Origin of the sequence: Pseudarcicella hirudinis (genome assembly GCF_900115665.1) — a bacterium.
GTDB classification, from domain to species: domain Bacteria; phylum Bacteroidota; class Bacteroidia; order Cytophagales; family Spirosomataceae; genus Pseudarcicella; species Pseudarcicella hirudinis.
Window position 1 is genome coordinate 57,672 of the sequence record NZ_FOXH01000007.1, and the last position, 115,343, is coordinate 173,014.

The window sequence follows — 115,343 nt, forward strand, 5'->3', positions numbered from 1 at the left end:
GAAATCAGTTTTTCCGGTGGTAAAACGGCAATGGAAAATATTGACAAAACGCTCTTTACTCCTGTTCCTGTTTTTGTTGATAGTGTCGGCAATTTTATTATTCTCAATGACGATTTGGTATATGCCGGTTCGATCCGGGATTTCTATCCGCCAAAATCTTATCAAAAAGGAGGCTTTAATGTTTATGCTGAATCTCTTGGAGAACTTTCCGATAGCGAAACTGATACGTTAATTGCTCAGGTTGGGAAAAGAATAAAACCTGAAGATTTCAAAAATCATTTTGATTTTGCCTTCATTGCCATGCACGGACCTACCTGCGAAGATGGTAGTATCCAGGGGCTTCTGGAATGGTATAATATTCCATATTCCGGCCCGGGCCTGATGGGTTCTTCAATTGGTATCGATAAAATAGCCCAGAATGAACTATTAAAGCTATCTGTAGGATTAGATAAGAAAACCGAGGTAATTACCTGGGAAGAATGGAACAGCTTTGGACAGGAAACACTTTTTGATCAGGTTAAAAACGAGATCGGGCTTCCTTTTGTGGTTAAAGCGCCTCATCAGGGCTCATCTATTGGTGTGGCATTTGTAAAAACAGATGATTTCAACCAGTTTAAAGATGCCGTTAAACAATGTTTTTTCATCAAAGAAATCTCTTTCAATGAATGGTCAGAGGCTTCTCCGGAAGAAAAACATCAGATTCTTCAACATATCGCCAATCTGGATGAAGGTATTGGTTTTCCATTGGTTTTCCAGGAGGAAATTGTTTATCATCCTGAAGATTTATTACAAAAATTTGAAGAGCATTTCTCTGACGATCAGGTAAGAAGAGCCGTTCTAACTTCTCTTAATTCTGAAGATGCAGTATTATTTGAAAGTTTTGTAAATGGTCAGGAATTCAGCTGCGGTGTGATCCAGAAACCAAATCTGGAATCTGTAGCTCTGCCTCCCACTGAAATTGTAAAAGTTGTTGAAGTATTTGATTTCAACTCAAAATACAAACCGGGTGCTACCCGCAAACGCCTGCCCATTGAGACCTCACTTGAAAACCTCCATAAAGTTCAGGCTGATGTAAAAAAGGCTTTCGACTCTCTTCGTTTCGGTGTATGCACAAGAATTGACGGATTCCTTACAGAATCGGGAAATGTCATTCTTCATGACCCGAATACAATTCCTGGAATGTCACCTACTTCGCTGATATTTAAGCAAATGGCAGAAATCGGACTCAATGTTTCTGATGCCATTACTTATTTTATCCGTCAGTCAATAAGAGAAAGAATTTGTTCCGGGAAAAACACATTTCGTTTTCAACAGCTTCTTGAAAAACTGGATGAGGGCATTGCAGAAAGAATTAAAAACTTTGAAAAAAGAGAGAAAGTTGCCATAATCTTCGGAGGGTTTAATGTTGATGCCAAAGAAGACTCATTTGTAAAAGCACGAAAAGTATTTGGTCATATTGCTGCTTCCAAAGAATATGCTCCGGTTCCTGTTTTTGTTTCAGGAAATGATATTGAAAATTACAGCCTGCATGTGCTGCCAGCCAATCTGATGTTCAAAGAGCATGCAGAAGATATTGAAAAGGCATTGGATGGGTATGTTCATCCACTGATTCTCGAAACCCGGGAAAATGCATTGGATATCACTTTACATTTCACCGGAAAACCTGTAGATATTCTCAAAACTGTCACTTTGGAAGAAGTACAGTCAGCAAATAATGCAGCATGGAATAGTGTATCAGAACTATCTGTTTCGTTACCTGCATTTACCATATAAAAAAACTGGGAGTGATAAGTATAACATATCTTATCACTCCCAGTTCTTTTGTTAAGTCGGTTTAGCTTTATTTCCTGCCAGAGATAATCTTCTGGTCCAGGGCCGTCCACAATTGATTCCTGTATGTTTCTCCCAAAGGAATATTTATCTCATTTTCCAGTGCTATCTGATTTCCTTCCACATAATCCACTTTGATTAAAGATATTATATAAGAACGATGAACTCTCAGAAATTTATCATTCGGTAAATGTTCTTCCAGATCTTTGATCCCTAACAAGGTTACAAATTTGCCTTTAATGGTGTGTAAAGTAATATAATTCCCTAAACCCTCTGCATAAAGGATATCCGTAAAATTCACTTTCTGCATCCTGTTTTCAGATTTGATGAAGATATAATCATCAACTTTTCCGTCAAGAATATAAGTCTGCTCCGGCAATGACAGCTTTAAAGGAAATTGCTCCATATCCTGCACCTTTCTTACCGCCTGTATAAACCGTTCGAAAGCAATCGGTTTCAACAAATAATCCACAACATTATATTCATACCCTTCCAAAGCGTATTGAGAATAAGCTGTGGTAAAGATTATTTTACTCCGGCCTTTTACCAGTTTGACAAAGTCAATCCCCGATAATTCCGGCATTCTTATGTCAACAAAAATCAGGTCTATTTTCTGAGTATATACGATATCAAGTGCTTCTACGGGTAGTAAACTCGCAGCAACCAGGTGTAATGACGGGAGTCGGTTGATGTAATTAGCTAACACATCAATGGCTGACTGTTCATCGTCTATGACAAGACATTTAAGCATAACTATTTATAGTTTTTAGGTGGTGTGGAAAACAAAGAGATCATTTGTTACAAAAATAATTGCCTCTTAACTGTTTCTGACTAAAGTTCGAGAGCCAACTCTACTTCATAAAAATCCCCTAACTCCTTTATTGTAAGTGTATGACTGTTTGGGTACCCTAAAGTCAGTCTTCTTCTTGTATTTATTAACCCTATTCCCTCTGATTTTTCGTAAGAAGACTTGCACTTTAAATTATGTGTTTTAAAATTCAATTGATTTTCAAATAAAGTCAGCCTGATTGTCAATGGATTGTCAGGATCGTTTAGCTCTCCGTATTTGAAGGCATTTTCTACAAATGTTATCAACACCAATGGCATAATCCGGCGATACCTTATGTTTCCGTTGATCTCAAAATAAACCTGTAGTTTATTATTAAATCGTAACTGGTTAATTTCGATAAAATTATAAATATGCTGTACTTCTTTCTCTAAAGCTACTTTTCCTTCTGAATCATCGTCTTTCAGAGCATATCGCATCATTTCAGACAATAACATAATTCCTTTCGAAAGGTTTTTGGAATAATGTATTGATTGAGCATAAAAAAAGTTAAGCGTATTGTATAAAAAATGAGGATTAATCTGGCTTTTCAGACCTGTCAACTCTGTTTTTAAAAATGCCTTGTCCAATTGTTCTTTATGAAACTCAATAATATTTCTTTGCTTTGAAGCTGAGACATAATTTTCCAGCGTCCAGTAAGCAACACTATAAAGAATGAAAGATGTTCCTGTAAAGACAGAGGACAGCATATACAATCCCCGATTGCCGAAATACAAGGTGGTTATTCTTAATTCCAAAATTTCAAAAAACAAATAATCAAGCATATACCAGATCAGACAAAAAACGGCAATCATTCCAAATGTCCCGGTAATGCAGATCAGGTATTTTTTAAAAGGTAATGTCTTCTCTAAAATGAAAAATGCGTGAGAATACAACAAACAAATACAAGGAATAAAATGGGAAATTTTATAGACTAATGTATCAGGGAACACAAAATCCTGTTCCAGACTACTCAGTGATAGATTAAAAATCAGGTAAACAAACCACCATATACAGTGGATGAGTATCGGGTTAGTAATTGTCTGCTGCCTAAGTTTTTTCAGAAATAAACTTACTCTCATACCCAAATTTAACGATTACATCTTCCACTCTTAGAAACAGGGGTCCTGTTTTACACCAATACCTTATTTTTTTATTCGAATACCTTATTTTTAAATGCAAACCATTTTAAAAACATCAATATATCCTGGTAGATTACCAACACCTTTAGCTTGCTAATCCGAACGCTCAGATTGTAAATAGCCAATTTCGCATAATATTTTAGGATAGTAGTCACTCAAATAGGACATTTGTGTTTATGACAACTTTAGTTACCACCGCAAAATTTATCAGAAAAATTATGCAATGGTTCTACACTTCAAGACAATTTTATTTAATGGTCAATAATAAAATTACCTCTATTCCTATGTAATATTTTGTTGGGAGCCCTGAAGCAATTCATGGCTCTTTTTTCTTTACTTATTTTGTTTAAAAGCCAGAATCAACTCTTCATTCCGGTATAAATAAAGCCTGTCGCCTTTTAGCTGATAACTGGTTACCAAAGCCAGTAAATTGAAAAATATCTGCTCTTTATCCAGATTCGGGCACATCATTTTTGTGCTTCCAATGCCATCAAGCGTAATTTTATTCTTCTTCTGATCAATCAGTTTTCCAAAATACCTGTTACAAACCCCTTTCCCTGAAATTCTCTTCTGAGCAAAATCGAATGTGATATTTGGCTCAGGCTCCTTATTTTCAACAGGTTCTCCTTTGGAAATAAAATCTGTCAGAACCCATGTAATATTTTTAGAAGATACGGAGAAGCTTTCAGATAAAACAGGCTTTTTTGAAACTTTCTTTCCTGGAATCTTACTGATAATATCTCTCAGCGTATATTTTAAAGAGGAAGCATCCGCAGGAGGATTTACAACTTTCGATACTGTAACCAACAACTCATACTGAAATCCGGGCTGATATTCAAAACCATCAATACTATTATAAAAATTCTCCCATTTCTTTTCAGGAGAACTTTTCACCAGAAGGCATTTCATTTTTCCGGCACCGGCAGAACAATCTGCCTGATGATCAGCAACAATCAGTTTTTTATACGGAGAAATGAGACTGTTATCTGTTTTTCCTTTAAGCTGTGCCTGAAGGGAAAATGCGGTAAATAAAAACAAAAGCAGTTTAATTTTCATAATATCTGATTTTGATACAAAAAGCATCTATTCTGACCCAAACAACTATACAACTATAATTTTACGATTTTTACTATAAAAACTCGCAATTTGAAGTTAAAACTTTTGTTTAAATAAACCAAAAAACCTCCAAAATGATTGGAGGTTTTGTTTCATCGTTAAATAGAAATTGATTTTAGAGTATATATTATCTTATTGCTACATAGCCATTGGCTGTCGCTTTGTAATTGTCAAAAATACTTCTGGTAGCACTTCTCAGAACACGGTCTTCCAAGCGATGTCTTTTCCCGAACAGCTCGGTTGCGTATCCCATCCAGAATGGTTTCTGCGTCCGTCTGTCTATCATTTGTATAACCAATGTGCCATTCTTCAAGGCAAGTCTGTGCATTTCGCTGCGCTCCTGCGGGGAAGATGAACCGACAGAAATCTTCCTGATATCTGCCATTTTACAATTCCTGTCAAAAACAGAATATGAAATAACAATATCAGCGTTCTGGCTTACCTGTTTAAAACCCCGGTATGACATCTGATTCCCGATTTCATCCAGAATAACATTCTCGTCAAAATTAGAGTTTTCAGGAAAATTTATATCCTTTACTAAAGCAAATGTGTGATTATCAGTATTTTTTAACAGGAAATCATCGTTAGATCTAACCGTAATTTTCTCACTTGCACACGAAGAAATTCCGAATGCAACTGCTAGCAGAGCAAAGTATATTCTATTCATCGCTGATTTTGTGATATAAAATTTTGAGATTGTTTTCCACAAAATCAATACTTTACTTATAAAAATCAACTGATATACGGCTGATTCTCTTCAGGTATTAAGCAATGGCTTTATGGTTTTCCTGTTTTTATAACACAAAATTAGACGATAAGTTTCATTAAAATATAACTTTACTCATATTTTTTTGTATTTATTTAAAAAATACAAATTTATCCTGAAAAGAAGAATCGTCATCAAAAACCTGTTTTTCTCTATTTTTATAAAAAATCAGCATTTTTAATAAAATTCAAAACCTCATATTCAGAAATACCAGATTTTATGTAAAAATATATCAGATTTAAAACCTCATATAAAAAGTAAATCCTTCCCCAAAGGAGAAGGACTTAACGTCAAAATCCAAAAACAATCTCAAAAGCAAAAGCATGAAAACCGGCTGTTCTTCTGGTTAGAAGGGTACCGATAACATTCTATTTCTCTAACACAACCACCGAATTGATCAGGTAGTTGTCTTTATCTGTATGAAGGTTATACACCTTCCCGACTTTTCTTGCGTTGATTTTAGTCGTAAAGACTTTATAGGTATTAAAGGTCTGGTTTTCAGGGTTGAAAACAATTACTTCATCTCCCACAGACAAATTCCCCATTTTTGATTGTCCTTTTGCAGTCATAACCGGATGGTTTGCTGTGGCTTCCAGACTAATACTGCTGAAAGTTGAGTTTACCGAAGCTGTAAGTGCATTTGCAGGATCAGTTAAAGTTATCTGAACAAGTTCAAACTGTTTACCGGAGTGAATCTGAACCTGCTCAACTTTTGTCATTTCAGCCTTTTCAGAAAGAGAATTAAAACTCAGCACTTCGTCTCCGGTTTTTACCAGAGCGATGTCTTTCTCTGTACCATCCGCCATTTTTACTTTGGCATCAGCCGGAAAGCAATACTCATACTTATCCTCTTTCTTATCACCCGCAGCAAGTGCCACGCCTGAAAATTCTTTTGCCAAAACAAATGCAATACAAGAAGAGAAACCCATTACAGCCTTTTCTCCGTCTTTCAGATCATCAATGTATTTTCCCCATACTTCCTTTTCAGCCAATGGATTAGGAATACAAAGTGCTATTCTCTTTCCGTCCTTCGGAGTTGTGAAAATTGCCAGACTCCCGACATCCTTCATTTTAGTAGCTTCAAGGATTTTATACAAATAAATGCGTCTTTCAATCCCGTCACTAAACTTAAAAACATAAGGAGGGTTTTCGTTATCAAGAATAAAATTGCCTTGTTTAACGTAGGTATCTTTATCCGGATTTTTAATGGTCAGCTTCTTAACCGCATCAAAATCTGCAGAAGTAATACCTCCTTTTTCGGTTTCTTCCTGTGAAAATGAGGCAAAACTTACTAAAAAAGTAAAAAAGAGTATAAGTAATTTTTTCATAAATTATCTCTGATGTTTTAATTGAGAATCTGAAAAAGCATTTTCAAAACTGAACGTTTCAACCGATTCTGCACAATGTTTTATTAATCAAAAGTTTATTCAATTTCTCTGTTTCCTGTTCTAACTCTGGCTGACTCTCTTATGAAGGGCCTCAGTTACCGCTCTGGCTGAAGTAAGAGCTCCCGCCATCCAGGCAGTCAGGTAAGTAGTATGTTCTCCGGCAAAATAGATTTCATCATCCGGTTTGATAAGCGCAGGATAAAATTTCTTTCTGGCACTTTCACTATATTCAGCCCAGCCTCCCTGGCTGTATTGTATTTTTTGCCAGGCCAAAGAGAACGAATGCTCAAATTCCTGGTCGTACTGAGGATGTATTTTTCTACCCTGTTCCAAAGCAACTTTTTGCCGGTCTGCAATTGATAACTCTCCCAGTTTGGCAGCTCTGTCATGAAAATTGTAATATCCTTTCAAGACCCCTTTTTCTCCCAGAAAGTTATACGATGGATAGAAAATCTGGGTTATATCCATATTGGTTTTAGAAATTCCTCCGAAAATCCGGTCATCTTCTTCCCAGAATCTTCTTTTAAACTGCAAACCTATCTTACCCGTGTTCATATACGGAACGAAATCCGCAGCCCTGCGAACTTCAGAAGAGAGGTCAGATTGAATATTTTTCAAAACAGGTAAAGGAATCGTACAAACACAGAAGTCGGCTTTCAACTCTCTGGAAACTCCGGCTTTATCCTTGTAAACAATTTTCACTCCCGGTTGTGTTTTTCTGATTTCAAGCACTTCAGACTGATACTGAATCTTTCCTTCCAGTCTTTTGGCAAACGCCATCGGAATTGCATCCATACCACCAACAGGCTGCAACATAACAGGTTGCTGATTGAAGGTATATTCCCCGATATTTGAGAAAGCCGGATGAAAGAATCCTGAACGGATAATTTCCTGTAACTGATGCGCCGGAGCCGGTTCCGGAGGATTTACGCCATGCCCTCCCTGCTTTTTATAACCTCTTCTTTCAGAGCCTTTATATTTCTTCAAAACATCCAGATCTCCTTCATCTTTCAGATAAGCCACCAGCTTTTCCACATCATCTTTCGTCATCTGTTCATCTAAAGCCGACTGGTCCAGTGCTTTTACCAGTAATTCCGAGGTATATCCTCTCATATCGGTATGGATTTCCCGTATTTTTGTCCTTTGATTGGATAAAGAACCGGTTCCTTCACTATAAAAGTATGCGCCTTCATTAACATTCATGAAAATCTCCATCGGAATCTTAAATTCACGGCAATAATGAAGTGTTATTTCATGATTATGAGGTACACGTGCTGCCCCTGCATTTAAATATAATCCACTTTCAAATTTCGCTGTCTGAGGCGCTCCACCTATTTCAGTTTCAAGCGTTCCTCCTCTGACTGTCCAGACTCTGCCTCCTGCACGGACTCTTGCTTCGAGTATGGTACAATCATATCCTAACTTTCCTAATTCATAAGCTGTAGCCATTCCCGACAATCCTGCGCCTAAAATAATTACTTTTTTACCGGATATTTTCCCGGGCAATTCCATGGCATGTAAGGGAGCGGCATTCAATAAACCCAAACCCAGCATGGCCATATAACCGGAACCTGTATGGTTAATAAAATCTCTTCGTGTCATAGGCAAAATCAAAGTGGAAAATTGAGGTCAGGACTCCGTAAATTCAGACATCTGTAAAACTTAACTCAAATTCCCGACCTCAACTTCAGACAGTATTGCAATCAAACTCTTAACCCTGTTAAAGTACTTTAATCCCCATAAGCCCTAACTTACAACTTTGGTAAAAGCCTCTGTAAAAATCTTCATTTCATCCAATGTTCCGATCGAAACACGACACCAGTGCTGATGATCAAACTCCCATTTGCGTACCATTACACCTTCTGCAGACAATTTCGCCAACAGGTCAGCGCCTTTCATTTTGATTGGAAACAACACAAAATTGGTAGCGGAAGGAATATAACTGTAATCCATTTTCTTCAGAAAATCATACAGATATTGTTTGGACTCAGCGGTCTTCTCTAAAGTAAGTTTCTGAAAATCAACATCCTTAATGGCAGTAGCTGCTGCCACAAAAGAAGGAACGGATACAGAAAAACCTCCGGAAGTATATGGCTGGATCACTTTGAGGATTTCAGGTTTTGCAATGGCATAACCAACTCTCAAGCCTGCAAAAGCATACAATTTCGACATTGTACGGAGAATCAGTACATTTTTACCGGCCTTTACCGCTTCGATGGCACATTCAGCTTTAGGCGATTTTGTATAATCGATATAAGCTTCATCTACCAGAACCGGGGTTTTATCTGAAACTTTATCGATAAAAGCATTTAATTCTGCGATTGGCAGAATTGCTCCCGTCGGATTATTGGGGTTAGTGATATAAACAAGGCTTTGCGAACCGTTTAAACGACCTGCAATCGCACTTAAATCGTATTGAAAATCTTTTGTCAAAGGAACTTTTTCCATTGGAATCCTCTCCTCATTGCCGGAAATATAGCAGGGATCGGCACAAATAATCTTTCCTTTCGCGCCATAAGCGATCATTGAAGCGGTTAATAACTCAGAAGAACCGGCTGCCAGCAAAATATGACTTTCAGGAACACCTTCTTTTTCAGCAATTACTTTCATCAGATCTCCCCGCACTTTAAAAGCATAACGGTTTGATTCTGAAAGTGAATCAGTAAGGGCTTTCTTCGTTTTCTCCGAAGGTCCCCATGGATTCTCGTTTGCTCCTAAACGGGCTCTGATCTGAACTGCAGGGGCAAAATGCGCATAATCTCTCTCCAACTGAAATTCCGGAGATAAACTCATATATAATTCTTGTCTCGCAATCGGACTTGCTTCTGCACGCTGAATGAAAGCAGATGCAGCGCTAATCCCTGCAGTTGCTAAAACACTCTTTTTTAGCCAATCACGGCGGTTGATGCTTGATGACATTTCTCTAAATGGTTTGAGTTGAAAATTCGAAATAAGATAAGCGCAAGGTTATACCAAATTTAACTTGTATAGAGACAAAAATGCGAGTAGATAATTTGTTAAAACAACTTTGGAACCAACGATTGAATTTAACCTGAAAGAGACTTTAAAAACTGAATAAATATATCATTTTTTTTCAAAACACCCACGAGATCTTTTGAATCTCGTGGTGTATTGTTTTTAAGGTAATTTAGTCGTTGAAGTGATTTGTTATTAAATTAATCGAATAAGTAAAATGGTACTTTTTCTGGCTAAAAGTTGTTGATGAAGATTATTTAGTTGTTTGCAAATTTAATAAATATAAGTTTAATTTTTATCAATTTATTGAATATTTTTTACAAAAATCAAAAATACTAGTTTGTAAATAATCTTAAATCAAGAATTATTGTACAATATTAATACTTTAAAGTTTTATTATAAATAGAGAAAAACACTCAATTTTAACCTGAAAACAAATCAACTTATTGTACAAAATCAATAAAACATCTTCACAAATGTTAATTTCACAAAACTGATTTTAAGACTTATTTTGCCCACCAGAGCTTCAGTTTTTTATCATTTACCCCTCCCTGCTTGCTTAAAGCATCTTTCATATTCGGGCCGTTAAGGGTTTCTTCTGTGGAAGGATAAGGCAAACGGGTCGGAAGGACATTATCATTGGTATTAACAAGAGGAGCCTTCAAATCAGGGATGCCTGTACGACGCTGTTCTGTCCAGGCTTCAATACCTTCTCCAAACAATGAAATCCATTTTTGTTCCATAATTTGTTTGTAACCATCCGCTCCTCCTTTATAAGCAACCGCTTTCAGAAAATCGTCTGATGGTGCAATTTTATATTGCGCATAAGAAGCATTAATGCCGTCGAGATACAATTTACCTGCATCTCCTGCCACAGAAACACCTTTATAAGCTGCTTCCGCTTTGATGAACAGCAACTCTGCATAACTCATTAACACCGCAGGAGCAGTCGCCTGGGTAAAGAATTTCCCTAATCTTGATGTTTTAGCAAGGCCTAAAGCATTCGCTTCCGTTACGTTTAAACCATTTGGGATACCCAAGTAATCTCCTCCGGCTTCCGGTTTTTCAGCATAAATGGTGATTCTTGAGTCATTTGTTGCCTGTAAACGTGAAGTCAATGACAAACTTACCCGGTGATCATCCCGTGTTTTTCTATTCTGATTAATCGGGTTATTATTCGGAGCATCTCCCAGATATGTCAGAAATGCACAGTCATTGTAAGAAGTAAACACCGGATATTTAGCAGGATCTTTTAAAATTCTTTCCATTTCTGCTTTCACATCTATTCCGGTATCCGTTTTACTTAAAATCCTGTTCAGTAATTTCAAACTCAACGAATTAGCGAATTTCTTCCAGCGGCTCATATCTCCTGCAAACATGATATCTCCTGTTGAAGAAACCGTCTTAGCGTTTATCATATCACTTGCTGTTTTCAAATCGGTAATCAGTCCCAGATAAATATCCTTCTGAGAGTCATATTTCGGCAATAGTTTACCATCTATTCCCTGAATAGCATCTTTATAAGGAATATCTCCATAAACATCTGTCAGCAAAGAGAAAGTCCAGGCTCTCATAATCAGACCAATTGCCTGGTAATTTTCGTTGCCGGCAATTTTTCCCAAAGCAATAATTCTTTGAAAATCTGCCTGTGACTCAATAAAGAAATCCCTCCAGGCATTATCAATTACATCTGTCGGGATAATGTATTGATCTATCGTTGTGTATTGAATCCTGGCCATATGCTGGGCATACAAAGGGCCAATGTCCAGACCAAGCCCTGCTCCTCCCCAGTAAATATCAACTGCCGTCTTAATACCATGAGGTAACAGCAGGTCCGGAGTCAGCGAACTGGCTTCATTCGGGTTTTTATTTACCTCATCAAATCCTTTGTCACAACTTATCGTCGTAAAAAGGGTAATAAATAATAGCGTTAATGAAAATATCTTCTTCATATGATTGTGTTCAGTTTTTTGATTTTTTTAAAGAAAAACCGTTGTTTCAAACCTTTATTCCACATCTTTCCGGTTTTTCAAGCTAAAATTGTTGAATTATAAACCAAATGTCAGGTTGAAACCTATGCTTCTCGCAGAAGGAGTCTGACCACTTTCAAAACCCTGAACATTTCCGTCAGAATAATAACTTGTTTCCGGATCGATGTGCGGAACATTGCTGTGAATCAGCAATAAATTACGACCAACCACAGAGAAGCTTGCATTACGGAAAGGGGTTTTAGACAACCATTTATTAGGAATGGCAAAAGAGATTTTTGCTTCACGCAATTTCACATAACTGGCATCAAAAATATACGCTTCGTTATTACTGTATGAATAGAATGAATGGTGATAATCTTCTGAACTTACTCTTACATCATTAGGAACATACTGAGGATTTTCGGCTGTTCCCACATTCTTTACACCGGCACCGATAATTCCTTCCTCACGACCGACAACCGTTTCTGCCAATACTCCTGTGTATCTCGAAAGGCCAACCGACTGAGAGAATATATTTCCGCCGTTTTTAATATCGATCAAAGTACTTAATGAGATGGATTTATAAGTAAATGTATTGCTGATACCTCCTGTCCAGTTCGGCATTACATTGCCTAAAACCTTTCTGTCGCTGGAAATAACCGCTTTTCCACCTGAATAAACAATATTTCCCTGAGGATCACGAACATAGTATGTTCCGTAAAAATTGCCGTAAGGATCTCCTACTCTGGCTTCCAGAATTACGTTTCTGAGCAAGGAGAAATCGTTGATCTGATAGGTTGACAATACACCGTCCAGGGCAACAACCTTACTGGTGTTTTTAGCAAAATTCACCCCGACGTCCCAACGGAATCCGTTCGGCAATTTGATTGGTGTGGCAGATAACTGTACTTCAATTCCTTTGTTGGAAATTTCTCCGGCATTTACATATTTATTCAGATACCCTGAGCTTTGAGGAACCCCGATCCGAAGTATCTGGTTGCTTGAGTTTTTCTCATAATACGTTATTTCAGCATTTACTCTGTTCCAGAGTCTTGCTTCTACACCAAACTCCAAAGCTGTAGTGATTTCAGGTTTTAAAGCACTATTGAAAATGGTATTGTTTTCTGCGAAAGTTGTGGTTGAGCCCCAGGCAGAAGCACCACTGTAAACCTGTTGCAAACGATAAGGATCTGTATCATTCCCTACTTTTGCCCAGCTTGCTCTCACTTTGGCATAAGGCAATACTTCAGAATTCATTTTGAATAAATCCGTTACGATTGCACTTGCCGATACCGATGGATAAAAATAAGAGCGGTTTGCCGCAGGAAGCGTACTTGACCAGTCATTCCGGGCAGTAACATCCAGAAAAACCTCATCTTTCCATGAAAATTGTCCGGAAGCATAAAGGCTGTTTACTTCTTTTTTCTGCAAAGAATTGGCAACAACCGGGCGGGTTTTACTGTTTGCCAGGTTAAACAGATTAGGAATTGATAATTCAGAAGCTTCAATATAATCTCTCTGAATGAGGTTTGTTCGCTGGTTTCCACCCAAATTGGCAGAGATACTTATGTCTGAAGAGACCTTTTTATTAAATGCAAGCAGGAAATCAGTGTTTTGTTCTTTAACAAAATAGTTATCTTCCCAATACATCCCATTCACCAGGCCAACCATTTTAGGTCTTTTCGTGGTGCGTCTGTCTGTGTAAAAATCTGTTCCGGTACGGCCGGTCAGGCTTAACCAATCATTGAACTTATACGTGGCAGAAACGTTACCGATAATCCGGTCTTTACTATTGGCAAAAAGTGAATTATTCAGGACAAAATAAGGGTTATTCCAGTAGTTCGTATTCCAGTTCCGCTGAACAGCCCAGTTGGTAGGATCCTGAACAGGATCAAGGTAATTCTTAAGATCCTGCAAATCTGCCTGACGGCCAAACCATGTCCAGTATAACAATAAGTTCTGACGATTTGCTGACCCGTCATTGATATAATTGACTGCTGCCTTAACAGATAATTTATTAGTTAAATGCAGTCCGGCGTTTAAAGCGAGGGTATTTCTGGTATAATTAGTGTTTGGCAGCATTCCTTTCTGATCAAGATTGGTATAGGAAAGGCGGAATTCTCCTTTGTCATTTCCTCCACTCAATGCAATATTATTTGACCGGGAAACACCGGTTTCATAAAAATTCTTAACATTATCAGGATTAGCTACCCATGGTGTGGCGATTCTGTTTCCATTGGCATCAATCGGTGAATTATATTGCGGTAAAAGCCGCCCGTCAAGTTTTGGCCCCCAACTCTCATCAACCCCGTCATTTACACCTCCGCCTTTACCGTCTTTATATTCAAACTTACCCCCCGCACCTTGTCCGTAAGAATTCTGATAATCCGGCAGACGGAAAGGGCTTTCAAAGGTAATGTTGGAATTCACCGTTATGCCTATACCTTTTGTTCCTTTTCCGGACTTTGTTGTAATCAGTATAACACCGTTGGCAGCTCTTGAGCCATAAAGTGCTGCGGCATTCGCCCCTTTCAGTACACTGATATTTTCAACATCATCCGGATTTAAAGCTGAAGCTCCGTTTCCATAATCAACGGTTACGTTCGGAGCAGTAGCCGAAGGTGAAGCAGAATTGAAAGTAGTATTATCTATCGGAATACCATCTACCACAAACAATGGCTGGTTATTCCCACCGATTGAGTTGATTCCGCGAATCAGAATTCTGGCAGATGCTCCCGGTGTTCCGTTCGAGCTCGTCACCTGAATCCCGGCAATCTTTCCGGAAAGTGCATTGACAAGGTTTGTCTCACGGGCTTGAACAATATCCGAACCTTTTACAGCCTGCAAGGCATAACCCAATGCTTTTTTATCACGTTCAATACCCAAAGCCGTAACAACTACTTCACCAAGTACTTTAGTGTCTGTTTCAAGCTTAATGTTAATTTCAGACTGATTGGCAATTTTTATTTCCTGTGTTACAAAACCTACAAAAGAGAAGATCAGGGCGTCCCCTTTGGCAACGGAAATTTTATATTTTCCTTCTGAGTTTGTCGTTGTTCCGACTGACGTTCCTTTAATCTGAACCGATACCCCCGGAAGCGGAGAGCTATCCTCCGTTGAAATAATGGCTCCTGAAATTGACTGCTTTTGAGCGTAACCAATCAAACTGGAGAGAAGCAACCAAATTACACTAAGCAGACGTAGTTTTTGTCTCATAATTATTATTTTAAATTGATAAAGTGTTTGGTTATGAATTAGTTATACAATAATTCAGCAATAAAAAGGCAATAGCTTTCAGCCCTGACTTCCGGGTAGAAATCAGTTTTCTGAGCGCAACAAAATGTATGGAGTTAGCTGGAAGCTAGTTCTTTATGGGCTTGGTTTTTATTAAGGGCTTGTTTCAGGAAGGAAAGAGCGAACATCTGTATAAAATGCTCTGATTAAAATTACTCAAAATAATAAATTGTATTTATTCAATTCATTGGCATATTATTTTGTTGATTTAAATATTTACAGAAACATATTTTGAGTTTATAGCATTTGATAATCTAATGCAAATGATATCCCTCAAATATTATCCCTGAATACGAAGATTCTTTATTTTATCCTATTCTATCTCTATACGATTATGAAATATGGTATAAACCTTTTACAATATAATTGTCTAACACTTTTTGCACCATCCATACGGCATTTCAAACCTCATCCGAGGTGTTAAGCATTTCTACTTATCATGTCCTTCTTCTGCCAAAATCAGTGATATTTCCTTTTTTTTCTGAATAGTTGTTTCCCGGGAAATCTTAAGCAGGGGCCGGCATATTATTCAGGTTTGTTAATACCTGCGATCCGGACCTTCTCAGTATTACTCATAAAGCAGACTCTCTTATTCCTGAAAACTATGACTTTTATAATATTTTAATAAAAGATAAAGCATTACATACGCTTGCTTAAGGGTTTAAAATCATCCGTTTCCTGCTCTCATTCCGGTTTAAGACACGATTTAGGTACAATAAGGCTGAGAAGAAAAATTCTTTAAACATAGGATATTTTACAGTTTGAAAATTTATACTATATTGGATTACAAATCAAATCTAAAGCCATTATGCAAGAACCTACTTTAGAACAATTACGCTATCCGATTGGTACCTTTAAAGTTCCTGAAAACATTCCTGATTTTGTTTTAAGGGACTGGATTACAGATATTTCACATTTACCTGCTCAAATGAAGAAAGCGGTTGAAGGACTTTCTGAAACGCAACTGGAATTACCTTACAGGCCGGGCGGATGGACAATCAGGCAAACTGTCAATCATACGGCAGATTCTCACATGAATGCAATCATCAGGTTCAAGCTGGCTCTTACAGAATCTACCCCAACTATTAAACCTTATGAAGAGCATTTATGGGCCGAACTGGCTGATGGGAAAAATGCTCCTATCGAATGGTCTCTTATTTTATTGGAAATGCTTCATCAGAGATGGACCATGTTGCTTAATTCAATGAAAAACGCCGATTTTGAAAAGAAATACTATCATCCGGAAGTAAGAAAGGAATCTGCTTTGAGAGCTGTAACCGGTATGTACTCATGGCATGGAAAGCACCATGTTGCTCATATTACCGAATTCAGGAAAAGATCTAATATATAATCAAAAGGGCCCCGGAATGACTTCCGGGGTCCTTTCTTAAAGATTTCCTCTGATTTTAGTATCGCTTTGCTATTTTCAGTTTTGCTATCAGCAAGGTCAGAAATACCAGAGCGATGAAAATAATCGGAGGAAGGAATGTAAATACAATTGTTACAATCAGATAAATGCCATAAACCACCAGATAAATATTCAGGATACCCTCCATTATTTCAGCACTCACTTTTTTCTTCAGCAAATAAACCAGCACCAGTCCTCCCAATAAACACATCATCGTAAAACAGGCACTTAATCCGGTAACCAATTGACTGGTTGAGCGAACAAATCCTGCTCCGTAATCTTTTTTATAGTTTTGGAAAAGGTCTAGTAATTGCCTTTCTGTTTCGTTTTCAGCAGTGGGTTTCATAAAAAAAGTTATGGAATGTACCAAAGAAGTCAAAAGCTGCAGAAAGCCTGAAAGTTTCGCCCAAAAAGTGTATTTTGTGTTCATAATCAGCAGGTTTGATCAGGTGAAATATTACATTAAATATAGGAATTTATCGTGAACCAGACTCGTTTCCGCCCAATATTTATCTGAGTAACAACCTCTTATTTTTCCAGAACAAAAAATAACCCTGAATGCTGACATTCAGGGTTTCGTCATAAATAACAGGTGCTATATCCTTAAAATCAAAGTAGATTCTGCTTTTTCATGTCTTCATAAAACCTGTTCATTACCAGTTCATATGCCTGTGCATTCGGATGAGCATCGTCAAAAGTCAAGGTATAATCCTCCAATTTAAACAGGTCGGAATAGTCAAAAATTTTAAGATCAGTCTGACCCAGAATTTCTTTCATTTCAGAAGAAAGCGGACTTCCGGGGAAAATAATCAGATAAAACTGATCATTTCCAAATTGTTTCACATATTCTTTTCTGGCTTTTGCAATTGTATTGACCACCAATTGATAATGTTCTTTTCCGTGTTTCCAGGGATAAACAATTCTGAAATAATTAAAAAGGTTAGAGTTACCAAGCCAATATATACAATCGTAGAGTACATGATTTTTTCTGGCAAAAACGCCATCGGTTTCCATCGTTTTATGATTTAATGACGGAAAAAGCCCTTTTTGAAAAACCACCCAGAGTGTAGAAGGAATTGTTCTGTCGATATGATCATTTATGTAGGTGTAAACCGCAAACCCATTTTTCTCTTTAACCTGCTTCCTGATATTTTCATGCTGTAATCTTGCCAGCGTCTGCAAAGGTGAATATGCCATATATCCGTAATTTGCTGCGGCATAATTCTTCGCGAGTTTCTGAAAATAATACGGCATTGTTTCCTCATCAGAAACCCCATCGCCATAAGTGTAGGAACACCCCCAGAATAATGCATATTTATCTCTGACAAAAGTACCCGAATCAGGTGTCAGTCTTCTTGATAAACTGTCAATTGAAAAAGAAACCGTTCTGCCATCCTGAAATTCAGGAGATTTCCAGAGATATTTCCAATTTGGCCTGGCCCTGAAACCCAGGGTGTCATCAGGAATACTGACATTCTTATGGTCAGGTCTTTCAATAGATTTCAGCGGACTGGCAAGGTGCTTCTTTTCCTGATCTTTGACTTTTATCAGCAATCCAAAGATTAATTCTATGCTTTGAACTGTTATAAAAATGCTGAAAATGACCAGAAAAGCATTCTGAACCCATCGGGGACCGCTTTTCAAAAGATTAACAAGTATGAATAAAAAAGTAAGGATTAATATCGTATTAAATGCCAGGATCCGGATATTAATGCCGTTCCAGAATCCGTCTCCGTTTCCCAGAAAATATTCATATAGAATAAGTCCTGAAAAAATCACAATAATAGCAAGTAATACAGTCCCGTAGACAGACCAATACTTGATTTTCATAGTATTCAGCGTGTGTTCTATAAGATTTCACTACTGCCGATATAAGAAATTCCCATATCAGCTAATGACTTATCTACTTTCTGAGACGAAGTGAAAGAGGAAAGGGTTGCATGGGACAATATTATTTTAATGATTTCTGCAGAAAATCAATTGAAGGGTATCTCCTTGAAAAACAGGTTATTTCCACAAGCCCAGCGGATAAGTAATTACTCCGTTGGCCGTAACCATAGAGACTGTCTGAGAAACAACATCTCCGATAATTAAAACATCAGTATTTTTTACATAATCAGATGGAATCAGTTTTAATTCTACAGAAGCAATCAAATTGGCTGGAATTACCACATTCTGCACCTGACAAGTACAAGGTCGGTCTTTTCTGATCGCATTCAGCTGAGAAAGTAATTCCTTGGTATCTTCAATTTTATCTTCTTTCCCGGCTTCAATCATTTTACGGGTGGAGTTCAGATAATAAGGTCTGTACAACTCAAACTCAAAACTTAATTCCGGATATTTCTTTAATAATTCTGCCCCGTTTTTATAAAATTGAATATGCCCTGAATCAATAAATCCGACAAAATTTCCTCCCCAGGTTAATCCGTATTTCTGCGTCAATGCATCCAATGGCTTGTAAAGTGCCAGATTATTCGAAATTCTTCCGCGACGTACTATGGCAAAATCCGCAGCCAATCCGAAATTATGCATCGAAACCGGTGCTGAAGTTCTGTTTCTTCCCAGATATTTCTTCTGATTTGCCATCGACCTTAAGTCAGAAATTACTTTAATATTCAGTTTTTTTGCCTTCATTTCATCCAAAACCGAATCTCTTTTAGCTAAAAATGTCTCCCGGTCTCCCGAAAGTAAAAGCTCCCATTTATCATACAGGTATCTGGGCTCTTTCAGCAATGATTCTATCATCATCTCATCCTGCCAGGAAAGTATAAGTGACTGCGAATTATGCAGACTCAAAGCTGAGGGCTTTTCCTGCTCAGAAATCTTTAAACCTGCCACTTCCATACCTCCCTGCAGGTTTGTAACCGCAACAAATATCTTACCAGCCGTCAGATTCAAATTCTGCCTGAGCAAGGTATCTGTTCCGTAAAAAGGCTGAACAACATCGTAAACAGAGAGTTGTGTTACTTTTCTGGTGGTATCACAACCAAGATCCTGCCAACTCTCATCTTTGAAAAAGTTCGGCTTGTCTATCAGATTACAGGCAATCAGAGAGAATCCTACAAGTGAAAGTTTTATGGTATTTCTTAGTATCAAAAAAGTAGAAAGCATCAAAAACGAAAGGTTTGAAATGAGTAATTATGGGCCTATATCAACCCGAAAATACTTCAATTTTCTCATTTTACAACTCAGAATAAAATCTCAATGTATAAAATTAAATTATGCATGCATACCATTTATTCTATTTTTGTACTAATTTCACATAAAATATAAATTATCCGATCAATCACTCATCCTCTGATTGAACTTATTTTAAAGAAACCATCATCCTTTTGAAACATTCAATGGAAGCTCTTTTTGCCACAGAAAATACCAGGAAATTAATTCCGGAAATCAAGGATTTCCTTCAGAAGGAGATTTATCCGCTTGAAAATACGGAAAGCCTTACGGGAAAATTCTCAAACATTGCTCCGATTTTAGATCAGAAAAGAGAACTGGTCAAAAAATCAGGACTCTGGGGTTTACAATTCGGAGAAAAAGACGGCGGACTTGGACTAAGTCTCTGTGAGTTTGGTCAGGTTTCTGAAGTTTTAGCAACCACTCCTTTCGGGCATTATGTTTTCAATTGTCAGGCACCTGATATTGGAAATATGGAACTTATCCACAGATATGCCTCGGAGCAAATCAAAAGTAAGTTTCTTCATCCCTTAATGCAGGGGAATATTCGTTCCTGTTTTTCAATGACAGAGCCGGAATTTGCCGGGTCCAATCCTGTGAATCTGGGTACTACTGCCGTGAAGGAAGGAGATCATTATGTCATTAACGGTCATAAATGGTTTACTTCTTCTGCAGACGGAGCCTCCTTTGCGGTAGTTATGGCAGTAACCAATCCTGATGCAGCTCCTCATAAAAGAGCCAGCCAGATTATTGTTCCGACTAATACTGAAGGTTTTAAATTAATAAGAAACATCAGTATTATGGGAGAATCCTCAGATCATTGGGCTAGCCATGCAGAGGTTTCCTATGAAAATTGCCGTGTTCCTGCTACGAATCTGATCGGAGAAGAAGGAGCCGGATTTATGCTGGCTCAGGAACGTCTAGGCCCCGGAAGGATTCATCACTGCATGCGCTGGATCGGGATTTCAGAAAGATGCCTTGACCTTTTATGTAAAAGAGCGGTAAGCCGTGAAATGGGTGACGGGACGTTTTTGGGCGAAAAACAAATGGTTCAGTTCTGGATTGCCGAAAGCAGAGCAGAAATTGATGCCGCCAGACTGATGGTCTTGAGAACAGCAGATAATATAGACAAATTCGGTGCTTCAACCGTAAGAAATCAGATTTCGGCTATTAAGTTTTTCTGTGCAAAAGTCATGCTGGATGTGATCGATCGTGCCATTCAGGTACATGGTGCACTGGGAATTACAGATGATACACCACTTTCTTTTTGGTACAGACATGAAAGAGGAGCAAGAATTTATGACGGGGCTGATGAAGTGCATAAATCTTCTCTGGCAAAGTCAATACTGAAGGACTATGGCTTATCCGGTAAAAAATAAGCGGATTAAAGTTTATTCTTCCGCAAAGGCATTTTTCTAAGTCTTTCAGAAAAGGTTAAAAATCTTCTGTTTTTCACTTATTTTGTCATCAGGAAAACCAATCATGATGACAAAATAAGCTGATGTACGAATTTATTCCTGAGGAAATTCCCCCGCAAACCGTAATTTTCTCCAAACCCACTGACAATCTGATGCTTCTGTTGGGAGGTCTGGGAGCCTTTCTTTATGTGATTTACTTTTTTGTCCATGCAGAATACTGGCTTGGTATTTCCTTCCTTGCATTGAGCTTTATTTTGATCTATACTCATTTAAAAAAGGCTAAATCTACTCCAAAAATTATCCTGACAAACGAAACTTTTCAGGTAGTCGGACAAGATGCCGTTTCCTGGGCAATAGTACATGGCCTGACCATCAGGTCTGAATCAAAAGGAAACCGGTATTTTGAAACGCTGGTATTCGTAAATGCCGGAAGAGTTCAGGAAATTCCGATTGCCAGTCTGGACATTACTTCCTGGCACTTTGAAAAACTCATTGAAGTATATCAGGAACGTTTCCGAGCGCTGCTTCCTGAAGAAGATACTTCGGAGGATTTGCAGGAGTAGATGCAAGAAATATCCTGCAAATCCCGTTATAATTCTATTTATCCCTCCTTTTTTACTTAAAATTAACCATGAAAAAACTCTTTATCATCGCCATTGCGCTAACGCTTTACCAACATTCCCGGGCCCAGCAAATCAGGGTTGACTTTGAAGAATATGAGCCAAAATCAACACTTACCGTTCCTGAAAACCCTAAGAAAAGTGCAAAATTCCCCTTCATTGACGTGCACAATCATCAGTGGGAAATGAACGAGGGGAAAGACAAACTCGACAAGCTGATTACTGATATGGATAAGTTGAACATGGGAATAATGGTCAACCTGAGCGGAAGAGGCTGGAGTGAAGATCAGGCAAAAAGTACAGCTATGCTGGCTGATCAGATTCAAAATGTCAGAAAATTCTACCCGGATCGCTTCGTTGTATTTACCAACATAGATTTTTCAAAAATCGGAGAGAAAGGATGGACTGAAAAAGCAGTTCAGACCCTTAGTGATGATGTTAAACTTCGTGGAGCGCAAGGTCTGAAAATCTATAAAAACCTGGGATTTTCCGTAAAAGACCATGACAAAACGGTAAAAGTAGATGATCCTCGTTTGGATCCGATCTGGGCAAAAGCAGGAGAACTTGGCATCCCTGTTCTGATTCATACAGCTGATCCATCGTCTTTCTGGCAGCCGCTCGACCGATTCAATGAACGTTGGCTGGAACTTAAGCTGCATCCAAACCGAAAGCGTGACGCCAGTGAAAAAAAGGAATTTACCTGGGAGGAATTGCTTGAGCAGCAGCATAATGTTTTCAGGAAACATAAAAATACGACATTCATTAACGCACATATGGGCTGGTACCCGAACAATCTCGCCAAACTGGACAGTCTGATGGAAGCTTTACCCAATATGTATGTTGAGATCGGTGCCGTAATTGCTGAGCTGGGACGTCAGCCGATTACAGCAAAAAAATTCTTCGAAAAAAGACAGGATCGCATTCTTTTCGGGAAGGATTCCTGGGTTCCGGAGGAATATGCGACTTATTTCAGGGTTTTGGAAACCACAGATGAATACTTTCCATATCATAAAAAATATCATGCTTTCTGGAGAATGTATGGAATGGGTCTGTCAGACGAAGTCCTGAAGAAAGTTTACTATAAAAATGCCCTGAAAATTATTCCGGGATTAGACAAAAGTAAATTTCCTTCATAATTCTATTCTTAAAACAATGTTTTTTACCAACAAACCTGTCAGGAAGCCAATACCTGTCAGGTTTTTGTTTTAATTTTGTGACCATTCAGTAAAATCAATTTGTCAAAAGACGGTTTTGAAAGAAATCTTTCATGGTCTTTTCAACGAAGTTAAATCGAAGTTCGAAATTGAAAAAGCTATTACTCCACAAAGTCAGTAAGTCTTTCCAAACGGAAATCCCTTTGCCATCTTCAAAATCAGAGTCAAATCGCGCTTTGATAATCAATGCTTTAGCTGGCGGAAAAGATAATTTATCAAACCTGGCAGAAGCCCGTGATACCCAGACCATGATGCGTTTACTGGCCTCTGATGATGCCGTAGCAGATGTGATTGACGCCGGAACAACTATGCGTTTCCTGACAGCCTATTTCGCCATTACAGGACAGCAGAAAACCATGACAGGAACACCAAGAATGTGTGACCGTCCGATTGGGATTCTTGTTGATGCATTACGCACACTGGGAGCTGAAATTGAATATGTAAAAAATGAAGGGTATCCTCCGTTAAATCTTAAAGGCTTTAATTTCTCAGGAAACAACCACCTGAAAATCAGAGGAGATGTAAGCTCTCAATATATTTCGGCTATTTTAATGATTGCTCCTCTGCTTCCGGAAGGATTGGTGCTTGAAATTACGGGAGAACTTGGTTCTAAGCCATACATTGAAATGACGTTGCAGCAAATGGCTTGTTTTGGCATTGATTTTAAGGCAGACTGGGCTTCAAAAACGATAACAGTTCCTGCACAAAAATATCAGGCCATTCCTTACGCTATCGAGTCAGACTGGTCAGGAGCAAGTTACTGGTTTACAGTAGTGGCACTTTCAGAAAACCCCGATGCTTCGCTGGAATTGTTAGGATTAAAAGAAAACTCATTGCAGGGAGATTCAGTGGTTACTCAGATAATGAGCCATTTAGGTGTAAAGTCAGAATATACAGGAAGAGGTTTTAAACTGACGAAAATTAAGGAAGCTGAGAGTCTCGAATGGGATTTCACTAACTGTCCTGATTTAGCTCAGACTATCTGCGTGGTAGCTTCTGCAAAAAACATTCCGCTTACTTTAACAGGCATTGAGTCTCTGAAAGTAAAAGAGACTGATCGTATTTTTGCTTTGCAAACGGAACTGGCTAAAATCGGTGGAAAACTGGTGGAAATCGAAACCAATCATAAATATCTGTTAACAACTGATCAGATCAGCTTTGATAAACCTGCTTTCCATACTTATGACGACCATCGCATGGCTATGGCATTTGCCCCGCTGGCATTATCTTATGATGTAATCATTGAAGAACCGGATGTGGTTGTAAAATCCTATCCGAGCTTTTGGAAACATCTTTCAGCTATTGTTGAAATAGAAGAAATTTAACAGTGAATACTATCCCCGAAAGGCTTTTCGGGGATTTTTTGTTCCTCGTGTTCCCCGTGTTCTGTGGCCGTCCCCGTGTTCTGTGGCTCACGGAACACTTGTTTTGATATGTACTCATACACTGTATAACACAACACATGGGGCAAAAATTTTAATAACAATAATCCTATCCCTGAAAGTTTTCTCAGGGATTTTTTATTTTCAGGCTTTAAATCAACCTGAAATCTGATATTTTCCATGAAAATCGGGGAAATCCGCCATTTTTTACCTTCATTGGCAGACAGTTCAAAAATGGTTTTTAGCTATATTTGATAACAATATGCCGGAAAGCATGGTTTGCATTAAAATTTCCAGCCTGAATCCCATCTGATATCATCAGGTTTAAAGCATAATTATACCAAAATCAAGTTTATTCACCATTTTTTAACATCCTAAAATTTATCCTCAAAAATGAAAAAGTTCCTTTTTTCAGCTTCCATTCTGGCGATGCTTGCAGGAGTTTCTTTTAACTCTTCAGCCAATCCCATTAAAGAAGCACCAAAAGCCTCAAAAAAACTAAAAGCCGATCCTAATAACGGAGGAATAAAACTTCCAAAAGGTTTCGGAGCCATTGTCGTTTCGGAAGGAGTCGGAGAAGCAAGACATATTGCTGTAAGCTCAAAAGGTGATATCTATGTAAAACTTCAGAAACTTGTAAACGGAAAAGGAAATATCCTGCTTCAAGACCTGAATGGTGACGGAAAAGCTGATGTTACCAAATCTTTCGGAAATTATACCGGAACAGGTATGGCTATCTCTAACGGGTATTTATATGCTTCTTCTGATACCTCCGTTTATCGTTATGCTTTAAAAAATGGTCTGGTCGATGAAAATGCAAAACCGGAAACCATCATTACCGGATTAGAGTTTTACCGTGAACATTCTTCGAAGCCAATTGCTTTGGATGATAAAGGGAATCTGTACGTAACTTTCGGTGCTCCTTCAAATGCTTGTCAGGAGAAAAACAGAGTTAAAGATTCTCCGGGAATGGACCCTTGCCCGATTTTGGATTGGCATGGAGGAATCTGGAAATTTGATGCCAACAAATTGAATCAAAAGCATTCAGATGGCGTGCGTTACGCAACAGGCTTACGTAACTGCGTTGCCCTGGACTGGAACAAAGAAGTGGGAGAATTGTATGCTTTACAACATGGTCGCGACCAGTTAAGCTATTTATATCCTGAATTGTACAATGATGAGAAAAGCGCTGAACTACCTTCAGAAGAGTTTTTTCAGGTAAAAGAAGGTTCTGATTTCGGCTGGCCTTATTGTTATTACGATCACCTGCAGGGCAAAAAAATCCTTGCTCCTGAATATGGCGGGGATGGTAAAAAACAAGGCAGATGTGCTGATAAAGGACAGCCGATTATGGCATTCCCGGGTCATTATGCTCCAAATGATTTACTTTTTTATACAGGGAATCTATTTCCTGCAAGATATAAAAATGGTGCATTTGTATGCTTTCATGGTTCATGGAACCGTTTTCCATTAAATCAGCAAGGATATTTTGTAGCCTTTATTCCTTTCGGAAAAGACGGTAAACCTTCCGGTAAATATGAAGTATTTGCACAGGGATTTGCCGGAGTAAATCCGATCAAGAGTTCAGGAGATGCCAAGCATCGTCCAATGGGCCTGGCTCAGGGTGCTGATGGTTCTTTATACATTACAGACTCTGTAAAAGGCAAAATCTGGAGAGTTATCACTCAAAAGTAATTTGCAGGCAGCCATAACAAAAAAGCGTCAGAGAAGTCTCTCTGACGCTTTTTTGTTACTTAATATTTTCCAAATCTCCGCTTCTGTCGTTATAAACGATAAACGGGCGAAGATCATTTAACTAATTACCTCTGGCAGATTGCAAGGAGGAAATCTTAGTTTTAGCCAGTTCAAATGCTCCGAACATTACTCCTGAAAAAAGCAGATTACTGATTAAAGAGTTTTTCAAAAATGGCAATGCCATTGTATAACAGGTAACTAATCCCTCAAATGTTTTAGGATATAATTGCTTCTCTCCTGCCCATACTCCGAAGTTCGAAACAATAAAAAACACTAAAGTTCCTGCAAGATTCGCAAATAAAAGATTTGTAAGACTCACTTTTTTCAACATCAGAATACCTACACTTACCAAAGCTATGAAGCTGATAAATACCCATTTTTCAAATCCGAAAGAAAATGTCGGGTAATACGCTTTATATACTACATTATTCAATACCAGATTTGAAAGCCAGAGAGCAATGATTGGTACAAGATATGACCAGCGCTTATCTACAAAATAAGCCCCGCCAAACAATGCCATAGCACCGACAGGTGAGAAATTGGCCATTGATGGTGTTAAAAACAGAAAACGGCTAAGTGCTGCTAATCCAATCATTAAGACCAGCAGGCTAAAACGGGGAGTAATGGTATTTTTCATATTTTTATTCTGATTAAACAGATTACAATTTCCGTAGATTTCTTTCAAATATACAAATCTGTTTCCAAAAAAACACCTCAGAAACAAACGATTCCAAACGAGAAAATTCTATTCATAAACCATTAACAGACAACACTTTATCAAAAATAACAATACTAAATCAATCGTATGAAATTTGAAAAATCTGATAACCGGAAACTATCTATTATGTACAAATTTAGTGAAGGTTTCGGGAATTCGCAGTAATTTTACCCTAAAATTCCCTCCACACGACTTTTAAATCGTGCTTACAATTATGTCGATATTTTCTTCAGACTTCAAATTAGGTCTTTTAGGTGGCGGTCAGCTTGGTAGAATGCTACTTCAGGCAGCCATCGATTTAGATGTTCATGTCAAATGCCTTGACCCGGATCCGGAAGCACCCTGTCATAAAATTGCTTCTGAGTTTATTCAGGGATCTTTTCAGGATTTTGATACTGTTTATGCCTTCGGTCAGGACTGCCAGGTAATAACTATTGAAATTGAAAATGTTAATCTTGAAGCCCTTGAAAAGCTTCAGGCAGAAGGGAAAAAGGTTTTCCCGCAACCGGAAGTAATCAGAATTATTCAGGATAAACGTATCCAGAAACAATTTTATCTTGATAACAATCTGCCTACCGCAGATTTTGTACTGACAGATTCTATTGAAGATATTCGTAAAAATATCGGTTTTCTTCCTGCTTTTAACAAACTGGGAAAAGGTGGATATGATGGAAAAGGTGTTCAGAAATTAACTACCGAAGCAGATCTGTCTCTCGCTTTTACTCAGCCAAGTCTTTTGGAGAAAGCCATTGATTTTGAAAAGGAAATTGCCATTATTACCGCCAGAAACGAACAGGGGGAAGTGAAATTATTTCCGACAGTTGAAATGGTTTTTAATCCGGTTCATAACCTTGTGGAATATCTTTTTGCCCCGGCAGAAATTTCGGAAGATATTCTCAAACAAGCTCAGGAAATTGCCCGAAATGTTACTGAAAAACTGGGTATTGTCGGATTACTGGCTGTTGAAATGTTCGTTACACAGGATGGTAAAGTATTGATTAACGAGGTCGCTCCGCGTACACACAACAGCGGGCATCATACTATCCGTGCCAATCATACCTCTCAGTTTGAGCAGCATCTGAGAGCCGTTCTGAGTTTACCACTCGGAGATACCACTGCTCATTCCAAGGCAGCAATGGTAAATCTTCTGGGAGAAGACGGATACTCAGGGGAATCGAAATATGTCGGGATGAAAGAAACCCTGGCGATTGAAGGCGTTTACCCTTTCCTTTACGGTAAAAAAACAACCAAACCTTTCCGTAAAATGGGACATATTACACTTGTTGATAACAATCTGGAAACCCTGAAACAAAAAGTTTCTCAGGTTCAGCATTTGTTAAAAGTAATCAGTGAATAAAATCCGGAGGAAAAATGGCTTTTTCACATCTGAACAGGTAGTTGCCTTTCAGAAAAAGACATACCGTTAACTCTTTTATTAATTTTCAAAAAATACAGACGAAGGACATTCGTTTTTACAATTATGATCGGAATCATTATGGGCAGTATTTCAGACTTGAAAGTCATGCAAGAAGCTGCCGACATTTGTAAAGAATTTGGAATAGCCTATGAAATTGACATTGTTTCGGCCCATCGTACACCTTTAAAAATGGTTGAATATGCCAATTCTGCAAGAGACAGGGGAATCAAAGTAATTATTGCCGGAGCCGGAGGAGCTGCCCATTTACCGGGTATGGTTGCTTCTGTAACCACTTTACCTGTAATTGGTGTTCCGGTAAAATCTTCCAATTCAATTGATGGCTGGGATTCTGTACTTTCAATCCTCCAGATGCCTTCCGGTGTGCCTGTGGCAACTGTTGCACTAAACGGCGCTAAAAATGCCGGGATTCTGGCAGTACAAATGATAGGAATTGAAGACAAGGACGTTGCTGATAAATTACAGGTATATAAAAAGCAGTTACAGGAAAAAGTAGATGATATGGTTCAGGAGCTAAAGAATAAAAGCTAGAAATCTACAGCTATTTTTATTGAAAATTTTCATTTGTCATTCTAAATTCTTAATTTTTTGAAGGAAACTTCCCAAATCTGAATTACTCATGAACGAAGACAAACCCCGCAACCCAAAACCACAGGAAGAGGCATCAAAATTACCTTTGATCACTTTAGGCGTACTGGTTGCCATTATCGCTGCACTTTTATACCTGGGATGGCAGTATTTAAGTGATGATTCTGTCACTGCTAATGATCTCACCAATACAAAAGTAGATACAGTTGCTATCGGCACCAGAAGTACCGATGACTTACCTGTTGTTGCTACCAATGATCCGGAGGAACCTTCAAAGGACAAATCGGATAAGAAAAAAGATGCTGCTACTGAAAAAGACAAAAAAGCTGCTGAAAAAACCGAAAAGAAAAAAGACGAGGTTAAGAAACCTGAGCCAAAGAAAGAAGAACCTTCTTCTGAAAAAGCAACCGCCTCAGATAAGATTTTAGATGCTCCCGGAGAAATAATCACCCATACTGTGCAGTCAGGGGAAACGTTTTATGGTATTGCCAACAGATATAACTTAAAGTGGGAAGCCCTTCAAAAGCTGAACCCTACCGTGAAACCCGAAGGAATTAAAATCGGAGTCACTAAATTAAAGGTTAAGGTTAAAGCAATTCATACTGTCGGACCGGGTGATGTATTAAGAGTTGTCGCTCAAAAATATGGTATCAGTAAGCAATTGCTGATGCAGGCAAATAAAAAGACACGGGATATTTCAGAAAGAGGTGAAAAGCTGATTATCCCTTTGAAATAGTTTATCCGAAGATTTACTCATAAAAAAGCCCGTTGTCCGATAAAGTGACAACGGGCTTTTTTTATGCAGGATGAACTGATTACAAATTCTTCTCCAGGAAGTTTGTCATCATTGTATAAAGATGTAAACGCGTATTTCCTCCGTTGATTCCGTGGTTTTTATTCGGATAATAGAAACTCTGGAATTGTTTCCCGGATTTAATTAAAGCCTCCTCTAAAGCTACTGCGTTTTGAAAATGAACATTATCATCACCTGTTCCATGTACAAGCAGGAAATTACCTTTTAGTTTTTTCGCGTGTGTAACAGGTGAATTATCGTCATATCCTGCGGCATTCTCCTGTGGAGTACGCTGGAATCTCTCAGTATAAATAGAGTCGTAAAAACGCCAGTTTGTTACCGGAGCTACTGCCACAGCGGTCTTGAAATAATCGCATCCCTGAAATAAGCAATTTGACGACATAAATCCTCCGTAACTCCAGCCCTGAATACCGATTCTGGTTTTGTCAATATAAGGAAGAGCTCCAAAATACTTTGCTGCTTCAATCTGATCATGCACTTCCAGTTTACCAAGATTCAGGTAAGTACATTTCTTAAATTCAACTCCTTTTCCACCGGTTCCGCGGTTATCCACACAGGCAACAATATAACCTTTTTGCGCCAAATGCTGATACCAGAAGAAGTTAGAGGAATCAAACTGGTTAATTACCTGCTGACTGCCCGGACCGCCATAAACGAACATTAAAAGCGGGTATTTTTTGTTCGGATCAAAATCTGTCGGTTTAATAATCCATGAACTCAATTCAATATTATCAGCCGTTTTCAGGGTAAAAAACTCTTTTTTGGCAATATTATACTCCTCAAGTTTCTTACGCAAAGTAGCATTATCTTCTAATATTTTTACTAGTTGTCCGGTTGGTGCTTTGTGAAGACTTACTTTTAAAGGACTGTCTGCGGCCGAGTTACTAAGAATATAATATTTGAAATCCTTACTGAAATTAGCTCTGTTTAATCCCTTATCCGTTGAAAGCTGTTTTTTGTTTTTTCCGTCTAAAGAAATACTATACAAATGGCGTTCTGATGAAGAAACTTCGGTTGAAGTGAAATACAATATTTTGCTTTTTTCATCTATTCCCTGAAAATCATCCACTTCCCAGTTTCCCGTAGTAATCTGGCGGATTAACTTTCCGGATAAATCAAACTGATATAAGTGTTTGAAGCCATCTCTTTCTGAAGAACTGATAAAGCTTTTACCATCGGCCAGATAAACAAAATCATCTCCAAAATTCTCAACATCCACATATGTCTTGCTTTCTTCAGTAAGTACAACATCCGACTTTCCTGTACTAACATCAGCATGAAGCAAATCAACTTTATTCTGCAACCTGTTTAAGCGGCTCAAAGAAAGCATGTTAGGGTTCTGCGTCCAGCGGATTCTTGGAATGTAGATATCAGTTTCTTTTCCGATATCCACTTTAACAGTTTTATTATCAGCAAGATGAAATACAGAAATGGTAATAATTGAATTTGGTTCACCTGCTTTAGGGTATTTATAGCGGTAATCTGTAGGATAAAGTTTACCCCAAACCTGCATGTTATATTCCGGTACATTGGTTTCATCGAAAGTATAAAATGCTATTTTTTTGCTGTCCGGAGCCCATTGAAAAGCTCTGGCAAATGAAAATTCTTCTTCATAAACCCAGTCACAGGCTCCATTGATGATCTCATTCCATTTTCCATTTTTTGTGATAGCACTTTCAGTCATCGTTGCCAGATCAACCATGAATAAATCGTTCTTGCGAACAAATGCTATTTTGCTTCCGTCCGGAGAAAAAGTAGCAAACATTTGCTTTCCACCTTTCGAAAGCTGTTGTAGTTTTTTGGTTTTAAGATCATAAACATAGTTTTCTTCTCTTGAACTACGTCTGTAAATCTGCTCACCTCCGGTACTTAAGAGGATTTTTTGCTCGTCTGCAGAAAGGGAATAGTCTTCAATGGAGAGCGTTTTTCCAGCATTATCAGTAAACCTGGTTTCATCAAATAACGTTTCTACTACTGTTCCGTCTGTTACCTGATATTTGATAATTTTTCCATCATGAAGTGCTGTATAAAATGCACCATCCTTCATCCAATTTACACTTTGAACCGTTGCCTGACGGAAAGTGCCTTTTTCCCAAATATCTTCAAGTGTCACTGCTTTTTTTTGTTGAGCATTTGCCATGAAAGAGCAAATAGTCAGTAAGAAATAAACCAAATACGTTTGTTTTTTCACTGTTTTTCCGGTTTTATTGATGATTTTTTAAAGAAGTAAGAAGAAAATCATACCATTTTCAGCTAAATCCTGAAAGCAAAGATACTTAAAGCTTTGAACTTGCTAAACTGCCGTCAAAGGAATTTTCGTGCTGCTTCCTCCTTTCAGCAATGAAAGATTATCAACAAAAACCCGTTTTATCGCATCACTTCCTTGTTTTATAGATTACAACTCCGTTTTCGCCTCTTTTGCCATATTTCTGAATGGCTTCGCATCCCTGCAAAACAGCAATCATTTCCAGTTCCTTACTTTTAAAATGCTTCAGTTTTTCAACATCTATTTCTACTTCATCCACAATATAAATCGGAACGGACTCTGTATTATCCTGTCTGAGCCTTTGTAAATCAGACATAATCGAGGCAAAATTGCTTAATCTGTTATTGGCATGATATCTTCTTATATTCAGAAAAATTGTGTCATTCCCTATTTTGGAAAAAGTCTGAGAAATATTGTCGAAACGATTTTCTGCCCGTTTTATGTCAATTTTCTCAATAGAACCAATGTCAATAGTTTTGCGGTTTACATACTCAGTTTCATTCTCTCCGTCAATCATGTAAACCGGAGCCCCATTAGCCGTAAGTCTTTCATTTCTGTAGGCAATCACCTCTTCAAATGTCATTACTGTATCTTTCAGCAATTGCCATTTCCCGTTTTTTACCTGCATTTCTTCCAGAATCCTTATATTTCTCAGATGAAGATCATTTCGTGAATGTCCGTTGCGTGTAACTACTTCTACCAAACCATTTCTAAAGCTGTTTCCAAAAAACCGCTGCGCTTCCAGCGGACTATACACTTCTATTTTCTTTATTTCCGCTTTATTCAGTGATTCGAAAGTAACATTGAGTGGCTGCAATTTCCCATCAATTACATACCTTACCGGGCTTTTCTCCGTTTCCTGATGAAAATCCAGTAAATCATAAATCGGAGATTCTGCAAAACATCTGAACCTGATTCCTTGTAATTCATAAGGTGTAAAGAAGAAAAAATCTTTGGGCAGCCGGGAATGTTTCTGGATAAGTAATGCCTGAATCCTTGGTTTAGGGAGTTTCATTAATTCAATATCCGGGTTCTTTAATCCTGCATAGAACAGGGAATCATTTCTCAGACTTAATACCTTAACATCTGAAATCCACTTCAATACTTCCTTGTTTCTGAAACTGACATCATTTATTCTGATTAAAGCATTATCGGGAATTGAATCCGCAGAAAGTCCGTTTCTGACACTTCCGTTAGCAAAGGAAATTCTGGGGAAGAGCTTATTCTTTGTCGTATCTCTCAGTGCATATTGTATCTCAATGGTATCTCTGTACACATTTCCCCCATAGTAAAACAGATCAATTGCCGTACGGGAAACCAGCTTCTTTGCAGGCATTTCCTGGGCAAAACTGTCATGAATCAGAATGCCTAAAATCAGAAAATATAAAAGTTTATGCATTTTCAGATAAGTTATTAGTTCGTTCAAACAAAAATAGCATGTCAGAATTGACATGCTACAAGTTATATATCAATCGTTAACTACTTTGTTAACAAAAAGTTAATGATTCTAATCACTATTCAGGACAATCTGAGAACTTTGAACAGAGTTACTATAATTCAATGCCCTGTCTCTGATTCTCACTTCAAATTTTAAAGTATCTTTTTTAGGTGTAAAGGCATGAAGGAAAGCTATTGAATAATCTACGGTTCCCTCAATTGGTCCTGATTTACCATCCGGTTTAAAATAGAACGGGATAAAACCTGAAAGAGACGGTGAAAACTGCACTTCAGAAAAAGTACCGTTTTTGGCACGGAAAACCTTCACTTCATAATTGTTTATACCCTTCAGACTAGGACTGGTTACCTTAGTCCCACTAAATTCATCCTGAGTCATTCCCAGGTCTCCATTACCATCCTGAAAGTCAATTGTCAGAATCACAGAATCTTTTTTTGACTGTGAGAAAGCGTCAATAGTGGTAATTTTTCTGATGGAGTGAAAGGTAATCGCAGGAATATTGCTGAAATCCGGCTCTCCGATACAGGAAGACAATGCCAGCGCAATGAATGAAATAAAAGCTACGAAAAGGATATGTTTTTTCATGTGTTTTACTGTGTATAATCCCCCGTTATGAATGGGTTCGAACTTAATACATTTCCGGAAACCTGTCGCAAATATTAACGAAAAAATTCAGTTCCTTGTTGCAGGTTTGTCAGACTTTGTCAGTAAAGTTAATGATTTGCCTTAATTTTGTAATTATTATCTGTTTTAAGAAAAAGACTTTAAGGGTAAAAAGGAAACATTTCGGAGAAAAGGTCAAAATGAAACGTTTTTTAACGGTTTTCCGGTTTATTAGAATATCTTGAAAATCCACTTTCAATCTTTCTTTTTCTTATTACTTACGGCAGATTTATCAGAAAAATCGCTTTTATAAACAATGAATCAGGCTCAGCTATTAAAACAAAGGGTGCTAGGATTGAATGCTTCTGATTTCGACCAGCTTGCCCTGGATATATTTCATTTTCAGGTTCAGAATAATGAGGTTTACCGAAAATATCTCCACCATCTTTCCATTGATCCTTTGCAGGTGAAAGAGGTTTCGGAAATACCTTTCTTACCGATTGAATTTTTCAAAACCCAAACCATCCTTTCAGGTGAAGTAACTCCGAAAGTTATTTTTGAAAGCAGCGGAACAACCGGACAAAATACAAGCAGACATCTTGTAGCCGATCCGGATTTCTATCTGAAAGTTTCAGAACAGATTTTTGAGAAATTTTATGGAAAGTTATCTGATTTTCATGTGCTGGCCCTGCTTCCATCCTATCTGGAAAGAAATAATTCTTCTCTGGTTTATATGGTTCAGCATTTTATTGAAAGAAGTAATTCTGCTTTTTCAGGCTTTTTCCTGAATGATTTTGAAAGTCTGATCGACCGGCTAAAAAAAGCCTCAGAACAGGGAGGAAATTCCGGAATATTGCTAATCGGTGTAACTTTTGCCCTGCTGGATCTGGCAGAATCAGAGTTTGATTTAAGTTTTCTTGAAAATAACAAGCATTTAATTGTCATGGAAACCGGAGGAATGAAAGGCCGGAGAAAGGAATTGCTGCGGGAAGAAGTTCACGAAATTCTGACTAAAGCATTTTCAGTTTCACACATTCATTCTGAGTATGGTATGACGGAGCTACTCTCACAGGGTTATTCCTTCGGAGAGGGTATTTTCCAGCTTTCAGATTCAATGAGAATTATATTGCGGGATGTCAACGATCCGCTTACCAGATTGGAAAAAACCGGAAAAACCGGAGGAATTAATGTAATCGACCTGGCTAATATTGATTCATGTTCTTTTATCGAAACCAGGGATTTAGGTGTATTCAAGCCTGATGGCAGGCAATTCAGTATTCTGGGGCGTTTTGATAATTCAGATATCAGAGGTTGTAATCTTATGGTTAATTAAAATTTTCCACGGCGGGGATGTTTCCTGCCGTGGAAAACTTCTTTTCTATTTCTTCAGATACTTCCCGAACCATTCCAGGTATTTTTCAAAACGGTATTTCTGAAAAGAAGGGTTTGTAATACCGTGAAACTGATTAGGGTAGACAATCAATTGTGTAGGAATACCCAATACACGCAAAGCCTGATACATCTGCTCACTTCCTACAGCAGGAACATTAAAATCACTTCCTCCCACCATAAACTGCGTCGGTGTTTTGATTTTGTCAGCTTTCAGGAACGGATAAGACAAGGCAACATATTTATCAAAGTTTTTCCAGGGAGAGCCCAGCTCATGTTCATATTGCAGAATGTATTGATCGACACCGTACATGGAACTAATCATGGCCACTCCTGCACCGCTGGAAGCTGCTTTAAAACGAGTGTCTGTAGCAATGGTATAATCCGTTAAAATTCCGCCATAACTCCATCCGCCAATTCCAAGATTCTCGGCATCTGCCAGGCCGTTCTGCGTCAGATAATCAGCAGCGCCTAAAATATCCAGAACCTCTTTATTTCCCCAATCCCCGCTGATTACTTTACAATAATCCAATCCTCTGCCATTACTACCCCGGTAATTAACGGCCACAACAGCATATCCGGTAGAGGCCAGCATCTGTCTGCTCAAATCAAAACTGTATTCATCCTGAGAAACCGGACCTCCGTGAATAAAGAAAATGGTAGGCAGTTTTTGCTTAGACTGGGCATCAGAAGGTCTGTAAAGCAAATTGGAGACAGTTGTTCCGTCCTTGCTTTTTGAGGTAAAGCCTTCAACTGTAGCTAAGTCAAGCGAATTGATCAATTCTTCATGATGTTTGGTCAGTTTACGAAGTACTCCTTTTTCCAGGGCATAAATTTCTGAGGGCATCTGAGGATCAGACATCGTAACCACCCAATTATTGGCTTTTTGTTTTTCAATGGAACCAAAACTCCGGTTTCCTCCGATTACCAGGGTATTCTTCCCGGTCAGAACTGAAAACTGCGAAATATAACGTTGACGGTCATCTGTCACGAGGGCCATAATATTTCCTTCGTCTGTCCAGCGGGGAGAAGCAACAGGTCTGTCCAGTGTTTTGGATAATAATTTAGGTTCTCCACCATCTTTCGATACCACAGCAAGAATAGCCTGGTCGTACATGATGTAATCTTCTTTGGAGGTAGATTGTAAATAAGCAATCTGTTTGCCATCAGGTGACCAGACAGGCTGAGAATCTCTTCCTGTCCAGGTAGTTATCCGGCGAACAACACCCTTAGCTTTTGCTTCAACGGTCCAGATATCGGTATTCGAATTCATATCCGGATCAGCTGTTCTGTTACTTACAAATGCAATAGTGCTGCCATCCGGAGACCAAACCGGAGAAGAATCCTCATAATTTCCGGTGGTTAATGTATCAATATTTTTAGAAGCAACATCAAATAAATACAGATGAACAGGTCTGTTTTGTAAATATCCCTCAACATCCTGCTTAAATTGATACCGGTCTAACAGATATGGTTTTGGGTCTTTTGACTTAGAGGTATCCACCGGACTTTTCACCACAAGTACCAGTTTCTTGCCATCAGGCGACCAGGCATAGTCATTCAGATCTCCAGACTTCAGATTTGTCAATTGTTTTCCTTCTCCGCCTCTTCTGTCCATCAGCCAGATCTGGCTGCTTGTCAGGCCATTTCTGGAAGAAACGAATGAAATATATTTCCCGTCCGGACTCCATTTTCCAGAAGACTCTCCGTCGGGACTATTTGTCAACTGTATGGTTTGCTGACCATCCCAGCTCACCATCCACAAATCAGAGTTTCTCTTGTTTTTCACTGAATCCACCGATGAAAGGGTATAGGAAATCCAGCTCCCTTCCGGAGAAACACGAACATCTGAAATGGTTTGAAGGCGATAAACGTCAGAAGGACGAAGCCGGCGTTTGGCTGGGTTCTGAGCCTGAGCAAGGGAGCAGCATAATAAGCTCAATGTAATTAAGCAGAGTAGTTTTTTAGGCATTTTTGCTGGAAGTGTTTAGCGATAAAGTGATTTTCTGAGAAACAGGAAAAAAAATGAGGTATTTCAAACCTGTTTCTCAAAAATAATCAGATATAGCCTTAAATCTGCCCGGATAGCCATAAATTATTCAAATACCCTGGCAAACTTTCCAAAATCAGGCATGAGCTTCCAGCCATTCCTCTCCGTTCTGATAAATCTCCTTCTTCCAGATCGGAACTACCTCTTTCAAGGTATCGATCAGCCACTGACAGGCTTCAAAAGAGGCTGCTCTGTGAGGAGTTGAAACGGCGATAACCACTGCTACATCGCCAATGGTCAAAACACCTTTGCGGTGAACTATTACTATTTTTTCAATGTCCCAGCGTTCTCTGGCCTGATTGGCCAGTTCTTCCATTTTTTTGACAGCCATTGCATCATAGGTTTCATATTCCAGTCTTACGACCTCTTTTGAATTATTATGATTCCGGACTGTTCCAATGAAAATATCCACCGCACCGGCTCTGTCCGACTGCGCTGCTTCAATGCAGGAAGGTATATTAATATGCTGATCTGTAATTGCAATCATTTTCTAAGGTTTAATGTATTGAAAACCTAAACTTCTTTCACCAGTTCCACGAAATCAAAGTCGTACAAATTCTTTTCGTCTTTCAGATATGTTTCTCTGGAAATCTCCTTCCAGACAGTTTTATCAATTTCCGGGAAAAAGGTATCTCCGGCAAAAGAATGTTTTACTTCTGAAAGGTAAATTTTATCAACATTTGGCAGGGAAAGTTTATACAATTCGGCACCACCAATTATGAAAGCCTCCTCTTCTTCTATCTTTTTTGCTTCTTCAATAGCTTCTTCTACAGAATTTACAACAATACAGCCATTAATGGCAAGCTCTTTATTTCTGCTGACAATAATTGAAGTCCGGTTGGGCAAGGGTTTTCCGATTGAATCAAAGGTTTTTCTTCCCATAATAATAGGATGCCCGGTGGTAAGATTCTTAAAAATCTTCAAATCTTTAGGTAAATGCCAGATTAATTGGTTTTCATGTCCGATAACCCCATTTTCGGCGACTGCTACAACGATACTTAATTTCAATGTTTTTCCGGTTGGTTTATGCCTTAAAGTTACAAAGCCTTTGAGTATTAAAATGTCTTTTATGCAAAATCAGGAGATTTTGTATGAATTTCAGTAAACAGCCTTTAAAATAAAAGCGGCCGGAATAAATTCCGGCCGCCGTATTTGTATATTTTTCGGGTTTTATCTCAATTTCAAAGTAACCAATGTTACCACTGCCAATAAGATTCCGACAATCCAGAAACGCGTTACGATTTTTGACTCGTGATAACTTTTTTTCTGGAAATGGTGGTGTAATGGAGACATCAGCAATATGCGCCTTCCTTCACCATACTTTCGTTTGGTATATTTGAAATAGGAAACCTGAAAGATTACCGATAAAAGTTCAATCAGGAAAATCCCGCAAAGCACCGGGATAAGCATTTCTTTTCTGAGTACAATCGACAATGTTGCGATAATCCCGCCAAGCATAAGGCTTCCCGTATCACCCATAAACACCTGAGCCGGATAAGCATTGTACCATAAAAATCCGACGCAGGCCCCTACAAAGGCGGCACAAAATATAGCGAGCTCTCCTGAGTTGGGAATAAACATAACATTCAGATATTGAGAGAATACTTTGTTACCCGAAACATATGCTAAAACTGCCAGGGTAATCCCAATAATCACTGAAGTTCCGGCAGCCAGTCCATCGATACCATCTGTAATATTTGCCCCGTTGGAAACAGCAGTAATAATAAAGATAATTACAAAAACATATACCACCCAGACGTACTGATCAGGTATAAAATCAGGTAGAAGGTAATTATAATCGAACTGATTGTTTTTCAGAAAAGGAACCGTAGTAATCAGTGATTTAGTATCTGTAAATTTTTGGATTTCCCCGATATTTGTACTGATTTTGGCTTTTTCGTAAAAACGTACTTTTATGTTATCATTGAAATACATGGTAAGGCCGACAATCAGGCCCAGGCCAACCTGACCCACAATTTTAAATCTACCTGAAAGCCCTTCCTTATTTTTCTTGAAAACTTTGATATAATCATCCAAAAAACCCACTCCACCAAGCCAGAGAGCTGTTACAATCAACAAAATAATATAAACATTATGTAATTTGGCAAAAAGTAAAGTAGGAATCAGAAGAGATAACAAGATGATAAACCCTCCCATAGTAGGAGTTCCTTTTTTCTGCATCTGACCTTCCAGACCTAAGTCTCTGATGTCTTCACCAATTTGTAATTTTCTAAGAAAGTTAATAACAGATTTTCCCCAGATAGCAGCAATTCCGAGAGAAGTTACCGTAGCGGCGAATGCCCGGAAAGTGATGTACTGAAATACACCCGCTCCCGGAAGATTAAAATGTTTGTCTAGGTAATCAAATAAATAATAAAGCATTGGATAATGGTTTTTGCTTTGGTCAACAGTGAATGATTCGGAATTGTAAATGTCAACATTTTAAACGAGTAATAACTTGTTTGAGAGCAACATTTTCTTTCGTTCAGGGCGATTTAAGCTGAGAATGCCTCTTTCAGAACTTTTTTATCATCAAAATCATGTTTTACTCCTTTTATCTCCTGATATGTTTCATGTCCTTTCCCTGCTACCAAAATAATATCTCCGGCCTGGGCCAGTTCTCTGACCGCATAAAAAATGGCCTCCTTTCTCTCTTCTATAACTTTTGTTTTCTTAAAATCAATCGGAGGAACCCCTTTCTGCATTTGTGCCAGAATATCCGCCGGATCTTCATTTCTTGGATTATCAGAAGTAAGAATCACTTTATTGCTTAATTCGCAGGCAATTTTGGCCATGATCGGGCGTTTGGTTGTATCCCGGTTTCCTCCGCAGCCAACCACAGTAATAACCTGCTGATTACCTTCTTTAATTTCATTAATTGTCTGCAGGACATTTTTCAAAGCATCCGGTGTATGGGCATAATCAACAATGCCTACTTTCAGATCCTTTGAAATCAATTGTTCAAACCTTCCGGGAGCAGTCTGCAAACCTGAAAGCTGTAATAATACTTCGTCTTTATCTTCTCCCAACAAAACCGCCGCTCCATAGATAGCAAGCAGATTATAGGCATTGAATGTTCCTATAAGCTGAAAGTGGATCTCACGTCCGTCAATTTCCATCTGCAAACCATAAAGACTGTCTGCAATCAGCTTGCCCTTAAATGAAGCCAGTGTTTCCAGTGAATAGGTATGTTTGGCAGCCTGTGTATTCTGAACCATCACAGAACCTCTTCGGTCATCTATATTCGTTAAAGCAAATGCCTGCTTAGGTAAGGCATCAAAAAAGCCTTTTTTAGCTTTAATATAGTTTTCAAAAGTCCCGTGGAAATCGAGGTGATCGTGGGTAATATTTGAAAAAATAGCTCCTCTGAAAGTAATTCCGGTGATACGATGCTGAACCACAGCATGAGAACTGACCTCCATAAATGCATGTGTACATCCTGCATCGACCATTTCAGCCAGAAGTTTATTCAAATTTACAGCATCCGGAGTGGTATGTGTGGAAGGAATTATTTCATCATCAATCTGATTCTGAACAGTAGAAATAAGCCCGCATCTGTAACCCAGTTTCTTAAATAACCTGAAGAGTAAAGTTACAGTGGTCGTTTTTCCGTTCGTTCCTGTAATACCTACCAGTTTCAGTTTTTTTGAAGGGTTTCCATAAAAATCAGAAGCGACATAACCCATCGCTTCCGCTGCATCCTCTACCTGAATATAAGTGACATGCTCTGCAAGATTTTCAGGCAACTCTTCGCATAAAACGGCTTTCGCACCAGCTTCTATAGCTTTTGGAATAAAAGTATGACCATCTGCCTGAGTGCCTTTCATGGCAACAAACAAGGTATTATCTGTTACCTTCCGGGAATCAATAATAATTTCGGCAATTTCAACGGATGTATCTCCTTTGACTGCAATAGACTTAATATTTTTTAAAATATCCTGTAGTTTTCTCATTGATTATCATCTCAATATTGCTATTGAAAATATAAGCTGTTTAATCCTTTTTGTGAATGTATTGTTTTATTAGTGCTGACGATTAATTCCGGAAAAATCTTACTCAAGTGTCAGACCGATTACTCTGTTTCTAACGGCCAAAGAACCTGGCGGTATAGACTGACTGATTATTTTCCCGGCACCTTTATAATTAACCCTGAAACCTTTATTTTCAAGAAGATATAAAGCATCTCTCAAGGTCATCCCTCTCAAATCCGGAACTTTGCTTTTCGGATTCAGCTGGTTTTCAAATTCCAGTGAACCATTGTCGCCCTTTATTACAGCCCAGCCTTCCTCCTGTGGTTGTTTTTCTATACCAAATTCATCACATATGGCTTTAATATCTCCTGTATGTGCAATATGCTTTTGGGTGGCAAAATACCTCGGATCATATTTTCTAGCATCCAAAAGCCGGTGCATCTGAATGTCACAGGCATATATTTTATCTGCAATTTCTTTAAATACCGGAGCAGAAACATCTGCCGCATAAAGCGCCTCTTTTTTTACCCCTCTCGGATTATCAATTACTACTACGCAACTGTATTTAGGGGCATCTGCCGGAAAATATCCAATGAAGGAAGTATAATACATGCCTTCCCTGTATTTTCCGCCAATCAATTTCTGAGAAGTTCCGGTTTTTCCGGCAATTTTGTATAAAGGATTTTTAATATTTTTTGCAGTTCCTCTTTCTACAACCCCTTCCAGCATTTTTCTGACTTTCATCAATGTTTTTTCAGAGCAGATCGGTTCATCAATTTTTACCTGGGAAGCCTTAAAATCTTCCTGAACATCATCCACAATTTTTGTCTGCTTCACAATAATCGGCTGAATCCAGACTCCGTTATTAGCAATTGCATTGTAAAAAGTCAGCATTTGCAAGGGAGTAATCGAAGTTTCATAACCAACAGACATCCAGGGAAGTGTAATCTTTGACCACTGTGATGGTTGCTTGATCGTCGGGGCAACATCTGGCTTAAGCTGAAAGTTAAGCGGCTCTGTCAGGTGAAATTTCTTCAGATAATCATAATATCTGGACTCCTTTCCGCCAAAATATTTAAGCATCAGTTTCATTGTTCCCACATTTGAAGACATTTCAAACACTTCCTGGGCGGTAATGGTACCATGGCCGCCATGCTTCACATTGGAATCTTCCATGGTAGAGCTTCCGATCTTAAAAATTCCGTCACCTGTTTGCACCCATTCCTTATTATCAAGATCTCCTTCTTCCATCATAGCAATCATCGAAGGCAGTTTAAAAACAGAACCCGGATCCGTTTTACCCAGTACCGCATGATTAAACGTTTCGGCATAGCCCATATCAGCAGTACGGGTAAGGTTCGTCATTGCCTTGATTTCCCCTGTGGCCACTTCCATTACAACTACACAACCTCTTTCTGCGCCATATTGCTGAAGTGCCTTCATCAAAGAACTTTCCGCAACATCCTGAATATTAACATTTAGGGTAGTATGCACATCCAATCCTGCTACAGGAATTGCTTCCTCTCCCCCATCTACGGGTCTCCAGCTTCCTCCGGACATTTTCTCAAAAATTCCTTTCCCTTCCACACCTGCCAGCTGCGTATTAAAACTGTTTTCTATCCCGACCGCCTCTTTGTCTTTTTTATAACCAATTGTCCGGTAGCCCATTTTTCCAAATGGTGTATATCTTACATTCACTTTTTCAAAAACAACACCACCTTTAAACTTGCCATACCGGAAAACCGGCCATCTTCTCATTTTTTTAACAGTCTGATAATCAACAAGATCATTATTAAGAAGAATATAACTCAGTTTCTTATCACGGGCAGTGGCAATCATAGTCCTGTAGTCCTCCGCATCTTTATCTCCGTAATAGTTTGAAAGCAGGATACACAGGGAATCAATCCCTTTTTCGTAGATTTTAAGGTTTTTATCATTCAGCAAACTTACTTTAGGGTCGAAACCTAGTCTGTATTTGGGAAGCGAGGTGGCCAGTAAGCTACCATCATCCGCGTAGATATTTCCGCGAATCGCAGGAACGCTTCGCTCTTTCACATAAGTCTGATTGGCTTTTTTCCGCCATTTCTCACCATCTATAACCTGTAAGGAAAAGATTTTCCAAACAATTCCAACAGCAAAAAGCAGCATAAACAAGAACATCGCCCTAACCCTGAAAACGATGTCGCCTTTAATATTCTTACTCATAATATTTTTTGTAAATCAATGATTTCCGGTGCTGAATGATTGTTTTTATTGAAAATAAATCATTGGCAACCACTTAAGACAAAGAATAAATGCCAGCTAATCTTTCACAATAATTTTTGTAGGAGGGGTTTTGTTTTCTTCCAGACCCATTGGAGCTACTCTTTTGATAATTTCGGATTGCTTTCCGGCTTTCATAAAATCAGCATCCTGAGTTGTATAATCAGCTCTGATTTCTTCCAGTTCTACTTTGGTTTTATCAATTTGATGAATTAAGCTCTCTGCGTTTAACGAGGAGCCGATATAAATCACAATTAAAAAGGTTCCCCAAAGGATGTAGCGCATCTGATGAACGGGAAACTCCCCGCCCAGTATTTTATCCATGTTAAAAACACGGTCGAAAAAGGCAAAAATCCCTTTATTAGAACGAAAGTTAGAAGTATTATTCTGAGGCTTCCGGGATACATTCTTTGCCATCTTTTTTCAGTAAAGCTAATTTTAAAAGTTTATGAGATTTTTCGTATTTAAGAAAACAAAGCCTTTAAGAGGTTTTAACAATTAATGACTTATTTATGTAACGCAGCAACTCTTAATTTGGCACTTCTTGATCGTGGATTTTCTTTTAATTCTTCCTCAGAAGCTTCTATAGGCTTTCTGGTAACTCCGGTTAATGGTTTAAGCTCATTCCCGAAAAAGTCTTTTTCCACCTCCCCGGAGAATTTCCCGGTTTTGATATAGTTTTTCACCAACCTGTCTTCCAGAGAATGAAAGGAAATTACACATAATCTTCCTTCTTCGCTCAATAATTCCGGAACTTGTTCCAAAAATTCTTCAATAACTTTTAATTCTTCGTTTACCTCAATCCGTATTGCCTGAAAAACCTGAGCGAAATATTTAAATTCCTTAAACCTTGGCGCAAATTTTTCCAGAATACTTTTCAATTCAGCGGTAGTCTGAATAGCATTATTCATTCTTGAACTGTAAATAGCACTTGCCAGAGTTTTAGCATTTTTTATCTCGCCATACATGCCAAAAATCCGGTGAAGCTGTTCTTCAGAATATTCATTGATAACATGATAAGCTGATACACTGGCAGAACGATTCATTCTCATATCAAGCTCTCCGTCGAAACGGGTAGAAAACCCACGGCTTGGCTCATCAATCTGATGTGAGGAAATGCCAAAATCGGCCAGAATTCCATCCACCTTCTTCACACCATACAGGCGAAGGTATTTTTTGATATGACGGAAATTCGTTTCAATAAACTGGAACCGCTTATCATCAATCAGCACTGCATTATTCTTTGCATCTGCATCCTGATCAAAAGCATAAAGTTTACCATTTTCACCCAGCCTTTCAAGAATAGCCTTAGAATGCCCTCCTCCTCCAAATGTCACATCTACATAAATTCCATCAGGTTTAATGTTGAGTCCGTCCAGACATTCTTGTAGCAATACAGGTTGGTGATACATATAAAATTAACGTTACAATCGAATAAAAATCATTGGGGATTTTCAGAACAGGAAGAACCCGGAAATGAAAATACATGTTACAAATTTAAGAAATTTCCCGGTGCCTGCTAATGATTCATTATAACTAAATTGTGCCCGGCATATTCATTTGGATTTAAATATCAAATCCGCAAAAATTCCCGTGTTTTTCTGCAGGAAGCATTATTTGATTCGTTAAATTAGTCCGTTAACAATTCAGAATATATATTTGTTTGAAAATCAAGCATCAACATGAGAAAACTAAATTACCTGATTATTCCTTTTGCAATTGCTATTATTTACGCTTGCAGTACAAAATCAGCTTCTACCAAACCAAAGACAGGCCTGTGGCGCGCCGTACTTGCCTCTAAAGGCGGAGAATTACCCTTCGGATTAGACATTTCACTTAATGCGGATTCCAGCACCTATACTGTTTTTGCCCTCAATGGCGAGGAACGTTTGCAAATGGATTCCTCCTTCGTAAAAGATGACTCCCTGCATATTCCGATGGGAATTTTTGAAGCAGAAATCATTGCAAAAATAACTTCAGACAGCACTCTTTCAGGTTATTGGAAAAAACGCAGAAAAGGTACAGAATATACCAGATTAGATTTACAGGCATTTTACGGAGATAAAACCAGATTTAAAGTTGCTTCAACTGCTCCCTCTTCTGAGGATGTTTCCGGAAAATGGGCTACCACTTTTTTATCTGACGATCTGAAAGATACCACCAAAGCAGTTGGGATTTTCACTCAAAAAGGAAAAGATGTTACAGGAACCTTCCTGACAACCACAGGTGATTATCGTTTTTTACAAGGTAATATTGATGGCGACAGCCTGAAATTATCCTGTTTTGATGGCTCACACCTTTTTCTGTTCAAATCGAAATTTACCAAGGATAAAATGACAGGTGAATTCTTTTCCGGGGCGACAGGACATGAAAACTGGACTGCGGTAAAAGATGAAAAAGCAGAATTGGAAGATGTTAACAGATTGACTTTCCTAAAACCGGGATTTGATAAACTTTCCTTCTCTTTTCCGGATTTAACCGGGAAAAAGATTTCTCTGGAAGATCCTAAATTTAAAAATAAGGTGGTAATAGTTCAGATTCTCGGATCCTGGTGTCCGAATTGTATGGATGAAACTACTTTTCTTTCACCATGGTACAAAAAAAATAAGGACAAAGGATTTGAAATTATCGGTCTTGCTTATGAAAAAAGTGCCGATTTAAAGGAATCTTCGCCGAAAATCGCAAAAATGAAAAAGCGTTTCGATATTGATTATGATGTTGTACTGGCTGGTACAAATGATAAAGCCGAGGCTTCTAAAACCTTACCGATGCTAAACAGAATTGTAGGCTTTCCAACCACAATCATCATTGATAAAAAAGGAAAAGTACGCGAAATTCATACAGGATTCTCCGGTCCGGGAACAGGGAAATATTATGACAAATGGGTCGAAGATTTTGAAAGACTTACCGAGAAACTTGTCAAAGAATAAACGAATTTACTCCTGAAAAAGAAACAGGGATTAACGTATAAAGTTAATCCCTGTTTCTTTTTCACTGCTGCCAGGAAAGCTCCAAACCTTAATACAACAGATTGAAAATCAACAAATAACATAAAACTCCTGCAAAATACCCAAGCAAGGCAATAAGGCTGATTTTTCGGAAATACCAGAGAAAATCTATCTTTTCCATACCCATTACTGCAACTCCGGCAGCCGAGCCTATAATCAGAATACTCCCTCCTGTTCCGGCGCAATAAGCCAGAAACTCCCAAATTTTAGCATCAGCCGGAAATGCGGATAAATCATACATTCCCATTGAAGCAGCAACCAGGGGAACATTATCAACCACTGCGGAAGCCAATCCTATTGCAACCACAATAATATCCTGATTCCCGATTGTCTGATCCATCCATTTTGCTAATCCCGATAATATTCCCGTTGATTCCAGGGCAGCGATTGCAATTAAAATTCCCAGAAAAAACAAAATACTGGGGGTATCAATTTTACTCAGGGCATGACCTACGGTAAAAGGTTTTCTGGCTTCCTCATCTTTACCACTGTGAAGTATCTCTGAAACAATCCAGACGACAGCAAGAGCCATAAGAATTCCCATGTATGGAGGTAAATGTGTAATGGTTTTAAAAACGGGAACAAACAATAAAGCTCCCAGGCCAAACAAAAGCATCGTGTTTGCATGATTAAAGCCTTCCACCTCCGTCTCCGTTGACTGCTTTAAAGCCGGCAAAACTTCTCCTTTCATTTTCAGGGACATAAAAACCAGCGGAACAAGCAAGGAAACCAAACTTGGCAGGAACAATTCCTTCATGATATTTAATGCGGTAATCTGTCCTCCTATCCAAAGCATGGTAGTTGTAACATCCCCAATAGGCGACCAGGCTCCTCCGGCATTTGCGGCAATGATTACGATTCCGGCAAACAACTTTCTGGTTTCTGCCTCTTTTATCAGCTTTCTGAGTAAAGAAACCATTACAATTGCCGTAGTAAGGTTATCCAGCACAGAGGAAAGGAAAAATGTGATCAGAGCAATCAGCCACAAAAGTGCGGTTTTATTTCGATTTGTAATCCGCTTAGTAATCAGACCGAACCCCTGATGTGCGTCGATCAACTCCACAATAGTCATTGCCCCAAGCAGGAAAAACAGGATTTCCGATACGTTTCCAAGATGATGTGAAAGCGATTCAAGCACCTTTTCATGTTCTCCGGAACCATATATATAAACCGTCCAGCAGAGCACTCCGGTTAACAGCGCAGAGGCTGTTTTATTAATTTTAATGCCATGCTCAAAAGCAATTGCGAGATATCCGGCAACAAAAATCAGGATTAGAAATACAGACATTTTATATAACTGAATAAATTAATGAAAAGGTAAATATAAGCCAAAACACCCATACGAGTAGATTTTACCCCGATTCATTCGCCATAGATAATTCTTTAATCAGAATAAAAAAACATTTTTTCTTTTGCATCCGATCGTACTGACCTAACTTTGCACAATTTTTAGGGACAGTATGTCCCATTTTAATTCATACTTTAAAATTGTAATAAAAAATGAGTTCGACAGCATTGCTCGCAGATCGTATTAATGCATTGGAAGAGTCTTCGACTCTGGGGATGACCAAAAAAGCCCGGGAGCTCGCGGCACTTGGACACAAGGTTATCAGTCTTTCAGTTGGTGAACCAGACTTTAAAACCCCACAACACATTTGCGAAGCAGCCAAGAAAGCAATTGATGATGGCTTTCATGGCTATTCGCCGGTAGCAGGTTATCCAGACCTTCGTAAAGCAATTGCTGATAAGCTCAAACGTGATAATAACCTTGATTGGGCTCCGGAAAATATCGTTGTTTCAACTGGGGCTAAACATTCTCTGGCTAACGTTATTTCAACTTTGGTAAATCCGGGAGAAGAAGTGATCATTTTTGCTCCTTACTGGGTTTCTTACTCTGAAATGGTGAAATTAGCCGACGGAAAATCTGTTATTCTGGATGGTGCTTTTGAAAACAATTTCAAAGTTACTGCTCAACAATTTGAAGCTGCTATTACCGACAAAACCAAATTGGTTATGTTCGCTTCTCCTAATAACCCGACAGGTTCTGTTTACAGCGAAGCTGAATTGAGAGAAATTGCTGCCGTTGTAGCAAAACACCCTGACATCTTTGTTCTTGCTGATGAGATTTATGAATATATCAATTTCACAGAGGCCGGTCATTTCTCAATCGGTTCTATTCCTGAAATCAAAGACCAGGTTATTACTGTAAATGGTGTGGCGAAAGGCCATGCAATGACTGGCTGGAGGATTGGTTTTATCGCTGCTGCAAAATGGATTGCTGATGGTGTTGAGAAATTGCAGGGTCAGGTTACTTCAGGAACTAACTCTATTGCTCAGAAAGCTGCCACTGCTGCCTTTAATGGTCCGCTGACGGAAGCTTATAAAATGAAGGAGGCTTACCTTCGTCGTCGTGATCTCGTAGTAGGTTTATTGCGTGAAATTCCTGGCTTCAAAGTAAACATGCCGGATGGCGCTTTTTATGCTTTCCCTGACATTTCTGCATGTTTTGGAAAATCTGACGGAACAACAACAATCAAGGATTCAGATGATTTCTGTACCTGGCTGCTTGCCAAATCTTTTGTAGCAACAGTTGCAGGATCTGGTTTCGGTGCACCAAACTGTATCAGAATTTCTACTGCTGCGGCAGATGAACAACTGGTAGAGGCTTGTGAGCGTATCAAAGCTGCCGTTGCAACCTTGAAATAATGCATATTCCGACCTAAACACTTTTATAATCATTTGTCTGAAAAATTGATATAAACGGTGTTTAGGTCTTTTTTTGAGAAATCCCGCCGGAATCAGATTCCTGCGGGATTTTATTTTTCTTTCATCCATTCAGATTTTTATAATTTTAGGAAAAAATAGCTCAAATCAATAAAAGACCGTTCCGGTTTTCTTACGAATGAAAATTCTCCATACTGCCGACTGGCATTTAGGCAAACGGCTCGATACTTTTTCAAGGCTTGAAGAACAGAAAGAAGTTCTTCAGGAAATCTGTGAAATTGCTGAAAATGAAATGGTTGATGCAGTGATTGTTGCGGGTGATCTGTTTGATAATTTCAATCCCTCTTCCGAAGCTACAGAATTACTTTACAGCACCTTACACCGGCTTTCAAATCAGGGAAAAAGAGCTGTAATTGCTATTGCCGGAAATCATGACTCTCCGGAAAGAATTGAGGTTCCGGATGCCCTTGCAAGAGCCTGCGGAATTATTTTTGCCGGATTTCCCAATACTGAAATTACTCCTTTTTCCACCCAGGCAGGTGTTTCGGTAACCAAAACAGACAAAGGTTTTATAGAACTGAAACTTCCGGATTGTGAATTTCCACTGAGGCTCATTCTGACACCTTATGCCAATGAACTGAGGTTAAAGACTTTTTTAGGAGTAGAAGATTCTGAAGATTCTTTGAGAATACATTTACAAAATCATTGGGAGGCTTTGGCTTCCAGGTATTTTGATACAGAGGGAGTCAATATCCTTGCTGCTCACCTCTATCTGATGAAAAAGGGCGACAGTAATCCACCTGAAGAACCTGAGGACGAGAAGCCTATTCTTCATGTAGGAGGAGCCTCGGTTATTTTCTCGGAAAATATTCCTGCACAAACTCAGTATGTAGCACTGGGTCATTTGCATCGTTATCAGGTGGTTGACAGGAACCCCTGTCCGATTGTATATTCAAGCAGCCCGCTGGCTTATAGTTTTTCGGAAGCAAATCAAACAAAATTTGTCTCGATTTTATCAGCTAAACCAAATGAACCCATTGATTTTCATAAAGTTGCACTAAAAAAAGGAAAAAAACTGCTCCGTCAAAAATTTGAACAGGTTGAAGATGCCTTAGACTGGCTGAATCAAAATCAGGAGGCTCTTGTACAAATTACCATGGTTACAACCTCATATCTGGAATCGGCTGATAAGAAAAGACTGATGGATGCGCATCCATTTATGATGCCGATTATTCCGGAGATTAAAAAGAAAAAAAATACAGAAGATGAGGACGTAAATCCATTGTCGGAGCTCGAAAGCAAATCTATGGAGGAGCTTTTTTCAGATTATTTCAGAAATAGCAAAGAGGGGAAAGGTCAATCTCCTAGTGAATCTGTGTTAAGTCTTTTCAGAGAAATCCTGGCATTAGAGGAAGAGAAATAAAATTCCGGGGAAGAATATGCATTTATTCTTCCCCGGTTTCAACAAATTTCTTTCAGATTCGGCTTACTTTGGCATATCAGACTTAGCCAGAGAATCTTTGCGTAAAGAATCCTCTTTCATCCTTTCCAGTCTTTGTTTCTTTTTATTCCAGGGTGCAGTCGTATTCATCCCCATCTGAAAGGCCAGAACAGCCATTATGATCGTAAAAATGATCAATACATATCTGAAAATTTTCTGATTCTTATTCATAATTTTTATTGACGGTCTCCGTCCGTTCTTCCTCAAATAATCTTTCTGATTTTTCAGTCAAAATTAATCAAATTTCACTCCTAAAATCGAATCCGGGGAGTCATAAAACAATCTTGTACCCGTTCTTTTTGAAACTTCTGCCCAGGAAAGGTTTTCAAACGACATACCAATCACAGCACAGGTAGGCATTGAGCCGAATTCTTCATGACAAAGGTATTCTGCGAAATAAGAAATACTGGGATTATGCCCCACCAGCATCACAGAATCATATTTTTCCTCAATATTGTTTACCGCACTCAGATAATTCTTCGTGGCACTTTCATAAAGTAATTCATCTGTTTTCATAATCTCTTTGGGCAGGCCCAATTGTTCTATAAAGATTCTGGCAGTCATTTGGGTCCGTTCTGAATGAGACGTAATAACCTGTTGTATCCCTTGCATTCTCGCAGATAAATGCCTTGACATACGGGTAGCATCAATCATTCCATTGGGAGTGAGAGGGCGGTAGAGGTCAGGACTAACCGAATCGGAAGCCTGAGCGTGGCGAACAAGGTAAAGTGTCTTTGTCATATGATGGTTAATTTTGAAAGATCCGGAATTTCGTAAATGTAAGAGATTTCCTCAGGATTGATCCTACCAGAAAATAAATGAAAATGCCCGATTTTAATCTGCAGAACAATATTTTTCAGTTTTTTACTCCAATAAAGGAAATTCTCCTGACAAATGTCGTTTCGCCATTTCTACATAATGTTCAGAACTTTGTTTTAATCTTTCTGCCTGTTCAGGCGTTAATTGCCTGATTACTTTGGCAGGGGCGCCTACTGCCAGCGAATAGTCCGGAATTTCCATCCCTTCCGTAACCAAAGCATGGGCTCCGATGATACAGAATTTCCCGACTTTTGCTTTATTAAGAATAGTAGCTCTCATGCCTATCAATGAAAAATCATCAACAGTTGCTCCATGAACAATTGCTCCGTGCCCGATGGTTACATCATGTCCGATTCTTGAAGGGTCTCCCGGATCAGCATGTATAACGGCTGTATCCTGGATATTTGTTCTGTTTCCGATAGTAATTTCTTCCACATCAGCTCTGATCACCGCTCCATACCAGACAGAAACATCCTCTCCCAGGGTAACTTTACCCATCACACTGGCGTTTTTAGCAATAAAATTTGGCATATTTTACGGATTTTAATACTTGCCGTAAATATAATGACAAAAGCAAAAACCCGAAGTAACGGCTCCGGGTTTAATTGACAAAGTTTCAGCGGTGCACTTTGTCGTGTCGGGAATACTTATACGTTTTCTCCGTTATCGTTTTAAGTTTTGGCTATTTTTGGATGAAAATCCGGACAAAAGTATTGAAGTAAATAGGGTTGAGATATTTTGCCTTAAATAATGTACAAAAGATTAAGGCCGGAGATTGATTATTGATAGTTTTTAAACGACCGGATTGCTTTAAATATTGTATCTTATTCAGGTAGCATATGAAAAGTCAAAAGATTTCAGCTCTCAGGTTTGTATCAGATTTTATCCGGTTATTTTCCGGTTTAAAATAATCCGTTGAAAATCTTTATTTTCAGGCTTTAATTTTTCGTTTCACATAAATTTCAGAGCCAGTCAGGTTTACTCTTTAACTATCAGGGATTTTATGCAAAAATCATTGGAAGCCTATCAATTCAAGGCCGGAGAAGTAATAGCTTCTATCGGTGCCGGGGGAGGAATCTGGGAAATAGGCTTTGCCACCTTTCACGAAAATTTAACATTTTTCATTCAGGACATCAATCCTCTTTTTTTAAACCAGGAAGAAATTGATGCAGGAATTTCTTACTATGAAAAACTAACACAAAAGCCTGTTTCCGGGCAATTTATTCCTGTAATCGGGGATGAGAAAAACACTAATCTCCCTTCAGGAATATTTGACAAAGTACTAATAATCAACTCTTTTCATGAGTTTACGCAACCTCTTGAAATACTTAAAGAAATCAGGAGAATTCTAAAACCGGGCGGATTCCTTTTTATTGATGAAAGCCTGGCGAAAGTGCCGGGGGAACTGCACGAAGGCTGTAATATGCGCTTATTTACCGAAGCCGAATTAATTGATTTTGTACAAAAAAGTAATTTTTCTCTCCACAAAATCACGGAAAGAGAATCCTTTGTCAAAATTTTTGCTTTTAGTTCTTAACTTTGTAAAAAAAATTTGGGGTTTATTGAAAATTGCGCCTGCAGTGTGATTGTTAACTCACGCAATAATATTTCCAAGACAATTATAAACACATCTAATGACCAACGACCAAAGACCCTTTATTGTAGGCATCACTGGTGGCAGTGCTTCGGGTAAAACATTATTCCTCAAACAACTTCTTGCTGCTCTTCCCGAAGAAGCAATTTGTCTGCTTTCCCAGGACAATTACTATCGTCCGTTGGATCAACAAATTAAGGATGAAAATGGGGTGGAAAACTTTGACCTGCCGGAATCAATGGATGATGAGGCTCTGGCTAATGACATCAAAAAATTGTTAAACTGGGAGATTGTTGAAAAAAAGGAATATACCTTTAATAATAAGAATATCGTTCCGAAAATGTTAAGATTTGAGCCCAAACCCATCATTGTGGTAGAAGGTATCTTTGTTTTTCATTATCCGGAAGTAGCAAAACTGATTGACCTCAAGGTATTTATTGACGCCAAAAATAAAATCAAGCTGAACAGAAGAATTAAGCGGGACAACGAAGAGAGAGGATATGATTTAATGGACGTAATGTACCGCTGGAAAAATCATGTGCAGCCAACTTACAAAAAATACATCAGACCTTACAAAAAGATGTGTGACATCGTGATTCCTAATAATGAGAATTTCCAGAAAGGCTTAAATGTTCTGGTATATTATCTGAGATCACATATTCATTAAGCTTTTTTGATAAGGTTTGTGAGATACAGCACTTCCGTGGTTTGTATCTCACAAACCATCAAAACCCAAGAGAATTATTTAATATTATCAAGGTTGTAATGTAAGCCTCTGTTTTCTTTCTGCGCAATTGCCTGCTTGATAATCAGATATGCCACATTTATCATATTTCTCAATTCACAGATTCTTACTGAAACCTTTGATTGTCTGTAAAGTTCTTCATGTTCGATAAATATCAATTCCAAACGATCATAAGCCCGTTTCAAACGACGGTTTGTCCGAACAATACCAACATAGTTACTCATAATTGATTCCAGTTCTCTGGTCATTTCAGTTACCAGAACCAATTCTTCAGGATGGGTAGTTCCTTCATCATTCCAGTCAGGGATATTATCTGGTAACGGATTATTCCCGAATTCTTCAATCGTCTTCAGAAAAGCCCGGTCAGCATATACGATTGCTTCCAGCAATGAATTGGAAGCCAACCTGTTAGCACCGTGCAAACCTGTACTTGAGCATTCTCCGGCTGCATAAAGGAAATTGATTGTAGTCTGCCCCCATTCATTTACCTTTATACCTCCGCATAAATAATGCTGAGCCGGAACTACCGGAATCATATCATTTCCTGTAATATCTAATCCCAGATTATCTTTACAGTAACTATAAATCATTGGAAAATGATGTTTAAAATCCTCCGCTTCCAGATGACGGGTATCCAGATAAACATGATCTACCCCATTCTTTTTCATTTCAGAGTCAATGGCACGAGCCACAATATCACGGGGAGCCAGCGATAATCTTGGATCATACTTTTCCATAAAAGTACTTTCATCCTTATTCTTCAAAATTCCGCCATGCCCTCTGACTGCTTCTGAGATAAGAAAAGAAGGTTTTTTGCCAGGCTGATATAGAGAAGTAGGATGAAACTGAATAAATTCCATACCTGTAACCAGGGCCTTTGCCCGGTAAGCCATAGAAATCCCGTCTCCTGTAGCAATTGTGGGGTTGGTTGTGGATTGGTAAACCTGTCCGATTCCGCCGGTTGCCAGCAAAGTAGTTTTGGATAAAAACGTTTCCACTTTACCGGTATAAGTATTCAATACATAAGCACCGAAGCATCTTTTATCCGGTGTATCCTTGGTGAGCTTCACTCCCAGATGATGCTGGGTTATCAGATCAATGGCAAAGTAATGTGTGAAGAAATCCACTGATTTAAAAGACTTTACTTTAGCCAGTAATGCCCGTTCAATTTCATTTCCGGTTGAATCTTTATGATGCAGAATCCTGAAATCGGAATGGCCGCCTTCTTTTACCAGATCATAAGAACCATCCTGCTTCTTATCGAATTCCGTACCATAGTCAATGAGCTCCTGTAATCGTTCAGGAGCTTCCTTTACTACAATTTCAACTACATGACGGTCAGACAAAAAGTCTCCGGCAATCATGGTATCCTCAATATGCTTCTGAAAAGAATCTTCTTCATTCCAAACCGTTGCAATTCCGCCCTGTGCATATTTGGTATTACTTTCTTCAGCAATGGTTTTAGTCAGAATCGCAATTTTTACGTCCTGACCTTTGTCTTCAAAATGTTGTGCGAGTTTAGCTGTGTAGGAAAGTCCTGCAATCCCTGAGCCTATCACTAAAAAATCATATTTAGGCATCTTTAAGTCGTCTGAAAAGTTAATATCTGGTCAGTGCAAAGCAGTACAACTCTCTTTCAATAACCTGATATATTTGATAAAAGCCTTAAAATTAATCATTAGTCTGAAAGCTAAAGCAATTAAGCAGAAAAAACTTAATTTATGTTTAAAGCTCCCGGGTAGTGTAATTGCTTTTTCGCTTTTAGAAATATGAAGATTGTTTTTCAATAAACCATGTTGGCACATATTTCATGAATTTTCTCAGTTTTCGATTGGTTTCAAACCTGTATTTAAAAATTTATACACCTTAAAACAAATTGAGTTTAACAGTTAATGTCTTAAAACGGCCTAATTATTAAGTTTTTCTGACCCCAGCTTCATTAATCAGTACTTAGTTAGTAATTTAGTACTTTCAAAATGTAACCTCTTTCATTAAAACTTAACAGAGATTTAAACCAGGCCTAACATATATTTTATCAGCATATTAAAGCCATTTCCCCTGATTATCCGGTTGCAGAATTTCCTGGTTTCAGAGGCATTTAAACAAACTAATATTTAATTTATGAAACCCGTAGTACAGCCATATAGCAACCTAATTTTCAAAGCGGGCTTTGGTCTTATGACTTTACTGGCAGCTGTTTTAGGTTACTCTTTATATGACGCCAAGACTGTCAATGAAAATCAGCAAGCTGTAATAAATGCAAAAGTAGAAGAGTTAGCTTCAGCCAGAGTACGACTGGATTCTATCGGGTTACAAATAGATTCCAAGATTGCTGAAATCAAACAATTGGGTGGTAAAATTGAAGAACTTGAAGCGACAAAAGCTCAGCTTGAACAGGATAAGGATGGTCTGAAACAGGTAAATAGTTTTTCAGCCCGTAAATACGAAACCAAGATCAGCAATTACATTGCGCTGCTTACAATCAAAGACGAAGAAATTGTAGAACTGAAAAAACAAAACGGGATTCTGGTGGCCGAAAACAAGAACCTCAGTACAGAAAACCTGACCCTTAATTCTGAAAATTCTACCCTTAAAGTTATTAAGAAAACCCTCTCCGACTCTGTTAGTCAATATTCCGTAAAAAACAAGGAATTATCTGCCAAGGTAAATATGGCAGCTTCCCTGAAAGCACAGGATGTACAGGTTTTCGCCATTTCTGCCAAAGGAAAACAACGTGAAACAGGTAGTTACCGTACTTACCAGGTTGATAAAATAAGAGTCAATTTCTCTCTTGCGACAAACCCGATTACCAAATTGGGAGAAAAGGTAATTTTTGCCAGAATTCTTGATCCGGAAGGAGCAATTCTTTCAGATAATGCGATGGGATCCGGGACGTTTAATCTTTTCGGAAAAGATGCCATTTATTCAGCCAAACAACAGATACAGTATTCCAATACCAATCAGTTTGTTGACATACTTTATGTAAGGGGCGGAGTAGAGTACAAGAAAGGACGATATGCTGTAGAATTGTATTCTGAAGGTTATAAAATCGGTGAAGGAAGTTTCGAGGTCAAATAGATAACCGTTCAAAATATTTATTACGAAAGACAGCTTTTCTCAGGGCTGTCTTTTGTTTTTTCCAAATCTACCGTTTACTCAATCAAAATAATTTCAAAGCAACAATAAAGCGTTTAGATGCGTTCAAATGGTAATTATTACACTAAAGTAAGCCTACCGTTCGCTCAATCATGAATTATACCATTGAATGTTTGAATGAAAGCCATTTAACTTTGTGTCGAAATCTATCTTATACTATCCCTTACCATTAATCTTGATTTATGCCAACTTTTACTCACGAAATCGCGTGAATTGAAATTCATTTATTAACAAAAACAGACAGGAGCAATAATGGAAACGAATCAACCCAACAACAACAATGGTGCATTAAAAGCAGCACTTGCTGTAACTTTACTTTTACTGGGTTTTCTGGGGTATCTTCTTTACGACTCAAAGCTTACGACCGTCAATCAGGAACAGGTAATTAATCAGAAAGTTGAACAATTAGCTTCAGCAAAATCCAGATTAGACTCTGTTTCGGCACAATTGGATGCTAAAATTGCTGAGATTAAATCTTTGGGAGGTAAAGTTGATGAATTGGAAGCGGCAAAAGCACAACTTGAAAAAGATAAAATTGCCCTTAAAAAGAATTCTAATTTTTCTTCTGCCAAGTACAATGACAAGATTAAAAACTACATTGCCTTACTTGCTGAAAAAGATCAGGAAATTGCCCGTCTGAAACAGGAAAACGAAACACTTACTGCTCAGAATCAAACTTTGAGCCAGGAGAAGGAGAGTCTTTCCAGAGAGAAAGAAGGGGTAATTAAAGAAAATGATGGCTTAAAAACCGACAAAGAAAAACTTAATGCCACTGTTCAGGATTATTCTGCCAAAAACGAATTTTTGTCAGATAAAGTTAAAAAGGCAGCCGCTTTAAAGGCTGAAGGCGTGAAAGTTTTTGCAGTAACGTCAAAAGGCAAAACAAAAGAGAGCGGGAAATACAGAGCTAAAAAGGTGGATAAGCTTAAAGTAGTATTTAACCTTCCGCCTAATCCGGTAGCAGAAAATGATTCCAAAGAAATTGTGATGCGTGTACTTGACCCGGATGGTGCTGTAATTTCAGACAGCTCTATGGGTTCAGGAGTTTTCAATTTCAACGGAAAAGAGCTTGCTTTTACATCCAAAGAACAGATTTCTTATACCAATAACAACCAGACAGTAGAAATGTTGTATGCCAAAGGAAGTCCTTATCGGTCGGGTAAATACAATGTTGAGCTGTACGCAGAAGGATTCAAAATCGGTGAAGGAGGTTTTGTAATCAAATAAAATAATTCAACCTTGTCTCTTAAGACAAGCATTAGATTTCAAAAAGAGCGGGTCTGATTTCATGAAAATCAGACCCGCTCTTTTTGAATTTATATTCCGGAATTATTCAGCTTTTCTTCTTAATCAGGTCGCTGACTCCCCGGCCTTATTTGTTTACCTTCACAGATGGTGAAGCGCTCTCCTGCCCTCCGCCAGTGGCTGTTTGTTGCGGATTAGCTAACTGCACAATCTTCTTTTTGGGAAGGAAGAAATAGTTAAAACTCTTGGTATAAAGCAAACTTGCTCCCTGCGAAAGCGAAGTCTGGTAGGTATTTAACGAGCCTAAAATAGAGGTCTGAACATTTCGGTTATAGGTTTTCAAACGCAGGCTTCCATCCTTTGTAATAAACCATTCGAGCGCCAGATCTCCGATTAAAAACTGTGCACTTGCCTGGTTACGGGCATCTGTAAATCCTCCGCTTCTGGTAATTCTGAGCCTGTCGTTAAAATTATAAGAGAACCTTAGCTGAAGATTATTCATTAAATCCTGATTTAATCCTCCATTCAGCGAAAGGTCGATATTGAGGTTTTTATCAAGCTGAGAAGCCAGATTACTGATCTGGTTAGAGAGCAATTCCGTTAAATTGTTCACAAAATTGCTTAAAGCAAAAGCATTCGGATTGTAAGGCGAAATCAGTTGACCAACCAGAAGCATACTACTTACCTGACGGGTAAGCTCCTGATCGTCAGTCTTGATTTTATTACTGAAAGCAGTAACTCCACTGTTAAAATTAGAGTTCTGAGGATAATCTCTGAAAGCAAGGTCAAAACTAATCTGAGGATGTAACAATCGGTCTCTGAGTGCAATAATCACGTCAACGGGGTATCTCCTCTTAAATTCAGGCAAATTACTCTTATTGGTTGTATCCAGTAAAATCGGGAATAAAGAAGTGTATTGGGTATAGGCAGCTTTGATATTCAGCATGGCCTCATACGGATTCCCAGACCAGCTGATCTTGCTTCCTTTTTGTATGTTAAACTTCTTATTCAGTACATTCTGAAAGGTAAAAGTATAATCCCCGCGATCAATCTCATAGTCTCCGGTCATGGAGAAATCCCCTTTTGTATCAATTTTCAGGTTAATCAGACCATTGCCGTAAACCCGCATAATATCTCCGGTCTGCTTGTCAAACTGAACTTCCCCGTAGGCATCAGGAGTGAAATTAAAGTTAAAGTTCATTTTGATTCCACCATCTGCCACCTCTTCCTTTTTGCCTTTTTGAGAATCTGTTGAATCTTTTCTGATACTTTCGCTGACAAACTCAATTTCATTCTGCTCTACTTCCTGTGCTTTATCCAAAGGAATAAACAATCTTGTTCCACGATCAGTTCTTAAATCTGCGTCGATGGTTAATGCACTAAACGGTCCTGCTATGCTAAATCTTCCGGTGGCATATGCCGTTCCGTAATAAACATCATTGTCTTTCTTAAGAGTATTCAGGATCTTAAAGCGGTTCATATTCGCATCCAGTGATAAGGTAAAGGTTTTATCACCATCATAGAAAACCCCGCCTTTTAAACTGGCTTTATTCCCTTCTTCATCCGTAACCCTTAAGTTCTTGGTTATGATTTCATCGGTATCAAAAGAAATTTTATCTTCAAAATTGAGTGTAGTTTTAAGATAATCGAAGAATAAAGTCCCTTTTTTAACATCAATTGCTCCCTTCATAATCGGGTGTCTCAAGGTTCCTGAAATATTGATACCACCACTGGCTGTTCCGCTGAATTTTGAGAAAATTCCTTTCGTAAAAGGCTCAAGAATTTCCAGATTCGTCTGATTCAGCGTGGCAAGCATATCAAGGGTATTTTCCGTTTTTTTCGGATCATAAATCCCTTTAAAAGTCAGAATCTCATTATTCAGGCGTTCCACCCGGTAATCCACATTCAACAATTGTCTCTGTTCATCATAAATCCCCTCTCCGTAAATATTACCAATCAGATAATTGTCGATTTTAAAACCATCCAGTTTCAAATCACTGTCGATATTGATGTTTTTATAAACGTCCTTCAGGTCCACTTTGGCATTTACCTGACCTTTCAGATTCAGCGAGATAATCGGGGCAAGTGTTTCCAGATTGAAATTAACGGCCTTGAAATTAATGGACTTAAGAGAATCCGGAGAAACAGTTCCGTTAAGAGACAATACCTGATCGTTATTGGAAAGAATCAAATCCTTAGAGCTGACTTCCTTACCGATAATCGTAATCAGGTTATCAGGATTAATTTTCCAGTCCTGGTCAAGCAATCTGAATTTTGATCGCTTAAACTGAAGCTCCAGACCATCCTGGATAATCTTTAATGTTCCGTTAAGATTGGCCTTGTTAGATTGTCCCATTTGTTTCAGTCCGCTGGTAAAACTGATTTTATCATTCTCCCAGGAAGCTTCCAGCTCAAGGTTTTCAGTAGGCGCAAAAATATTGAATTTCTGGTTTTTAGAGTTAAAAACCAATGAAGCAAGTACTTCTGGATTGTTATAATATTTTGAGGTATTGAGGTCTAATTCAGAATTATAGAGTTTGTAATTACCCAATACTAAAGTATCAATCTTCGAGTTGAGATTAAATTGAGAAGTATTCCCTATGCCAAAATCACCTGAAATTACTGTTTTTTTCGAAACATGGCCTTCCGGATATACCAATGCTAGTACGGGGTCAAAGTTTTTCAGATTAAACCGGTAATCAATCTTGTAAAACTGAGCGGGAAGACTGAGCTTTTTCAGATAATATTCATCCCGTTCTCTGGAATCCCCGAGGAAAAACAATTTATATTCTCCAACCAGTTGCTTTAAATCCTGAATAACTTTAGTTGGCAGAAATTCACCTGAAAAATGGGCATTCATCAGATCCGAACGTATTCTGATATCTCTCTGACGATCGGCCCGCTGTGAAAGCAGAGAAAGTGAATCTAAAATCAAATTTCGCTGATCCAGGCTTACATAGGTATTCAGAAAATCGGCTCTTCCTACAATATCATCCAGCTTACGCCCCTGAAACTGTACATTCATTTCACTCTGAACCCGGAGATTCTGGTCTGTAAACTTAAGGGCTTTAAGGTTTGCTTTAGAAAGTTTTCCTTTCAGGTCAAAATAGTCACGCTTATTCCGAAGATCCACTTCTCCGGAAAGATCAAAAACCAGGTTTGTATCTTTTACAGCAACCCTCCCGTCAAAAAGCTCTTTTTGCAAGGTCCCGTCAACATAAATATTTTTGTAAGGATAACCATTATAGATCAGTTGCCTGATGGATCCGTCAAAGTTCAATACAGCATCCTTCACAGAAAAGCCCTTCCCGATGATATTCCCCGACATATCCACATTTCCCACAATTTCATCGCTTTCCAGTACTTTCCCTAACTTGAAATCGGTCAATGTTACCTTACCGTCATACAATGATTTCGAAGAATTCTTTTCCAGCTTCATCGTCACATCCGCATCAACAGTTCCGAGGTCAGATAACAGGATTCCCTTCGTTTTAAAATTGGAAGGAGTTCCGTTAAATGTGCCGTCAAATGAAACATGTCCGAATTTGGAAATTGCTGCTGTCGGATCTTTTCCGATAAAAATTTCCAGATCTGCGACCTCAAAATATGACTTTTTCATATTGAGATCCATCACAGTTTTAGGAATATCCGGCAGCCCTTTGAAGGCAAAATCGCCATTTAATTTACTTTTTTTACCAAAATACAGTTCAAAGTCTTTCAGTTTAAAATCGTTCACTGTTCCATCAAAATGTCCGTTCAGGTGATAAACTCCTTTAAAACCATACATGTCATTCACAAAACGGCCCAGATCTTCAGAGCGAACAACCGTACTGTCAAAATTGGCACGCATTCTTACAAGTTCATTCCAGTGTTTAAAGTCCTTCTGGCTTCTGAATGACATATAAACCTGGTTCTTAAGTACAGAATTATTGAACTGAAGCAGTAAATCATCAAATCTCATCTGGGTATCAGAAATCAAAAATCTGGTATTCAGTTTTCGGATTCTTGTATCAGATATTTTATCATATCCTCTGAAATTGACTGTTTGCAGGGAGACGGTATCCTTGATCAGCAGGAAGTTTTTTATATTGGTATTCAGTTCATGAAAAGTAAAATGATTATGATCGAACGATTTTTTGTCATTCATCGGTTCAATCTGCTGGTCATTAAAACTGAATATCCCATCTACAATTTCCGCTTCATCTATGGTAAAAAGTTGCCCTCTGTAGTTCTTCGGATGCTTTTTAGGTATTTCCGGGGCAGTTAAAACATTTATTCTTCTGATAAATTCATCAATATTCAGCAAACCCGTTTTCTTATCAATCACCAATACAATTTTAGGGTGATACAGTCTGGCATAATCCAGGTTCAGGTTAACGCTGTCGGTCAGGTTTTTTAATTTAAAATTGACATCCAGTTTTTCAATATTAATCATTTTGAACCCGGCCGGGTCGTCCACCCGTACGCTTTCAAGGGTAACTTCATCAAAAAATTTAAGATGTACTTTGCCGATCCGGATGGGATATCCGAGCTTTTCAGAAATAATCGGAGCAAAATATTGAGCAAGTTTTGTTTGAACGGGAGAGGTTCTCAGCAGCACTATTCCCAAAACAGCCAACAGTAAAACACCCACTATTGAATAGAGGATGGTTTTTGTAAGTATTTTGAAAAATTTCAACATTTAGTAATTCATTCCTGTCTCGTCAGAAGTTGTTGGGGTTTGTATCGGAATTTGCATTAATTTTGCATCTTTATTGAAAACGGCAAAACTGAAATTTCCGGATAATAAGTTAAAAATCAACAACAAATGACCATTTTAGCCATAGAATCATCTTGTGATGAAAGCTCAGCGGCTGTAATAATAAACGGCAAATTACATTCCAACATTGTCGCCACTCAACTGATTCACACAGAATGGGGTGGTGTTGTACCTGAGCTTGCCAGTCGTGCTCATCAGCAGTATATTGTGCCGGTAGTAATAGAAGCACTCCAAAAGGCGAATATAACGAAAAATGACCTAAATGCCATTGCTTTTACCCGTGGACCGGGTCTTTTAGGGGCACTTTTGGTTGGTACTTCATTTGCCAAATCCCTTGCTTTGGGTTTAAACATTCCGCTGATTGATGTTAACCACATGCAGGCGCATGTTTTAGCACATTTTATTGATGATCCTGCTCCGAAATTTCCATTCCTTTGCCTCACTGTAAGTGGTGGACACACTCAGATTGTGCTGGTAAGGGCTCCGCTGGATATGGAGATTATCGGACAGACTCAGGATGATGCGGTCGGAGAAGCATTTGACAAAACAGCTAAGCTTCTGAATTTACCTTATCCCGGGGGCCCTTTAATTGATAAGAAAGCCAAAGAAGGAAATCCTGAGCGTTTTGAGTTTCCAATGGTTGAAATGCCTGGTTTGAATTATTCATTTTCAGGGATAAAAACAGCGTTTTTATACTTTCTGCAAAGAGAAACCAGGCAAAATCCTGATTTCATTGAGGAAAATATCAACGATATCTGTGCATCAATGCAGGCTACTCTTATCAGAATTTTATTGCAAAAGCTAAGAAAAGCAGCCAGACAATATAAAATCAATGAAATTGCCATCGCCGGAGGTGTTTCAGCCAATTCAGGATTGAGAAGCGCTCTTCAAAAAATGGGAGAAACGGAAAACTGGAATATTTATATTCCGCAATTTCAATATTGTACAGACAATGCCGGTATGATCGCTATGGCTGCACATTTCAAGGCTGAGAAAGGAGAATTCTGTTCTCAGGAGGTCAGCCCTATGCCAAGAATGGAATGGTAAAACCTATGCTATTGCAAAAAGGCTCTTCAACGATGCCCAAAGCTGTTTTTTAAGATTCTGATTCGACGAAATTTCTGTCAGGGAATGAGCAAACAAAAAGTTTATTCCCTGGATAGAACGAATTTCATATGGAGTGAGCGGGATTTCCAGGTTAATCTTAAACAAGGAAACGCCAAATGTAACAAATTGATTGACGAATTTCTGAGACAAGACATTTTTTAAATCTGTTTGTCCGGTTTTACTCAAATCAATCAAATCCACTTTTTCTAAAGATAATCCGACGGCCCCTAATACTTTCGCCAGAAATTCAGCCTCTTCTTTTTCTATACTTTCTACCAGAATCAATACCTTCTGACTGATTTGCGGAATATTTACAGCTATTTCCACTACAGGCGGCTTCTCCTGAATACTTTCCACTGGCTTTTCTTCGGCAATAACTTCTTGTTTCGCGGGTTCAATAACCGCTACGACAGGATTAGAAATCAGTCCTGAAACAGTATCTTCCTCCTGTTTTTTTTCAGGGATCAGGTAAATTTCTTCCCCGGTAAAAAGTTGTTTTAAAAAGATTGAATCAACATGAGCCATAATTTTCCCGGAAAAATAATATTTTAGTGCAAATTAGCCCTATTTACAGCCTTATTTACTTAAATGAAAACAAATTTCGGAATACTCATGCGAAAACTATCTTTTTTAACCATTCTTTTTTTCCAGATTACCCAATTATTCGCTCAGTCAGGTCTGACAAAGAATCAGGAAAATATTAAACTGGTAAACTCTTTTCTATCAAGTCTGAGTCCTGATATTAAATCTAAAGTTTTGCTGCCTTTTGAGGGTACTGAACGCCTCAGATGGTCTAATCTTCCTCAGCAGTCTTATCAGAGAGCCGGAGTAAAATGGAATACCCTCAGTAATGAGCAAAGAAGAGCTATTCATACCTTATTGAGGTCGATGTTAAGCACGGAAGGTTATCTTAAAGCAGTCGGGATTATAGAAACGGATGAAATCAGAGGTGAAATTATGAAAAGTGAGCAAAATCGTGATGCTCACAATTACAGTCAGAATAACTATTTTATTGCGGTATTCGGAGAGCCTTCGTTAACACAGCCCTGGGGCTGGAAATTTGAAGGTCATCATTTGTCACTCAACTTTACCTTTACGAAAAATGGTATCTCCTGTACACCGCTTTTCACAGGCATGAATCCGGCCGAGGTTCTGGACGGACCACTTGCCGGAAGACGTGTCATGGCAGTAGAATATCAAACTGCTAAGGATTTACTCGCTTCCATGTCAGAAGCTCAGAAAAAGCAAACGGTAATCAGTGCAAAAATGCCGGATGATGGAAATAATGGTCCCGATGTTACGGCAAGAACAGGTAATGAACCCTTTCTGAAAACTTTTGAAGGAATCAGTTACAAGGAAATGACGGCAACTCAGAAAGGCATGATACTACAATTGATCAACGCCTGGGCAGGAAATGTTACACCGGAACTGGCAAAGCAAAAACTGGAAAAACTTCATAAAACAGATTTGGACAACATTCATTTCTCCTGGTACGGAGATACCGGTGATAAAGCTTTTTACTACAGAATTCATGCTCCGGGGATGATTATTGAATTTTCAAACAGACTAAGTGAGTCAAATCATATTCATTCTGTCTGGAGAGATCTGGATGATGATTTCGGGAAAGATTTGATAAAGTAACAGGTGATAAACAGAGAAAGGCAGCCGGGTGTCTGGCTGCCTTTCCTGCTACTGAGCTAATGTTAAATTAAGCCAAAGCTCCTCTCAACACACACTCATCACGATCCGGACCTGTTGAAATGAAGTTGATTGGTAAACCTAACTTTTCCTCAAGGAATTTAATGTATGCAGTCAATTCGGCAGGAAGACTTTCAAAGGTTCTCAATCCTTCCAAAGAAGTATTCCATCCTTTCAGAGTTTCATAAACCGGTTCAACCTTCTCATCTGTCAGGTCATAAGGCAGGTTTTGGGTAATTGTACCATCCTGCAATTTATAAGCTGTACAAATGTTAATTTCTTCAAAAATATTCAGCACATCCACTTTCATCATAACCAGCTGAGTAACTCCGTTAATCATCATGGCATATTTCAAAGCAGGCAGGTCAATCCATCCGCAACGGCGTGGACGGCCGGTTGTTGAACCAAACTCACGTCCTTCCTGACGCATACGTTCTCCTACTTCATCCAATAACTCAGTCGGGAAAGGCCCTGATCCTACGCGGGTCGCATAAGCTTTAAAAATTCCGTAAACTTCACCGATGTTCTTTGGAGCAATTCCTAAACCTGTACAAGCTCCTGCTGTTACGGTATTGGAAGACGTTACAAAAGGATAAGAACCGAAATCCACATCCAGTAATGAACCTTGCGCACCTTCTGCTAAAATAGTTTTTCCGGCATCAAGCGCATTATTTACAGAATATTCAGAATCTACCAAAGCAAATTGCTTCATAAACTCAACTGCTTCGAAAAATTCTTTCTCAGCCTCTGTAAGGTCATATTCAAACTGATACACATCAAGAATCCCTTTATGACGTGCTACCAATCCATCATATTTCGCTTTAAAATTCGGCGAAATCATATCTCCTACTCTCAAACCCTGACGGGAAATTTTGTCAGTATAAGTTGGTCCAATGCCTTTGAGGGTTGAACCGATTTTTGCATCACCTTTTGCTTTTTCGTAAGCTGCATCCAATAAACGGTGAGTAGGAAGGATGATTGAAGCCTTTTTAGAAACCTCCAGATTTTTCTTTAAATCCAGGTTATACTTTGCTAATCCTTCAATTTCTTTTTTGAAAATGATAGGGTCAAGAACCACACCATTTCCGATAATGTTCTGTACTTCCTGGCGGAAAATTCCGGAAGGAATCTGATGCAAAACATGCTTAAAACCATCAAATTCGAGCGTATGCCCAGCGTTTGGCCCACCTTGAAAACGTGCAACAACCTGATATTTAGGAGCTAAAACATCAACTATTTTGCCCTTACCTTCATCGCCCCACTGCAAACCCAACAATACATCTACTGCCATTTTTAATTTTGAATTATGAATGATTAGAATAAAACCGAAGCCACAGGTCTTTACCCGTATATGTCGTTTCGCAGATTTAAAGAGCGAATGCCCTGCCACGAACTGAATGCAAAGATAAACAAACTTGCATGAAAAAACCCCGCAAGGATTTTTATTTCTTACGGGGTCAGTTGTCTTTCACGACTATAATTATTCTCTGCCAACTATTTCTCGCTGACTTAACATTTCTTTTTTGTGTTCACAATCAGTCTTTGTACATGACCCGTAAAAGATCAGAGAATGGTGCATTACATTAAACTGCAGCATATCTCCGACCATTGATTGTATGGTTTGAACACGAGGATCACAGAATTCTGTTACATGATGGCAATCTGTACAGATCAGGTGGTCATGCTGACGGCGGCCGTACGATTTTTCATACTGGGCCTGATTTCTTCCAAACTGATGTTTTGAGACAAGGTCGCATTCAACCAGTACATCCAATGTATTATACACCGTTGCTCTGGAGACCTGATATCTCTTATTTTTCATTGAAATATATAATTCTTCAACATCAAAGTGATCATCTCTGAAATAGATTTCTTCCAAAATCGCAAAACGTTCAGGCGTTTTCCGAAGTCCTTTATTTTCAAGATATGCTGTGAAAATTTTCTTAACAGCGTCGTATGTAGCTTGGGTTGATGGCATTTTCTTCTGTGCAACTTAAATGATCTGACTTCAACGTCAGCCCATTCATGTATTTTACGCCTTTTTTGGTCTTTATTATTTAGACTAAACTCAGATTTGTTTGCAAAATAACTGATTTTCTTCGAGAAAAATTCAATTTTATTCACCTCTTGATACTTCGACTACTCCGCTGACCTGTTCGAGCTGTTGTACCAACAGATCCAAATGGTCGGTATCATGTACCATTAACGTAATTTTTCCCTCAAAAAGTCCGTCATTCACACCGATATTCAGCCCCATGATATTAACTTTTAATTCACTGGATATCACACGGGTTACATCATGAACCAGACCAGCCCTGTCAATTCCGCTGATCAGCAGATTCACGGTAAATGACATTTGTATCTGACTGGCCCACTGGGCTTTTATGACTCTGTCGCCATGTCTTGACATCAATTCTGTGGCATTCGGGCATTTTGTCCGGTGAATCTTAATTCCCTCATTAATTGTAACAAAACCGAAAACATCATCTCCTGAAATCGGGTTGCAGCATTTAGCAAGGGTATAATCCACCTTATCCATGTCTTCCCCGATAAGCAGTGCATCTGCATCCTTTCTTTCACCATGCAATTTTTTAATCTCTTTGGTGAAAGTTTTTCCGTCAGTAATTGGTAACTGAATTACTTTCTCAGCCTGCTTCCGCTCATGCATCTCCCTGTCAGCCTTCCAGTGTTTGAGCTGATCAACCTGAATATAACCTTTGCCAAAACGATAAAATAAATCATTGGCATCTTTGGCATTGTAATAAGCCCTTAACTGATTGGTTATTTCGAGAGTAAGATGGGGAATCCCCATTATCTTGAGACGGTGCTCAATAAGGTCTCTTCCGTGAACTACGTGAGACTTATTTTCTTCTTTAATAAAATCTTTGATACGGGTCTTCGCCTTGGTCGTCACAACCAGGCGGAGCCAGTCTTCAGAAGGTTTTTGTTTGGCCGAAGTCAGAATTTCAATCTGGTCACCATTTTGCAATTTATGACTCAATGGTACCAATTTCCCGCCGACCTTCGCTCCGATACACCTTGCTCCTACCTCAGAGTGAATATCAAATGCAAAATCCAAAGCTGTTGCTCCGGCCTGCAAAACGATTAGTTTACCTTTCGGGGTAAAGACAAAAACCTCTTCATTGTAAAGGCTGTTTTTGATCTCATCCACTAATTCAACGGCCGATTTACCTTTATCGGTATTTTCGAGTGCCTCTCTCACCTGGCTTAACCATGATTCAAAAGTATCATTTGTCCGGGTATCATTGCCTTTGTATTTCCAGTGAGCTGCCACTCCTTTCTCTGCTATCTCATCCATTCTGTGAGAACGGATCTGTACTTCTACCCAACGCCCTGTTTTTTCTGAAGCATAAGGTTTACTCATTACGGTCGTATGCAGTGATTCATAACCGTTTGATTTCGGCGTTGAAACCCAGTCTTTCAGCCTGTCAGGATTAGGTTTATAATGATCTGTAACAATACTGTAAACCTCCCAGCATTCTGCTTTTTCTCTTTCACGGGGGGCATTCAGGACAATTCTTACCGCAAAAAGATCAAATATATTCTCAAAAGAAGTATTTGACGACTTGATCTTGTTGTAAATCGAATAAATTGATTTCGGGCGGCCTTTTATTGAATATTTATATTTTTTTTCATCAAGGTCTTTTTTTATGGGTTTGATGAAATGTTCTACAAAACTCTCACGGCTCCTTTTGTTATCGCTCAGTTTCCGGGCAATTTCCTTATAAACCTCCGGCTCGGTATATTTCAAACCCAGGTCTTCCAATTCTGTTTTGATAGCATGCAATCCTAATCGATGCGCCAGCGGTGCATAAAGGTACAGGGTTTCGGATGCGATCTTCAATTGTTTGTCTTTGGCCATGCTTGAAAGCGTCCGCATATTATGAAGACGATCTGCCAGCTTAATCAAAATTACCCGGATATCTTCAGAAAGCGTCAATAGCATTTTACGGAAATTCTCAGCCTGCTGCGAAGTTCCATATTCAAAAGTTCCCGAAATTTTAGTTAAACCGTCAATGATCTGTGCTACTTTCTTGCCGAATACCTTCTCAATATCAGAGAGTTCTATTTCTGTATCCTCGACAACATCGTGCAAAAGAGCTGCTACAATAGCAGTTGGTCCGAGTCCAATTTCATCCACACAAATCTGAGCGACGGCAATAGGGTGATAAATATAAGGTTCCCCTGATTTCCGCCGCATTTCCTTATGTGCTTCTGCCGACATCATGAATGCTCTCTTGATGTTCTTGGCATCATCATTCTGCAAGAACGGCTTGGCTGACCTGAGTAATTTCCGGTATCGTTTCAGAATTTCCGCACGTTCCTTTTCTAAGTCTATCGCTACTACTGCTTCTACGGGCATATGCTATAATTAGTGATTTGATTGCCTTTAAATCTTGTCAGGAAGAAACAAGTTTTACGGGCAAAAAACTATAAATAATCCAAGTTTATACGCTAAGTTCACCAAAATTCGTCCTCTTTAAATCCAATCTTTAAACATTTCTGAAACTGTTCCATTCCTGTTAAAAAACCCATTTGAAGAAATTGGTGATAATTCTAAGTTAATAAATTTTGAGCGAATAGCAAGTTTTTTTCTACATTTGAGCAGGTTTATTTAAAGGTTTTTATCTTTATCATCTGCGTAAAACTCCCTAAAAAGGTTATTTATGAATAACTTATCTCTTTCGGATTCATCCGGAAAATATCAATACTTTTTACGGCCTTTCAGGAATGGCGATGAAGAGAGCCTGAGGTTTAATGCCAATAATCAGAATGTTTCCCGAAACCTAAAAGACACCTTTCCTTTTCCTTATACGCCGGAAGATGCTGAATGGTGGGTAAAAAATGTAAACGGCCTGCATGGAAATCTTGTTTTTGCCATAGACATAAACGGAGAAGTTGCCGGAGGTATCGGGGTGATCTTAGGGAATGACGTCCACAGGGTCAGTGCTGAAATCGGCTATTGGCTTGGTGAAAAATACTGGGGGCATGGTATTATGTCAAGTGCTTTAAAAGAAATGACTGTACATACTTTTGAGAAATTCCAGGTAATAAATAGAATCTGGGCAGGAGTTTTCGGATACAATAAGGCTTCTATGAGGGTACTGGAAAAGGCAGGCTATACACTTGAAGCGATTCATAAACAATCGATCATCAAAAACGGCCGGATTGAAGATGAATATATCTGGACAAAACACCGTAGTTAGTTGTCTTGTAATGATAACCAATTACGACGAGGTTTTCATTTGCTCTTTCCTTAAAATCAAATAAATACAATACAAATGTAAAACAATGCCGACTGCCGATAGCTGACAGCCGATGTCGATTTTATATAGATTTCGTAATTAACGCCACACACTGTGCTGCAACGCCTTCACCTCTTCCTACGAATCCGATATGCTCAGAAGTAGTTGCTTTAATGGAAATATCCTCCTCCGGTATATTCATTACTCCGGCCAGACAGGTTTTCATTTCAGGAATATGAGGATTTAATTTAGGCAACTGTAAAATCACCGTTACATCAAGGTTATTGACTTCCCATCCGGCTTCACGAATCATTACCAGTACTTTTTTCAACAGAATTTTGGAATCAATTCCTTTAAACTGAGGATCTTTATCCGAAAAATGGTACCCGATATTTCGCATATTTGCTGCACCAAGCAAGGCATCACATATTACATGGCAAATTATATCTGCATCCGAATGCCCCACTGCGCCATGTGTATGAGGTACTAAAATCCCTCCTAACCAAAAATCCCTCCCCTCTTCCAGACGATGAACGTCATATCCTTGTCCAACTCTTATTTTCATTGTTATGATTATGTTTCTAATGTTTTTATGTATCGGCAAAAGGTATTCATTCTATGCAATAAACACCTTGAAAATTAATTTACAGCCTGATAATACAAGGTTGAACAATTATCCTTCCTCAATACATTTTTAGCTACCTCAGCCACTTCTTCAACAGTAACAGCCTGTATTTTAGCCGATTCCTGATTAACCAGATCAATATTACCGGAGTTTGCAGCAAAAGCCATGTTCATTGCTCTGTTCAATAACTCTACCTCAGAAAACACCAGAGTTGACTCAGCCTGGTTTTTCACTTTTAACAATTCTTCTTCCTGTACGGGATTCAACAGGATTTCGTCCAACACATCCTGAACAGCCGCATCTCCTTCTGCAATACTTACCCCCTGATTTAAATTCCCCTGAATAATTAATAGTCCCGGGTCTAAGGAAGAGGTAACATAAGCATTAACTGAGTTGAAAAGATGTTGTTCTTTAATCAGTTTATTATAAAATCTTGAAGATTTACTTCTTCCTAAAATATCGCTCAAAAAATCATGTGCATGGAAATGTTCCTCATGACGACCAGGCATGTGATACGCTTTATAAAGTGCATTCAATGGAACCTTTGCTTCAGTTTCCAGGAATCTGGCTTCTGTCTGAACAGGTTCCTTCGGCAAATTCCGGGCTTTGGTTTTTCCGGCCGGAATCGGCTCAAACCATTTTTTCGACAATTGTTTCACCTGTTCAAGTGTCACGTTTCCGGCTACAACCATGATGGCGTTATTCGGAAGATAATGTGTATAGAAGAAATTTCTGACATCATCAAGTGTAGCATTTTCAATATGTGAAATTTCTTTCCCGATAGTAGCCCATTTATAAGGGTGATTTTTATAAGCCAAAGGACGAAGTTTCAGCCATACATCTCCATAAGGCTGATTGAGATAACGCTGTTTGAACTCTTCGATCACTACTTTTTGTTGTACCTCCAGAACCCTGGGATCAAAAGAGAGAGACATCATTCTGTCAGACTCTAGCCAGAAGGCTGTTTCCAGGTTTACCGCAGGCAAGGTGATGTAATAGTTAGTAATGTCCGGAGAAGTAAAAGCATTATTCTCACCACCAACTTTTTGTAAAGGGGTATCGTAAGAAGGAATATTTTTAGATCCGCCAAACATCAAATGTTCAAAAAGGTGTGCAAAACCTGTTTTTTGCTCATCCTCATCACGGGAGCCAACATTATAAATTATATTTACCGCAGCAAATGGCGTTGAATGATCCTGATGTACGTAAACTTTCAGGCCATTATTTAAGACAAAATGTTCGTAGGAAATCATACTATTGAAACAAGCGAGCGCTTATTTTGCTTTATTGATTTATTATTTTTCAAAGAAAATCTGATTCCTTTATCTGAAGTAAATCATTATATTTCAAATTCAGGTGACAAAACTTTAATATAAAGGTCGATTTACAGACCGATCAGATCGTAACAAGCTCTGTTTTAACAAAAGTATAGAATTACCCAATAAGTTCAATAAATCCTCCTCTAATGTTTCACGAAGCTGAAGATTGGATTAAAAGCTTTGATTAAGTCCAATATGAAAAAAATCTTCAAAATCTCTTTACTGCTTTTCATTTTCTCAAATTTTGAAACACGCGCTCAAATTTTAAGTGATTCAGGCACAAGACAACTCATTTCCAATGGGTTAGAAAAAATGTATTCTTATGATTTCAAGGAGTCCACAGAAATTTTCAACAAAGTAAAAACCCGTTATCCGCAGCATCCGGTTGGCTATTTACTCTTTGCCATTCAGACAGAACTTCAATATTTTCCGCTGAAGGATTATCCGGCAGCGAATAAACAATATATGAGTTTACTTAATCAAAGCCGGAATCTGGCGGAAGGGATGCTTGACAAAGATGATGAAGACATCGAAGCAAACTTTTTCGAGCTTGCTACCTTAGGATACCTTGCTGCCTATGATGCCGATAATCAGGAATTTATGAAGGCGGTTGGCATTGCCAAAAAAGCTTATGGCCACCTCAAAAAAGGACTAAAATGGACTGAAAGGCAACCCGAGTTTCTATATTCCTCAGGTATTTACAATTATTACCGCATAGAGTATCCCGAAACTCATTCTATCATTAAACCTTTTATGTTCTTTTTTGTAAACGGTGACAAGAAGCTGGGGTTACAGCAACTGGATCTGGCTGCTAAGAAAACTATTTTTGTAAAAAATGAGGCTACTTTTTATGCAGGTTATGTGTATATGAAGTACGAATCCAATCCGGCTAAAGCGCTGTATTATAACAACCTGCTCATAGAAAAATTCCCCGAGAATCTGCTTTATCAAATGCAAAGAATCGATTTTCTGGTTGCTTTAGGAAAATATGACGAAGCGAATGATTACATTGAAAAATTACAGAAGCAAAAAGGAATTATCTACCAGTGTGCTTCGACGGTTTTCAAGGGGCTTATTGCAGAAAAGGCACAGAAAGACGATAGAACCGCAGAAGCGCTTCTTTTAAAAGGTGTAAAAATGCCATATGACGAGCGCTTTACAAAAGATTACCAGGCAATGGCTTATGTAGGTCTGGCAAGAATAGCAAAAAGAGCCGGAGAACCTGCCAAAGTGAAACAATATGCTAAAAAAGCTATTGATATGGCAGAATATAAGTCAACCATAGCTGAAGCTAAAGCAATTTTGAAATAAGCCGCAATGAAGAATATTGCATAGAGTGTTTGATATAAACTTTCTTTATCTTTCGCTAATCGTCAAAATAGCATTAATTTTACAAATCTTTCCAATCCGTTTCAGGGTTGAATACTTAGAATATATCTGTTGTCTTAAGAAGCTTGAATAGGCAAAAGCAATTTAATACTGAATAATGCTTGATTTAAATCATAAATCCATTCTCATTACAGGCGGCACAGGGTCGTTTGGGAAAAAATTTGTAGAAACGGTTTTTCAGCGTTTCCCGGAGGTTAAAAGAGTCGTCATTTATTCCCGGGATGAACTGAAACAGTTTGAAATGTCTCAGCTTTATCCTCACAGCAAATATAAAGCTATCCGGTTTTTTATTGGAGATGTCAGAGATGCTGACCGGCTGCAAAGAGCCTGTGAAGGAATTGATGTGATTGTTCATGCTGCTGCTCTGAAGCAGGTTCCTGCGGCAGAATACAATCCGATGGAGTGTATCAAAACCAATGTTTTCGGAGCGGAAAATGTAATTAACGCTGCGCTTGACAATGGTGTAAAAAAGGTGGTGGCGCTTTCTACTGACAAAGCTGCTGCTCCGATTAATCTTTACGGAGCTACTAAACTTTGTTCCGACAAGTTGTTTGTAGCTGCCAATAACATGAAAGGGGCCAGAGATATACAATTCTCTGTTGTCCGTTACGGGAATGTAATTGGTTCACGCGGGTCGGTAGTTCCTTTCTTTTTAGACAAGAAGAAAACCGGTGTTTTACCAATTACCCATGAAGAAATGACCCGTTTCAATATTTCTCTGGAAGAAGGAGTTGAAATGGTAATGTATGCATTAGAACATGCCTGGGGCGGAGAATTGTTCGTACCGAAGATTCCCTCATACAACATTATGGAACTTGCCAAAGCAATAGCACCTGAGGCGAGATATGAAGTTGTAGGAATCCGCCCGGGAGAAAAATTGCATGAAGAAATGATCACAGAAACGGATTCATTAAGTACTGTGGAATGCGAAAAATATTATGTGATTTTACCGGCAACCCCTACCTGGGACTTTGATGAATTCAAAAAGTATTTCAATGCAAAAACAGTTGAGATGGGCTTTAAATACAATTCAGGAACCAACGATGAATGGCTTTCTGCGGAGCAATTGAGAGACCAGATTAAATTGCATGTAGATGCTTCATTCAGCGTTTAGAGCAGACTGAAGCCTTCCCTGTTCCTTCATTGAATAATTAAGATCTGAAATGAATCCCATTCCATACGGTACCCAGCATATCACAGAAGAAGATGTTGCTGCGGTAGTTGAGGTATTACAATCGAAATTTCTGACACAAGGTCCTAAAGTCAGGGAATTTGAAGATAAATTTGCCGCATATATCGGCGCAAAATATGCCGTTGCAGTGACTAACGGAACCGCAGCCCTGCATCTTAGCGCAATGGCTTTGGGTGTCAGTGCCGATTCAAAAGTTATCACCACACCGATTACCTTCTCTGCCTCAGCCAATTGTATCAGATATTGCGGTGGAGAAGTTCATTTCGCCGATATTGATCCGGAAACAGGGCTTTTGGACATTCAAAAAGTAAAAAAATTACTTGAAAAACATCCCAAAGGCACTTTCTCAGGAATCGTTCCGGTAGATTTTGGCGGATATCCTGTTGACCTGAAAGCTTTCCGTGAATTGGCTGATGAATATGGATTATGGATCCTTGAAGATGCCTGCCATGCCCCCGGAGGTTTTTTTACTGATACGACAGGACAAAAACACTATTGCGGAGATGGCTCTCTGGCTGAACTTGCTATTTTCAGTTTTCATCCGGTAAAGCACATTGCCACCGGAGAAGGCGGTATGATTACTACCAATTCTGAAGAACTCTATAAAAAACTACTGAAGTACCGTTCTCATGGAATGGTTTATCAGGGAAGTCCTGATCTGATTGAAAATCATGGGGGCTGGTATATGGAAATGCAGGAACTGGGATACAATTACCGGATTTCGGACCTTAATGCAGCACTCGGCGTAAGCCAGCTGGAACGGGCAGCAACAGGATTAAATAGAAGACAAGCTATTGCGAAGCGCTATGATGAAGCTTTTCATGGGACTAAAGTCAATACGTTCCATATAAAATCTGGGGTTTCCCATGCTTTTCATTTGTATGTAATTCAGGTTGAGAAACGGAAAGAGCTGTATGACTATTTAAGAACCAGAAATATTTTCACCCAGGTTCACTATATTCCGGTTCATCTTATGCCTTATTATCAGAATTTTGGTTGGAAAAAGGGTGATTTCCCTCATGCAGAAGCATATTATAACAGATGTCTGAGTCTTCCGATGTTTCCTACCCTTACTGATTCTGAACAGGAATACGTGATTTCAGAAATACTTGGGTTTGTTAGTTAATTTTAAGCAATATTCAGAAAATCAGGCCTTATGAACATTGCCATTATCACTGCCAGAGGCGGAAGTAAACGTATTCCCCGCAAAAACATTAAAAATTTCCTGGGAAAGCCGATCATTGCCTACTCCATTGAAGCAGCGCTCAAAAGTGATCTTTTTGATGAAGTAATGGTTTCTACTGATGATGTTGAAATAGCTGAGATTGCTCAGAAATTTGGAGCAATAGTCCCATTTTTCAGGAGCAGTGAAAATGCGGATGATTTTTCGACTACGGCAGATGTATTGATTGAGGTTTTATCCAGATACCAACAGGAAGGAAAAGTATTCGAGTTTGCCTGCTGCATGTATCCGACTGCTCCCTTTATTTCAGACAGTATTCTTAAAAAAGCCCATAATTTACTGGTTGACAAAAACTTAGATAGTATTTTCCCTGTCCAGAAATTCGGTTTTCCGGTTCAAAGAGCATTAACATTGAAAAACGAAAAGCTGGCCTGGCTGCATCCTGAAAACGCTGCCGTACGCTCACAGGACCTTGAGCCGACTTTTCACGATACAGGTCAGTTTTATTTCTTCCGGACTGCCTCCTTTCTTAAAACAAAAACACTTTTGGGACCAAACACCTCCGGAATAGAAGTTTCAGAAATGGATGCCCATGATATCGATAACGAAGAAGACTGGAAAGTTGCGGAATTTAAATACAGAATAAAACATAATTTATGAAAACTGTCATTTTCAGAGCGGATGGCAACTCCCAAATCGGCCTGGGTCATGTTATGCGCTGTCTGGCAATGGCTGAGATGATTATTGACAATTTTACGATAAAATTTGCCATTCAGAATCCTTCAGAGAATGTCATAAAACTCCTTTCCGTAAACAGGATCTCAATCATTCCCTTACCAGAAACAATTGACTATCAGATAGATTTAGTCAATTTTCTGACTGTCGTTTCAAAAGACGATATCGTAGTTCTTGACGGGTATCATTTTACAGAAAATTATCAGAAAATATTAAAAAACTATTGTAAAAGCCTGGTTTATATCGATGATCTCCATGCCTGGCATCAATATGCAGATATAATTATTAACCATTCCGGCTCTGCCAGAAAATCAGATTATTCTTCTGAACCTTATACCGAATTTTTACTGGGGACACAATATGCTCTGTTGCGGAAGGAGTTTTTTCAGACTCAGCTGCCAGACAGCATTCCAGATAAACTGACAAACATTCTGATTAACCTGGGAGGAGCCGATCCTGAGAATTTATCTCATAGAATTGTGGAGATTCTCCTGAAATCCAAACCAGCCTTAAAACTCGTTTTAATTTTGGGCGGGGCCAACAAACATGTGGCAACTTTTAGTCATTTTCAAACAGAAAATCTGCAAATCAAACAGAATTTATCAGCAGATGAAATGATAGCAGAGATTTTGGCATGTGATTTGGCTATCGTATCTTGCAGTACCGTTTCATATGAGGTGGCAACCTTGCATAAGCCGTTTATAGGAATTCTAACAATGGACAATCAGAATCCTCACAAAGATTTCTTTACGGATTATATAGCCTTACATGTTTTGGAGAAAGAATTTTCTCAAACAGAACTCCTTCTCCTTCTTAATCCTTCCCCTGAAAAAGTCTATGACAGATTTAAAAATCAACAAAAGTTCTTTGATGGCAAAACAACCGAAAGGATAAATACCAGGTTGTTAAACCTTCTCCAAAAGTAGTCTCTCTTTAATATCACCGGAATAGTTAGTTAAGAAACAGGCTTTAATCAATAATAATTCTTTTAATTTTTGTTTCCTTACTTGATTTCAGTACGCAAATGTAATTACCTGCATCAAGATTCTTTGCCTCCACAAAGACATGATGAATTCCATTACCTTCAAATTGATTATCAACAATAGTTTTCATTTGCTGCCCCATAAAATTTATCAGAGATAAACTAATAAAACTTGGTTCTGCAAGTTCGTATTCAATAATAAACTCCTTATTTCTACTTGGATTTGGATAAGCATATATGTTACCTGATGATTCTTCCATTTTCACCATTATAGGTTCAGCAGATTCCCTTAAATTGCTACTGCTGCAAGGCTGTACGAATGACTCAAATAAAGATCCAGCTTCTACACCAAAACCTACATTTAATTCTATAGACGAAGCCTTATAAGTAACATTTGTTCCAACTCCTGAAATGCTGCTTGTTGAATTAATAGCTGATGATGCAGAAAATAGTAAAGTGCTGCCTCCAGTAACTTCCATAGATAAATTTTGATTGATCGGACAATTACTAGCAGCTAAAATTGCTATACTGGAATAATTATTTGTAGTGTTTGAAGCTTTAAGTCGATAGTAATAGGTATTTCCGGAAATAGCCGTTGTGTCTGAATAAGATGTAACATTGGGAGCAACACCGGCAATCGCTTTAAAATCTGATGTTTGAGAAAGAGATCTTTCAATAATAAAGCCTAACTCGTTTACAGAATTATCAACCCAGGTTAAATTAATCCTCTGACTAGTTTTGGATACCAATAAATTATTTGGAGCTGTTAATGTAGTAGATGGACAACTAAAATCGTAAGAATTTAAACCCAGATCTGCCGGACAAACAGCATTCTGTCTGATCTGAAGCCCTCCGACAATTCTGTCATATTGTCCCATTGTCAAGTTCGTTAAACAATCTGGATAATAATAGGACATAATATTATCTGTGGGAGGATGATACAAATCACCGTTTGCATCACGAAGTGTACCTGAATAACTACAATCAACACCAAATGCAGCAGGAGTTCCTGGTAAACCGAACGGATCAGCAGGAGTATCACAAAGCAGATCCCCTGTAGTGCTACAATTTGCTCCTCCCAATCTTGTTACTAGTTCTTGACCGAAATCTCTATCATGAGTATGATACAAGTTAAAATAATGACCAAACTCATGAACCATTATATATGTAAAATTTTTCAATGAACCCGACGGAACATAAACCACATTACTAGGATTACAATTAGACTGGGATGATGGTAATGCCCCTTGTGCAGGTCCATTTATGGGACTAAGAAGATTAATGGCATTCTTATCATTAAAATATGTGTCTTGAAAGCCAGCAGAATTAATATTAGTTTCATTTATAGTTGCATAAGTATCATTATTTATGTAGTCAACAGACGTTCCGCAAAAGTAAAATTGAATCCTGGAATTAATAAAATATGCATTCAAGGCAGCAAGGTTTCTGTTTAAAGCCTCCAAAGTTGTACCACCTGTCCCATTTGAATATTGATAGATATGAGGTTTAATAGGAATGTAAGTAATAACACTTCCTTCTCCTGATAATCTCGATTTATTATTTAATGATTTAATAAATTCCTCATTGGCTTGCATTTGACCTACAGAAATAGAAGAAACATTACATGTTTGAGGCGGGTTTGTTTGAGAAAAAATTAAAAGTGGTTCTAGTAAAAAACTCTGTAATAAGATTATGAAGATATATTTTTTCATGACTTCAAAAGGCGGAAATTTATTTTTAATAAAACTAAATTCTGTCTGACATTATAATTATAAACATCAATTGTTAGGTTTATAAAAGACATTATTACTTGAAAAATGTATAATGTTTATTTCTCCGAAAGTTTGCCCTCTAACACGCAAATCCTTTTTTCTTGTTCGATTAGGTAAAGGGTCAATTCTTCTATTTTTTGTAATAGTTTTACTTGATTTTGTACCAGATCTATTCCATTTTTCTTAACTTCATTTTCAGATGGTACGTCAGGAAGATGTCTATTAATATTTATAAAATTTTCAACCTGAGTTAGTGAGGGCAAATGATAGTCTTTATTAAAAACATAATCAGCCCACCCCGAAACATCCAATACTTTTATTCTATTGCAGCCAATACTACCTTTAACGGCAAGCGTGTAACCTGAAGTAGTGTTAGTTGTGCCAATAGCGGCTAGTTTGGTTACAATCAACTCTCCTTTATTTGGATTAGCATTTATATATGCACCATCTGTAACCAAAATTCCTGTCGCTTTTAAACCAGCACCCCTTCTAACGACTGGGGAAACTAATAAACCCATATAGCGATTTGAATTATCATCAGTTTGCATAGAACTAACATTGATTATAGTTTGGTTTGATTGTTGTGTACCTGCCTGAGGGTTTTCCATCACAAGCTCTCCTTTTATGTGAAGGGTATTGCCGGGATAATTGTTTAATATACCTAAAGGTGTAGTTGTTCCAATACCTACATTTCCACTCGCAGGAAAAGTATTGGATTGTTGTGCAATAGCTGAAAATGATATAAAAAATGTGATAATAGCGATTAATTTTGTTCTCATGGTTGTCTAGATAGCCTATCTATACAGTTTATTACTTTAGTAAAATGCGAATAGACGACAAAATACTGAGTATCTTATATGTTTCAGCTCTTATTTTTTATTTTCTATCAAATGTCAATTCAACTAGTCACATTAAAAGAAACCTTTTTTAGTTCAATAGTTAAATGGAAGAAAGACGAAGAGCTTGCTGATTTAATTATGGCTAAAACTTCTGAAAACACTGAATCTGAAGTAGCAGAATGGGTAAACAATAATAATTCAGATCCTGACCAAAGAATCTGGGGAATCTATTCAAATGACCTCGATAAGCCAATAGGTATTGCCCGATTGATGTTTATCAATTGGGAGGCAGGTACAACCGAGTTAGGGCTGTACTTTGGAGAAGTTGACGCAAGAGGTAAAGGATATGGCAAAAAAGTAATAAATTTACTGCTTCAAAAAGCCTTTGATGAACTAAATCTTAAAAAGGTATTCTTAAAAGTATTATCAAGCAACATTCCTGCGATGAAGTTGTATGAGAAAATGGGTTTTGAAATAGAAGGAGTCTTAAAAAAACATCATTTTGTCAAGAACCAATTACATGATGTAATTTATATGTCATTTTTTAAAGAAAATTATGAATCAGAGTAAAATATGTGCAGTTATGCAACCAACCTATTTACCTTGGCTTGGTTATTTTGATATGATTGATAAAGTAGACGTGTTTGTTTTCCTTGATAATGTTCAATTAATGCAACGCAGCTGGCAAACCAGAAATAGAATTAAAAATATCAAAGGTGAAGAAATTATATTATCCATCCCCGTTAAAAAAACTGCTCGTTTTGATGAAATAACTATTTTAAATGCCGAACCTAATAATGAGTCAAAATGGAGTGTTGATCATCTTCGCAAAATTGAAGATGCATATCGGAAGTCTACTTATTTTAGTACTGTAAATCCATTAATTAAAGAGTTCTATAGCCAAACCTTCACCTCTCTTGCAGACTTCCATTGCAAATTCATTAGTCAAATCTGTAATTGGATCGGGATTGATACCCCACTTATCCGAGCCAGCGATTTAGGTTCTTTCCCTGAAATAAAAGATGTTAAAACCGTGAAAATTATCAGAGCGATCAACTGTAACAGCTATCTTTCGGCCAGAGGTTCAGCAGAATATATCGAAGCTAATACACCCGGAGGAGAGTTTACAAAACATAATATTCCACTTTATTATCACAACTACGAACACCCTCAATATCCTCAGATAAATGGTGCATTTCTACCATTTATGGGTATAATTGATTTACTCTATAATGTTGGATTTGAACAAAGCTTATCAATTATCAAGACTGGGCGCAGGAATGATATTTATTATTCAGAATTTTTGAGGCCTGTATAGGCAAAAAAACTAATTTTAGAAAAATTTAACCCATTTAATTTTATTACGAAACATCCATTAAATTTCAACTTATCCTTCATGAAGAAAATCTCCATTTTCACACTTATCACTTTAACCTATGCTTTTAATTCCTGTAAAAATGAGGCTATCGATCCTCTCCCTACTAAAGGTCTTATTGGTTATTACAATTTAAATGGTAATGGAAGGGATGTCAATAAACCCTCTAATGATGGTATATTAAAAAATGTTCAGGCCACCACAGACCGATTTGGCAGAGAAGCTTCAGCTTTTCAATTCAATGGCTATTCCTCATTTATTGAACTACCTGAAGATACTTTTGTTTTCAAAGAATTCACCTATTCTGCCTGGGTTAAATACGATGAAATTCCATTTAATCAATCTAGAACCCAAGGAGTTTTCGTAATAATAAATGTAGGAAATACCTATGGGAATGGAGACCATGCACTATGCCTGGCAAATACAGTAAATTTAGGCTGGGGAATGTGGACTTATGCAAATCCAAGTGGTAATGGTAATTCCATAGCTGAAGGCAAACTTCCAAATGACACTTCAACCTGGTATCATGTAGTTGCTACCAGAAGCAAAAATGAATTAAAAATTTATGTAAATTCAAAATTGGTCGCGAGTCAATTGCATTTAACAGGAGAACCTGCATATAATTTAAGTAATGTTCAAGCCAGAATTGGAAGCAGAGTAGATGGCAGTCTAACCTTTAAAGGTAAAATTGACGATGTAAGGATTTATAATCGTGTTTTGGATGCAACTGAAATTGGTCAGCTATATATCGAAACTCCTAAATAAAATACAATAATTTTACAGGTAATTCCGCAAGAAGATTTATCGGGAAGGCTAAAAAGCCTTCTTTTTATTTTTGTAACTTTGCATTATGTTCAAAATCGCAGATACTCTTATAAGTCCTGACCATAAGCCTTTCGTCATTGCTGAAATGTCTGGCAATCATAATCAATCTCTTGAGCGGGCCTTTGCCATTGTTGACGCAGCGGCAGAAGCTGGTGCTCATGCGCTGAAACTACAGACTTATACCGCTGATACCATTACTTTTGATGGAGCAAGCGATGAGTTTAAAATTAAGGACCCTGATAATCTTTGGAAAGAACAGCAAAGTCTCCATAAACTTTATCAATTGGCTTATACCCCATGGGAATGGCATAAACCAATTTTTGACCGTGCCAAAGCACATGGCATGCTGGCATTCAGCAGCCCTTTTGATACTACCGCTGTTGACTTCCTGGAATCGCTTGATGTTCCCTGCTATAAAATTGCTTCCTTCGAAAATACGGATCACATTTTACTGAAAAAAGTTGCAAAAACCGGAAAACCTGTCATCATGAGCACAGGTGTGGCCTCTATTGCAGATTTACAGGAATCTGTGAAAGTTCTTCGTAAAAATGGCTGCAAAGACCTGGTTCTACTTAAATGTACCAGTACTTATCCGGCCACACCGGAGAGTACAAATCTGCTGACGATCCCACACATGAAAGACCTCTTTGATGTGCAGATAGGGTTGTCGGACCATACGATGGGTATCGGAGCTGCCATAGCGGCAGTTGCGCTTGGTGCCAGAGTTATTGAAAAACATTTTACCCTTTCACGGGCTGACGGAGGAGTTGATTCAACTTTCTCACTGGAACCTGCTGAATTGAACAGCCTTGTCATCGAGTCTGAAAGAGCATTTTTAGCCTTAGGTAAAGTAAACTATGAACTCAGTCCTAAAGAGCAAAAAAGCCTGCAATATAAACGTTCTTTATATGTGGTAAAAGACATTAAAGCAGGGGAAGCATTCACTGCTGAAAATGTACGTTCTATCCGTCCGGCAAGCGGATTACATACCAGATATTATGAGGAAATTCTTTCAAAAACTGCTAAAACAGACATCAAAGCCGGAACAGCCCTGAGTTCTGATGATCTGAAATAACCGAAAACCTGAAATAAAAGAATAAAGACATAAGACTCTGTCCTTCATTTTAGTTTTCGTCTTTTGTCTGAAATATAAAACACTTACAACAAATTGGGAATCATTGTAAAGCAAACCATAAAAAGTTCAATATATGCCTATCTGGGCGTCGCTCTGGGCTTTTTTACCACTTCCTGGTTAATGCCTCACAGCATGACCACCGAGGAAAACGGGCTGGTTCGCTTATTGTGGAGTATAACGGTATTGCTGGTTCAATTTTCTAATCTTGGTTTTAATACCGCCGGAATACGATATTTTCCGCATTTCAGGGATGAAAAGAATAGTAACAATGGCTTTCTCTTCCTTTCCTGTATGATCTCTCTGATTGGATTTGTCATTTGTATGGGTTTATTCAGTATTTATAAGCCTTTTATCTACAAATTATTAAACGCTGAGCCTTCGGGAATTTTAGAAGAAAATCTCTATTCCATCATTCCGCTTACCTTGTTTACCCTATATTTTAACGTTTTTGATAATTATGCCAAATCCTTGTATAATGCTACTACCGGGACATTCTGGAAAGAATTCGGACAAAGGATCTTCATTGCCATTTCCATCATTATATTTTTGCTGAAACTTGTCAATTTTCAGGTATTCATTATTCTATGGCAAATTGCAATCTGTCTTCCTACACTGGTAATGATCGGGAAAGTCTGGTATGACGGCAACCTGAATCTCAAACCTCAGCTTAACTTTCTTACCCCTCAGTTAATCAGAGGAATTGCCAGTCTGAGTGCCCTAACCTTTCTTTCAGGTTTTACCACGCAGATCGTAAAATACATCGACCAGATTCAGATTACAGCTCACAAAGGGCTTTCTGAAAATGGGATTTATGCTACGGTAATGATGTTTGGAAGCGTTATTTCAATGCCTTCACAGCAATTAGCCAGAATTTCCGGAACCGTTATCGCTGATGCCTGGCGCAACAATGACCTTGATAATATTTTGAAGGTTTATCAGAAAAGCTGCATCAATCAGTTGCTGATCGGAGGGTTGGTTTTCATCGGCATTATTGCCAATCTGCACAATGTTTTTGCCATTTTACCTCCTGAATACGCAACAGGGAAATGGGTTATCATCATCATTGGTATCGGGCAGATTTTTGACATGTTTACCGGAGTGAATGGTATCATTCTTTCGACCTCAAAGTATTACTATTTCGACAGTATTTTCATGATTTTACTCATATTCGGAACATGGCAGCTCAACGAGGCTTTAATTCCGGAATATGGCATCACCGGAAGTGCTATTGCTACAGCTTTATCAATTCTGGCATTTAACAGTTTTCGTACATTTTTTGTCTGGTACAAGTTTGGCATGCAGCCTTTTTCTTTACACAATCTGTACATTCTGATTATCATGGCAGCGGTCTATTTTCTATCAATGCTATTACCTGTTGTTCCTGGTTTTGCAGGGATTCCCGGCTTTCTGATTGATACACCAATTCGTTCCGCGTTAATTACCGGTGTTTTTATTTTCACTGTTTATACCCTGAAAATCTCCCCGGAAATCAATACCTTACTTGACAGTTCAATCAAAAAGATACTTCAATTATTAAAGAGATAACTAACCTGAAGCTTAGTCGTTTACCATAAACTAAGCTATTTTATATTTATGAATCCGATGATAGAAATAGTTTTGAAATTGCAGGAATTTGCTACAAAAATGGTTCAGACCTGTGTCTCATTACTGAAAGTACTTGTAATGTTTCAGAGACCCTCTGCTCTTCCCTCTAAAAAAACGAAATATTGTTCGGTTTTAGGAAACGGTCCTTCTCTGAAAGTGACACTTGAAGAAGATTTGGAATTTCTGAAGACTACCGAACTGTTTTGTGTCAATAATTTCGCCAGCTCAGATTATTATCCAATCCTTAAACCTCAAAACTATGTTTTGATTGATCCCGCATTTTTTATTTATGACGGAGTTACTTTCGACAGGGAGGATATCCGGAAAACGTTCAAAGCTATTACTGAATTAACTGCCTGGGAAATAAACCTCTACGTTCCTCAAAAAGCTAAGAAATCGACCTTTTTCAAGGAAATCAGCAAGAAGAATCCGAATATTAAAATAGTCTATTTCAACTACATCATTTTCAAGGGATTTCAAACTTTGTCACATTGGTTTTACAAAACCGGAATTGCTTCTATCCAATCACAGACTGTTTTGATTGCCGCAATCTTTTTAGCGGTCAATCGTAAGTTTGAAGAGATTTTTCTGTTCGGGGCAGATACTTCCTGGCATGAACAATTCAAAGTAAACAATGATAATATCCTTACTTTCAGAGATGTACATTTTTACAATACAGACGCCTCCAAAGAAAAAGATATTCCGATCTATGATGTAATCAAAAAGCAAAATATGACAATGTCGGTGGAATTTACTTATCTGGCCAGAACTTTCAGAGGTTATGAATTGCTGGGCGATTACGCAAAATATCAGAAAGTAAAAATTTACAATGCCAGTGCAAAAAGCTATATTGATGCTTTTGAAAGAATCAAAGTCTAATTCCGGTTAAAAGCCAGGATCGAAACATTAGTTTTTGTCGTTTGCAAAACCATTATTCAAATCTGCCGTGTTTGCTATCAGATACCTTTTAAAAGACATTTACCGTTCTCTTCGTACGGCCAACGGACGAAGATTAATCTGGCTTTTTGCCAAATATGGTGATGTGCCAAGATATACTCCAAAAACAATCAGCTTTCTGAATTTCACCTTTTTGGTTCCTGATTGCATGTCTTTTACATTCCAGTTTAAGGAAATATTTGTGGATGAATTTTATCAGTTTAAAGCTGCTTCTTCTACGCCTTTGATTTACGATTGCGGTGCAAATATCGGGACATCATGCGCTTATTTTAAGAACATTTATCCACAGTCAAAAATTAAAGCATTTGAAGCAGATAATAAAATAGCGCAGATTCTGGAACAAAACCTCAAAATTAATCATCTTAAGGATGTGGAGGTAATCAATAAAGCTGTCTGGACAAATGATGAAGGAATATACTTCGCCAGCGAGGGTTCAGATGCGGCTTCGATCTATGGTGAGGGAGAAAAGATCAAAGTTGAAAGCGTAAGATTAAAAAATCTGCTGGATAAAGAGAGCCATATTGATATGCTCAAAATGGACATTGAAGGAGCTGAAACGGAAGTAATAAGAGATTGCAAAGATTCTCTGGCTCATATTCAGAATATCTTCATTGAATACCATTCTTTTCCGGACCAGGCTCAGCATCTCGGGGAAATTCTTGATATTTTAACCCGGAGCGGATTCAGGTATTTTGTCGATTCACCTCAAACTACACATACCCCATTAACCAACAGAAAACTATACAACGGAGGAATGGATTTGCAACTTAATATTTTCGGTTACCGTTCTTAAAAAAGCCTGAAATCCACCATTTTTTTGTCAAAATGAAGATTGTCCATCTTAGTACCTGGGATACTAACGGAGGAGCTGCCATTGCTGCCTTCAGAACACATAAGGCCATGTTAAACAATGGGCTGGATTCAACTTTTCTGGTACAAACCAAAACAGGAACGGATTCGGATGTGGTATCTTACACAGAAGGCTTTCTGAGTAAAAAACTGGCTTTTGGCAGATTTGTCTGGGAAAGACTCACTTTTCTCCCGCATGAAGTTTCAAAAAATATCAGATTTGCTTTTTCTACAGCCAATACAGGCATAGATATAACCAGCCATCCTTTATTCAAACAGGCTGATGTAATCAATCTTCACTGGACTAATTTTGGATTTCTTTCACTCAGCTCTCTCAGGAAAGTCTTTGAAAGTGGAAAACCTGTCATCTGGACGCTCTATGATATGTGGGCTTTTACAGGAGGGTGTCATTATTCTGAGGGTTGTATGAATTTTCAAAGTCATTGCGGGAATTGTCATTTTCTGAGAAACCCTTCTCCAAAGGATCTTTCTTTTTCCGTTTTTGAGCAAAAAATCAAAGCATTTCAATCAAACAAATTTACTGTTGTTGGCTGTAGCAACTGGCTTACAGAAACAGCTCAATCAGGTGCTTTGTTCTGCAATATTCAAACGAAGCAGATTTTCACCCCAATTGATTCTTCGCTTTTCAAAGCCAAAGATAAAGCCAAAGCCAGAACAGAATTAGGGCTTTCTACTTCAAAAAAGCTGGTTCTCTTCGGTGCGATGAACACCCAGGATAAAAGAAAAGGCTTTCAATATCTTGTTGAATCCCTGGATTTTTTGAAAAAATGGGAAGAAAATGACGAAATTGAACTCGTTGTTTTTGGAAAAGCCAATGAAGAAGTGCTGAATGCGCTTCCTTTCAAAGTGAATAATTTAGGGACGATTAATTCTACTGAAAAACTTATCAATATTTACTCAGCAGCTAACGTACTGGTTGTCCCCTCTCTCGAAGATAATCTGCCGAATACAATCACTGAAGCTCTTTCCTGCAGCACGCCTGTTGTTGCATTTGATGCGGGCGGCATGCCGGAAATGATCGATCATCTTCAAAATGGTTTTATTGCAAAATTCAAATCTTCAGAAGATCTGGCAAAAGGTATTTTAACTATTCTAGAATCCGACAATTACCAGGCTCTTTGCACCAATGCCAGGTTAAAAATTGAAGATAATTTCTCTGAAAAAATCATAGCCCAGAAATACAGGCAGCTTTATAATTCCGTGCTGAATAATTAATCCTTCGGGAACTGACAAAGAAAAATAAGATGAAACTCAGCATTATCACCATTACTTATAACGCAGAAAAGTTCCTCGAAAGAACCATTGAAAGTGTCATCAATCAGACTGAAAGAGATTTCGAATACCTGATTATCGATGGTGGTTCAAAAGACGGAACGCTAGATATCATCCGTCGTTATGGCAATGAGATTACAAATTATGTCTCAGAAAAAGATAAGGGGATTTATGATGCCATGAATAAAGGACTGAGACTTGCTAAGGGGGATTATATCTGGTTTATGAATGCCGGGGATCAGATTAATGATATTGAAGTTGTCAGAAATTTATATAACAGACTGCCTGAAAACGGAGATGTTTACTATGGCGATACGCTTTTAGTAGATAATGAAGGCAATGCACAAGGATTAAGAAGTGTCATTACTCCTCATAAATTACCCAAAATTCTTACCTGGAAAAGCTTTCGCTATGGAATGGTAGTTTGTCATCAGTCATTTATTGCCCGTAAGTCCATTGCGCCTGAGTACATTCCGGATCATTTTTATAGTGCCGATGTAGATTGGGAGATTCAATGCCTGAAAAATTCAAAGAAAATTATCAACCTTGAAATCATTGTTTCCAGATACCTTACCGGAGGTTTTTCCATCAAAAATCTTAAGAAGTCTCTTTTAGACCGTTATTCCATTTTGAAAAAACATTTTGGCTTTTTCAACACAGTTCTGGCTCATATACTTATTCTTTTCCGCGGATTAACCTTTGTGTTAAAGAAAAAAGGCAAATACTGGTAGGTTATTCAATAATTCTTGCCCGTGCTTCTACGGAAAAAAGCTTTTCCCGTTCATAAAACTGAAGGGCACGATTTCTGTCTGACCATTTGCTGGAAAACAAAGCATTACAGGTATCCGTCAGAGATTGTTCTCTGCCAAAATCCTCCAAAAATTCATGAAGCGTTTTTATCCAGAACCAGGTAAGGGTTTCATGATACCCTCTTTCAAAATTATTTGGTGTATTTACGGATTGATTATAACTGATGATGTTTACTCTCATCAGTAACAATGTTTCAATCGGCGTATATCTTAATAAATGCCAGATACCAACAGTCAGATGCGCTTCATGCGTCCATGCTTCAACCGGGAGCTGGCATGTCAGAAAACTCCTTACAAGGCTTTCTACTTCCTCATTGCTTCTATATACCATTTTGCAAAAGTTAAATATTTTTTCAGAAAATTATAGAAATATATCAATAATAGTTCATTTTTATTATCAATAATACATCAATATAAATATATTATTATGAATTTCCTAAAAAGTTAAAATATGTAAAAAAATACTAAAACAGCTTTCAAACAGAATTAAAATCAAGCAAAAAGCAATAAATTTGTGTTAAAATTGTTATACCATTACACGTCTTTCCTTTTGCGCCAAATCATGAAGAGAAATATACTTTTGTGCATTGTATTTTCAAGTATTGCAATCAGCTCATTTGCGCAATCGAATGAACCTCATAAACTTAGTATTACTCCTTATCTGGGTCTCAGAAGTGTCGACTGGAAAGAACAGAATGTAGTTGGAAATGCAGGATTTGAGCTTAATTTTAAGCCCGTCAATAACAAATTTAATGTCAGACTTGAGCTCAGTGCATTCGGGAGCATGCTAAATTCCCAGACTAAATCTGCTGAAACTTCTTATTCTCTTACTTCTGATTTTGTAAACAGTATCAACACTACCAATGCCCCGCTCAACAGTACATACCGTGGCGGTGTAGCACAAATTGATGTGAGTGTTCCTTTCAGACTGAAAGACAGTACTATGACATTTGAACCATTTGTAGGTTTGGAAAGTAAAACCTGGGCAAGAGGCGTTTCTATAGGCGATGGTAAAGAAATCCAGGAAGAACGATATAAATTCCTTTCACCGACACTTGGAGCCAAACTCAGCTATGGTCATAATAAATCAAAGGTAAAACTGACTGTCAGAGTTGCTGTAAGTTATCCTGCTACTTCAAATCTTCAGATCTATGGCCGGAATCTCGGTGCACCTTATGATACCGATACTGACCTGACCAAGAGAATCTCTCCTTCTTTCGAAATTGGCGGAAAAGTTAAAAAAATCAGCGTAAAACTCCGTTATGAATTGATAAACCTGGGAAACTCGGATACCTTGAAAGGCATTTCAGTACCTGATTCAAAGGCTACCATTACCGGAATTACAGTTGGTTATGATTTCTGATTTTCTGTCCTGTGAATCATAGATTTTCTGCTAAATTTAACCGGTAAGAAAACACATTTATTTGGGCATTGGGTAGTAGATTTGTTACATGAAAACACAAATCTCTACCATTTTTATTTTATTCTTCTGCTTAGACATTTTCGCCCAGGCACCTCCCCGGCACACGCTTACCGTTGAAACATATGACAGCCAAAGCATGACAGCGCTGAGAGGAGTTTCTGTTTCTTATTCAGCAGGTACTCAAGGCGGGGTAAGCAACTTTCGCGGAGCATTTCCCATAAAATTTTCAGGTGATTCTGTTGAAATTACACTTTCCCTCGTCGGTTATCAGAAAATAACGCGCTGGGTAAAACCCGGCACAGCCACTCGTATCTACTTAAAGGAATCTGACACGCAATTAGGTGAAGTACAGGTAACCGGATATGAAAACCATCGCAAACTTTCAGAAATTCCTGCTTCAATCGGCCTCCTCAAATCCAATGACCTGGAAAGATACAGCAATACTAACCTCGTTCCGGCTTTGAACACACTCCCTGGAGTGAGAATGGAAGAGCGTTCACCGGGAAGTTACAGAATGTCAATAAGAGGTAGTACACTGAGGTCTCCTTTTGGTGTCAGAAACGTAAAAGTATATTGGAATGAAATTCCCTTAACAGATCCAAGTGGCAATACTTATCTTAATCAGATTGAATTAGGGAATGTAGGAAGAATAGAGGTGCTGAAAGGACCTGCCGGAAGTATATATGGTGCAGGAACAGGTGGCGCTATTTTACTTGACTCTCCAAAAGCGCCTGAAGCAGATCAGCTTCAGGCCCGGACTACTGTCGGAAGTTTTGGCCTTTTTTCTATGAATCTGGGTATAAAAACTCATTCTGAGAAACAAACAACTTTTCTTAATTATTCAAAAACACAGGCTGACGGTTACAGAACTCAATCAACTATGAAGAGAGAAGGTATAAATTTACAGACTTACTTCTACACAGATCTGAAACGAACGATTTCTGCCAATCTCTTATACTCCGATCTGTTTTATCAGACCCCCGGAGGACTTACATTGGCTCAGTACAAAGCAAACCCGGCCCAGGCCAGACCAACGGTTAATACTGCACTTGGAGCGGTGGATCAAAAGGCAGCTATTTATCTCAAAACTTTGCAGTTGGGAATTGCTCAGAATTATGATTTCAATGAGCACTGGACAAACAGAACAGCTATCTATTTAAGCCAGACTAAGGCTGAAAATCCTTCTATCAGAAATTTCGAGAGACGCCTGGAACCTTCCTGGGGAGGGAGAAGTGTTACCAATTACAGATTTGAAAACGGTTTATTTCAGGGGAAAATCAGTGGGGGAATTGAATATCAACAAGGCGTTTCCAGTATTAAAACCTATGGAAACAAAAGGGGAAATGTTGATACACTTCAAACTGATGATGAAGTTACAGCCAGGCAGTTTCTTGCATTTGCTCAGGCGGAATTTGATTTACCCCAGAATTTTTTCCTGACCATCGGCGGAAGTTATAACCGGTTAAATTACAGTTTTCTAAGATTAGGTAAAAATGCAATACTTCAGGAAAAGACCTTCGATCCTGTCTTTTCTCCTAGAATTGCATTGTTGAAAAAAATCAATTCTTCTCTTTCTGCCTACGGAAGTATCAGTAATGGATTTTCCCCGCCAAGTGTTGCAGAAGTAAGACCCTCCGAAGGAAGTTTCAATTTTGCCCTGAATCCGGAAAAAGGGACTAATTATGAGGTGGGTATAAGAGGCAATTTACTCCGACAAAGATTAGTTTTTGACATTGCGGCCTATAGCTTCCGGCTACGGGAAACTATCGTTACCAGAAGAACTGACGATGGAGCTGACTATTTTGCGAATGCCGGAAATACTTCTCAAAAAGGCCTGGAAATCGCACTGAAATACCTTGTCAGTAAATCCCTCATCTTCTGGACAAATTATACCTTACAGGAATATAAATTTGAAAATTATGTTACCGGTGGAAAAGATTACTCAGGAAACAGACTGACCGGAACATCGCCAAATAATGTAAATATTGGTCTTGATTTCAATAGTTCAGGCGGATTTTATGCAAATGCTACCTTTCAATTTACAGATAAAATATACCTGAACGATGCCAACACTGATGCTGCAGATTCCTATCAGTTGCTAGGAGGTAAAATTGGTTATCAGAAGAAACTGAGCAAACATTTTAAAATCAATGCCTTTGCAGGGATTGATAATGCATTAGATGTAACCTACAGCCTGGGCAACGATTTAAATGCCACAGGCGGGCGATATTACAATGCAGCAGCCGGAAGAAATTACTATGGAGGAACAACCTTGAACTGGATGTTTTAAAACTGTGAGGAATGCATAAAAAATCCCGGAAAGGCGAGCCCTCCGGGATTTTTCTATATCTTTCAGATTCAGCTAGAAATTTCTTTCGCCAGCTTCTCTTTTTCCAAGCATTACAGCCCCTACCATTGCTACAAAAAACAAAATAGAAACCAGTTCAAACGGTAACAGATAATCACGGAATAAAACCTGTCCGAGATTTTCAACCATCCCTGTCTGCGTATCAAATTTACCTCCCATCTGGCTGAATTGAGGGAATTGGGTTTTACGCATCACCGCTACAAGAATCACCAGAAGTGTACCCCCCAGAATAGCTCCGGCAAGTTTGGTAAGATTTGACTTGGAATCCGGCATATTTCTCCTCAAATCCAGCATCATGATCACAAAAAGGAAAAGAACCATGATTGCTCCCGCATAGACGATAATATTAACTGCCATTAAAAACTGGGCATTTAACAATACGTAATGGCCTGATATGCAGAAAAAGGTAAATACCAGATAAAGCACACTATGAATAGGATTCTTCGATAAAACAACCATCAATGCACTCAATAGTGTCAAGGCTGTCAGAAAGTACCAAAATTGCATCTTTTATTAGAATTATGAACCGAAATCTCTGTGGGAAGAATTTCCGGTTAGTTTTTATGTATGAATATCTAAGCGTCCGGATTCAGTCTATTGCTGAATATTTTTCACAAACGAACATCCAGTTTCAAATAATAAATTACTTCCAGCCTTCACGCAAGTAACGATTTCCCATGTCTTCAACAAGTTTATCTTTTCCGTAGATAACTTCATCTCTTTCGTTGAAAACTGTCACCATTTTATCGTGGCGTAAATAAATAGCCTGCTTAGGACAAGCTTCTTCACAAAGTCCGCAGAAAATACATCTCAGCATATTGATTTCATATACCTTGGCATATTTCTCTTCTCTGTAAAGCGTTTCCTCACCTTTCTTACGCTCATCAGCTACCATAGAGATGGCTTCAGCAGGGCAGGCAACCGCACAAAGACCACAGGCAGTACAACGCTCACGGCCTTCTTCATCACGCTTCAAAATGTGCTGACCACGGAAGATAGGCCCTAAATATCTTTTTTGCTCCGGGTATCTGATCGTTGCTGGTTTCATGAAAAAGTGCTTCAGCGTGGTAGCCATCCCGCCAACAATAGCAGGAAGATACATACGCTCAGCCAGCGTCATTTCTCCTTGTTCCAGCACTTTGGTTTTATTTGATAATTTCATCTGATTATATGTTCAGTTACTTTTATTTCGAATGAATAGTAGAAAATAAAAAGAAAGCTTTCTTCAATATTTCCAAAATCTGAGTTTTAATTAACGGCTACTTTTTTCTTTTTATAAGTAACAGAATCGTAAACGATAATTGCAACCAGTAATAAAGCCACTCCTACCCATGATACAATCATTAACCATCCTGAAATGATAGAGAAGCCCGTTAAAACAACATTAAACATTGCTAAAGGAATCAGAATGGTCCATCCCAGATTCATAAGCTGATCGTAACGGAAACGAGGCAATGTCCAGCGCACCCACATGAAAACAAAAACAAAGAACAAAGCTTTTCCGATCAGTGCTCCTACTCCGATTAAGGTAGCTACATTTTCACCCCAGTGCTCAGCAACCCATGAGTTTCCGAGGTAATCATATCCTCCGAAATACAAAGTAGCCATAACTGCCCCTGAAATAAACATGTTGATATATTCAGCAAAAAGGTAGAAACCTAATTTCATAGAAGAGTATTCTGTATGATATCCTCCGATCAACTCAGTTTCACACTCAGGTAAATCGAATGGCGTACGATTACATTCTGCAAAAGCACAAACCAGGAAAATAAGGAACCCAAGCGGCTGATAAAGAATATTCCAGTGTCCGTTTTGCTGAGCTTCTACAATTGTTTTAGTAGAAAGAGATCCGCTCAACATCAAAATGGCAATGATTGACATTCCCATGGCTAATTCATATGAAATGTTCTGAGAAGCAGCACGAATCGCTCCGATCAGGGAGTATTTATTGTTTGAAGCCCATCCTCCGATCAAAATCCCGTAGACACCAAGTGATACAATTCCGAAAACCCAGAGGATACCGATATTCACATCAATTCCCTGCAAATCGATTGTTGCTCCTCCGCCTATTTCCAGTTTATCCCCAAAAGGAACCACCGCAGAGGTCATTAAAGCCGTAAGCATAGAAAGACATGGCCCTGCGATAAACAACCATTTATTAGAATTAGTTGGAATAAAATCCTCTTTCATGAACATCTTCACAGCATCAGCAAGAGGTTGAAGAATCCCGAAAGGTCCCGCACGATCCGGACCTACACGATCTTGCATGAAAGCAGCTACTTTACGCTCAAAATACGTTGAATATGCCGCAACACCTAAGGTTACTGCGAAAACAGCAACAATAAAAACGGCTTTGGCGATGAATAATGTCGATATAATTTCCATTGAAATTTAGTTAACTATTATCTTAAAACTGTATCAGCAAATCATTTTACCATCTTCCCGAACAGAACAATGTCTAAGAATGATTTCAAAAACCTTGCTTAATTCAGTTGTTTTTGAGGAGCTAAGAATGAACGATCTCTGTTATCATCAATTTTCTTATACTGTTCAGCGGCCTGTTTAATCGGAAATGCAGGCTTAATAGTATTTGCACCATATTTATTAGCCGAAATAACAGAAGCACGCGAAACTTTAGATGGCCCTTCAATAGTCCAGTCTGAAGTCTTTTTACGGTCGAAACGACAAGTGTTACAGATAAATTCTTTTACTTCTCCCCATTCATTTTTGCGGCCAGTCACACGGATAACTTCTTCTCCTCTGTACCATAAAGTTACATTACCGGAACATTTATCGCAATCACAATGTGCCTCAACCGGTTTGGTAAACCATACACGGTTTTTAAAGCGGTACGTTTTATCAGTTAAAGCACCTACAGGGCAAACATCAATAATATTTCCTGAGAAATCATTATCGATTGCTTTTTCAATATAAGTACTGATTTCAGCATGATCTCCTCTGTGCATCACCCCATGAACACGTCCGTCTGTAATCTGGTCAGCCGTATAAACGCAACGGTAACACAAAATACAACGATTCATGTGTAATTGAATATGATCTCCTAAATCAACCTGCTCGAAAGTATTACGTTCTTCAACCGTACGGGTTTTAGAAACACCATGTTCAAAAGAGAAATCCTGTAAATGACATTCTCCGGCCTGATCACATATCGGGCAATCAAGAGGGTGATTCAATAAAAGGAATTCCACAATACCTTTGCGGGTTTCCAATACCTGTTCATTGATGGTATTTTCAACAATCATTCCTTCCTGAACCTGTGTAATACAAGATGGGACAAGTTTTGGCATCGGACGAGGATCTTTTTCAGAACCGGCAGTCACTTTTACCAGACAGCCTCTGCATTTTCCGCCCGAAGCTTTCAAAGGTTCATAATAGCACATAGCAGGAGGCGCCACTTCCGGTCCGATCTGACGGGCGGCTTGCATAATAGTGGTTCCCGGTTCTACCTCAATTGTTATGTTATCTATAGTTACTTTCATCTTTATTACAATTTGATGATTTGAAAACTTGTAAGATTGAATATCGAAGATTGAACTCATCATTTCAATACTTCAAATTCAGGTATTTTCAAATTATTTAGTCCAACTTGCTCCTTCACGCATGAATACCGCTCCTTTTTGAGTAGCTTTTTCAGGATGTCTGATATGCCATTCAAATTCATCACGGAAGTGACGTATCGCAGCAGCTACAGGCCATGCCGCAGCATCTCCTAAAGGGCAGATTGTATTTCCTTCTATCTTTTTAGCCACATCTACCAATAAATCGATATCCTCCTCACGGCCTTTTCCATGTTCAATTCTGTGAAGCACTTTATCCATCCAGCCTGTTCCCTCACGACAAGGAGAGCACTGTCCGCAAGATTCATGGTGATAAAACTGTCCGAAAGTCAGGGTATTATGAACGATACAGGTTGTTTCATCCATTACCACAAATCCTCCTGATCCTAACATTGTTCCGGTAGCGAATCCTCCGTCAGACAAAGATTCATAAGTCATCAGACGATTTTCGCCATTTGCCGTTTTCAAAATTAATTCAGCAGGAAGAATCGGTACAGAAGATCCCCCGGCAACTACAGCTTTCAATTTATGTCCTTCACGAATACCACCGCACCATTCATCTGCGTAGATAAAATCCTCAACGGTAATACCCAGCGGAATTTCATAAACCCCAGGTTTACGAAGGTGTCCGGAAGCAGAAATAAGTTTTGTTCCGGTACTGCGGCCTATACCGATTTTAGCATATTCTTCTCCTCCGTTATTTACAATCCATGAAGTGGCAGCAATAGACTCTACGTTGTTTACAACGGTTGGTGATTGCCAGAGTCCTTTTACAGCAGGGAACGGAGGTTTATTTCTTGGATTACCACGTTTTCCTTCCAGAGATTCCAGTAAAGCTGTTTCTTCACCGCAAATATAGGCTCCGCCACCTGGTTGCACGAAAAGATCAAGGTCATAGCCACTGCCAAGAATGTTTTTTCCTAAAAGACCTTTATCATAACACTCCTGAATAGCTTTTTCAAGAATATTCACTACATACATCAACTCTCCCCGAACATAGATGTAAGAAGTATTTGCTCCAAGAGCATAACTCGAAACAATCATTCCCTCAATCAGTGTATGTGGTGATTTCCACATCAGATAGTGGTCTTTGAATGTTCCTGGTTCTGATTCATCAGCATTACAAACCAGATAACGGGGAACGCCCTCAGGTTTTGCCAGAAATGACCATTTCATACCCACAGGGAAACCTGCTCCTCCACGGCCACGAAGACCTGATTTTTTCACTTCCTCAGTTACTTCATCAGGAGTCATTTTCTTTAATGCCTTTTCTACAGCACTATATCCACCGTGTTTACGGAAAACATCGATGGTCTCAATACCTGGAACGTTTATATGTTCGGTTAATATCTTCATTTTTAATAAATTTCAGAATAACAGGATTATTTTGAAAGCTCTTCTATGATCTCATCCACTTTTTCATTGGTAAGATTCATATAATATTTTTCACGGATCTGGAAAACAGGTCCCCAGCCGCAGGCAGCCAGACATTCCACTTCCTTGACAGTAAACTTTCCATCCGGTGTGGTTTCTCCTGTTTCAATTCCTAATTTCTTCTTAAGGTGATCATACACATCCACGCCACCCATCAAACAACAAGGACCTGTTCTGCAATATTCAATTACATGTTCGCCTACCGGTTCGAGGTGAAACATAGTATAGAATGTTGCTACTTCATAAACCTCAACAGGTTTGATGTTAAGAAGCCCGGCAACATAATCCATTACTTCCGGACTACACCACCTCCATTCGGCCTGAGCCAGGTGAAGAATCGGCAAAAGAGCAGACTTCTGTTTTCCTTCCGGATAACGCTTGATGATTTTATGAACCAACTCCAGCGTGTCCGCCGGAAACTGTATCGTTTGTGTATTAACCATTTTCTAAAAAATATTAAGAAAAACAAGCATTTCAGCTTCAGAGAAAAATTGCGGATAAACCAATCTTTCATTTAATCCTTTCACAAAGAAAAAATAAATTACATTTTTCTTCGTCTAAACATCAAGCTCTCCTGCAATTACATTCATTGACGACATAGTTACAATGGCATCAGAAAGCGTTGAGCCGACAATCATTTCAGGGAATGCCTGATAGTATATAAAACAAGGACGACGGAATTTCAATCGGTAAGGAGCCCGTCCTCCGTCAGAAACCAAATAAAAGCCTAATTCTCCGTTAGCCCCTTCCACAGAATGATATACCTCACCAACCGGAGCATCGATTTCACCCATCACTATTTTGAAATGGTAAATCAACGCTTCCATATTATGGTAAACATCCTGTTTTTTAGGAAGATAATAGTGAGGAGCATCTGCGTGATAAGAACCTTCGGGCAGGTTATTCAGGGCCTGTCTGATAATGTTCAGACTTTGCCACATTTCTTCTCCGCGTACAAGGAAACGATCATAGGTATCTCCCTTTGTTCCGACAGGTACTTCAAATTCAAAATCTTCGTAAGAAGAGTAAGGGTTCATGGCACGAACATCGTAATCCACACCTGCTGCCCTTAAGTTTGGTCCTGTAAAACCATAATTCAAAGCACGTTCAGCAGAAATGGCTCCTACGTCGGTAGTTCTGTCCATGAAAATTCTGTTACGCTTAACCAGGCCTTCAAATTCCAGAAGGGATTTAGGGAATTCATCAAGCAAAACATTGATTTTACGGATAGCTTCCTTCGATAAGTCTCTTTCCATTCCTCCGAAACGCCCCATGTTGGTGGTCAGACGCGCTCCGCAAACTTCTTCATAAATCTCATAAATATGTTCACGCCATTGCATTACATACAAAAAGCCTGTTAAAGCTCCTGTATCAACCGCAAGGATAGAATTACAGACAATATGATCAGCAATACGTGCCAGTTCCATCATAATCACACGGATATACTGAGCCCTTTTAGGAACTTCAATTCCCAAAAGTTTCTCCACTGTCATGTGCCAACCCATGTTATTGATTGGCGAAGAACAGTAGTTCATCCGGTCGGTAAGTGTGGTGATTTGATAAAGAGGACGGCGTTCAGCGATTTTCTCAAAAGCCCGGTGTATATATCCGACAGTCTGTTCTGAATCGACAATAGTCTCTCCATCCATAGTCAGGATATTCTGGAAAATTCCGTGGGTAGCCGGGTGAGTAGGCCCTAAGTTTAGGGTGGTTAGCTCGTTGACGTATTTTTTATTACTCTCTTGTGGTTTGGCAATTCCCACATTGGGGTTTGCAACTAAAGCAACTTCTGACATATTTCTAATGAGTGAATGGCGAATGAGTGAATGAATGAATTAGAAAAAACCTAACAAGGGTCTATTCATCTTACCATTATTTCATTCTTTCATTAATTTATCTTCCAAATAAGGCATCAATTTTATCCTCACGGGTGGCATCTTCCAGTGGATATTCTTTTCTCATCGGAAAATAATCCATATCCTCAACATTCAGGATTCTGATTAAATTAGGGTGTCCGACAAAATTAATTCCATAGAAATCAAATGCTTCGCGTTCCATCCAATTGGCTGTAGCATACAAACCGGTAAGAGTCGGTACATCAGGTGCATCAATTGGTACATGTAATTTAACGATCAGACGTACATTGTTCTCAAGGCTGTGAAGATGGTAAATTACGCCCAGCTCCTGTCCTTTTGCATCAGGGAAATGGATACCTCCCAAATCGGTTAAAAACTGAAATTTAAAAACCGGATGCTGATATAAGTAATGCAACAAAGGTACGATTGTTTCAGTAGTAGTAGTTACGTTCAATAAGCCATAATTTTCTACAATACCGAATATCTTTTCTTCACCAAATTGTGAGAGTAAGTCTTGTGCGATTTGTTCGTTTGTCATTTTCAATTTTGAATGATAGAATGGCAGAATGATAGATTACTGAATTAAGTGAATACGGTTTAGGTTCTTCCATTTTAATATTCACTCATTCTCTCTTTCAAAATTATTCTATTCCGTAAGAAGCAAGTAACTCTTTATATTCCGGAGTTTGTCTTCTTCTGGTTGATTCACTTTTTGCTAATTCCTGAATCTGCATAAAACCGTCAAGGATCTGTTCAGGACGGGGAGGACATCCCGGAACATAAACATCTACCGGAATAATTCTGTCAATACCCTGAAGTACTGAATAGGTATCAAAAATACCACCGGATGAAGCACAGGCTCCCACAGCCAGAACCCAGCGGGGTTCAGCCATCTGAAGATAAACCTGTTTTACAACCGGAGCCATTTTCTTGGCAATTGTTCCCATTACCATCAAAACATCAGCCTGACGGGCTGAAAATGATAAACGTTCAGAACCGAAACGAGCAATATCGTAATGCGCAGCCATCGTTGCCATAAATTCAATACCGCAGCATGAAGTAGCAAATGGCAAAGGCCAAAGAGAGTTAGCTCTCGCCAACCCTACCAGAGAATCAAGACTGGTAGCAAAGAAACCTTGTCCTTCAAGGCCCGCAGGGGCATCTACCATTTGTATTTTTCTATCGCTCATTATTCTTACAGTTAACAATAACCTGTTAACAGTTAATTTTATATAAACAGAGTGAATTTAAAATCATTCGTTTTACAAAAGCCTTTATCAATATCTTAAAATAAGACCCCTGTTAAACAATGTTTATTTTTCCCAGTGCAGGATTCCTTTTTTGATAACGTACACAAAACCTGTTAACAAAAGAGCCATAAACACGAGCATTTCAAGGAACATTTCTTTAGCAACCGCCGCAGATGTATTTACCCAATGAATAAAGTTCACCGCCCACGGATACATAAAGATAACTTCCACATCGAATAAAACGAATAAGATAGCTACCAGGAAATATTTAACTGAGATTGGAGTACGAGCGTCTCCCACTGATTCGATACCACATTCAAAAACTTCGTTTTTCAACTTGGTGTTGCGCTTTGGCCCCAATGAGTGAGTGGCAATCATAGTCGCCACAATAAAGCCTATTGCCGCAATTAATTGAACTATGATTGGCAGATAGTCTGATGGTTGATATTGCATGACTTTCTTAGTTTGAAGCGGGGTTAAACAAAGTAATCAGATAACAATTTGAAAATCAAATCATTCCTGATAATTTAATGTTTTACCTCAAAGTATTTAAACGTGATTACATGGTTTCAAGTCGCAATTTACTGATAAAATTTACACGATGTGATTTTTTGGACTGAAAAACCTGTTAAATGTTTAATATATGTCTCTTATATCTTTTTCATAATTTCTTTAATCTCTTCCTTCAGATAAAAAGCCCTTTAATCTCTACAACAAATATGTATAATTGTTTCATATTTTCTCCGGTCATGATACTTATCCGATGTTAAAATCACTATCCCTTTAGCACCTGTTTTTAACATTAAACGCTTGTAGAAATTACCCGAAAACACCCTCAAATCTTTCGAAAGGACCAATTTTAAAATTTTCCATCTATTAAAAAAACAGATTTAATGTATCAAAATGTCCTTTATCCGAATCACTCGCTTCTTCAAAAAATTTATTTAATGATATCACCCGATACAGGATGTCTGATTAATTTTTCTTTCAGTTACCTCCGGTTAATTATTTTCTGCTGCCTGCGAAAATACCGGAAGACAATCCCTTTTTTTACTAATAGTCTTTCAACTTATTCCTTTTCAACTCTATTGAGAGCGTACAGTCAAGTCCATAAAAAAACTCTCCGGATATTTAAAACGGAGAGTTTTCAGAAAATTTTATTGCAAAGCGATTATCGGCGATTTCCCAATAAACGGAGCATATACAGGAATAAGTTAATAAAGTCAAGATACAATCTTAAAGCTCCTAAAATGGCATATTTCTTACCGTCTTCTGTTCCGTTGATTCCTTCTGCATGCATTTCTTTGATTTTTTGAGTATCATAAGCTGTCAGACCTACAAAAACCAATACTCCGATGCTGCTGATGATCATACCAAACATATCACTTTTCAGAAACATATTAACGATTCCTGAAATAATCAGTCCGATTAAGGCCATAAACAAAAGGTTTCCCCATGAGGTCAGATCTTTTTCAGTATAGTAGCCATAAGCTGCCATCACCATAAATGTACCGGCTGTAATGAAAAATACCGCAGAAATTGATGCAGCTGTAAATGCAAAAAAGATGACAGAAAGTGTTGCACCATTCAAAACAGAATATAAGAAAAACCATAATGTCGCCGTAGTTGCAGACATCGTCTGAATTCTTGAAGTTAACCACCAGACAACGCCTAATTCAGCACCGATCATTAAATAAAAAGTTATTCTGCTGCTAAAAATCAGTTCAGTTAAACTGGGAGTCATTGCTACCCAGAAAGCGATAGCTCCTGTCACTACCAGCGCAAGAGACATCCAGGCGAATACTTTCGCCATAAATCTGGCTTGATCTGCCTGACGCGACTCATGCGAGTAATAAGGTGAGAATTGATTGTTTTCCATGATTATAAAGTTTAAATGAAAACCCAATGGTTTATTTTGAATGTTCCGAAATTAATAATTCCCGGTATCAATGTCAAAATTTATCCATTAGCCGGAATATCTTTTAACAAAAATCAATATTCCGGCTTTCTATCAAATGAACATCAAAGATCTCAGATAGATTGCTTCTTTAACATTTTTTAAGAAAAGTATTTGGTCTTTCCTGGAATAGCAACCGGATACAAGCCATTTGCATCAGGCTTCAATGGCATGTCTGCATCCCATGCAAAATTCTTTGGGGCAATGTCAATTCCCGAATTGATGGCTTTATCCCATTCAATTACCTGTCCTGAATAAGTAGCTAATCTTCCCAAAATAGAAGTCATGGTTGATTTTGCTCCGTTTTCAGCATCTGCAAACTGATATTTTCCTTTGGCTATTGCTTCAAATAACTCATCATGCTCGGTCTGATACGGATTATTTTCATTTTTCTTATCATAAGCATAAAGGGCATTTCCTTTGCTGTCAACCATTTTCGCTGCATCAAACATTACCTTACCTTTGGTCCCGATTACCATCTCATCTACTTTCGCCCAGGTTCCTTTAATATGACGGCATTGTGAATTTAAAATGGTACCATCAGCGTACTCAAATTCAACAATATGGTGATCGAAAATTTCGCCATAATCTTTCCCTTTTCTAACCTCTCTACCTCCTGTTCCTCTGGCCTTTACCGGATAAGCATTTTTCACCCAGTTAATTACATCAATATTATGAATATGCTGTTCAGTAATATGATCTCCGCAAATCCAGTTGAAATAATACCAGTTGCGAAGCTGATATTCCATTTCAGTCATACTCGGGGTTCTTTGTTTCATCCATACTCCATCATTATTCCACCAGGCAGAAGCAGAAACGATATCTCCTACCATTCCATCCTGAATCCTCTTCATTAGTTCACGGTAAGAATTCTGATAATGTCTCTGTAATCCAACCACTACATTCAGTTTTTTGGCTTTTGCTTTTTCTGCAGCAGCAAGAACCCTTTGAATACCTGCAGGATCTGTAGCGACAGGTTTCTCCATGAAAATATGCTTACCAGCATTAACAGCCGCTTCAAAATGCATTGGCCTGAAACCCGGAGGCGTGGTAAGTATCACAACATCTGCTAAAGGAATTGCTTTTTGATAAGCATCAAAACCCACAAATCTGGTTTCATCTTTTACGCCTATCTTATTTTTAAGCGAAGCAAATTCATCAGAGGTAATTTCTTTGTAACAAGAATCAAGACGATCTTTGAAAACATCTGCCATTGCTACCAGCTTAACATTTTGCTTGGTACTTAAAGCCTGTAAAACAGCTCCTGTACCCCTTCCTCCACATCCTATTAAGGCTATTTTGATGGTATCATCAGTATTACTGTTAAAAAAACTCGCATTTGAAATCAATGGGGCAGATAACAAACCACCGGTAATAATTGAGGTATTTTTTACAAAATCTCTTCTGGATTGACTCATGTCTTTGAGGTTTTAAAATTTGAGGAAAATATATTCGGTTTTGGTTTTCAGATTTCATTTATAAGCATGCTCCTCTGAAATTATCCCAAAAATTATCAAAATATCACAAAATACTTGTCCTGATATGGAATTTCAGGCATTAAAAAAGCAAAAATCAGGCGATTTGTTCCAGGAAAATGACCTTCTATAACAATTCAAACTATTAACAATAAGTAATTTCCACTTATTCTATGTTTTCCTTTATTCTGTGTTTTCAATATATATTCTATTCTTTCTTTAAGTATTCTATGTTTTCTATATGTCTATGTGGTTACACCACTCACTTTAAAACCTCCTCGAAGAAAGCCTCTACTTCAGTCTGGGAAGGTTGTTTAAGCGGTCTGACAATTCTGAATCCTATAAAAGGAGAATCCGCATTCCACCACTTACTTTTAGGAATCTGAGGGTCTCTTCTGTTCCAGATCGGGTCAGATTTTAGTCGGTCTGCACTTCTTAACTGCTCTTCCCCATCTTTGAACGTCCCGCCTTTTACAGTACTTGGATAACGTTTGGTTGCCTTATTATAAGGATTGGCAGTACCATCTGTCAGATTTTTGTAGAAATCGGCATCATACTGGTCAAGTGTCCACTCTCCCACATTTCCTAAAATATCGTACAAACCCCAGGGATTAGGTTTCTTTTCACCCACATGATGATAATGATTATCGGCATTCTTACCGAACCAGGCATATTCACTTAGCTTTTCAGAAGAATTTCCAAAGAAAAAGCTCGTTTTACTGCCTGCTCTGCAAGCATATTCCCATTCTGCTTCTGTAGGTAAACGATAAAATACGCCGGTTTTATAATACAGCCATTTGCAATACATCAATGCTGCATATTGTTGCATAGAATTGGCAGGAAATCCCCCTACTTTTCCCATTCCAAGGGTAAAGTCTATATAAGGAGGGCTGGGACGGGTAATGGCATCCGGTTTAGGATCCGGATCTTTTTCTTCCTCAAAAAACAATTGATATTCATCGTAAGTTACTTCATAGGCTCCCATCCAGAAAGCGTCTATTTTAACTTTTACCTGTGGACTTTCATCGGCTTCATGGCCTTTTTCAGCTGAAGAACTGCCTAATAAAAACTCTCCCGCCGGAATCGGCACCATTTTAAATTTTACGGAAGTATTAGCAATTTCCTGATCATAAGCTTTAAAATCCTGACCTTTTGATGAAATTGAGAGGAAGCAAAAGAGGGCTAACGGTAATAATTTGTACATAGTTGAACTTTTAGAGAAATTTAAGTAAAATATTATCTTATTTACCTTTAGTATATAAGAATCGTTTTTTTCATAAAACTACTCAATTTTTCAGCGAAACACTGTTCTGAATTATCCCGCTGAACGATTATCTGGCAATCAATTTTCCGGATTCAGATAACTCCCGAAACCTTCTGATTGCCATTTCAGTATTTTTCCGTCCCGGATTTCAGCAATCAGCAATTCACATCCCCGAACAGATCTGATTAGTTTTAAGCTCTTTTTAACCGGCAAAATACTACACGCTGTTGCAAGCCAGTCTGCCGTGGCTCCATCAGGAGCAATGACGGTTACATTTCTCTGATGAGTAAGACCCAGTCCCGTTTTCGGGTCAATAATATGAGAATAACGTTTCCCGTTCAATTCCAAGTATTGATACATATCACCTGAGGTGGCTATGGCTTTATTCTGAAGGAATACCAGTTTTTGCATCAGCTCTTCTGAATTTGGCACATTCACCCCAACGGACCATCCGGTTTTTCCGGGAGGTGCTGTCCCTGTTGCCAAGTCTCCCCCTGCATCGGCCAAAACACTTTGAATCCCGGAGTTTTTCACAAAATCAACTACTTTCTGAGCAATATACCCTTTGGCAATTCCCCCTAAATCAAGCAAAATTTCAGGTTTATTTATTTTTACACGGTGATTAATCGTATCCAGGATAATTTGATGAAATCCCGCATTCTGTCTGGCAATTGTCAGGCTTTTCAGTTCCGGAAATTGTTTTTCTTTCCTGGCTTTCCTCCAGAGTTTTACCAATTGTCCTACTGTAATATCATATGCCCCATCACTTTTTTCGGAAGCTGAAACAGATTTTTTCAGAATATCTTCCATGGCCGGAGATACCGAATGAAACTGATTATCTCCTGCTGTTTTTGATAACAGACTCAATTCACTGTTGGGCAGATAATCGCTGTAAATGACATTCAGTGAGTCTACAAGCTGATAAGCTTTACTGGCAGTCTGAGCTGCTTTAGCCGAATCTGAAGCATATAACAGGATAATAAAAGGTGATCCCATTTTGGGTTGGCTGAAAGAATATTTCTTGGTTTGGGCATGAGTGCTGATACAGATCAGCGAGCAAAAAATGAGGATAAATCGCATGAAATTGGAAATTCACAATTAATTAATAATGATTTTTCGATTTTTCTTTTAAAAGTACAAAACAAGTTGTAATTTTGTCTGGCAAATAACAAAAACAAGCTATTTGCCATGTTAGACTCATCAAAATTCCTTTTTGAAGCCCTCACCTACGATGATGTGCTTCTTTTACCTGCTTATTCGGAAATTCTTCCACGTGATACCAAAACTGATTCGTTACTAACCCGAAACATTCGCTTAAATATTCCATTGGTTTCAGCCGCTATGGATACTGTTACTGAAGCTGAACTCGCTATTGCAATGGCTCAGGAAGGTGGTATCGGAATTATCCATAAAAACATGACCATTCAGAAACAGGCTGAACAGGTCCGTAAAGTAAAAAGATCTGAATCAGGAATGATTATTGATCCGGTTACACTTACTAACGAACAAACACTCGGAGATGCCCACCGCATCATGCGTGATTTCAAAATCGGAGGTATTCCTGTTATCGACCCCAATGGTATCCTGGTTGGAATCCTGACAAACCGTGATCTGCGTTTCCAAAAGGATATGAGCAAATCGGTGGTTGAAATCATGACCAAAGAAAATCTGATTACTGCCTCAGAAGGTATCAGCCTTGAAGAAGCAGAACAGATTCTTCAGCAATATAAAATCGAAAAACTTCCGATTGTTGACAAATCAAACAAACTCATCGGTCTGATTACATACAAAGATATTCTGAAAAGAAAAAGTCATCCAAATGCTTCTAAAGATTCATTAGGACGTTTGAGAGTTGGTGCTGCAGTTGGCGTTACTCCTGACTTAATTGACAGAGTTGCTGCTTTGGTTAAATCCGGTGTGGATGTCATCAGTATTGATACAGCTCACGGACATTCTTATGGTGTAATTCAGGCATTGAAAGGTGTAAAAGCTAAATTCCCTGCTTTAGAAGTTATTGTAGGAAACGTTGCTACCGGAGAAGGTGCCAAAGCACTTGCAGATGCCGGTGCCGATGCTGTTAAAGTCGGAGTTGGTCCGGGAAGTATTTGTACAACCCGTATCATCGCCGGTGTGGGAATGCCACAACTTTCAGCGGTATATGAAGCAGCAAAAGCCCTTGAAGGTACAGGTGTTCCGGTAATTGCTGATGGTGGGATCCGTTTTTCGGGTGACATTGCCAAAGCTATTGCAGGTGGTGCCAGTACCGTTATGGTAGGTTCTTTACTGGCAGGTACAGATGAAGCTCCGGGAGAAGTAGTACTTTATGAAGGACGTAAATTTAAAACATACCGCGGAATGGGTTCGCTGGAGGCAATGGAAGATGGATCAAAAGACAGATATTTCCAGGATGCTGAAGATGATATCAAAAAACTCGTACCTGAAGGAATCGTAGGAAGAGTACCATTTAAAGGAAAAGTTTCTGAAATTCTCTATCAAATGGTAGGTGGTCTGAAAGCCGGAATGGGATACTGCGGTGCAGGAGATATCGAAACAATGAAGAAAGCTCGTTTCGTAAAAATCACAGCGGCTGGTGTAAAAGAAAGTCATCCTCACGATATTTCTATTTCGAAAGAAGCACCAAATTATAGCTCGAAATAAAAATTGATAAACAAAAGCCGTGAGATTAAAGATGTTTTGTCCTTAATCTCACGGCTTTTGTTTTATTTCCGGCTGTATTCCTTTACTGTTTCAATGAAACACTTTACTTTTTCAGGATCAGTATCAGGATACACTCCATGCCCTAAATTGGCGATGTATTTTTGTGTTCCGAAAGCATCTATCATCTGACGGGTTTGCTTTTTAATTTCATCAAAAGATGCATAAAGCACACACGGATCAAGATTCCCCTGCAAGGTTTTTGTATTTCCGATAAGATTTCTGGATTCCTGAATATCCATATTCCAGTCAAGGCCAACCACCTCACAATTCAATTTACCCATTTCCTCACGGGCAAAAAATGCACCTTTGGCAAAAACCGTTACCGGAACTTCTGTAATAGCATCACAAATCTGCGCAATATAAGGAAGTGAATAAATTCTATATTGTTCCGGAGAAAGGATTCCAGCCCAGGAATCAAATATCTGAACCAAATTGGCACCAGCTTTAATCTGAGCTTTCAGATATAGAATGGTACTATCCGTGATTTTTTGCAATAATGCATGAGAAAGCTCAGTCTCAGAATACAAAGCCTTTTTAGCCTTTGAGAATGTTTTTGAACCTTTTCCTTCAATCATATAACATAATAAAGTAAAAGGAGCTCCTGCAAAACCAATCAGAGGTACACGACCATTCAATTCTTTTTTTACAATTCTGATAGCATCCAAAACATATGCCAGCTCAACTTCCGGATCCGAAATCCTGAGTTTCTCAACATCTGACACAGATTTGATTGTTTCAGGGAAAATCGGACCGACTCTTTCTTCCATGATATACGGCAAGCCCATTGCTTCAGGCACTACAAGAATATCTGAAAAAATGATTGCAGCATCAACACCGAGAATATCGACTGGCTGAATTGTAACTTCAGCTGCCAGCTCAGGAGTTGTAGCCAATTTAATGAAGTTTCCTGCTTTTTCTCTGACAGCACGATATTCCGGTAAAATCCTGCCTGCCTGACGCATCATCCAGACTGGTACTCGCTCAACACGTTCTCCACGTGCGGCTCTCAAAAAAAGGTCGTTTTGTAGTGATTCCATCAAATAAATTCATCCATGAGTTTCAGGTAGGATCTGTAAACTATCCTGCTCATTTTTCCACAAATATACGGCAGAAACTCGGTAAAGGATTTCTATTCAGGGATGAATGTCTGTCCTTTTAAAAAATTTAGTCCTGAAAGCCTGAATTAAAATAGTATTCTGACTTTCCAATTCTCTCAAATCGCCCGACTTCATTCTCCTGAAAAATAAAATATCTGCTTAATTTTCAACCAGACAGCTAACCTTGCCAAGTAAAAACCTTATTCTCGTCCGGAATTCGTAAATTTGCAGATGCATTTCATAACTCCGTCTTTTTTGAGTTCAGAACTTATGAAATCATTTTAACAAAATATTCAGGTCGCCCGAAAAATCATTGATTGAAAACGGGCAGAATGACCATAATTTCCGGAAAGATCAACATGAAAATAACACAGGCAAATTTTGTCCAAAGTAATAGCGAATACCAGAAATGCCCCGTTCCGGACAAACCGGAATACGCATTTATCGGAAGGTCAAACGTAGGGAAGTCTTCTCTTATTAACAGTATTGTTCAAAGAAAGGATCTTGCTAAAACCTCTCAGACACCAGGGAAAACACAATTAATTAATCATTTTCTGATTAATCAAACCTGGTATCTGGTAGATTTACCGGGATACGGATATGCGAAAGTCAGCAAAACCGAAAGAGAAAAGTTTGGAACGATGATTCATGATTATTTAACCAACCGGGAAAACCTTCTGTGCACTTTTGTATTGGTTGATATAAGACATGAACCTCAGAAGGTAGATATGGAATTTATGGCCAGTATCGCCAATTCAGGTATTCCGTTTTATATCGTTTTTACAAAAGCTGACAAACTTTCCAAGACACAGGTTGAGAATCATGTTGAAGTTTACAAGACTAAAATGCTTGAAACCTGGGAGGAAATGCCACAATATTTTGTGACATCTTCCGTTAAAGGCTCTGGCAGAGAAGAGATTTTAGCAGCTATTGATGAACTCAATCTTGGGTACAAGGCTTAAAATTCCTCTCCCTCCTTCAATGACTTACGATGACTTATTACTATTTTTGCATTAAATCATTGTGTAACTAATTACAAAATAGAATGGAATTATTAAAAGAAATTGCGAATATTTCGGGTAAAAGCGGTCTTTACAGAATTTTAAAGCCTACCCGTACAGGCGTAATTGTTGAAAGTATTGATGCACAGAAAGCTCGCCAGGTGGTTGGTGCTAATGCACGCGTTTCTGTTTTAAAAGATATTTCAGTTTACATGGCAGATCACCAGGACAATTCTTTGCCTTTGGGAGATTTGTTTTTGTCGATAAGAGAAAAAAATCCGGAAGGAATCACGATCAACCCGAAAACAGCATCAGACTATGAATTGTTTGATTTTCTGGGAACCGTTGCTCCGGACTTTGATACAGAGAGAGTTTATCCTTCTGACGTTAAGAAAATGATTAACTGGTATAATATTTTGTCTCAGTATTTACCGGAGGTATTTGAAATTACTGACGAAACTCAGGAAGCAAAAGCTTAAAAAGCTTTATTTTTTCCTAAATCTTATGAAAAGCCTTGCGAAATTGTATATTTCGCAAGGCTTTTTTAATTTCACCCCGTCACGTCCTTCAATCTCCATATCATGAAAGCTATACTCTGCCATCAATTCGGGTTACCCGATACCCTGACTTATCAGGAGATAGAATCTCCTAAAGCCATTCGGGATAAAGTAGTAATTAGTGTTAAGGCTTGCAGTATCAATTTTCCGGATACTTTGATGATTCAGGGGAAATACCAGTTTAAACCTGAGTTTCCTTTCTCTCCCGGTGGCGAAGTTGCCGGAATTATTAAAGAAGTTGGAGAAAATGTCAAAAATCTCAAAGTCGGAGACAAGGTATTCTCCCTGACAGGTTGGGGAGGTTTTGCCGAAGAAGTACTTGCCGATGCATCCAAAACTTTTCCGATGCCGGAAAATATGGATTTCATCACTGCTTCTTCTGTAATGTATGCCTACGGAACTTCATATCATGCTTTAAAAGACAGGGCTGATCTGAAAAAGGATGAAACCTTGCTTGTGCTGGGTGCGGGTGGTGGAGTAGGACTTGCAGCGGTGGAATTGGGCAAAATTATGGGAGCAAAAGTAATTGCGGCAGCTTCCTCTGATGCAAAACTAAAGGTCTGCCGGAAGTTCGGAGCTGATGAAGTTATCAATTACGATAAGGAGAATCTAAAAGACAGTATTAAAACATTAACAGATGGAAAAGGTGTTGATGTAATTTATGATCCGATCGGCGGAATATATGCAGAATCTGCCTTTCGTTCCATTTCCTGGAAAGGAAGATACCTTGTGATAGGATTTGCCACTGGGGAAATTCCGTCTCTGCCTTTAAATCTCCCATTACTCAAAGGAGCATCAATAACAGGTGTTTTCTGGGGAGCATTTGCGGCAAGAGAACCTGAAAAGAGTCAGGCCAATTTCACTGAATTACTTGATTTTTTTGCAGCAGGACATCTCAGTCCGCATATTTGCGCTACATACCCTCTGGAAAAAGCTCCGGAAGCACTGACAAGTATGATGAAAAGAAAAGTAATCGGGAAAGTTGTTCTTGTTACGGGAAATCCTAATTCAAAACAACTTTAGGGAAGCGATACATTTGCGAGTCATATACCAGTAATTGTTCAATTTCAAGGTCGAAGTAATCATACAGCGGTGATCTCTCCAAATGTATTTTTGCTTCGCTCTTGCTTTTACAGTTCATAATAACCCAGCCTTTCCCGGATTCTGCGCTGATAGCGTATGAGTCAATTATCCCTTTTAAAATGAGATCATTTATTACGCTGCGATGTTTGGGAACAAGCTTTAAAAACTCTTCACTAATACTGAAAAATATACTTACATGAAATTTATACATAATTTACGGACGAATATTGTACAGAATCTTACCTGATTCAGGTATTTTATTTAGACAAGATTAGCCTTGTTTTAGTTCAAATATATCCGAAACAATCATATCATTATTCTCAAAATGATACTATTTTCCCATTTTTTCTCAAAATAAAACCCTCTGAATATATCACTCAGAGGGTTTTTCATATTTACTAAAGCTAAACTACACGCTTATTTTTTCTTTCTTAAAGAGTTAATCCATGTAGCAATTTTGATAGCATCTTCTTTTGGAACATTTTTCATTGCTGCCATCGGAGGATAACCAGGCCAGTTAGCCGGCTTAGGATTTGCAATTAATTCAACAATTTTCTCGTTTGTATATTTCTTTTTCGCAACTTCTGTATATGCAGGTCCAACCAATCTGGCGTCCACTTTATGACATGCAGTACAAGTATATTTCTGTACCAATGGCTTAATGTCATCTGGGAAATCCTGAGCCTGAACAGAGTTAAAGCCAAGTGTTAAAGCAGAAGCAAAAATGAAAGTGTTAAGGGTTATTTTTTTCATTTCTAATTAAGGGTTTTCGATTAATATTCCGGGACTACAAAGTAAACACAATGTGCTTAATCAATTATCATACCTTGTAAGGTTGTTCAATAAGTACAAAAGATTCAGGAAAAAATATAAAAACAAAACAAGCAATGGTATTAAATTTAGAAAGGCTATCGTAAAAACGTTAATTTACGATTGTCCTTTACCAGAGCGATACGAATCAATGGCACCTCTTACACTTCCGTGATTTTCCAGTAATACTTCCGCTTCTTCCCTGCTTATGCCAAGTTCATTCATGATCATGGTAATACCTCGGTTAACCAATTTATAATTACTCATCTGCATATCCACCATTTTATTCCCTCTCACTTTACCGAGCTGAATCATTACAGAAGTAGAAATCATATTTAACACAAGCTTCTGAGCGGTTCCGGCTTTCATTCTGGTACTTCCGGTTACAAACTCTGGCCCCACTACTACTTCAATCGGATACTGAGCAGCTACAGAAAGTTCACTTCCCGGATTACAGGAAATAGAAGCGGTTAAAATACCTGCTTCTCTGGCTTTATTCAGTCCGCCGATTACATATGGCGTTCTTCCTGAAGCAGCTATACCTATTAATGTATCAAGTTCAGAAATATTATATTCAGCTAAGTCCTTCCAGGCCTGTTCGGGATCATCTTCCGCAAACTCTACAGCTTTTCTGATCGCACCATCTCCACCGGCTATTATACCGATAACCATATCAAACGGAACACCATAAGTCGGCGGACATTCTGAGGCATCAACAATTCCCAATCTTCCACTGGTTCCGGCTCCTATATAGAAAAGTCTTCCTCCAGCTTTCATACGTTTTACAATCTCCGGGATTAATACTTCAATTTGCGGAATAGATTGCTCAATGGCAAACGGAACTGTTTTATCTTCTTCATTAATCCCTCTCAAAATCTCCTTAACGGACATTTTATCAAGATTATCGTGATTTGATACCGATTCAGTGACCATATTGGTCTTAGCGTCATTATTCATTTATTGATTCAAAGATAATTAACTGATTTACTATTCAAAATTTGATTAACAAGCCTTAACAGATATTAACAAGCATTAACAACGAGCCGTTGTTTCTTTTACGTATCAAACCATTATTAACCGAATTACTCTTCTATTTACTACTTTCTTCCGAAAAATACTTAAAAAACAAAG

Annotated in this window: 99 protein-coding genes (2 of these 99 cut by a window edge); 41 read left to right on the forward strand and 58 right to left on the reverse strand. The window is 38.4% G+C overall.

The genetic code is table 11. From position 1 onward, the window contains the following. Positions 1–1,773 carry the 3' portion of a D-alanine--D-alanine ligase family protein gene (locus BM179_RS13515; protein ID WP_092017675.1) on the forward strand. Its footprint begins 42 nt before the window's first position, so only the last 1,773 of its 1,815 coding nucleotides appear in the window; its start codon lies beyond the left edge, outside the window; the stop codon is at positions 1,771–1,773. Positions 1,774–1,840: 67 nt separating this feature from the next. Here BM179_RS13515 and BM179_RS13520 read toward each other — a convergent pair whose 3' ends face one another. The 9 genes from BM179_RS13520 to BM179_RS13560 form a co-directional block, all read right to left on the reverse strand. Beyond that, the gene (locus BM179_RS13520) at positions 1,841–2,581 is read right to left on the reverse strand and encodes a LytR/AlgR family response regulator transcription factor (protein WP_092017676.1); all 741 of its coding nucleotides are present in this window, start codon (positions 2,579–2,581) and stop codon (positions 1,841–1,843) included. An 80-nt stretch (positions 2,582–2,661) separates the two neighbouring features. After that, positions 2,662–3,738, reverse strand: coding sequence for a sensor histidine kinase (locus BM179_RS13525; protein ID WP_092017677.1), 1,077 nt, complete (start codon positions 3,736–3,738; stop codon positions 2,662–2,664). A gap of 393 nt (positions 3,739–4,131) precedes the next feature. Then, on the reverse strand, positions 4,132–4,854 hold the full coding sequence (locus BM179_RS13530; protein WP_177219402.1) for a DUF4377 domain-containing protein: 723 nt from the start codon (positions 4,852–4,854) through the stop codon (positions 4,132–4,134). Between the two features lie 187 nt (positions 4,855–5,041). After that, positions 5,042–5,581 (reverse strand): DUF4136 domain-containing protein, encoded by a 540-nt coding sequence (locus BM179_RS13535; RefSeq protein WP_092017679.1) that lies wholly within the window; start codon positions 5,579–5,581, stop codon positions 5,042–5,044. A 467-nt stretch (positions 5,582–6,048) separates the two neighbouring features. Further along, entirely contained in the window at positions 6,049–7,008 is a 960-nt protein-coding gene (locus tag BM179_RS13540; RefSeq protein WP_092017680.1) for a Hint domain-containing protein, read from the reverse strand. A 120-nt stretch (positions 7,009–7,128) separates the two neighbouring features. Further along, entirely contained in the window at positions 7,129–8,670 is a 1,542-nt protein-coding gene (locus tag BM179_RS13545; protein WP_092017681.1) for a flavin monoamine oxidase family protein, read from the reverse strand. A gap of 144 nt (positions 8,671–8,814) precedes the next feature. Continuing rightward, complete coding sequence (locus BM179_RS13550; RefSeq protein WP_092017682.1) at positions 8,815–9,987, reverse strand: pyridoxal phosphate-dependent aminotransferase; 1,173 nt, start codon at positions 9,985–9,987, stop codon at positions 8,815–8,817. Positions 9,988–10,550: 563 nt separating this feature from the next. Further along, positions 10,551–11,996, reverse strand: coding sequence for a SusD/RagB family nutrient-binding outer membrane lipoprotein (locus BM179_RS13555; RefSeq protein WP_092017683.1), 1,446 nt, complete (start codon positions 11,994–11,996; stop codon positions 10,551–10,553). Between the two features lie 96 nt (positions 11,997–12,092). Further along, positions 12,093–15,230 carry a SusC/RagA family TonB-linked outer membrane protein gene (locus BM179_RS13560; protein ID WP_092017684.1) on the reverse strand — a complete coding sequence of 1,046 codons (3,138 nt, stop codon included), beginning with the start codon at positions 15,228–15,230 and terminating at the stop codon, positions 12,093–12,095. A gap of 886 nt (positions 15,231–16,116) precedes the next feature. Between BM179_RS13560 and BM179_RS13565 the strand changes: the two genes are divergently transcribed. Further along, positions 16,117–16,659, forward strand: coding sequence for a YfiT family bacillithiol transferase (locus BM179_RS13565; protein WP_092017685.1), 543 nt, complete (start codon positions 16,117–16,119; stop codon positions 16,657–16,659). Positions 16,660–16,714: 55 nt separating this feature from the next. On the opposite strand, the gene BM179_RS13570 is transcribed toward BM179_RS13565, so the two are convergent. The 3 genes from BM179_RS13570 to BM179_RS13580 form a co-directional block, all read right to left on the reverse strand. Further along, entirely contained in the window at positions 16,715–17,146 is a 432-nt protein-coding gene (locus BM179_RS13570) for an LIC_13387 family protein (RefSeq protein ID WP_092017686.1), read from the reverse strand. A gap of 179 nt (positions 17,147–17,325) precedes the next feature. Beyond that, positions 17,326–18,546, reverse strand: a complete 1,221-nt coding sequence (locus BM179_RS13575; RefSeq protein ID WP_092017687.1) for a hypothetical protein — start codon at positions 18,544–18,546, stop codon at positions 17,326–17,328. Positions 18,547–18,723: 177 nt separating this feature from the next. Beyond that, positions 18,724–19,827 carry a M15 family metallopeptidase gene (locus BM179_RS13580; RefSeq protein WP_092017688.1) on the reverse strand — a complete coding sequence of 368 codons (1,104 nt, stop codon included), beginning with the start codon at positions 19,825–19,827 and terminating at the stop codon, positions 18,724–18,726. 233 nt (positions 19,828–20,060) lie between these two features. On the opposite strand from BM179_RS13580, the gene BM179_RS13585 reads away from it, so the two are divergent. The 5 genes from BM179_RS13585 (at position 20,061) to BM179_RS13610 (ending at position 26,222) form a co-directional block, all read left to right on the forward strand. Then, complete coding sequence (locus BM179_RS13585; RefSeq protein ID WP_092017689.1) at positions 20,061–21,272, forward strand: acyl-CoA dehydrogenase family protein; 1,212 nt, start codon at positions 20,061–20,063, stop codon at positions 21,270–21,272. A 122-nt stretch (positions 21,273–21,394) separates the two neighbouring features. Then, on the forward strand, positions 21,395–21,874 hold the full coding sequence (locus BM179_RS13590; protein ID WP_143095227.1) for a hypothetical protein: 480 nt from the start codon (positions 21,395–21,397) through the stop codon (positions 21,872–21,874). A 68-nt stretch (positions 21,875–21,942) separates the two neighbouring features. Beyond that, entirely contained in the window at positions 21,943–23,067 is a 1,125-nt protein-coding gene (locus BM179_RS13595) for an amidohydrolase family protein (protein ID WP_092017691.1), read from the forward strand. A gap of 167 nt (positions 23,068–23,234) precedes the next feature. Further along, positions 23,235–24,470 carry a 3-phosphoshikimate 1-carboxyvinyltransferase gene (locus tag BM179_RS13600; protein WP_092017840.1) on the forward strand — a complete coding sequence of 412 codons (1,236 nt, stop codon included), beginning with the start codon at positions 23,235–23,237 and terminating at the stop codon, positions 24,468–24,470. Between the two features lie 450 nt (positions 24,471–24,920). After that, entirely contained in the window at positions 24,921–26,222 is a 1,302-nt protein-coding gene (locus tag BM179_RS13610) for a PQQ-dependent sugar dehydrogenase (protein WP_092017693.1), read from the forward strand. Positions 26,223–26,343: 121 nt separating this feature from the next. Here BM179_RS13610 and BM179_RS13615 read toward each other — a convergent pair whose 3' ends face one another. Then, positions 26,344–26,919, reverse strand: coding sequence for a DUF6580 family putative transport protein (locus BM179_RS13615; protein WP_143095228.1), 576 nt, complete (start codon positions 26,917–26,919; stop codon positions 26,344–26,346). 295 nt (positions 26,920–27,214) lie between these two features. Here BM179_RS13615 and BM179_RS13620 point away from each other — a divergent pair, with 295 nt between their 5' ends. The 3 genes from BM179_RS13620 (at position 27,215) to BM179_RS13630 (ending at position 29,759) form a co-directional block, all read left to right on the forward strand. Then, entirely contained in the window at positions 27,215–28,357 is a 1,143-nt protein-coding gene (locus BM179_RS13620) for a 5-(carboxyamino)imidazole ribonucleotide synthase (protein WP_092017695.1), read from the forward strand. 123 nt (positions 28,358–28,480) lie between these two features. After that, a complete protein-coding gene (purE, locus tag BM179_RS13625; protein WP_092017696.1) occupies positions 28,481–28,966 on the forward strand; it encodes a 5-(carboxyamino)imidazole ribonucleotide mutase in 486 nt (161 codons plus the stop codon). Positions 28,967–29,054: 88 nt separating this feature from the next. Next, positions 29,055–29,759 carry a LysM peptidoglycan-binding domain-containing protein gene (locus tag BM179_RS13630; protein ID WP_092017697.1) on the forward strand — a complete coding sequence of 235 codons (705 nt, stop codon included), beginning with the start codon at positions 29,055–29,057 and terminating at the stop codon, positions 29,757–29,759. Positions 29,760–29,838: 79 nt separating this feature from the next. Here BM179_RS13630 and BM179_RS13635 read toward each other — a convergent pair whose 3' ends face one another. The 3 genes from BM179_RS13635 to BM179_RS13645 all read right to left on the reverse strand — a co-directional run bounded on the left by BM179_RS13635 (position 29,839) and on the right by BM179_RS13645 (position 34,144). Further along, entirely contained in the window at positions 29,839–32,028 is a 2,190-nt protein-coding gene (locus tag BM179_RS13635) for a S9 family peptidase (protein WP_310586951.1), read from the reverse strand. A gap of 184 nt (positions 32,029–32,212) precedes the next feature. Continuing rightward, positions 32,213–33,502, reverse strand: a complete 1,290-nt coding sequence (locus BM179_RS13640; protein ID WP_092017699.1) for a hypothetical protein — start codon at positions 33,500–33,502, stop codon at positions 32,213–32,215. 108 nt (positions 33,503–33,610) lie between these two features. Further along, positions 33,611–34,144, reverse strand: coding sequence for a hypothetical protein (locus tag BM179_RS13645; RefSeq protein WP_092017700.1), 534 nt, complete (start codon positions 34,142–34,144; stop codon positions 33,611–33,613). Positions 34,145–34,478: 334 nt separating this feature from the next. Here BM179_RS13645 and BM179_RS13650 point away from each other — a divergent pair, with 334 nt between their 5' ends. After that, on the forward strand, positions 34,479–35,495 hold the full coding sequence (locus tag BM179_RS13650; RefSeq protein WP_092017701.1) for a LuxE/PaaK family acyltransferase: 1,017 nt from the start codon (positions 34,479–34,481) through the stop codon (positions 35,493–35,495). A 45-nt stretch (positions 35,496–35,540) separates the two neighbouring features. On the opposite strand, the gene BM179_RS13655 is transcribed toward BM179_RS13650, so the two are convergent. From BM179_RS13655 to rsmH, 8 genes are all read right to left on the reverse strand, one after another. Then, entirely contained in the window at positions 35,541–37,523 is a 1,983-nt protein-coding gene (locus tag BM179_RS13655; RefSeq protein ID WP_092017702.1) for an alpha/beta hydrolase family protein, read from the reverse strand. Between the two features lie 154 nt (positions 37,524–37,677). Continuing rightward, the gene (locus BM179_RS13660) at positions 37,678–38,088 is read right to left on the reverse strand and encodes a molybdenum cofactor biosynthesis protein MoaE (RefSeq protein ID WP_092017703.1); all 411 of its coding nucleotides are present in this window, start codon (positions 38,086–38,088) and stop codon (positions 37,678–37,680) included. Between the two features lie 26 nt (positions 38,089–38,114). After that, positions 38,115–38,609 carry a dihydrofolate reductase gene (locus BM179_RS13665; protein WP_092017704.1) on the reverse strand — a complete coding sequence of 165 codons (495 nt, stop codon included), beginning with the start codon at positions 38,607–38,609 and terminating at the stop codon, positions 38,115–38,117. Positions 38,610–38,771: 162 nt separating this feature from the next. Continuing rightward, the gene (gene mraY, locus BM179_RS13670) at positions 38,772–39,983 is read right to left on the reverse strand and encodes a phospho-N-acetylmuramoyl-pentapeptide-transferase (protein WP_092017705.1); all 1,212 of its coding nucleotides are present in this window, start codon (positions 39,981–39,983) and stop codon (positions 38,772–38,774) included. 113 nt (positions 39,984–40,096) lie between these two features. Next, positions 40,097–41,554: a UDP-N-acetylmuramoyl-L-alanyl-D-glutamate--2,6-diaminopimelate ligase gene (locus tag BM179_RS13675; protein WP_092017706.1), complete on the reverse strand. Its 1,458-nt coding sequence runs from the start codon at positions 41,552–41,554 to the stop codon at positions 40,097–40,099. Between the two features lie 99 nt (positions 41,555–41,653). Then, positions 41,654–43,777: a PASTA domain-containing penicillin-binding protein gene (locus BM179_RS13680; RefSeq protein WP_092017707.1), complete on the reverse strand. Its 2,124-nt coding sequence runs from the start codon at positions 43,775–43,777 to the stop codon at positions 41,654–41,656. 96 nt (positions 43,778–43,873) lie between these two features. Then, the gene (locus BM179_RS13685; protein WP_092017708.1) at positions 43,874–44,251 is read right to left on the reverse strand and encodes an FtsL-like putative cell division protein; all 378 of its coding nucleotides are present in this window, start codon (positions 44,249–44,251) and stop codon (positions 43,874–43,876) included. Between the two features lie 89 nt (positions 44,252–44,340). Beyond that, positions 44,341–45,246: a 16S rRNA (cytosine(1402)-N(4))-methyltransferase RsmH gene (gene rsmH / locus BM179_RS13690; protein ID WP_092017709.1), complete on the reverse strand. Its 906-nt coding sequence runs from the start codon at positions 45,244–45,246 to the stop codon at positions 44,341–44,343. Positions 45,247–45,516: 270 nt separating this feature from the next. Here rsmH and BM179_RS13695 point away from each other — a divergent pair, with 270 nt between their 5' ends. Then, positions 45,517–46,764 (forward strand): TlpA disulfide reductase family protein, encoded by a 1,248-nt coding sequence (locus BM179_RS13695; RefSeq protein ID WP_092017710.1) that lies wholly within the window; start codon positions 45,517–45,519, stop codon positions 46,762–46,764. 88 nt (positions 46,765–46,852) lie between these two features. Here the strand turns inward: BM179_RS13695 and nhaD are convergent, their stop codons facing one another. Then, entirely contained in the window at positions 46,853–48,130 is a 1,278-nt protein-coding gene (gene nhaD / locus BM179_RS13700) for a sodium:proton antiporter NhaD (protein WP_092017711.1), read from the reverse strand. A 212-nt stretch (positions 48,131–48,342) separates the two neighbouring features. Between nhaD and BM179_RS13705 the strand changes: the two genes are divergently transcribed. Together BM179_RS13705 and BM179_RS13710 are read left to right on the forward strand one after the other, a co-directional pair. Next, a complete protein-coding gene (locus tag BM179_RS13705) occupies positions 48,343–49,548 on the forward strand; it encodes a pyridoxal phosphate-dependent aminotransferase (protein WP_092017712.1) in 1,206 nt (401 codons plus the stop codon). A 196-nt stretch (positions 49,549–49,744) separates the two neighbouring features. Further along, positions 49,745–50,989, forward strand: coding sequence for a metallophosphoesterase family protein (locus tag BM179_RS13710; protein WP_092017713.1), 1,245 nt, complete (start codon positions 49,745–49,747; stop codon positions 50,987–50,989). 63 nt (positions 50,990–51,052) lie between these two features. Here the strand turns inward: BM179_RS13710 and BM179_RS13715 are convergent, their stop codons facing one another. The 3 genes from BM179_RS13715 to BM179_RS13725 form a co-directional block, all read right to left on the reverse strand. Next, complete coding sequence (locus BM179_RS13715; protein WP_092017714.1) at positions 51,053–51,238, reverse strand: hypothetical protein; 186 nt, start codon at positions 51,236–51,238, stop codon at positions 51,053–51,055. A 63-nt stretch (positions 51,239–51,301) separates the two neighbouring features. Next, entirely contained in the window at positions 51,302–51,808 is a 507-nt protein-coding gene (locus tag BM179_RS13720) for a SixA phosphatase family protein (protein ID WP_092017715.1), read from the reverse strand. A 123-nt stretch (positions 51,809–51,931) separates the two neighbouring features. Next, positions 51,932–52,417, reverse strand: coding sequence for a gamma carbonic anhydrase family protein (locus BM179_RS13725; protein ID WP_092017716.1), 486 nt, complete (start codon positions 52,415–52,417; stop codon positions 51,932–51,934). Positions 52,418–52,889: 472 nt separating this feature from the next. Here BM179_RS13725 and BM179_RS13730 point away from each other — a divergent pair, with 472 nt between their 5' ends. Beyond that, positions 52,890–53,423, forward strand: coding sequence for a class I SAM-dependent methyltransferase (locus BM179_RS13730; protein WP_092017717.1), 534 nt, complete (start codon positions 52,890–52,892; stop codon positions 53,421–53,423). Positions 53,424–53,520: 97 nt separating this feature from the next. After that, on the forward strand, positions 53,521–54,147 hold the full coding sequence (udk, locus tag BM179_RS13735) for a uridine kinase (protein ID WP_092017718.1): 627 nt from the start codon (positions 53,521–53,523) through the stop codon (positions 54,145–54,147). Between the two features lie 74 nt (positions 54,148–54,221). Here udk and nadB read toward each other — a convergent pair whose 3' ends face one another. Continuing rightward, positions 54,222–55,805, reverse strand: coding sequence for an L-aspartate oxidase (gene nadB / locus BM179_RS13740; RefSeq protein WP_092017719.1), 1,584 nt, complete (start codon positions 55,803–55,805; stop codon positions 54,222–54,224). A gap of 541 nt (positions 55,806–56,346) precedes the next feature. Here nadB and BM179_RS13745 point away from each other — a divergent pair. Then, positions 56,347–57,303: a DUF8428 domain-containing protein gene (locus tag BM179_RS13745; RefSeq protein ID WP_143095229.1), complete on the forward strand. Its 957-nt coding sequence runs from the start codon at positions 56,347–56,349 to the stop codon at positions 57,301–57,303. Positions 57,304–57,633: 330 nt separating this feature from the next. Beyond that, a complete protein-coding gene (locus tag BM179_RS13750; RefSeq protein WP_092017721.1) occupies positions 57,634–58,608 on the forward strand; it encodes a DUF8428 domain-containing protein in 975 nt (324 codons plus the stop codon). Positions 58,609–58,753: 145 nt separating this feature from the next. On the opposite strand, the gene BM179_RS13755 is transcribed toward BM179_RS13750, so the two are convergent. Further along, on the reverse strand, positions 58,754–63,307 hold the full coding sequence (locus BM179_RS13755) for a translocation/assembly module TamB domain-containing protein (RefSeq protein ID WP_092017722.1): 4,554 nt from the start codon (positions 63,305–63,307) through the stop codon (positions 58,754–58,756). A 126-nt stretch (positions 63,308–63,433) separates the two neighbouring features. On the opposite strand from BM179_RS13755, the gene tsaD reads away from it, so the two are divergent. Then, a complete protein-coding gene (tsaD, locus tag BM179_RS13760) occupies positions 63,434–64,432 on the forward strand; it encodes a tRNA (adenosine(37)-N6)-threonylcarbamoyltransferase complex transferase subunit TsaD (RefSeq protein ID WP_092017723.1) in 999 nt (332 codons plus the stop codon). Between the two features lie 3 nt (positions 64,433–64,435). On the opposite strand, the gene BM179_RS13765 is transcribed toward tsaD, so the two are convergent. Then, a complete protein-coding gene (locus BM179_RS13765) occupies positions 64,436–65,017 on the reverse strand; it encodes a hypothetical protein (protein WP_092017724.1) in 582 nt (193 codons plus the stop codon). A gap of 63 nt (positions 65,018–65,080) precedes the next feature. On the opposite strand from BM179_RS13765, the gene BM179_RS13770 reads away from it, so the two are divergent. After that, positions 65,081–66,133, forward strand: coding sequence for a DUF3500 domain-containing protein (locus tag BM179_RS13770; protein WP_092017725.1), 1,053 nt, complete (start codon positions 65,081–65,083; stop codon positions 66,131–66,133). 67 nt (positions 66,134–66,200) lie between these two features. Here the strand turns inward: BM179_RS13770 and BM179_RS13775 are convergent, their stop codons facing one another. The 3 genes from BM179_RS13775 to BM179_RS13785 all read right to left on the reverse strand — a co-directional run bounded on the left by BM179_RS13775 (position 66,201) and on the right by BM179_RS13785 (position 70,574). Continuing rightward, positions 66,201–67,481, reverse strand: a complete 1,281-nt coding sequence (locus tag BM179_RS13775) for an adenylosuccinate synthase (protein WP_092017726.1) — start codon at positions 67,479–67,481, stop codon at positions 66,201–66,203. A gap of 189 nt (positions 67,482–67,670) precedes the next feature. Next, positions 67,671–68,168 carry a Fur family transcriptional regulator gene (locus tag BM179_RS13780; protein ID WP_092017727.1) on the reverse strand — a complete coding sequence of 166 codons (498 nt, stop codon included), beginning with the start codon at positions 68,166–68,168 and terminating at the stop codon, positions 67,671–67,673. A 138-nt stretch (positions 68,169–68,306) separates the two neighbouring features. Further along, the gene (locus BM179_RS13785; RefSeq protein ID WP_092017728.1) at positions 68,307–70,574 is read right to left on the reverse strand and encodes a RelA/SpoT family protein; all 2,268 of its coding nucleotides are present in this window, start codon (positions 70,572–70,574) and stop codon (positions 68,307–68,309) included. A gap of 304 nt (positions 70,575–70,878) precedes the next feature. Here BM179_RS13785 and BM179_RS13790 point away from each other — a divergent pair, with 304 nt between their 5' ends. After that, a complete protein-coding gene (locus tag BM179_RS13790; protein WP_092017729.1) occupies positions 70,879–71,418 on the forward strand; it encodes a GNAT family N-acetyltransferase in 540 nt (179 codons plus the stop codon). Positions 71,419–71,539: 121 nt separating this feature from the next. Here the strand turns inward: BM179_RS13790 and ispF are convergent, their stop codons facing one another. Next, complete coding sequence (ispF, locus tag BM179_RS13795; protein WP_092017730.1) at positions 71,540–72,022, reverse strand: 2-C-methyl-D-erythritol 2,4-cyclodiphosphate synthase; 483 nt, start codon at positions 72,020–72,022, stop codon at positions 71,540–71,542. A 74-nt stretch (positions 72,023–72,096) separates the two neighbouring features. Further along, positions 72,097–73,335 (reverse strand): M16 family metallopeptidase, encoded by a 1,239-nt coding sequence (locus tag BM179_RS13800; protein ID WP_092017731.1) that lies wholly within the window; start codon positions 73,333–73,335, stop codon positions 72,097–72,099. A gap of 261 nt (positions 73,336–73,596) precedes the next feature. On the opposite strand from BM179_RS13800, the gene BM179_RS13805 reads away from it, so the two are divergent. From BM179_RS13805 to pseG, 5 genes are all read left to right on the forward strand, one after another. Next, positions 73,597–74,712, forward strand: a complete 1,116-nt coding sequence (locus tag BM179_RS13805; protein ID WP_092017732.1) for a tetratricopeptide repeat protein — start codon at positions 73,597–73,599, stop codon at positions 74,710–74,712. 175 nt (positions 74,713–74,887) lie between these two features. Continuing rightward, positions 74,888–75,904: a UDP-N-acetylglucosamine 4,6-dehydratase (inverting) gene (gene pseB, locus BM179_RS13810; protein ID WP_092017733.1), complete on the forward strand. Its 1,017-nt coding sequence runs from the start codon at positions 74,888–74,890 to the stop codon at positions 75,902–75,904. A 49-nt stretch (positions 75,905–75,953) separates the two neighbouring features. Further along, positions 75,954–77,108, forward strand: a complete 1,155-nt coding sequence (gene pseC, locus BM179_RS13815; protein ID WP_092017734.1) for a UDP-4-amino-4,6-dideoxy-N-acetyl-beta-L-altrosamine transaminase — start codon at positions 75,954–75,956, stop codon at positions 77,106–77,108. A 30-nt stretch (positions 77,109–77,138) separates the two neighbouring features. Next, on the forward strand, positions 77,139–77,825 hold the full coding sequence (pseF, locus tag BM179_RS13820) for a pseudaminic acid cytidylyltransferase (protein WP_092017735.1): 687 nt from the start codon (positions 77,139–77,141) through the stop codon (positions 77,823–77,825). Beyond that, positions 77,822–78,826 carry a UDP-2,4-diacetamido-2,4,6-trideoxy-beta-L-altropyranose hydrolase gene (gene pseG / locus BM179_RS13825; protein WP_092017736.1) on the forward strand — a complete coding sequence of 335 codons (1,005 nt, stop codon included), beginning with the start codon at positions 77,822–77,824 and terminating at the stop codon, positions 78,824–78,826. The genes pseF and pseG overlap by 4 nt, the downstream gene beginning before the upstream one ends. Positions 78,827–78,869: 43 nt before the next feature. On the opposite strand, the gene BM179_RS13830 is transcribed toward pseG, so the two are convergent. Continuing rightward, a complete protein-coding gene (locus tag BM179_RS13830) occupies positions 78,870–80,594 on the reverse strand; it encodes a zinc-dependent metalloprotease (RefSeq protein WP_092017737.1) in 1,725 nt (574 codons plus the stop codon). Between the two features lie 116 nt (positions 80,595–80,710). Next, positions 80,711–81,433: a hypothetical protein gene (locus tag BM179_RS13835; RefSeq protein WP_092017738.1), complete on the reverse strand. Its 723-nt coding sequence runs from the start codon at positions 81,431–81,433 to the stop codon at positions 80,711–80,713. A 78-nt stretch (positions 81,434–81,511) separates the two neighbouring features. Between BM179_RS13835 and BM179_RS13840 the strand changes: the two genes are divergently transcribed. From BM179_RS13840 to BM179_RS13880, 9 genes are all read left to right on the forward strand, one after another. Further along, entirely contained in the window at positions 81,512–82,063 is a 552-nt protein-coding gene (locus tag BM179_RS13840; RefSeq protein ID WP_092017739.1) for a GNAT family N-acetyltransferase, read from the forward strand. Next, complete coding sequence (locus BM179_RS13845; protein WP_092017740.1) at positions 82,050–82,811, forward strand: WbqC family protein; 762 nt, start codon at positions 82,050–82,052, stop codon at positions 82,809–82,811. Before BM179_RS13840 ends, BM179_RS13845 begins: the two co-directional genes overlap by 14 nt. A gap of 78 nt (positions 82,812–82,889) precedes the next feature. Next, positions 82,890–83,633: a LamG domain-containing protein gene (locus BM179_RS13850; protein ID WP_092017741.1), complete on the forward strand. Its 744-nt coding sequence runs from the start codon at positions 82,890–82,892 to the stop codon at positions 83,631–83,633. 85 nt (positions 83,634–83,718) lie between these two features. Then, complete coding sequence (pseI, locus tag BM179_RS13855) at positions 83,719–84,768, forward strand: pseudaminic acid synthase (protein WP_092017742.1); 1,050 nt, start codon at positions 83,719–83,721, stop codon at positions 84,766–84,768. A 93-nt stretch (positions 84,769–84,861) separates the two neighbouring features. Beyond that, positions 84,862–86,373, forward strand: a complete 1,512-nt coding sequence (locus BM179_RS13860; protein WP_092017743.1) for a lipopolysaccharide biosynthesis protein — start codon at positions 84,862–84,864, stop codon at positions 86,371–86,373. Positions 86,374–86,421: 48 nt separating this feature from the next. Next, positions 86,422–87,312 (forward strand): motility associated factor glycosyltransferase family protein, encoded by an 891-nt coding sequence (locus BM179_RS13865; RefSeq protein WP_092017744.1) that lies wholly within the window; start codon positions 86,422–86,424, stop codon positions 87,310–87,312. A 67-nt stretch (positions 87,313–87,379) separates the two neighbouring features. Beyond that, complete coding sequence (locus BM179_RS13870) at positions 87,380–88,183, forward strand: FkbM family methyltransferase (protein WP_092017745.1); 804 nt, start codon at positions 87,380–87,382, stop codon at positions 88,181–88,183. Between the two features lie 32 nt (positions 88,184–88,215). Next, positions 88,216–89,475, forward strand: a complete 1,260-nt coding sequence (locus tag BM179_RS13875) for a glycosyltransferase family 4 protein (protein ID WP_092017746.1) — start codon at positions 88,216–88,218, stop codon at positions 89,473–89,475. A gap of 29 nt (positions 89,476–89,504) precedes the next feature. After that, a complete protein-coding gene (locus BM179_RS13880) occupies positions 89,505–90,263 on the forward strand; it encodes a glycosyltransferase family 2 protein (RefSeq protein WP_092017747.1) in 759 nt (252 codons plus the stop codon). Position 90,264: 1 nt separating this feature from the next. On the opposite strand, the gene BM179_RS13885 is transcribed toward BM179_RS13880, so the two are convergent. Continuing rightward, positions 90,265–90,672: a hypothetical protein gene (locus BM179_RS13885; protein ID WP_092017748.1), complete on the reverse strand. Its 408-nt coding sequence runs from the start codon at positions 90,670–90,672 to the stop codon at positions 90,265–90,267. A 231-nt stretch (positions 90,673–90,903) separates the two neighbouring features. Between BM179_RS13885 and BM179_RS13890 the strand changes: the two genes are divergently transcribed. Both BM179_RS13890 and BM179_RS13895 read left to right on the forward strand, forming a co-directional pair. Beyond that, positions 90,904–91,704 (forward strand): hypothetical protein, encoded by an 801-nt coding sequence (locus BM179_RS13890; protein WP_092017749.1) that lies wholly within the window; start codon positions 90,904–90,906, stop codon positions 91,702–91,704. A gap of 88 nt (positions 91,705–91,792) precedes the next feature. After that, entirely contained in the window at positions 91,793–94,054 is a 2,262-nt protein-coding gene (locus BM179_RS13895) for a TonB-dependent receptor (RefSeq protein WP_092017750.1), read from the forward strand. Positions 94,055–94,126: 72 nt separating this feature from the next. Here BM179_RS13895 and BM179_RS13900 read toward each other — a convergent pair whose 3' ends face one another. From BM179_RS13900 to BM179_RS13965, 14 genes are all read right to left on the reverse strand, one after another. Continuing rightward, positions 94,127–94,639, reverse strand: coding sequence for an NADH-quinone oxidoreductase subunit J family protein (locus BM179_RS13900; RefSeq protein WP_092017751.1), 513 nt, complete (start codon positions 94,637–94,639; stop codon positions 94,127–94,129). Between the two features lie 136 nt (positions 94,640–94,775). Beyond that, the gene (locus BM179_RS13905; protein ID WP_092017752.1) at positions 94,776–95,294 is read right to left on the reverse strand and encodes a NuoI/complex I 23 kDa subunit family protein; all 519 of its coding nucleotides are present in this window, start codon (positions 95,292–95,294) and stop codon (positions 94,776–94,778) included. A gap of 86 nt (positions 95,295–95,380) precedes the next feature. After that, a complete protein-coding gene (gene nuoH, locus BM179_RS13910; protein ID WP_092017753.1) occupies positions 95,381–96,517 on the reverse strand; it encodes an NADH-quinone oxidoreductase subunit NuoH in 1,137 nt (378 codons plus the stop codon). A gap of 98 nt (positions 96,518–96,615) precedes the next feature. Further along, complete coding sequence (locus BM179_RS13915; protein ID WP_092017841.1) at positions 96,616–97,632, reverse strand: NADH-quinone oxidoreductase subunit G; 1,017 nt, start codon at positions 97,630–97,632, stop codon at positions 96,616–96,618. A 93-nt stretch (positions 97,633–97,725) separates the two neighbouring features. After that, positions 97,726–99,066, reverse strand: a complete 1,341-nt coding sequence (nuoF, locus tag BM179_RS13920; RefSeq protein ID WP_092017754.1) for an NADH-quinone oxidoreductase subunit NuoF — start codon at positions 99,064–99,066, stop codon at positions 97,726–97,728. A gap of 26 nt (positions 99,067–99,092) precedes the next feature. Continuing rightward, the gene (locus tag BM179_RS13925; protein ID WP_092017755.1) at positions 99,093–99,587 is read right to left on the reverse strand and encodes an NADH-quinone oxidoreductase subunit NuoE family protein; all 495 of its coding nucleotides are present in this window, start codon (positions 99,585–99,587) and stop codon (positions 99,093–99,095) included. 114 nt (positions 99,588–99,701) lie between these two features. Then, positions 99,702–100,940 (reverse strand): NADH dehydrogenase (quinone) subunit D, encoded by a 1,239-nt coding sequence (nuoD, locus tag BM179_RS13930; protein ID WP_092017756.1) that lies wholly within the window; start codon positions 100,938–100,940, stop codon positions 99,702–99,704. A gap of 97 nt (positions 100,941–101,037) precedes the next feature. Then, positions 101,038–101,538, reverse strand: coding sequence for an NADH-quinone oxidoreductase subunit C (locus BM179_RS13935; RefSeq protein WP_092017757.1), 501 nt, complete (start codon positions 101,536–101,538; stop codon positions 101,038–101,040). Positions 101,539–101,641: 103 nt separating this feature from the next. After that, complete coding sequence (locus tag BM179_RS13940; protein WP_092017758.1) at positions 101,642–102,190, reverse strand: NADH-quinone oxidoreductase subunit B; 549 nt, start codon at positions 102,188–102,190, stop codon at positions 101,642–101,644. A 123-nt stretch (positions 102,191–102,313) separates the two neighbouring features. Further along, entirely contained in the window at positions 102,314–102,703 is a 390-nt protein-coding gene (locus BM179_RS13945) for an NADH-quinone oxidoreductase subunit A (RefSeq protein WP_092017759.1), read from the reverse strand. A gap of 718 nt (positions 102,704–103,421) precedes the next feature. After that, the gene (locus BM179_RS13950; RefSeq protein ID WP_092017760.1) at positions 103,422–104,129 is read right to left on the reverse strand and encodes a Bax inhibitor-1/YccA family protein; all 708 of its coding nucleotides are present in this window, start codon (positions 104,127–104,129) and stop codon (positions 103,422–103,424) included. A 179-nt stretch (positions 104,130–104,308) separates the two neighbouring features. Then, entirely contained in the window at positions 104,309–105,625 is a 1,317-nt protein-coding gene (locus tag BM179_RS13955) for a Gfo/Idh/MocA family protein (RefSeq protein ID WP_092017761.1), read from the reverse strand. A 319-nt stretch (positions 105,626–105,944) separates the two neighbouring features. After that, positions 105,945–106,886, reverse strand: coding sequence for a formylglycine-generating enzyme family protein (locus BM179_RS13960; protein ID WP_092017762.1), 942 nt, complete (start codon positions 106,884–106,886; stop codon positions 105,945–105,947). Positions 106,887–107,024: 138 nt separating this feature from the next. Then, on the reverse strand, positions 107,025–107,942 hold the full coding sequence (locus BM179_RS13965; protein ID WP_218159222.1) for an FAD:protein FMN transferase: 918 nt from the start codon (positions 107,940–107,942) through the stop codon (positions 107,025–107,027). Positions 107,943–108,134: 192 nt separating this feature from the next. On the opposite strand from BM179_RS13965, the gene guaB reads away from it, so the two are divergent. After that, the gene (guaB, locus tag BM179_RS13970; protein WP_092017764.1) at positions 108,135–109,604 is read left to right on the forward strand and encodes an IMP dehydrogenase; all 1,470 of its coding nucleotides are present in this window, start codon (positions 108,135–108,137) and stop codon (positions 109,602–109,604) included. A gap of 62 nt (positions 109,605–109,666) precedes the next feature. Here the strand turns inward: guaB and hemE are convergent, their stop codons facing one another. Beyond that, entirely contained in the window at positions 109,667–110,701 is a 1,035-nt protein-coding gene (gene hemE / locus BM179_RS13975; RefSeq protein WP_092017765.1) for a uroporphyrinogen decarboxylase, read from the reverse strand. Between the two features lie 419 nt (positions 110,702–111,120). Between hemE and yihA the strand changes: the two genes are divergently transcribed. From yihA to BM179_RS13990, 3 genes are all read left to right on the forward strand, one after another. Continuing rightward, the gene (gene yihA, locus BM179_RS13980; RefSeq protein ID WP_092017842.1) at positions 111,121–111,723 is read left to right on the forward strand and encodes a ribosome biogenesis GTP-binding protein YihA/YsxC; all 603 of its coding nucleotides are present in this window, start codon (positions 111,121–111,123) and stop codon (positions 111,721–111,723) included. An 83-nt stretch (positions 111,724–111,806) separates the two neighbouring features. Next, positions 111,807–112,241: a DUF5606 family protein gene (locus BM179_RS13985; protein WP_092017766.1), complete on the forward strand. Its 435-nt coding sequence runs from the start codon at positions 111,807–111,809 to the stop codon at positions 112,239–112,241. A 102-nt stretch (positions 112,242–112,343) separates the two neighbouring features. Further along, on the forward strand, positions 112,344–113,342 hold the full coding sequence (locus BM179_RS13990; protein ID WP_092017767.1) for an NADPH:quinone oxidoreductase family protein: 999 nt from the start codon (positions 112,344–112,346) through the stop codon (positions 113,340–113,342). Here the strand turns inward: BM179_RS13990 and BM179_RS13995 are convergent. The 4 genes from BM179_RS13995 to BM179_RS14010 form a co-directional block, all read right to left on the reverse strand. Further along, on the reverse strand, positions 113,323–113,613 hold the full coding sequence (locus BM179_RS13995; RefSeq protein ID WP_092017768.1) for a hypothetical protein: 291 nt from the start codon (positions 113,611–113,613) through the stop codon (positions 113,323–113,325). The two genes, BM179_RS13990 and BM179_RS13995, sit on opposite strands and share 20 nt — an antisense overlap. 206 nt (positions 113,614–113,819) lie before the next feature. Further along, positions 113,820–114,155, reverse strand: coding sequence for a c-type cytochrome (locus BM179_RS14000; protein ID WP_092017769.1), 336 nt, complete (start codon positions 114,153–114,155; stop codon positions 113,820–113,822). 174 nt (positions 114,156–114,329) lie between these two features. Beyond that, on the reverse strand, positions 114,330–115,145 hold the full coding sequence (murQ, locus tag BM179_RS14005) for an N-acetylmuramic acid 6-phosphate etherase (protein ID WP_092017843.1): 816 nt from the start codon (positions 115,143–115,145) through the stop codon (positions 114,330–114,332). A 157-nt stretch (positions 115,146–115,302) separates the two neighbouring features. Then, positions 115,303–115,343, reverse strand: the end of a protein-coding gene (locus tag BM179_RS14010; RefSeq protein ID WP_177219407.1) for a dipeptidase. Its footprint extends 1,333 nt past the window's final position; the window shows 41 of its 1,374 coding nt (coding positions 1,334–1,374); its start codon lies beyond the right edge, outside the window — the gene reads right to left on this strand; it ends in the stop codon at positions 115,303–115,305.

Coding starts and splice junctions, on each gene's coding strand:
- BM179_RS13950 (WP_092017760.1), bottom strand. CDS start 104,129: ATGGAAAACAATCAATTCTCACCTTATTACTCGCATGAGTCGCGTCAG.
- BM179_RS13650 (WP_092017701.1), top strand. CDS start 34,479: ATGAATCAGGCTCAGCTATTAAAACAAAGGGTGCTAGGATTGAATGCT.
- BM179_RS13535 (WP_092017679.1), bottom strand. CDS start 5,581: ATGAATAGAATATACTTTGCTCTGCTAGCAGTTGCATTCGGAATTTCT.
- BM179_RS13720 (WP_092017715.1), bottom strand. CDS start 51,808: ATGACAAAGACACTTTACCTTGTTCGCCACGCTCAGGCTTCCGATTCG.
- BM179_RS13965 (WP_218159222.1), bottom strand. CDS start 107,942: ATGGGATCACCTTTTATTATCCTGTTATATGCTTCAGATTCGGCTAAA.
- pseF (WP_092017735.1), top strand. CDS start 77,139: ATGAACATTGCCATTATCACTGCCAGAGGCGGAAGTAAACGTATTCCC.
- BM179_RS13770 (WP_092017725.1), top strand. CDS start 65,081: ATGAAAACAAATTTCGGAATACTCATGCGAAAACTATCTTTTTTAACC.
- BM179_RS13800 (WP_092017731.1), bottom strand. CDS start 73,335: ATGATTTCCTACGAACATTTTGTCTTAAATAATGGCCTGAAAGTTTAC.
- BM179_RS13695 (WP_092017710.1), top strand. CDS start 45,517: ATGAGAAAACTAAATTACCTGATTATTCCTTTTGCAATTGCTATTATT.
- BM179_RS13715 (WP_092017714.1), bottom strand. CDS start 51,238: ATGAATAAGAATCAGAAAATTTTCAGATATGTATTGATCATTTTTACG.
- BM179_RS13645 (WP_092017700.1), bottom strand. CDS start 34,144: ATGAAAAAACATATCCTTTTCGTAGCTTTTATTTCATTCATTGCGCTG.
- BM179_RS13530 (WP_177219402.1), bottom strand. CDS start 4,854: ATGAAAATTAAACTGCTTTTGTTTTTATTTACCGCATTTTCCCTTCAG.
- BM179_RS13945 (WP_092017759.1), bottom strand. CDS start 102,703: ATGCAATATCAACCATCAGACTATCTGCCAATCATAGTTCAATTAATT.
- BM179_RS13705 (WP_092017712.1), top strand. CDS start 48,343: ATGAGTTCGACAGCATTGCTCGCAGATCGTATTAATGCATTGGAAGAG.
- BM179_RS13730 (WP_092017717.1), top strand. CDS start 52,890: ATGCAAAAATCATTGGAAGCCTATCAATTCAAGGCCGGAGAAGTAATA.
- BM179_RS13960 (WP_092017762.1), bottom strand. CDS start 106,886: ATGTACAAATTATTACCGTTAGCCCTCTTTTGCTTCCTCTCAATTTCA.
- BM179_RS13685 (WP_092017708.1), bottom strand. CDS start 44,251: ATGGCAAAGAATGTATCCCGGAAGCCTCAGAATAATACTTCTAACTTT.
- mraY (WP_092017705.1), bottom strand. CDS start 39,983: ATGCTTTATTATTTATTTGATTACCTAGACAAACATTTTAATCTTCCG.
- BM179_RS13885 (WP_092017748.1), bottom strand. CDS start 90,672: ATGGTATATAGAAGCAATGAGGAAGTAGAAAGCCTTGTAAGGAGTTTT.
- BM179_RS13900 (WP_092017751.1), bottom strand. CDS start 94,639: ATGCAATTTTGGTACTTTCTGACAGCCTTGACACTATTGAGTGCATTG.
- rsmH (WP_092017709.1), bottom strand. CDS start 45,246: ATGTATCACCAACCTGTATTGCTACAAGAATGTCTGGACGGACTCAAC.
- hemE (WP_092017765.1), bottom strand. CDS start 110,701: ATGGAATCACTACAAAACGACCTTTTTTTGAGAGCCGCACGTGGAGAA.
- BM179_RS13890 (WP_092017749.1), top strand. CDS start 90,904: ATGAAGAGAAATATACTTTTGTGCATTGTATTTTCAAGTATTGCAATC.
- BM179_RS13565 (WP_092017685.1), top strand. CDS start 16,117: ATGCAAGAACCTACTTTAGAACAATTACGCTATCCGATTGGTACCTTT.
- BM179_RS13615 (WP_143095228.1), bottom strand. CDS start 26,919: ATGAAAAATACCATTACTCCCCGTTTTAGCCTGCTGGTCTTAATGATT.
- BM179_RS13590 (WP_143095227.1), top strand. CDS start 21,395: ATGTACGAATTTATTCCTGAGGAAATTCCCCCGCAAACCGTAATTTTC.
- BM179_RS13905 (WP_092017752.1), bottom strand. CDS start 95,294: ATGAAATTATCAAATAAAACCAAAGTGCTGGAACAAGGAGAAATGACG.
- BM179_RS13550 (WP_092017682.1), bottom strand. CDS start 9,987: ATGTCATCAAGCATCAACCGCCGTGATTGGCTAAAAAAGAGTGTTTTA.
- BM179_RS13940 (WP_092017758.1), bottom strand. CDS start 102,190: ATGAGCGATAGAAAAATACAAATGGTAGATGCCCCTGCGGGCCTTGAA.
- BM179_RS13990 (WP_092017767.1), top strand. CDS start 112,344: ATGAAAGCTATACTCTGCCATCAATTCGGGTTACCCGATACCCTGACT.
- purE (WP_092017696.1), top strand. CDS start 28,481: ATGATCGGAATCATTATGGGCAGTATTTCAGACTTGAAAGTCATGCAA.
- BM179_RS13525 (WP_092017677.1), bottom strand. CDS start 3,738: ATGAGAGTAAGTTTATTTCTGAAAAAACTTAGGCAGCAGACAATTACT.
- murQ (WP_092017843.1), bottom strand. CDS start 115,145: ATGGTCACTGAATCGGTATCAAATCACGATAATCTTGATAAAATGTCC.
- BM179_RS13570 (WP_092017686.1), bottom strand. CDS start 17,146: ATGAACACAAAATACACTTTTTGGGCGAAACTTTCAGGCTTTCTGCAG.
- pseG (WP_092017736.1), top strand. CDS start 77,822: ATGAAAACTGTCATTTTCAGAGCGGATGGCAACTCCCAAATCGGCCTG.
- BM179_RS13630 (WP_092017697.1), top strand. CDS start 29,055: ATGAACGAAGACAAACCCCGCAACCCAAAACCACAGGAAGAGGCATCA.
- BM179_RS13545 (WP_092017681.1), bottom strand. CDS start 8,670: ATGACACGAAGAGATTTTATTAACCATACAGGTTCCGGTTATATGGCC.
- BM179_RS13560 (WP_092017684.1), bottom strand. CDS start 15,230: ATGAGACAAAAACTACGTCTGCTTAGTGTAATTTGGTTGCTTCTCTCC.
- BM179_RS13775 (WP_092017726.1), bottom strand. CDS start 67,481: ATGGCAGTAGATGTATTGTTGGGTTTGCAGTGGGGCGATGAAGGTAAG.
- BM179_RS13540 (WP_092017680.1), bottom strand. CDS start 7,008: ATGAAAAAATTACTTATACTCTTTTTTACTTTTTTAGTAAGTTTTGCC.
- BM179_RS13875 (WP_092017746.1), top strand. CDS start 88,216: ATGAAGATTGTCCATCTTAGTACCTGGGATACTAACGGAGGAGCTGCC.
- BM179_RS13745 (WP_143095229.1), top strand. CDS start 56,347: ATGAAACCCGTAGTACAGCCATATAGCAACCTAATTTTCAAAGCGGGC.
- BM179_RS13925 (WP_092017755.1), bottom strand. CDS start 99,587: ATGGTTAATACACAAACGATACAGTTTCCGGCGGACACGCTGGAGTTG.
- BM179_RS13790 (WP_092017729.1), top strand. CDS start 70,879: ATGAATAACTTATCTCTTTCGGATTCATCCGGAAAATATCAATACTTT.
- BM179_RS13835 (WP_092017738.1), bottom strand. CDS start 81,433: ATGAGAACAAAATTAATCGCTATTATCACATTTTTTATATCATTTTCA.
- BM179_RS13865 (WP_092017744.1), top strand. CDS start 86,422: ATGAATCCGATGATAGAAATAGTTTTGAAATTGCAGGAATTTGCTACA.
- pseB (WP_092017733.1), top strand. CDS start 74,888: ATGCTTGATTTAAATCATAAATCCATTCTCATTACAGGCGGCACAGGG.
- BM179_RS13750 (WP_092017721.1), top strand. CDS start 57,634: ATGGAAACGAATCAACCCAACAACAACAATGGTGCATTAAAAGCAGCA.
- BM179_RS13880 (WP_092017747.1), top strand. CDS start 89,505: ATGAAACTCAGCATTATCACCATTACTTATAACGCAGAAAAGTTCCTC.
- BM179_RS13995 (WP_092017768.1), bottom strand. CDS start 113,613: ATGTATAAATTTCATGTAAGTATATTTTTCAGTATTAGTGAAGAGTTT.
- tsaD (WP_092017723.1), top strand. CDS start 63,434: ATGACCATTTTAGCCATAGAATCATCTTGTGATGAAAGCTCAGCGGCT.
- nhaD (WP_092017711.1), bottom strand. CDS start 48,130: ATGTCTGTATTTCTAATCCTGATTTTTGTTGCCGGATATCTCGCAATT.
- BM179_RS13710 (WP_092017713.1), top strand. CDS start 49,745: ATGAAAATTCTCCATACTGCCGACTGGCATTTAGGCAAACGGCTCGAT.
- BM179_RS13830 (WP_092017737.1), bottom strand. CDS start 80,594: ATGAAAAAATATATCTTCATAATCTTATTACAGAGTTTTTTACTAGAA.
- BM179_RS13895 (WP_092017750.1), top strand. CDS start 91,793: ATGAAAACACAAATCTCTACCATTTTTATTTTATTCTTCTGCTTAGAC.
- BM179_RS13555 (WP_092017683.1), bottom strand. CDS start 11,996: ATGAAGAAGATATTTTCATTAACGCTATTATTTATTACCCTTTTTACG.
- nuoH (WP_092017753.1), bottom strand. CDS start 96,517: ATGGAAATTATATCGACATTATTCATCGCCAAAGCCGTTTTTATTGTT.
- BM179_RS13845 (WP_092017740.1), top strand. CDS start 82,050: ATGAATCAGAGTAAAATATGTGCAGTTATGCAACCAACCTATTTACCT.
- BM179_RS13850 (WP_092017741.1), top strand. CDS start 82,890: ATGAAGAAAATCTCCATTTTCACACTTATCACTTTAACCTATGCTTTT.
- BM179_RS13935 (WP_092017757.1), bottom strand. CDS start 101,538: ATGACAAACGAACAAATCGCACAAGACTTACTCTCACAATTTGGTGAA.
- BM179_RS14000 (WP_092017769.1), bottom strand. CDS start 114,155: ATGAAAAAAATAACCCTTAACACTTTCATTTTTGCTTCTGCTTTAACA.
- udk (WP_092017718.1), top strand. CDS start 53,521: ATGACCAACGACCAAAGACCCTTTATTGTAGGCATCACTGGTGGCAGT.
- BM179_RS13675 (WP_092017706.1), bottom strand. CDS start 41,554: ATGAGAAAACTACAGGATATTTTAAAAAATATTAAGTCTATTGCAGTC.
- nadB (WP_092017719.1), bottom strand. CDS start 55,805: ATGCCTAAATATGATTTTTTAGTGATAGGCTCAGGGATTGCAGGACTT.
- pseC (WP_092017734.1), top strand. CDS start 75,954: ATGAATCCCATTCCATACGGTACCCAGCATATCACAGAAGAAGATGTT.
- nuoD (WP_092017756.1), bottom strand. CDS start 100,940: ATGTCAGAAGTTGCTTTAGTTGCAAACCCCAATGTGGGAATTGCCAAA.
- BM179_RS13520 (WP_092017676.1), bottom strand. CDS start 2,581: ATGCTTAAATGTCTTGTCATAGACGATGAACAGTCAGCCATTGATGTG.
- BM179_RS13765 (WP_092017724.1), bottom strand. CDS start 65,017: ATGGCTCATGTTGATTCAATCTTTTTAAAACAACTTTTTACCGGGGAA.
- nuoF (WP_092017754.1), bottom strand. CDS start 99,066: ATGAAGATATTAACCGAACATATAAACGTTCCAGGTATTGAGACCATC.
- BM179_RS13620 (WP_092017695.1), top strand. CDS start 27,215: ATGTCGATATTTTCTTCAGACTTCAAATTAGGTCTTTTAGGTGGCGGT.
- yihA (WP_092017842.1), top strand. CDS start 111,121: ATGAAAATAACACAGGCAAATTTTGTCCAAAGTAATAGCGAATACCAG.
- BM179_RS13755 (WP_092017722.1), bottom strand. CDS start 63,307: ATGTTGAAATTTTTCAAAATACTTACAAAAACCATCCTCTATTCAATA.
- BM179_RS13580 (WP_092017688.1), bottom strand. CDS start 19,827: ATGCTTTCTACTTTTTTGATACTAAGAAATACCATAAAACTTTCACTT.
- BM179_RS13725 (WP_092017716.1), bottom strand. CDS start 52,417: ATGCCAAATTTTATTGCTAAAAACGCCAGTGTGATGGGTAAAGTTACC.
- BM179_RS13575 (WP_092017687.1), bottom strand. CDS start 18,546: ATGAAAATCAAGTATTGGTCTGTCTACGGGACTGTATTACTTGCTATT.
- BM179_RS13915 (WP_092017841.1), bottom strand. CDS start 97,632: ATGAAAGTAACTATAGATAACATAACAATTGAGGTAGAACCGGGAACC.
- ispF (WP_092017730.1), bottom strand. CDS start 72,022: ATGAAAATAAGAGTTGGACAAGGATATGACGTTCATCGTCTGGAAGAG.
- BM179_RS13785 (WP_092017728.1), bottom strand. CDS start 70,574: ATGCCCGTAGAAGCAGTAGTAGCGATAGACTTAGAAAAGGAACGTGCG.
- BM179_RS13840 (WP_092017739.1), top strand. CDS start 81,512: ATGTTTCAGCTCTTATTTTTTATTTTCTATCAAATGTCAATTCAACTA.
- BM179_RS13660 (WP_092017703.1), bottom strand. CDS start 38,088: ATGATTGCAATTACAGATCAGCATATTAATATACCTTCCTGCATTGAA.
- guaB (WP_092017764.1), top strand. CDS start 108,135: ATGTTAGACTCATCAAAATTCCTTTTTGAAGCCCTCACCTACGATGAT.
- BM179_RS13805 (WP_092017732.1), top strand. CDS start 73,597: ATGAAAAAAATCTTCAAAATCTCTTTACTGCTTTTCATTTTCTCAAAT.
- BM179_RS13955 (WP_092017761.1), bottom strand. CDS start 105,625: ATGAGTCAATCCAGAAGAGATTTTGTAAAAAATACCTCAATTATTACC.
- BM179_RS13985 (WP_092017766.1), top strand. CDS start 111,807: ATGGAATTATTAAAAGAAATTGCGAATATTTCGGGTAAAAGCGGTCTT.
- BM179_RS13585 (WP_092017689.1), top strand. CDS start 20,061: ATGGAAGCTCTTTTTGCCACAGAAAATACCAGGAAATTAATTCCGGAA.
- pseI (WP_092017742.1), top strand. CDS start 83,719: ATGTTCAAAATCGCAGATACTCTTATAAGTCCTGACCATAAGCCTTTC.
- BM179_RS13680 (WP_092017707.1), bottom strand. CDS start 43,777: ATGAGTAAGAATATTAAAGGCGACATCGTTTTCAGGGTTAGGGCGATG.
- BM179_RS13595 (WP_092017691.1), top strand. CDS start 21,943: ATGAAAAAACTCTTTATCATCGCCATTGCGCTAACGCTTTACCAACAT.
- BM179_RS13640 (WP_092017699.1), bottom strand. CDS start 33,502: ATGCATAAACTTTTATATTTTCTGATTTTAGGCATTCTGATTCATGAC.
- BM179_RS13610 (WP_092017693.1), top strand. CDS start 24,921: ATGAAAAAGTTCCTTTTTTCAGCTTCCATTCTGGCGATGCTTGCAGGA.
- BM179_RS13655 (WP_092017702.1), bottom strand. CDS start 37,523: ATGCCTAAAAAACTACTCTGCTTAATTACATTGAGCTTATTATGCTGC.
- BM179_RS13780 (WP_092017727.1), bottom strand. CDS start 68,168: ATGCCATCAACCCAAGCTACATACGACGCTGTTAAGAAAATTTTCACA.